This is a genomic window from Arthrobacter sp. zg-Y919, assembly GCF_030142045.1.
In the GTDB taxonomy this organism is placed as follows: Bacteria; Actinomycetota; Actinomycetes; order Actinomycetales; family Micrococcaceae; genus Arthrobacter_B.
The window spans coordinates 2,233,907-2,346,558 of record NZ_CP126242.1; the positions used below are offsets into that span (position 1 = coordinate 2,233,907).

Here is a 112,652-nt window from a genome sequence, read left to right on the forward strand (position 1 = left end):
GATCTCGAACACCGGCGCGTCTGCGTCCTTGTTCACCGCAACGATGACCTTGGCGGTCTGCATACCGGCCTTCTGCTGGATGGCTCCAGAAATACCCGCGGAGATGTACAGCTGCGGGGAGACCGTCTTTCCGGTCTGTCCCACCTGGGCGGAATGCTCGATCCAGCCGGCGTCCGTGGCAGCACGCGACGCTCCCACCGCTCCGCCGAGCAGATCTGCCAGTTCCTCCACGGGGCCGAAGTCGCCGTCCATGCCGCGTCCGCCGGCAACGATCACCCGTGCTTCGGCCAGCTCGGGGCGGCCGCTTACGCGCTTGCCGGAGCGGCCGGTGACCCGGGCTGCCGGACCGGCTGCCGAGAGCGGCACCTCGACCCGCTCAAGGGAGGTGGCCGGGACCTCCGGTGCGGGTTCAACACTGTTGGCCTTAACCGTGATGATGGGCGTCCCGGTCCGCACCCGGCACGTCGAGGTGTAGGACCCGGCGAGGACGGATTTAGTGACGGCAAGGTCAGGTGCCACCGCAACGGCGTCGGTAATGACCCCGGAGCCGAGCTTGATTCCGGCGCGGGCGGCAATCTCCCGGTCCTCGAAGGAATTGCCGAGCAGGATGGCGGCCGGCTGCTCAGCGTTCGCGGCGTCCGCCAGGAACGCGGCCTTCGCGGCGACCAGGACGGTATCCAGCTCTCCGGCCGGCTCGTAGACTTTCACCGCACCGTTGGCGGCGAGCGCCTCCAACATGGCCGGCTCGGCGCGGTGCGCAGCGGCGACCACAGGTTCGCCCACCGTGCGGGCGAGGGTCAGCAGTTCACGGGCAGCCCGCGGCAGGGGCAGGGCTGGAACATCAAGAAAAACCAGGACGGACGCCATGATGCGCTCCTTTGGGACGTAGGCGGGGGCGCCTGCAGGCGCCGGTTCAATGCAGGAAGTTAGATCAGTTTCTGCGCGGCGAGGTACTCCACCAGCTGCACGCCTGCGGTCCCGTCATCGGTGATGATGGTTCCCTGCGAGCGCGGCGGGCGGGGAGCCGAAGCCGCTACCGCCGTCCAGGCACCGTCGAAGCCCACCTGTGCAGGGTCCACCCCGATCTCGGCGAGCGTCAGTACGGTGACGGGCTTCTTCTTGGCTGCCATGATGCCCTTGAAGTTCGGGTAGCGCGGGCTGTTGGCCTGGTCCGTGACCGAAACCAGGGCCGGCAGCGGTGCCTCCACGGTCTCGGTAAAGGAGTCGCCGTCGCGGCGGGCCTTCACGACGGGCACGCCGTCGACGTCCGCCACGTCCAGCTCGGAAGCAAAGGTCACCTGTGCCAGCTGCAGCCGTTCGGCGAGCTGGGCCGGCACCAGGGAGGTTTCGCCGTCTGTGGAGGCCATCCCGGTGATGACCAGGTCCACCGGTCCCTGCGAATCGGCGATGGCCCGGACCGCGGCGGCAAGGGCCAGCGAAGTGCCGGCGGCATCGGAGCCCGCCAGGGCGTCGTCGTTCAGGTGCACGCCCGCGTAGGCGCCGATCTGCAGGGACTTCTTCACCGCGTTGACTGCCGCCGCCGGGCCCATGGCCAGCGCGGTGACCCGGTTTCCCGCAGCCTCCCCGCCGCGGGCCTCGGCCAGCTGCAGCGCCGCTTCGAGGGCGTACTCGTCCAGTTCCGAAAGGATGCTCTCAGCACGGTTCAGGGTGTGCCCCGGCCCGGTGAGGTGCCGGTCAAACTGCGCGTCGGGGACATGCTTGACCAAGACGACGATGTTCAGCGGATGGGTGGCTGACTCCTGCATTCCGGCCTTTCCGGTAGGAAAATCGGTTCCCGGCGGCCGGGAAATCCTCCCGCCGACGCCCCCCGCCTGTGGGCGGTGCGTTTAAAGCTAATCACACACTGGCCGGGGTTTCCCTTCACCAAACAGAAGGGCCGCCGCCCGGTGCTCCGGGAGGCGGCCCTTCTGTTTGCGTTCAACGCGGCCGGTGAAACGGACACTCTTACTGCTTGGCGGAATCCCCGAGCGTAACGTCCGTCGTGTCGGCGTTGCCGCCGCGCGTGTAATCGACGGTGGCCTTGCCGCCGGCCGGCTGCATGCGGATCGCGGCGGTCAGTGACTGGGCATCGGTCACTGGAATGCCGTTCACCGACGTCACGACGTCCCCCTTGCGCAGGCCCGCCTTCTCGCCCGGCGATCCGGACACCACGTCGGCGACTTCGGCGCCCACGGTGAAGGACGACGACGATTCGGACGCGGTTGCCGGCGTCACGGAGACACCCAGGTAGCCGTGGGTGGCGGATCCGTTGGCGATGATCTCCTCGGCGACCCGCTCCGCATACGTCATCGGGACGGCGAACCCGACGCCGATGTTTCCGCTGTCCTCGCCTGCGGCACCCGAGGCGGCCGAAGCGATGGCAACGTTCACGCCGATGACCTCGCCGTCAGAGTTGACCAGCGCGCCGCCGGAGTTGCCGTGGTTGATGGCGGCGTCGGTCTGGATGACGTTGAGGAAGATCGAGCTCTCCGCGGAGCTCTGCTCCTGCGACTGTCCATCCGGCGGAGCGAAACGGAAGCCGAAGCCGTTGTCTTCCGGTTCGTCCGAGCTCTCGGATTCCTCCGGGGCGGCCGAGGACTGGACACTGATGGTGCGGTTCAGCGTGGAGACGATACCGTCCGTGACGGTACCTGCCAGGCCAAGCGGCGCACCGATGGCGATCACGGTGTCACCGACGTTCAGTTTTCCGGAATCCCCCAGGGCGGCCGGCGTCAGGTCGGAGGCATCCACCTTAATGACCGCTAGGTCGGATACGGGGTCCGTGCCGACGATGGTGGCGGTCAGGACCCGTCCGTCGGACGTCTGGACTTCGACCACGGGATCGCCGGCGGTCCCGCCCAGCGTCACCACGTGGGTATTGGTGAGGATATGCCCGTCATCGTCCAGGATGATCCCTGACCCGGTGCCGGTGCTGCCGGAGGCGGCCACTTCGATGGTGACCACGCTCGGTGAAGCCTTCACGGCCGCCGCAGTGACGGCATTGACGCTGTCCTTGTCGTTGACAACGACAGTCTCGGACCGGCCGGACTGGCCGGCAGTGTTGTTGCTGTCCATCAACGCGTCGGCTCCGACCGCCACCCCGCCGCCGAGCAGCCCGGCAAGCAGCATGCCGGTGACCAGGGTTCCGGCTCCGAACTTCTTTGCCCGGGACTCGCCGGCCGGTGCGGCACCGGCCGGGCTGGAGAAGGCGCTGCCCTGGGATCCGTAGGGCCCGTAGGTTCCCCCGGGTGCGGCAGTGCCGTATCCGGCGCCCGACTGTCCCTCTGTGGACCCCGTGTATGACGACGGCGGCGTCGCCGGCCGGGGAGGCAGCGGGCGCTCCGGTACGTCATGCCCGCCGTGTTGCTCAGTCATGTGGGTTGTCCTTTCAAGGTTCGGTTACCCATGGTGTAGCCACAACATTGTTGTAACCACTATGACAGCGTCGGCTGGGACATTCGGGGACGAATGCTGGATGTCCGCTGTGAAAATCCCGGACGCCGCGGCCCAGGGTGACCGTTCGCGGGATTCAGTAAAAGCGCAGGTCAGAAGAGCATTGCGGCCCTCCCCCGGGTGGACCCGCCGCCCGGACCCGGTGGACGGGGCATGGGGCGGCCCATAGAATCGGTACCAAGGTCCGGGGGGCCCCATCTGCACCCCTCCCCTGCGGTACCGAGCACCGAGCACCGAACGAGATAAATAACCAAAGGAAAAGTTTATGCGGTCACGGAACAGCTGGGCGGCCGTACTCGGCCTGAGTGCAGTTACGGTCCTGCTCCCGGCCGCTGCCGTTGCCGGACCCGCGGATGCGGCCGCTGCCGGGCGCACCGGAGCCGCACTGGTCCCTGCGGCGGTCAACGTTCCTGCCGAATCTCCGGTCCGGATTCCACCGGGCGAGTACGTCGTAGACCCCGCCGATGTTCTCGGCAGCGATGCTTCCGAGGTGGAAGAGGCGATTTCCGAGGTACAGCGGAACAGCGGCTACACGCTCTACGTCGTGTATGTGGATTCCTTCACGAATCCGTCAGACCCCGCCGCCTGGTCTGAACAGGTAGTCCGCGGCAAGGGTATGGGCAGCAAGGAAGCCCTCCTGAGTATCGCCACCGAGGACCGCAAGATCCAGGTTTCCACCGGGGACCAGAGTGTCCTGAACCAGACCCGCCGCAACGCCATCCTCGCGGCGGCCACCGACCCGCTGCTGGGTTCGCAGGACATCACCTCCGCCCAGTGGGCAAATAGTGCGGTGAATGCCGCGGAGTCGCTGGAAGACATCGCCCGGGGCGGTGAAGGGGAAGTCGCCGCAGCCGAAGAAGCGGGCGGAGCCGACGTCGCTCCCCTGGTGGTCGGCGGCGTCGTCGTTGCGGGTGGACTGGGTACTGCCCTGCTGATCCGCAGCCGGCGGCGCAAGTCGGCAGCAGCCGTACCCGTGCAGCAGCAGGGGCCGGCGGAACCAGTGGATCCGCTGGACACCATGAGTGTGCCGGACCTCCGCAAGCGGGCAGGAAGCCTGTTGGTGGCCGCCGATGATGCGATCAAGTCCAGCGAACAGGAACTGGGTTTCGCCATGGCTGCCTACGGCGAGGGCGCGGTCACCACCTTCTCCGACGACCTCGCCGCCGCACGGGCGCACATGGGCGAGTCGTTCAAGCTGCAGCAGCAGCTCGACGACCACATCCCGGACACGGAACAGCAGCAGCGCACCTGGCTGAAGGAAATCATCCGCCGGTGCGAGGCAGTGAACGAGTCGCTGCAGGCGCATAAGGAAGAGTTCGATTCCCTCCGGGAACTGGAGAAGAATGCACCGGCCGCCCTGTCGTCGGCCCAGGCGGCAGCGGAGGAGACCACTTCCCGCCTGAGCACCTCAGCCGCGACGTTGGATGCGCTGCGCTCACGTTACGCAGCCTCGGCTGTAAGCCAGGTCAGCGACAATATCGACCAGGCCCATGAGCGGCTGGCCTTCGTGTCCAGTGCCGCGGCAACGGCGAACGAAAAACTGGCCGAAGGCGACACGTCATCCGCGGTGGTTTCCGTACGCGCCGCGGAAGAGTCGGTGCACCAGGCCAATGTCCTGCTCGATGCGATCGACAAGCGCAGCCAGGAGCTGGGCTCGGCACGGCAGGAACTGCAGCGTGCCGTGGCTGATGCCAATCAGGACCTGGCACAGGCGGGTGCCATTGCCGCCGGCGGCTCCACTCCCGGGCTCGCGGGGCCGGTGGCGGGGGTCCGCGCCGCACTGGACGCCGTGAAGCAGTCAACCTCCGCCGGCCCCATAGATCCGGTTGACCTGCTGCGCCGGCTGGAGACAGCCAACAGCCAGCTTGACGCTGCTTTGGAGGGGATCCGGGACCGTCAGGAGCAGGAGCGGCGGGCCCGCGATTCCCTGCAGCACGCCGTCATGGCCGCTCAGGCCCAGATTTCCGGCACGTCCGATTACATCAGGGCACGCCGCGGCGGTGTGGGCAGCGAGGCACGCACCCGCCTGGCCGAGGCCGAACGGAACCTCCAGCAGGCCATCGCCATGCAGTCCGGCGATCCGGTGAGTGCCCTTGCCTACGCCCAGCAGGCCAATACGCTGGCAGCGCAGGCTGCGGAAATGGCGCAGCAGGACGTTGACGGTTTCGGCGGCGGTGGTGGCTTCGGCGGAGGCGGATTCGGCGGCGGCGGCAACGGGCTGGGCGGCGCACTCCTCGGCGGTATCCTCATTGATTCGATCCTCCGCGGCGGCTCGCACGGCGGCGGATGGGGCGGCGGCGGATTCGGCGGTTTCGGTGGAGGCGGATTCGGCGGCGGCGGCGGGTTCGGCGGCGGCGGCTTCGGCTCGTCCGGTGGAAACTTCTAGCCTGCCCGGGTCAAAGGCGCAAAACTACACCAAGATGTACCCGTAACGTTTCATGGCGAACGCGGGATTTTTCCGAGCACAGCAGATTGAAAGGCAGACACCGTGGTTAAGCAGTCGATTTTCGGACGTATCACTCAATTGGCCAAGGCCAACATCAACGCCATCCTCGACCAGGCCGAGGACCCGCAGAAGATGCTCGACCAGATGGTGTGGGATTACAGCAACAACATCGCCGAAGCCGAGAGCGCCGTCGCCCAGACCATCGGTAATCTCCGGATGCTCCAGGACGACTACAACGAGGACATCCAGAACGCCCAGAACTGGGGCAACAAGGCCCTGGCCGCTTCCCGCAAGGCTGACGAGTTCCGGGCTGCCGGCAACACCGCCGACGCCGAGAAGTTCGACAACCTCGCCAAGGTTGCCCTTCAGCGGCAGATTGCCTCCGAAAACGAAGCCAAGGGTGCGCAGCCGACGATCGCCTCCCAGGAGGAGATCGTTGAACGCCTCAAGACCGGACTGAACCAGATGAAGGGCAAGTTGGACCAGCTGACCAGCAAGCGCGATGAACTCATTGCCCGCGCCCGCAATGCCTCGGCCCAGACGCAGATGCACGATGCCATGAAGAGCATCGACGTTATGGACTCCACGTCCGAGGTTGGCCGCTTCGAAGAGAAGATCCGCCGCGAGGAAGCGCGCGTCCGCGGCGCCAACGAGCTGGCCTCGTCAAGCCTTGACGCCCAGTTCGAGTCCCTGGAGGATCTCGGCGAGCAGACCGAGGTGGAGGCGCGCCTGGCCGCTTTGAAGTCATCCGGCACGCAGCAGTCCGCCATCGAGGACTAACCGCTCCACTTCCGTACAGCAGAAGGGCGGGCACCGTTACGGCGCCCGCCCTTCCGCTGTCCTACTGATCGGCTCTGCGGCGCTGCAGGGCACGCCGGCGCAGGACAAGGGGCAGAAGCAGCCAAAGCAGGCCGACCATAACCGCCACGGACACTGCGGCTACGGCGCCCGCGGCGCCGTCGAGCACCAGGTCGAATACCAGGCCGATGGTGCCCACGAGGATCAGCCCGACCAACACCAGCGTGATGCGCAGCAGCAGGTCGGCACTGTCGACGAGATCCCTTTTGATCCGCCGCTGGAAGAATGTACGGTGCATAACCACCGTCGACAGCAGCAGGGCCGTGGCAAGGACCGACAGCACCACCAGGGACAGGTAGATTCCCACCTGGACCGGGTTCAGGGTGGTGAAGCGCTGCTGGAACGGCAGCGTCAGCAGGAAACCGGTCAGGATCTGGATTCCGGTCTGGAGCACCCGGAGTTCCTGAAGCAGGTCCGTCCAGTTCCGGTCCTGTTTCTGCAGCGGGGTTTCATCGCGTTCCGGGTCCCGTTCCGCCGGGGTATTGCCCATAGTGCAGTGTAGTTCCTGCTCACCGGGGCAAAACAAAAGTCCCTCGAGGTTCCTTTCGGATCCTCGAGGGACTTTCCTTTGTTGCGGGGGCAAGATTTGAACTTGCGACCTCTGGGTTATGAGCCCAGCGAGCTACCGAACTGCTCCACCCCGCGGCGCGATATCTAACTCTACCCGCCGCTGGTCCCGGGCGCAAACCGCTGATGCGGGAGCCTGCAGCCCCGCGGAACTCCGGGGGGGTGGGGGCCGACGGCGGAGATCAATCCGCCGCCGGCCGTTCCCCGCGGCCGCTGTGCTAGCTGCCGCCGTCGCCGTCCTCCGCCGGGGCGGTGGCACCGGATTCGTCGGCGCCTTCGCCGCCTTCCATGCGTTCCTGGGCTTCGGTGGCCCGGGCGATGGCGTCCTGGAGCCGGCTCTGCGCCTCACCGTAAGCGGCAAAGTCACCGCGTCCGAGGGCGCTCTGGCCATCCTGGATAGCCTGGCCCGCATCGGACAGCGCCGTAGCCAGGTCGGATTGGGCCGTTCCGTCTCCCCCGCCCTCGGGCGTCGGAGGGGTGGCACCGACATTGCCGGCGTCACCCGTGGCGGCTCCGGAGTCTCCACCGAAGATCTGGTTCAGCGCTTCGTCGAGGGTCGGCGCGAAGCCCACCTTCTCGCCGAAGTTCACCAGGACCCGCTGCAGCGTCGGGTAGGACGCTTCACCTGAAGACTGGACGTAGACGGGCTGGACATACAGGATGCCGTCGCCGACCGGCAGGGTCAGCAGGTTGCCGTTGATGACTTCCGACGCACCCTGGCGCAGGAGGTTCAGGGCATTGGACACGGTGGGATCGGAGTTGAACGTGTTCTGCGCCTGTCCCGGCCCGGGAACGGCCGTGTCCGTGGGCAGCGCCAGCAGCCGGAGCTTGCCGTAGTCCTCGCTCCTGACACCCGGTTCCCCGGTGCCTGCGTCCGCCTCCGCGGAGAGGAAGCCGTAGAGCACGTTGCGGGGGTCGCCGCCTTCGCTCACGAAGGGGATGAACGGCGTCGTCAGCGAGAAGGTTGCCTCATCCTGTCCCGGCATCTGCAGCGACAGGTAGTACGGAGGCTGCTTGACGTCGGCGTTGCCACCCGTGGGATCGCTCGGAACGCTCCACGCGTCGTCGTTCTTGTAGAAGGAGTCCGGGTCGGTGACGTGGTACTTGCCGAGTAGTTCCCGCTGGACCTTGAACTGGTCTTCCGGGTAGCGGACGTGCGCCATCAGGTCCTCGGACATCTCGCTGTACGGCTTCAGCGTGGAGGGGAACACACTCTGCCAGGACTGCAGCAGGGGATCCTCGTCATCCCAGGCGTACAACTCGACGGAACCGTCATAGGCGTCGACAGTCGCCTTCACGGCATTGCGGATGTAGTTCACCTGTTCCTGCGGGAGCGCTGCGGCACCCGGGGTCAGTGAGTCCGTGGTGGCGTCCTGCAGTTCCTGCTGGGTCGAGTAGGGGAAGTACTTGCTCGTGGTGTAGCCATCCACGATCCACTTCACGCGCCCGTCGATGACCGCCGGGTAGGCATTGCCGTCCACCGTCAGGTACGGGGCGACCTTTTCGACCCGCTCACGCGGGTCCCGGTCGTACAGGATCTGTGATTCTTCATTGATGGCATCCGCGAGAAGCAGTTCCGTGGACTGGAACTTGATTGCGTAGACCAGCTGGTTGAAGAGGTTGCCGACGCTCGGGCCGCCTTCACCACTGAAGGTGGTCTGCGACTCTTCCTCGGAGTTGCCGGTCTGCGGCCGGTCGATCTCCACCGGGGCGGCACCTTCAGGGGCACCGACCACTGAGTACTGCGGAGAGTTTTCGCCGAAGTAGATCCGCGGCTCGTAGTCCCCGCCGTCGGTGAGGACGCCCGTGGAGGGAATGCCGGATTCCATGAAGCTCGGCTTGCCGTCGGGAGCGACTGTGGAACCCCGCGCGGCGACCACTCCATAGCCGTGGGTGTAGAGGACGTGTTCGTTGACCCAGCCGCTGGGAACGCCTCCGACGTTCAGCTCACGGACAGCGATGACGGTGTCCTGGATCTCGCCGTCAATTTCGTAGCGGTCCACGTTCAAGGTCTGGGGGAACTGGTAATACTGGCGGAACTGCTGCAGCTGGCCGAAGGCGTCGGAGACGACATTGGGATCCAGGAGGCGGATGTTGGTGGTGGTCCCCGCGTCCTGTTCCAGGGCCCCTGCGTTGGCGTTCACCGTGGCGTCGTAGGGAATGACCTCGGTATCGGCGAGCCCGTAGGCTTCCCGGGTCATGTCGATATTGCGCTGGATGTACTCGCGTTCGAGGCTCAGTTCCGAAGGCTGGACCTGGTAGCGCTGGACAATCCACGGGTAGACGCCGCCCGCGACGATGGCCGTGATGATCAGCATTGCGGTGCCGATGATGGGCAGGCGCCAGCGGCCGATGACGGCGGAAAGGATGAACAGCACTGCGACTATCACCGAGGCCACGGCCAGGATGGCCTTGGTCGGGATGACTGCCTCCACATCCGTGTAGAGCGCGCCGGTCCAGGTCCCCGAGGTGCTCAGGAGGGTGTCGTAGCGGTCAAGCCAGAAATTGACGCCCTGCAGCAGGAGGAAGGCTGCGGCGATGATGGCCAGGTGCAGGCGGGCGGGGCGGCTGACAAACACGCCCTTCTCTTCCAGGCGGATGCCGCCGTAGAGGTAATGCGTCAGGAGGCCGGCAATCCCGGAAATCACCACGACGCTGATCAGGAAGCCCACCAGGAAACCGATGAAGGGCAGGGTGTTCAGGTAGAAGCTGTAGTCCAGGTTGAACTGCGGGTCCGTTTTCCCGAAGTCGCGCCGGTTGAAGAAGAGCAGCGCCTGCTGCCACATCGACATGGCCGCCGTGCCGGCGAAGCCGCCGACCACGAGCGGAATACCGATCATCAGCAGCTTGCGGACCGGCTCAAGCTGGGCCTGGTACCGGTTCAGGTTGTCCTGGAGGGCGCTGTCGGGCGCGTAGATGGGCCGCGAGACGTAGGCAACCCGGATGCTGGTGAACACTCCGGCGGCCATCACGAGGAAGGCCGCGAGGAACATGGAGATCCGGGTCAGGTTCTCCTTGACGAACACTTCCAGGTAGCCCAGCTGGTTGTACCAGAGGACGTTTGCGTAGACCTGGGAGAAATACACAAAACCAATGACAAGCACGGCAACGACGATCAGCGTCGCGATCAGCGGACTCCGCCGTCGTCGCCTGCCGACGGCCGTGGCCGTGCCGGGTCGGGAAAATGGGCCGTTTGGTCCGGAAGTCACAGTTACCTCATCGTTCGGTGCGTCGGCTGGCGGCCGCTCCGGACTGCACCGGCGGGAACAATGCCAGGACATATATTCCGGCCCTGTTTGCCCGCCGGACGGCCGGAAGCCGTCCGTGAATCATTCTGCCTTGGATTGCTCTTTGGCGGCCACTTCGATCCGGTGCCGGAAACAACCTTGTCCCGATCGTAACTAGGCACGGCCGTCCACTTCTAGGGGGTGCACTGCGGGAGGTCCGACGCGCTGCCGCCGGCGGCGAGCTTTTCCACCGCTTGGATGGCCTCGTCCAGGGTGGACACCCGCACCACGTCCAGGCCGTCGGGAATGTGCCCGGCGACCTCGCCGCAGTTGTCCGCCGGGGCCAGGAAAAACTCGGCCCCGGCGTCGGAAGCGCCAATGAGTTTCTGCCTGATTCCCCCGATGGGCCCAACATTTCCCGCCGCGTCGATGGTTCCGGTTCCGGCGAAATGCCTGCCGTCCGTCAAGGCGCCCGGAGTCAGCCGGTCCACGATCCCGAGGGCGAACATCATCCCCGCGGACGGACCTCCCACCTTCTCCATGCCCGCACCGATGCTCACGTCAAACGGAAACTCAAAGGAAGTGGCCAGTTCGATGCCGAGCTGGTAGGCACCGGAGTCGGACTGCCGCGGGGTGACGGATTCGGAGACCTCGGTCCCGTCCCGCCGCACCGTGAGCTGCGCGGCTGACCCTCCGCCGTCGTTCAGGGCAGCACGCAGGCTGTCGATGCCTTCGATCCTGGTCTCCCCCACCGCAACCACTGTGTCCCCCGGCTGCAGCACTCCTTCGGCAGGTGAGCCTTCCACCACGGCCGCCACAGTGAGTTCCTGCGTAAAACCGATGTCGAGCTGCGTCAGGGCAGCAGCAACTGCGGATTCCTGGGACGACGTCATGGCGGCGGCATTCTCCTCATCCACCTCGTCGCTGGTGGTTCCGGGAGCGTAGAGGAATTCGGTGGGGTACACGACGTCGTCCTGGTCCACCCATCCGCCCACAGCCTGGAAGATGCTGATGTTGGTGCTGGGGCCACCGGAAACGTACACGGTGGTCAGGTCCAGTTCACCGTCCGTCGGATACGTCCGCTGTCCCTCGATCTCGATGATCTCCGCGTCCCCGGCGCTGCCCAGTGTGTTGAACGTCGGCCCGGGAGATTCCACCACGTACTGCGCCGGCAGCAGCAGCCCGGCGGCACCGAGTACGACGGCGAGCGCTCCGGAAACAAGGATGGCCCGGGTGCGCGGCGTGCGCTTGGCCGGTGCCGGGCGGCCGCTGCCCAGGCCCTGGTATGGGTAGACGGAGTAGCTGCCGTCCGGCTGCGGGGCCGGTGCGGCCGGTGTGCCCGGCCCGTCCTGCGCTGCGGTGCTGCTGTCGTCGTGAGAGTGGCGCAACTGACCAACCTTTTCCTGCGCTCGTGTGCTGTACGGAGCCGGCACCCGATACCCGACCGCCGACCCTGCAAGCCTACGCCCGGCAACCGAACCGAACGTGCAGGGCCGGCTTTGCCTACAGCGAACGAAAACACGCTGTGCGGGACAGGTGTTGGGCACTGCCGGTAACGTAAGGAGAAATATGCGCGGCAGTGCCGGGCATCGCACAACAACCGCACGCAGTATGTGCACGCAGGACTTTCCGCTTTATCTTCTTCCACAGGACCGGTGGTATCCCATGAGTTCCAATCCATCCGACCGCGGGGACAACCCGCAGGATCCGCTGTCCGAAATGCTCGCGCGCCTGTTCGGCGCCGGCGGGGCCGGCGGCATGGATCCGTCGGAACTGGCGAAGGCTGCCGGACTGCCCTCGGACCCCAATGCCATGGCCATGATCTTCCAGCAGGTGCAGGCCATGTTCAGTGCTTCATCGGACGGGCCGGTGAACTGGCAGCTGGCCAAGGACAATGCCCGGCGGGTCGCCGCAACCGGCAGCGATCCCTCCACCGGCCCGACGGCGGCCCGCGAGGTTGACGAGGCGCTGCACCTGGCCGAACTCTGGCTCGACCCGGCCACGGATTTCGCGTCCACCGCAAGTCTTGGCCGGGCCTGGTCCCGGGCGGAATGGGTGGAAGCGACCATGGATTCCTGGCGCCGGCTCACCGAGCCCGTAGCCGTGAGCATTTCGGAAGCGCTTTCCAACGCCATCACCGCGCAGATGCCCGAAGAAATGAAGTCCATGATGGGCGGGGCGTCCTCCATGCTCGCCAACATGGGCGGGGCGATGTTCGGCATCCAGCTCGGCCAGGCCGTCGGCGCGCTGTCCAAGGAAGTGGTGAGCTCCACCGACGTCGGGCTGCCGCTCGCCGCAGGCACCATGGCACTGCTGCCTGCCAACGTTGCCGCCTTTGGTGAAGGACTGGACATTCCGGAGGCCGAGATCCGGCTGTACCTGGCCGTTCGGGAAGCGGCCCATGCCCGCCTCTTCGCACAGGCCCCGTGGCTGGCACCCCATCTCTTCGGCACCATTGAGAGTTATGCCCGCGGCATCCACATCGATATTTCCAAGATCGAGGAAGCCGCACGGGACATCGACCCTTCCAATCCCGAGTCCATCCAGGCTGCCCTTTCCGGCGGGGTTTTCCAGCCCCAGCGCACGGGCGCCCAGGAGGCGGCCCTCGAACGGCTGGAAACCGCACTGGCCCTGGTGGAGGGCTGGGTGGATGAAGTCACCGCCGCCGCCACCGCGAACCTGCCGTCCGCCGGTGCCCTGCGGGAAGTGATCCGCCGGCGCCGTGCCAGCGGGGGTCCGGCCGAGCACACGTTTGCTTCCCTGGTCGGGTTGGAGCTCCGGCCGCGGCGGCTGCGCGATGCAGCGGCCCTGTGGGCGCACCTGACCGAAGAGCGCGGCATTGAAGGCCGGGACGCCATCTGGGAGCACCCGGACCTGCTTCCCACCTCGGAAGACCTGGACGACCCCAAGGGCTTCAGCCGGCGGCGGGAGCTCCTGGAAGCTGCGGATTCCGATGTCGATGCTGCGCTGAAACGCCTGCTTGACGGTGGATTCGATACCCCGGCCGGCGACGGTGCACCGGAAGCTGAAGAGTCCGGAACCGCCGGCGACGCGGACACTTCCGCGGATACCGACGGCGACACCGCAAACGGCAGCGATACGGGAAACGACAATGACACCGACGAGGGCGGCAAGCCCGGCGCACCCTAGCGGCGTGTTTTCCGGCCGGCTTCCGTGCGGACCGGGACTTTGCCGGTAACAACTACTCCAGAGGCAGCAGCCTCTGGAGTAGTTGTGTTTTGCGGAGCCGTTAGTCCTCCCCCATTTCCCCCTTCAGCCCCCGGGCGCTGGCGAACGCCGCTCCTGACAGGAAAGCCTTTGCGGTTTCCGTCTGCGGATAGTTTTCCAGCAGCCGCCAGAAAGCCGGACCGTGCGAGGGTACGAGCAGATGGGCCAGTTCGTGGAGCAGCACGTAGTCGACGACCCATTCGGGCATTCCCTGCAGTTTGTCTGACAGCCGGATCGTGCCCCTGCCCGGCGTCGCCGAACCCCAGCGTGAGTTCTGGTTGCTGACCCAGCGGACCGACTGTGGACGTGCCTGTCCGGAAAGATAGGTCCGGGACAGTTCCGCCGCGCGCAGCATTAGTTCGCTTTCGCTGGCCCCGGGATCCGGCTCGGTGGAGGACCGTTCCTCCAGCCGGGCCACCATCCGCCGTACCCACTCCGCTTCCTGGGCGGTGGAGAAGTGTGCCGGGATGGAGATCAGGGCCACGCCGTCACGGAACACGGCATTGACTGTCCGTTTCCGCCGGGCGGACCGGCGCACCTGGATCGGTATTCCGGTGCTGGTGGTTGCCGGAATCGAAACGTCGGCGGTCCGGTGCGGAGAAGGCATATTCCCAGCCTAGCCGCCGCCGCTGACAGCCCTGGAACCTGTGGATAACTCCGGGGGCCGCGGGCTGCCGTGTCAGCATGGTCAGCAGCCGGAACAGACCACGGGAGTCGACACGGGAGCAGGCCAATGCGGATCAATCCTGGAATTCATGTGCTCGAAGTGTCGCCTGGTGCCCGTCAGCTGGGCATCGGTTCGGGGTCCCTGCTCCTGCGCAACCTCCAGGACGCCGACCTCGCTTTCCTGGCGGCCCTGCACAGGGGTGTTCCGGATGGATCGGAACAGGCCGCCGCAGCGGGATTGTCCGTTCCTCAGGACCGGGCGGCTTCACTGCTGCAGGTTCTCGGCCCCCTCCTGGTGCCGCATGAGGCCGCCGCTGAACCCATCCCCTCCCTGCGTACGGAACGTCTGCTCCCGGACGCACAGCGTCTCTCATCCGCCTACAGCGTCAACGGCGAAGAAACGGTGCGGCGGCGGGCCGCCGCTGCGGTTTCCGTGGACGGGCTGGGGCGCACCGGTGCCCTGCTGGCACGCGCGCTCGGCTCGGCAGGTATTGGAACCCTGCTGCTCACGGATCCGGACGTGGTTTCCCCGGCCGACGTCGGAACGGCCTACGCCATGACCGATATCGGAATGAACCGGGCCGCAGCCGTCAAACGGCACCTTTTCCGGGTGGACCCCACCCTCCAGGTGCTGACGATGCCGGGTATCAGCCGTGGATCTGCCGGTCGCCGTCCGTCCCCGCCTGCCGTGGACCTGGCCGTGACCATCCGCGCGGTGGCTGCCGTGCCCCGGGCGGGGGAACGCCGGCCGGAACCGGCGGAGGACGACGGCAGCGTCCCCCGGCTGGTACTGACAGCACAGGAAAGCGCGTGGGACATCGGCCCCCTGGTGGTTCCCGGCCTCACGCCGTGCCTGGAATGCCTGGACCGCCACCGGGCAGAGACCGATCCGGGGTGGTACGCCGCCAGGGAGGCCCTGGCAGCCAGCCGGCCCGAAGCCGCGGACAGGCAGGACGCTGCCGGCGGGCTGTTTTCGGGTCCCGGGGGTGAGGAGCTCGCCGGCTCGGTGCTTGCCGCCGGAGCGGCAGCCATGGCGGCGCTGGTCTTCCTGGACGGGATCAACCAGCCTGCCGTGTTGTCCGCTGTCCTTCGGCTGCGGACCTCCGACGGCTACCCGCAGCTGCGGAAACTGGACTACCACCCGGCGTGCGGCTGCCGGCTGCAGCGCCGCGGAAACCAGGTGGCCTAGCCCGGCCCCGGAGCCGCGCCCCGTGGCCAGGGATCCGGGCGCCCGTGGCTAGGCGCATGGGCGCCCGGGGCTAGGCGTCGGAGCTCTCCGAAAGCACCTTCAGTACGGCCTCGCCGTAGCGCTCCAGCTTCGATGGACCCACTCCGGGGAGGGTGGCCAACCGGTTCAGGGACGGCGGACGGTCTTCGGCAATGGCCACGAGGGTCGCGTCCGTGAAGACAACGAAGGCGGGAATGCCCGCTTCGGCGGCGGCTGCCCGGCGCCATTCCCGCAGTGCGTCGAAGGTCGCTTCCTCGTACGTCACGGGGCAGTCCCCGCAGCGTCCGACCTTGCGTTCGGCACCCGTGTTCAGCAAGGAACCGCAGCTGCGGCATTTCGCCGGGCCGGTGACCTTGCGCCGGGCCTGCTTGGCCGGTCCCGCCGTGCGGCCGGCGTCGCGCTCGGTGCGCGGGCGCAGACCGTCCAGGAACCGTGAGGGCTTCCGGTTGGCGCGGCCACCCGGTGTCCGTGCCGTCGACCAGGACAGCGCCAGGTGCTCCCGTGCACGGGTAATACCCACGTACAGCAGGCGCCGTTCCTCGTCGACGGCTTCGGGAGTGTCCGCGAAGGAGATGGGCATGAGGCCTTCACTCAACCCGACCAGGAACACTGCATCCCATTCCAGGCCCTTCGCCGAGTGCAGGGACGCGAGGGTTACGCCCTGGACGCGCGGGGCGTGCTGCGCCGCGGCCCGTTCCTCCAGTTCGGCCACGAAATCCTGCATGGTGAAAATGCTGTCCGGATCGCGGGTCCGGGTGGCCTGCAGTTCCTCGGCCAGTGACACCAGTGCGGCCAGGGATTCCCACCGCTCGCGGGTGGCTCCACCACCGGCGGGGGCTTCGGAGGTATATCCCAGCGAGGCCAGGATGTCCCGCACCAGCTGCGGCACCGGTTCGTTCCCGACGGACCGTGACGCAGCGCGGAGCTGCAGCACGGCGTCGCGGACCTCGCGCCGGGCGAAGAACCGCTCCCCACCGCGCAGCTGATAGCCGATGCCGGCCGACGCGAGCGCCTGCTCGTAGGCCTGCGACTGCCCGTTGGTCCGGAAGAGGATGGCGATCTCGCTGGCCTGGACCCCCTGTTCCATGAGCGCCTTGATGGAGGTGGCGACCTGTGCGGCCTCCGCCTCGTCGTCGGCGCACTCGGTGAACGTCGGTTCCGGTCCCGCCGGCCGCTGAGCCACCAGCTCCAGCGGTGTGGGCCAGGCCGGAGCGGACCGGTTCCGCTCCCCCTCGGCGGTCCGGGCCGCAAGGATCCGGTTCGCCAGGCCAACCACCTGGGGTGTGGAACGGTAGTCGCGGACGAGCTTGACGACGTCGGCCCCAGGGAACCGCTTGGTGAAGTCGAGCAGGTGCCGCGGCGTGGCGCCGGTGAAGGAATAAATGGTCTGACTGGAGTCGCCCACCACGCACAGTTCATCCCGGGCGCCCAGCCAGAGGTCCAGCAGCCGCTGCTGCAGCGGCGAAACGTCCTGGTACTCATCCACCACAAAGTGCCGGTACTGGTCCCGCACCATGGCTGCGACCCGTTCGTCCTCCTGCAGGATTCCCACCATGATCAGCAGGACATCCTCGAAGTCGATGATGTTCCGGTCCACCTTCACGTCTTCGTAGGACTGGAAGATCCGTGAAATGGCGGTCAGGTCGAACCCGGCCGGGGGTTCCCGGTCTCCGGCAGCCCGCACGTAGCTGTCCGGAGTGAGCATGGAGACCTTCGCCCACTCGATTTCCGCGGCGACGTCGCGGATGGCCGCCCGGTCGGTGGACAGCCGGAGCCGGCGGGCGGCTTCGGCAATGATCTGCGCCTTGTGGTCCAGGAGGCCGGGCATGGTTCCGCCCACGGTGTGCGGCCAGAAGTACTGCAGCTGCTTCAGCGCCGCGGCGTGGAACGTCCGCGCCTGCACACCGCCGGATCCCAGGTCCCGCAGCCTGGTCCGCATTTCCGCTGCCGCCCGCGCGGTGAAGGTCACCGCGAGGACCTGCTGCGGTTTGTAGACGCCGGTGGCCACACCGTAGGCCATCCGGTGCGTGATGGCGCGGGTCTTGCCGGTCCCTGCACCGGCCAGGACGCAGAGCGGACCCGTGAGGGTGGTGGCAACTTCGCGCTGCTCGTCGTCGAGCCCGGCCAGGATTCGTGCTTCGGGTGATTCGCTGCTCATGCGCGGGTGTTGGCCTCCGGTTCAAGAATGGACCCGCCGTACCAGCGTTCGATCAGGTTACGGGCAATGGAAATGGGACCTGCAATGGTGATTTCTCCGCTAGACACGGCCTCGGCAAGCTCGGCCCGGCTAAACCAGCGGACGTCGGACATTTCGACGCCGTCGGCCTTCGCCTCCGCGTTCTCGGCGCGGGCGGTGAAGCCCAGCATCAGTGAACACGGGAACGGCCACGGCTGCGAACCGAGGTACTGCGGAGTGTGGACAACAACCCCGGATTCTTCGGCCACCTCGCGGATGACAGCGGCCTCCAGCGACTCCCCCGGTTCAACGAAACCGGCGAGGGTGGAATACCGGTTCCCCGGCCAGGCCGCCGCCGAGCCGAGCAGGATGCGGTCCTGCTCGTCCACAACGGCGACGATGATGGCCGGGTCGGTGCGCGGGAAGTGGGAGCTGCCGTCCTCGGGGCAGCGGCGGACCCAGCCGCCCTGCTCGGGAACGGTGGGGGCGCCGCAGCGGGGGCAGTGGGTGTGCACGGCGTGCCAGTTGGCGACGGCGGCAGCCTCTACGAACAATCCGGCGTCCAGGGCGCCCAGATGGGTGGCGGACTCGCGCAGGCTGACCCACGCGGCGCCGTCGACGGCTAATGCGGGATCCGGCTCGGGCAGCGTCATCAGGACGATGTCGGTTCCCAGGGGCACCTGGGCGTCCTCGAGGGTGCGTCCCAGATAGATGGGAACATCTCCGAAGCCGGCAGCCGGCGGATCAAGGAGCACCAGCACGCCCTCGCGGACCAGGGTCCGTCCCCCGGCCAGGTACATCACGCGGGTGCCGCCGTCGGCGCGGATGGTGTCGAAAAGATCGGCGGCGACACGGCGGTCGGATCCCCTGTCCACGGCCGTCCGGGCCAGCGGTAACAAACCCAGGGGTGAAACTTCTGCTGCCGGTGCCGGGATACTCATACCACCTACCGTACTGACTCTCTCCCCCCAAACTGTAGTTGGCCCCCGGCGCCGTGCCCGGCATGAGCTTTTCCTCACGGTTTAGGCGACTCGCCGCCCACGGATGGTTATTCGGACCACATCTACCCATACGGTTGAAGATGTGAAACGGACTCCCATGGAATTGGCTGCAATGGCCAGCGCTGCCGTCCCAGGGCTGACCCCTACCGGCGTTGCCGGTTCCCCGGACGATGCCGCCGATTTTGACGCGGCGCTGCTCATCGACGACGCCGGACGCAGGTGGCGCGTCCGGTCCCCCAAACACCTCGAGGCCAGCATGCGCCTGGAGACCGAGCTCCTGGTCCTGCGGACGTTTGTCCCCGCGGTCCGGGCCGAACTGCCGTTCGCGCTTCCGTATGTTGCGGGCACCGTGCGCCAGGGCGAGCTGTGCACCTTTGTCTATTCCCACCTTCCAGGCGCCATCCGGAGCATCGACACACTGATGACGTCCGGGCGTTCCGTAGCCACGGAAATCGGCCGGGCCATGGCTGCCATCCACGCCATTCCCCGGGAACTGGTCACCAAGGCTGACCTGCCCAGCTACAGCGCCAACGAGTTCCGCCAGCGCCGTCTGAATGAGCTGGACCAGGCCGCCACCACCGGCAAGATCCCAGCCGTACTGCTGCGGCGCTGGGAGCACGCGCTGGAAGACGTCTCGCTTTGGCGTTTCAAGCCCACCGTGGTCCACGGCGACCTGCATGAAGACAACATCCTGCTCACCGGCGAGCGGGTCAGCGCGGTCACCGGCTGGACCGATCTCCGGGTGGGCGACCCCGCGGATGACTTCGCGTGGCTGATCGCGGCCAACGATCCCAAGTTCACCGAGACCGTGCACGCTGCCTACTTGGAAGCCAGCAACGATCCCGAGGATCCGCACCTGATCCGCCGGGCAGCGTTGTCTGCCGAATTCGCCCTCGCGCAGTGGCTGGTGCGCGGCGTCGCCGCAGAGAACTCCACCATGGTCGACGAAGCCGTGGAAATGCTCGGAACCCTCGAAGAAGACGTCCTGGCGCAGGAAGCGTCTGACCGGCGCGACAGCCAGGCCCGCACTGCCAATGCCCGGACGGCGGAAGCCGAAGCCGCGGCGGCAGTCCGGCCGGCTGCCGCCAAGGTTACCGTTGCTCCGATTGCTCCCGAGGCGGCCCCCGCGGCGTCAGGCGCCGACGACGCCGCCCCGGACACCGGCAGCGTCAGCCGCGTGGTTGGTACCGGAACAGGGTCAGACACGGAAAACGGTGCCGATACCGCAACGGACAGCCCCGAACCCGGCGAATCGGAGCGGGCAACGGTGCGCGCAGTGGAAGCCGAAGCCGAAGCGGATGAAGCCGTGGTCTCCGGCGTGGACGCTGAGCCCGGGAACGATCCGGAATCCGGCAACGAACCTGTTGCGGACAGTGCTCCCGGTGACGGCGCCCCGCGCGACGGACATAGCAGTCAGCCGGGCACCGAAACCACTACCCTTCCGCTGACCCCGGTTCCGGACAAGTAACCGTTTTCCGCTAGCCCGGACTCCGGTGCCCCGCCGATTTTTCGGCGGGGCACCTTTTTTCTTTCACACCCCCTTGCCATGTCCCGGCTCCGCCGATAGGTTAGTTACATAACTAATGAACCAAGCAAGTAGTGAACCGGGCACTTGGGTCCCGGGGGATGAAAACACGGGAGCCGCTTTGATAGATGACAGCAGGCCGATCTTCCAACAGATCGCCGAACGCGTCGAAGGCGACATCCTTGACGAAACCCTCAAGGAGGAAAGCCAGGTGCCTTCCACCAACGAGTTCGCAGCCTTTTACCGGATCAACCCGGCGACGGCTGCCAAGGGCATCAATCTCCTCGTAGATGAGGGAATCCTCTATAAGCGCAGGGGCATCGGCATGTTTGTGGCGCCCGGTGCCAGGGAAGCCGTCCTCAAGAAGCGGCGGGAACAGTTCTACGAACAGTACGTCCGTCCGCTGACAATCGAAGCGCGGAAGCTGGGTATTGACGGCACCCAGCTCGCCGGATTGATTCAGCGCAGCGCCGTCGACACCGAAGGGAGCATGGCGCCATGAATGCCGGCACCACGAACGTGATAGAAACCCGGAACCTCACACGCCGTTACCGGGACCAGCTAGCGCTCGACAACGTTAACCTGGATATTTCCGGCGGCCGCATTTACGGGCTGCTCGGTCGCAACGGAGCGGGCAAAACAACCCTGATGTCCATCCTCACGGCCCAGGGCTTTGAGTCTTCCGGCGAGGTACGGGTTTTCGGAGAACACCCCTTCGAAAATGACCGTGTGCTGCGCCGGCTGTGCTTCGTCCGCGAATCGCAGAAGTACCCGGATGATTTCACCGCGGCAAACGCTTTTGCATCCGCCGGGTTGCTGTATCCCAACTGGGATGCCGGGTTCGCCGCCTCGCTCGCGGAGGAATTCCGCCTCCCGGTCAAGCGCCGGTTGAAGAAACTTTCCCGCGGCCAGCTTTCCGCCGTCGGAGTGATTCTCGGACTGGCCTCGCGGGCGGAGATCACTTTCTTTGACGAGCCCTACCTGGGGCTCGACGCCGTGGCCCGGCAGATTTTCTACGACCGGCTGGTCGAAGACTTCGCAGAGTATCCGCGCACCATCGTGCTTTCCTCGCATCTGATCGACGAGGTCGCCCTTCTCCTGGAGCACGTGATCGTGATCGACAGCGGCAGGATTGTCCTGGATGACGACGCAGAGAACATCAGGGGCAGCGCCGTAACCATCACCGGCACTGCGGACATCGTCGAGGCCTTCATCGCCGGGTATCCGGTGCTGCACCGCGAATCCCTGGGGTCCCTTGCCTCGGTGACCGTAGAGCATCGGCTGGACGACGCCGGGCGTCGGGAAGCCGCCGAGCTTGGGTTGCAGTTGACCCCTGTATCCCTGCAGCAACTCATTGTCCGCAAGACACTGCATGCCGATGGCGTAGAGAAGCCGTCCGGCACTGCGGCAACAGACAGCCTGGAGGCCTTCCAATGAACCGTGCAGTAGCCGTGGCGAGAATGCAGCTGACCAACAAATGGATCTACCTGTGGATTCCGCTGATCATCCTGGTCGCCTCCACGCTGATATCGCTGGCAATCTTCGCGATGATCCCGGACGACGCCTCGAACGTCATTTCGGGCTCCGGGCAGGCCGTGATGTGGTACTTCTTTGCCCTGGGCATCCAGGCCATGACCCTGCTCTTCCCCTTCTCGCAGGCCCTCAGCGTCAGCCGGCGCGCCTTCTACATCGGCACCATCGGATTGTTCTCACTGGTCGCCCTGGCTCTCGCGGTCCTGTACTGGGTACTGGGCCTGGTGGAGCAGGCGACCGACGGCTGGGGCATGAAGGGCGCCATCTTCGCCATCCCGTGGATTGCCGAGGGCGCCTGGTACACCCAGATCCTCTTCTATTTCGCGGTCACCATCCTGCTGTTCCTGCTGGGCTTCTGGAGTTCGACCATCTACAAGCGCTGGCGGACTATTGGACTCACGGCAGCGCTGGTGGGCGCCGGCGCCGTCCTGCTGGGAGTCATCGCCCTGATCACCTGGCGGGAGGCCTGGCCCTCCGTCGGCGCCTGGATAGTGCAGCTGACGCCGATCTCCCTGGCCGGTTGGCTGCTGGCTGCCGGTGCGCTGCTAGCCCTGACGTCCTACGCCACGCTTCGGCGTGCCGTTCCCTGATCCTCCCCGCCGGTTCAGCTCCCCGAACCCCGCCCGCCGGACTCAGAATCCGGCGGACGGGGTGTTCGCTGCCTCCCGGATGATCTCCTCCAGCTCGGCCTCCCCGGCCAGGTTGTACGGCCGGATCAGCTTGTCGGACGCCACGTAGTAGAACGCGGCCCGCACCTTCTCCAGCGGAACCCCCTTGAGCCGGGCCCAGGCCAGCCGGTACACGGCCAGCTGCACGGACCGCACATCCAACTTCTGGGACGACGGCGGCGCACCGGTCTTCCAGTCAATGAGGTCCCAGGTGCCGTCGGCGTCCTGGAAGACGGCATCAATGCGCCCGCGCACGACGACGGTGTCCACCTTGGTCTCCACCGGGACCTCGATAAACGCAGGGGTCCGCTGCGCCCAGTCCGAGGCCTCGAACGTGGCAATCATGTCCCCGAGCTCATACGCCTCGTCCACGTACGCATCGGCTGCACCGGGATACTCGTCGATGTCCAGCATTCCGCTGGTGCCGAAGAATTCCTCAACCCAGGCATGGAAGGCCGTGCCCTTGCGGGCGGCCATCCCCGGCTGCCGCGGAACCGGCCGGCGGAGCTGACGGGTGACTTCCGCCGGGTCGTCCTTCAGGTCCACCAGCATGGAGGCCGAAATATGGGCAGGAAGCTCGACCTGGACCACTTCGTTCGGCGGCCGGTGCCGTGCCAGCACCAGTTCCGTTTCGCGGCTCCACCGCCCCGGGGCCTGTTCCCCGCTCCGCCCGGGGGCCTCCCCGGCCCGGCTGCCCGCCGACTGGAGCACGGCCTCCGCCGCGGTTTCCATCGCCTGCCGGCGCGGACCAAGCGGATCGACCGGCCACCGTGCCCGTTCAGCCTCGGCGTTGGCCGGGTTCTCCGTCCCCTCGTCTTCGGGCATAACCCACGTCAGGAGCCGGTATCCTGCAGCGCCGGACTGCTCCAGCTCGTATAGGTCCTGCAGGTACCGGGACACCCCCAGCGGTTTGGACCGTCCGCCGCCCCAGGCTGAGGACGTGCAGATCAGCACGGACTTGGCGCGGGTGAACGCGACATAGGCCAACCGGCGTTCCTCGCGCTCGGCATGGCCCTTCGCGTCTTCGCTGAAGAGCTTTTCGCTCTCCAGCCAGGACTTCTGGTCCACCTGTTCCCAGTCCCACTGCGGAAGGTCCAGGCTGTCGCCGCGCAGGGTCCACGGCATCGCGGAGTCGCCGCTGCTCCAGCGGGAATCCTTGTCACTGGGGAACGACGCTTCGTTGAGGCCCGGAACCACCACGATGTCCCATTCCAGGCCCTTGGACGCGTGGACGGTGAGGAGCTGGACCGCCTCACGGCTGGGCTCGAGGGGAGTCACGGGCAGGCCGTTCTCCTCGGAGTTGGCCGCTTCCAGCCAGGCCAGGAACGCGGCCAGGTCCACCCGCTCCGCGGAGGAGCTGAAGGTGGCCGCCGCGTCGATGAAGGCGTCCAGATTCCGCCGGGACTCGTGCAGGGTGACACCCGGCTTGGCGGCTACTTCGAGGTCGAGCAGGATCCTCCGCTCCACTTCGCCGATCAGCGTGGTCAGGTCCTCCCCCACGAAACCGCGCAGGTCCCGCAGCTCGTTCCGCAGCAGCTTCAGGCGCCGCAGCCCTTCCTCGGAAAGGGACCGGCCGGCATTGGATACCCAGCCGGGCCGTGGCAGGGAGTCCACGGCTTCCACCAGGCTGCCGGCTTCCACCAGGTCGGCTTCCACCACGAGGTCGGGGCCCTCGTCCGGGCCGTGGATATCGGCGGCATCGGCCACCCGGACGGCACGTTCACGGACCCGGACCAGGTGCCGGGACCAGTCGGCCAGCGCCATGAGGTCCGCCGGCCCAATCCGCCAGCGTGCTCCGGCCAGGATCCGCAGCATGGAATCCGAACGCCCCGGATCACCCAGGACACGAAGGACCGCGAGCAGGTCCACCACTTCCGGTGTGGACAGCAGTCCACCAAGGCCGACAATCTGCACCGGGATCCCCCGCAGCTCCAGCTCCCTGCGGATCGGTTCAAACTGCTTGCGGCCCCGGCAGAGCACCGCCACGGTGGGCGTCTGCTCCTTCCCCCGGTCATCAAAGCCGCCGAGCTCTGCCCTGCGGCTGCGGTGGAAAGCCACCTGCTCGGCAACTGCCTCCGCTTCCCCCACAATCCGGTCCGGGGTCCCCTTGCCGGGCTCCACGGAGACATCCGACAGGTAGCGGCCCAGATACACCTCACCCACCGGGGCATTGGGCTTGGCCTGCAGCTCGGGCACGTGCGGCAGCCGCTGGTGTTTCAGCCAGGGCGCAACGCCGTTCAGCGGCGTGGATACGGTGTTGGCTGCCGCCAGGACCGAGGTGGAGTTCCGCCAGGCCACGGAGAGGTTGGCCAGCGGTGCCAGCTCCCGGCCGTTGTCGGTGAACAGCGGGAACTTCTCCCGGAAGGTGCCCAGCTGGCCGGCCGAGGCCCCGCGGAACCCGTAGATGGATTGGTGCGGATCCCCGACGGCAGTGACGGACCGGCCGTCGCCGAACAACTTGGAGAAGAGCACCATCTGCGCGTGGGAAGTGTCCTGGAACTCATCCAGCAGCACCACCTTGTATTTGGCCCGTTCCATCTCCACGGCTTCGTCGATGGTCGCCGCAATCCGGGCGGCGAGCTCCACGAGGTCGCCGAAGTCCAGCTGCCGTCGTTCGGCCTTGGCCCGCCGGTAGGCTTCCACCAGTTCGGTGACGGAGATGCGCGTACGCAGCCGGTTCAGCAGCTTCCGTGCCGCCTGGGTGGGTTCCTTCGGCTTGCCAAACTGGTACGGCAACGCGGAGACCGCTGCCACGTGAGCCTCAAGTTCCGCGCGGACCTCCGCTGGCGTGCGCAGGTGCTCCGAGCATTCGCCGGCCATCTGCAGCACGGCACCAACCAGGGTGGATTTGGCGGCGGTGAAGTGCTCGTAGTCGCCGGAATAGGCTTCCACCACCTCATTTGCCAGCTGCCAGGACTGCGCGCCGCCGAGCATCACGGAATCGCGTTCGACGCCGATCCGCAGGCCGTAGTCGTTCACGATGCCGTTGGCATAGGAATGGTAGGTGGAAACGCTCGGTTCCATCCGTTCCTCGCCGCCGCCCGCAGTGTCCGGGTCCGCTGCCCCGCCGGGTCCGGCGTCGAGCTGGCGGTACAGCAGGTTCAAGCGGGCACGGATGCGGGTGGCCAGTTCCCCGGCCGCCTTCCGGGTAAAGGTAACCCCGAGGATCTGCTCCGGCCGGACCAGTTCGTTGGCCACCAGCCAGACCACCCGGTCCGCCATCGTTTTGGTTTTGCCCGACCCCGCGCCGGCAATGACCAGCAACGGCTCAAGGGGACCTTCGATGATGCCGGCCTGGTCATCGGTGGGGTACTGCACCGGTGACTTCGGATCGGTGTGGAGCAGCTCCGCCAGTTCCCGTGCCGAGTACTTGGGGGCGGGTGCAGGCTGCGGCAGCCCGCCGGGCACTTCGTCGGTTACGGACGTACTCACTCGGTGACCTGCTTTCCTTCAGCGCAGAGGGGGCATATTTCGGGCAGACGGCAGCCGTTGCCGCCAAACCCGCTGCGGCCGGGATCGTGGACCGTCTCGAAGAAGGCCGCGGACATCAGTGCCGCGGCATCGCGGACCATATCCCGCGCAGTGGTGTCCTGCGGATCCAGCGGCGGCTGTTCCTGCACGGAAACGCCCTTGTTCGTGGTGCCCAGCTGCACCAGCGCGGCTCCGCCCGGCACCCGCGGAGCGTCCGGCAGCGCGCCCTCGCGGACAGCTTCCTGGTACGCCGCCAACTGCGGGTGGCCCTGCAGGTCATCCTTCTTCGGGGCGGATTTTCCGGTCTTGAGGTCCACGATGAACAGCCGGCCCTCCGCGTCGGCTTCCAGCCGGTCGATCTGCCCGCGCAGCAGGGCGGTCCGGACGGCGCCGTCGATCTCCACGGGCAGCTCCACCTCGAAATCCTTTTCGACCGCCACGAGGGAACGCCCGCTGCGGCGCATGGTGATGACGTATTCGGCCAGTTTGCGGACCATGGTTTCGGCCCGCTGGTAGTCCATCTGTCCTTCCCAGTTGTCCTTCATGCCCAGGGACGGCCAGCGTTTCTGCAGCTCCTGCACGTATTCGCTGCCAGCGGCGTCGGGCATATCCTGCGCAATGGCATGGACCAGGGTGCCGAGGGACCGGGCGAAGTCGGTGGCCTGTTCACCGCCGGCCGCTGAGACGAACCAGCTCAGCGGCGACTTGAGTACGGCGTCAACCTTGGAGGGTGAGACCGGGATGGGCGCATCCAGAGGAAGGATGGCAGCGGTGCTCGACAACGGGGCGAGCCCCCACCACTGGCCGGGGTGGGCTCCCGGAACGGGAACCGGATGGTTCAGCATGGTGCCCAGATGGTGGACGGCTTCCGCTGCCGCTTCCGGGTCTTCTTCGGGCTGCTGGGCGTACCGGCGCAGTTCCGCGACGAGCGAGCGCAGCGTGTGCGGGCGCAGGACTTCGGTGCGCTGCCGTTTCTCCGCGCCCGGTTCCAAGGGCGCCACGAGGTCCAGGAAGGAGGAGGGCTGCTCGTCTTCGGAAGAGACGGCCGTGCAGATCAGCACCTCGCGGGCACGTGAAATGGCGGTGGAGAAGCTGCGCAGTTCGTCGAAGCGGATGGACTGCATCAGCGTCAGCGGGCTGCGGTGGGCCCGGAAGTTGTCGCCGTGCTCGACGGCGGCCACCAGTTCCCCGCTGCCCAGCAGCTCACCGCGCAGACGGAGGTTGGGCCAGACATCCTGCTGGATGCCGGCGACAATCACCATGGGCCATTCCCGGCCGGCGGCGCTGGCCGGGGTGAGCAGCTCCACCGCCTCGCGGCGCTGCGCCCGGGCGGCCAGGGTGTCCATGGGCAGCTCGGAGCTGGTCAGGTAATCCAGGAACTGTGCCGGGGTGGAACCGGGCAGCTGGTCAACGTAACGTTCAGCGGTCTGGAACAGGGCCATGATGGCGTCCAGGTCACGGTCCGCCCGGGACGCTCCCGGACCACCGGACAGAGCGGTTTCCGCCCAACGCTTGGACCAGCCGGAGACGGACCAGAGGGCCCAGAGGACGGTTTCGGCTGTAGCCCCGGGCTCCCGGGCGGCTTCCCGTCCGGCGGCCAGCATGGCGGAAATGCGCTGGGCTGCCGGGCGGGCATCCCAGCTCAGGCCGGCCAGGGCGCGGCCGGAGTCCGATTCGGGGTCAAGCAGCGACTCCACGAGCAGTGCGTCGCTGGTCCGTCCGCCGCCGGCGCTGCGTTCTTCGCGGCGCAGCGCCTGACGCAGCCGGCGCAGTTCCAGGGTGCTCGCACCGCCAATGCGTGAGGTCAGCAGCGACACCGCCAGCTCGGGGGTCAACAGGTCCGGCTCCAGGACGACGGCGAACGCGTCCAGCAGCGGCCGGACGGCGGCTTCGTCGCGGACGGCGCGTTCGGCAACGGGGACCTTGACCTCGATCCCCTGGCCGGTGAGGTAGCGCTGGAGGGCGGCCAGCTGGGCGCCGGTGCGGACAATGACGGCGATGTCCTCCAGCGACCGGCCCTGCAGCAGCTGGGCTTCAAGGATCCGCTGCGCTACGTAGCGCTGCTCATGCATGGGGGTATCCACCACGTGTGCCTCGGCCGTGCCGGCTGCCGGAACATCGGCGGCTGCCGAAGCGGCGGATTCCGAAGTGCCGGTACCGGATCCGCCAGTGTGTGGTGCGTCGGTTCCCGGTACTTCAGACTGCGGTGCATCGGCGGGGGTTCCGCCGTCGGCTGGAGAATTCCCTGCAGCCGTCCCGATGAACCGCGCGTCCGCCACGGCGGTGCGGTAGGAGGGCAGCTGGCCGACCACCGAAATGCGCGACGCCGTCCGGGTCCAGGCTCCGGCCAGCGAGCCGGTCAGGCGGTGCGAGGTGGTCAGGACCCGGGTCTCGAGGCGGCCGTCAAAGCGCCTCCCCAGCTGGCCCACCAGGTCCGGGCGGGCACCGCGGAAACCCTGCACCACGGTGTCGGGGCAGGCTGCGGCGATTGAATCTCCGGTGCCTGCCAGCAATGCATAAAGGCTGTGGATGGCCGGGTTGGCTTCCTGCAGGTCATCCACCAGTACCAGCTGCTGGCGTTCCCGCTCCGCGGCCAGGAACTCCGGGTCCGAACGCAGGATGTTCAGGGCCGACGTAATGATGCCCGCCGGGTCGAAAGACTCCGGCATGCGCAGGTCCAGGACGTCCCGGTATTCCGCGTAGAGCCCTGCGGCTGCCACCCAGTCCGGGCGGCCGTGCCGTTGGCCCAGTTCGCGCAGTTCTTCGGCGGAGATGCCGTACTCGATGACGCGGTCAAAGAGCTGGCGGATTTCCTGCCGGAAGCCGCGGGTGCCCAGGGCCAGGTCCAGGCTGTCCGGCCACGGCAGCTCCGGCACACCCTGCTGCCCGTGTCCGGCCAGCAGTTCCTTGATGATGACGTCCTGTTCGGCGCCGGAGAGGAGCTTGGGCGCCCGGGTGAGGTAGGGCAGTCGGCCTTCGGTCTTCGCCCGCCGGATCAGGTCGAAGGCATAGGAGGCCCAGGTCCGGGCGGGTGCCGTGCTCAGGGTTCCCTGCAGCCGGGCGGACAAGGCGTCCCGCAGCCCGGCGGCGGCAAGCCGTGAGGGGGCCAGCATCAGCAGATGGGACGGATCCAGTCCGTCGCGTTCAATCCGTGCCACGGCGGCTTCCACCAGGACGGTGGACTTGCCGGTTCCTGGCGCTCCAAGGACGAGTACAGGGCCGCTGCCCGTGGGCAGATCCACCACGGCCTGTTGGTCCGCGCTGAGCCGGGGCGCGGAAAGTGCGCCTGCAGCCGGTCCGACGAGTTGGAGTTCAACGCTCATGGGTCCACTTCATCATGTCCCGCCGACATTCCTGATATCGGCGCTGCCGGGCGCCGCCGCCCGCTGCCGCCGGCAGTCTGCGGGGCAGCCGAAGGGGTAGCCGACGGGGTAGCCGACGGGGTAGCCGACGGGGCAGTTTCGGTGCCTGCACGCAGGGCGTCGTGGAGGTCCGCACGGAGGCCGTCCAGGCGGTCCCATTCCGCGTCACCGGGCTGCCAGCGGGCGGCCTCGATCCGCACCCGGTAGCCCGCGCCGTCGTCGTCCGCTGTTCCGCTGACCGGGGTGCCCTCGAGCCGGTAGTGCTCCCAGGCACGGGCCTCGTGGCACCTGGGCGGCTGTCCCGAAGACCGCAGCACCCGCCACCAGCACACCTCGGAACCGCGTGCGGACATGACGGCGCCAACCTGGCGCGGCCCGCCGGCGTCCAGCAGCTCGGCAATGTCACCGTAGGAGAGCACCTGCCCCGGCGGTATGAGATCGGCCACAGCAAGCACCGCATCGGCGTAGTCCCTGCGCATATCCAGTAGGGTACCGACGCCGCGGCGGCCGCCGCCAATCCCGGGAATGTCACCGCTCCCGGATAGGTTTGGAGCATGAACAGCTGGCAGAACCTTCCCCGTGCGGCCTTCGACCTGGAGACCACCGGCCGCGATCCGCAGACCGCGCGGATCGTCACCGCATCCATCATCCTGGTCAATGGCGTGGGCGAGACCCTGCAGCACCACGAGTGGCTGGCCTGCCCCGAAATCCCGATTCCCGCGGAGGCGGCCGCCATCCACGGCATCACCAACGAGCGGGCCCGAGCCGAAGGTGGGAACCCGGCCACAGTGACCGCTGAGGTGGCGGAGGTGCTGGCCGGCATGTTCGCCGCCGGGATTCCGGTCCTGGCCTTCAACGCCTGCTACGACTTCACGGTGCTGGCCCGCGAATGCGAGCGTTTCGGCCTGGTGGCCCCGAACCCGGCTCCCGTCATCGATCCGTACATCCTGGACAAGCAGGTGGACCGGTTCCGCCGCGGCAAGCGGACCCTCACTGCCATGGCGGAGCACTACGGTGTGGGGTTCGAAAATGCGCATACTTCGGCGGCCGACGTCGCCGCGACTCTGTCCGTGGCCGCCGTGATGGCGCAGAAGTATCCGGAACTGCAGTGCGATGCGCAGACCCTGCACGATTTCCAGGTCGGCTGGGCCGCGGGCCAGGCCGCCAGCTTCCAGGAATACCTCCGCCGCAGGGACCCGGAGGCCGTGATCGACGGCAGCTGGCCGCTGCGTCCCGCGCCGGACCATGAGCCCGGGGCCGTCCTGAATCCTGCCTGACCGAAGACTGGCGCCGTTCCCGGCGGCACTCTCCCAGCCGGCTTCGTCCCCGCCGGTTTTCCCGCCGCCCCGGCGGCGTTGACGGGCCTTCACAGGCCGTCACTTTGTCGGGGCGCCACGGCCAACATGCGATACTGGTTACTGTGTCAGGCGCTGATGGCGCCCCAGGCGGACCCGCGTTTTGACGCGCGCGTACCGTCTCGCGCCACGAGATTGGCAGGCACCCTCCGCACGGCCGACAAAAGAGGCACGGCATAGACCCGTGCTTCTTTCCCCATGCACCGGTCCGGCCATTCAACGCATATTACGAGGACGAATGATCACAGTTACCGACCTTCGCAAGGTCTACCGACAGGGCGACCGCAACGTCACCGCACTGGACGGCGTGAGCCTGAGCGTACCCAAGGGTTCGATCCACGGGATCATCGGCCACTCCGGAGCCGGCAAGTCCACTCTGGTCCGCTGCCTGACCCTACTGGACCGGCCGACGTCGGGCTCCGTCACCATTGACGGCCGCGAACTCACCGCCGTGAAGGACTCCGAGATCCGTGCGGCCCGCCGCCGGATCGGCATGGTCTTCCAGCACGCGAACCTCATGGACTCCCGGACCGCCGCCGCCAACATCGCGCATCCGCTCGAACTGGTCGGCACGAAAAAGAGCGTCATCGACGCCCGGGTGAAGGAACTGCTGGCCCTCGTAGGCCTTGAAGGCAGTGCCGGGGCGTACCCCGCCCAGCTGTCCGGCGGGCAGAAGCAGCGGGTGGGCATTGCCCGGGCGCTGGCCGCCGATCCGGATGTGCTGCTGTGCGATGAACCCACCTCGGCCCTGGACCCCAGCACCACGGATGACATCCTGGACCTGATTTCGGATCTGACCCGGCGCCTGGACCTGACCGTGCTGATCATTACGCACGAGATGAACGTGGTGAAGCGGATCTGTGATTCGGTGTCGCTGCTGGAGGCTGGACGGGTGGTGGAACACGGTCCCCTGCGCGAGGTCGCTTCCGATCTCCGCGGCCGGCTGGCCAAGCAGCTGATCCCGCTGCCGGTCACTCCGCCCTCCCCCGGCGGCCCGGTCCTGGAACTGCTGTTCACGGGCCAGACCACCTCGGATCCCGTCCTTTCCGCACTGACCCGCCGGTTCGACACCGACGTCAACGTCCTCGCCGGCAGCGTGGAGCTGCTGGCCGGAACCCGCTTCGGACGGCTGCGCATCCAGCTGGACACGCACACCGACATGGCCGCCGTCCATGAATACCTCGCCCTGCAGGGCGTCACCGTGGAGGTGGCAGCATGAACTTCCTGACCGGACTCTTCGACAACCCCGGAATCACCAAGGCCCTGCCCGAGGCCGTTATCGAAACCCTCCAGATGGTGGGCATTTCCGGCTTCTTCACCCTGCTGGTCGGTCTGCCGCTGGGCGTTTTCCTGCATGTCACGGCACCCGGGGGCCTGCTCCCGATGAAGATCATTAACCGGATCGTCAGCGACATCATCGTCAACATCACCCGTTCCGTGCCCTTTGCCATCCTGATGGTCACACTGATTCCGCTGGCACGGCTCATCACCGGCACCTCGATCGGCCCCGTGGCAGCCTCCGTTTCGCTGAGCATCGCCACCATCCCGTTCTTTGCCCGGCTGGTGGAAAACGCGCTGCGCGACGTTTCCGGCGGCAAGATCGACGCGGCCCTCGTGATGGGGTCAACGAAGATGCAGGTGGTCACCAAGGTGCTGCTGCGCGAGGCCCTGCCCGGACTCGTCGCGGCCCTGACCACCACGCTGGTGACCCTGGTGGGCTACTCGGCCATGGCCGGCATCATTGGCGGCGGCGGCCTCGGCCGGCTGGCCTACAACTACGGCGTCCAGCGCTTCGACACCCAGGTCATGGTGGTCACGATCGTCATCATCGTTGCCCTGGTGCAGATCATCCAGATCGGCGGCGATTTCGCCTCCCGCCGGGTGGACCACCGCTCGGCCTCCGGTACCGGCCGGCGCAGCCGTCCGGCCGGTGCGCTGGCTGACCCCGGCACCGGCCCCGCCGCCCGCCCGGAAACGGACCGCACACTCGACAAGACCACGGTCTAGTCCAACTCTTCGGCAGGGCCGGGGCACGCCCCCGGCCTGCCGGACCTGCAGCCAGTAGCCGCTAGCTGCACATTCCCCGGACGGCGGAGTTCCGCTTCCCGGGTTACGTGAAAGGAACGCATTCGATGCGTAAAGCACTGACCCTCGTTGCCACCGGAGTGGCCACGGCTCTGGCGCTGACGGCTTGCGGAGGATCTGATTCCTCTTCCAGCGCCGTGGAGAGCCTTGACCCTGCCAACCCGGTAACCCTGACCGTGGGCGCCAGCCCGGCACCGCACGCCCGGATCCTCGAGTTTGTCCGGGACAACCTCGCGGAAGACTCCGGCCTGGAGCTGGAAATCCAGGAGTTCGACGACTACATCACGCCGAACATCTCCCTGAACGACGGCGACAGCGACGTCAACTACTACCAGCACCTGCCCTACCTGGAATCCCAGATGGAAAGCCAGGGCTACGAGTTCGAGCACGGCGCCGGCATCCATGTGGAGCCGTACGCCGCGTTCTCCGAGAAGCACGACGACGTCTCGTCCATCAAGGAAGGCGCCCGGGTTATGGTCACCAACGACCCCTCGAACCAGGCCCGCGCCCTGAAGCTGCTGGAAGAAGCCGGTCTCGTGAAGGACATCCCCGAGGACGCCTCGGTGCTGACCCTGACCGACGAGCAGAACTTCATGGACCTGGACTTCCAGGAAAACCAGCCCGAGCTGCTCGTTAATGACCTCAAGGATCCCACCGTGGACCTGGCCATCATCAACGGCAACTACATCCTCGAAGCCGGGCTCAGCACCGACGACGCCCTGCAGGTGGAATCCGTCGAAGACAACCCGTATGCCAACTTCCTGGTGTGGAAGGCCGGCAGCAAGGACGCACGGATCGACAAGCTCGAAGAACTGCTCCACTCCCCCGAGACCAAGGCCTTCATCGAAGAGACCTGGCCGAACGGTGACGTGACGGCTGCTTTCTAGGCAGAGACACAAAAAAACCCCGCATCTCCCTCGAGGGAGATGCGGGGTTTTTGCTTGTCCCGGGCTGAGCCGTTACGGCTTCGCAGCTGCGGCGGCCGCCGCGGCTGCCGGCAGCGCGTCGTAGATCCGGTTCATCGCGGCGTCGTCGTGGGCGCCGGACAGGAACCAGGCCTCGAAGACCGACGGCGGCAGGTACACGCCGGCGTCGAGCATGGAGTGGAAGAACGGCCGGTAGCGGAACGCTTCCTGTGCCTGGGCCTGCTCGTAGTTGTGCACGCCGGTGGCGGAGGTGCCGAAAGCGACGCTGAAGAGGCTGCCGGCGCGCTGGATGCTGTGGTCGACGCCGGCCTTGTCCAGTTCGGCGGACACGGCGGCGGAGAGCTCCGCCGAGCGGGCATCCACCGTGGCGTAGACCTCGGCCGTGGCGGCCTTGAGCGTGGCGACCCCGGCTGCCATGGCGATCGGGTTACCCGAGAGGGTGCCGGCCTGGTAGACCGGGCCCAGCGGCGCGAGGTAGTCCATCACGTCGGCACGGCCGCCGAGGGCTGCGACGGGCATGCCGCCGCCGATGACCTTGCCGAAGGTGAACAGATCCGGCGTCCAGCCTTCCTTAGCGCCGGTCAGGCCCCAGTAGCCGCCCGGGCCGGTACGGAAGCCGGTGAGTACCTCATCGAGGATCAGCAGGGCACCGTGCGCCGAGGTGATCCGTGACAGTGCCGCGTTGAAGCCCTCTTCGGGGGTGACCACACCCATGTTGGCCGGAGCAGCTTCGGTGATGACCGCTGCGATGTTGGCGCCGTGCTCGGCGAAGGCCTTTTCGACGGCGGCAACGTCGTTGTACGGCAGCACCAGTGTTTCAGCGGCAGTGGCTTCGGTGACCCCGGCCGAGCCGGGCAGCGCCAGGGTGGCCAGGCCGGAACCGGCGGAAGCCAGCAGCCCGTCGAGGTGGCCGTGGTAGCAGCCTGCGAACTTGATGACCAGGTTCCGGCCGGTGAAGCCGCGGGCCAGCCGGATGGCGGTCATGGTGGCTTCGGTGCCGGTGGAGACCATGCGCAGGCGCTTGACGCCCGGCACCCGGTCCATCACCAGCTGCGCCAGCTCGGCTTCCGCCGGCGTGGACGCGCCGAAGGACAATCCATTGTCGACGGCGGCGTGCACCGCGGCCAGGACGTCCGGGTGGGAGTGGCCCACCAGGGCAGGGCCCCAGGAGCAGACGAGGTCCACATATTCGCGGCCCTCGGAGTCCGTGATGTACGGGCCCTTGGCGGACACCATGAAGCGCGGCGTACCGCCCACGGAGCCGAAGGCCCGGACCGGGGAGTTCACGCCTCCGGGCATCAGGGCCCGGGCGCGGTCAAACAGTTCTTCGGACGTCGAGACAGGTGAGGACATTACTTGCTTTCCTTCAGCCAGGCCGCCAGCTCGGTGGCCCAGTAGGTGAGAATCATATTGGCGCCGGCCCGCTTGATACCCAGCACGGACTCTTCGATGGCCCGGCGGCGGTCAATCCAGCCATTGGCGGCGGCAGCTTCAATCATCGCGTACTCGCCGGAGATCTGGTAAGCGCCCACCGGCACCGGCGACATGGCGGCGACGTCGGCCAGCACGTCGAGGTAGCTCATGGCCGGCTTGACCATCACCATGTCGGCGCCTTCCTCAAGGTCCAGTTCCACCTCGAGGATCGCTTCGCGGCGGTTGGAGGCGTCCATCTGGTAGGTCCGGCGGTCGCCCTTGAGCTGGGAGTCCACGGCTTCACGGAAGGGACCGTAGAACGCGGAAGCGTATTTCGCGGCGTAGGCGAACAGGGAAACATCGGTGTACCCGGCCTCGTCCAGTGCCTGCCGGATGACGGCGATCTGCCCGTCCATCATGCCTGACGGGCCCAGTACGTGGGCACCGGCGCGGGCCTGCTCCACGGCCATCCGGCCGTAGATCTCCAGGGTGGTGTCATTGTCCACGACACCGTTTTCGTCCAGCACACCGCAGTGGCCGTGGTCGGTGAACTCATCCAGGCAGACATCGCTCATGATGACCAGGTCGTCGCCGACCTCCTCGCGGACGGCCCGGATCCCTCGGTTGAGGATGCCGTTCGGGTCCGTGCCGGCGCTGCCGACGGCGTCGCGCTCGGCCGGGATGCCGAACAGCATGATCCCGCCGATGCCCAGTTCCACTGCTTCAGCGGCGGCCTTCTTCAGGGAGTCCAGGGTGTGCTGGACGACGCCGGGCATGGACGTGAGCGGGTTGGGCTCAGTGATGCCCTCACGGACGAAGACGGGAAGGATCAGCTCGGCGGGATCCAGCCGGAACTCCGCGGTCAGCCGCCGCATGGCGGGGGTGGTGCGCAGACGGCGGGGACGGTGCTGGGGGAAGCTCATGGAGATATTCTGCCTTCCGGTAAAAATGGGGAACTAGTTGGTAGGACCCGTAGACATAGCAACCGAGAGTGCCTGTGCTATTCCCGCCGGGGTTGGCTGCTTCGCCACGGCGTGCGGACCCACCCCCAGCTCGCGCATCCGTGCAGCTGTGCTCTCGCCGATGGCCACCAGGAGGGTTCCGTCCGGCACCGGCGCGCATCTGCGCACGAACCTGCGGGCGATGCTCGGTGAGGTCAGGACGACGGCGCGTTGCCCGGCAGGTGCCGCCGCGGCAAAGGCTTCCGGGTCCAGCATGCCTTCGCCGGTTGCCTCCGGTGTAAAGCGCACACCGGTGGCCGGATAGTCCACGGTGCAGTACGCGGTCACGGCACGGACGTCCCAGCCCAGGGAGGTTAAGGCCTCGTGCAGCGACGGGTCGGCAACATCGGCCTGCGGCAGCAGCACCCGCAGGTCGCCGCCTTCCGGGTCCGAGCCCAGCGGGTCCGGCCAGGATGCCGCGAGGCCGCGGGCGGACTGGTCAGTGTCTGGAAGGAAGTCAATGTCGAAGCCGACCTCCTCCAGCGCCTGCCGGGTTCCGGCGCCGACGGCGGCGATGCGGGTATCCGGAGGCACGACGGCGTCCGGGCGGATGCCCAGGGCGGCGCACCGGCGGGTCACGGCCCGGACCGTGGTCACGCTGGTGAAGACCACCCAGGCGAACCGGCCTGCCTTGAGCGAATTCAGGGCACGGTCCAGCAGGTCGGTGTCTGTGGGGTACTGGAAATCGATCAGTGGCATAAGCGCCACCGACGCGCCGCAGTCCTGCAGCTCCCGGACCATGGCCGAGGCCCGGTCCGGGGTGCGCGGCAGGACGACGAACAGTCCGGCAAGGTCCGGACCGTTTTGACTGGCCGCCATGTCAGCAGCTCCGGAGGTGGCGCATCAGCTGGCGGGGAGGTCCGTGAGCTGGGCGGCACCGGCCGCGAGCAGCTCCTCGGCGATCTGTACACCCAGTGCGCGGGCGGCGTCTTCGGTGAGCTCGGCGGTGACGGCCGAGCGGCGCATCAGGCGTGTGCCGTCGTCGCTGCAGACCACGGCCTGCAGGGTGATGCCGTCGGCGTCCACGCGGGCCAGTGCACCTACCGGAGCCGTGCAGCCGGCTTCCAGCCGGCCGAGCATGGCCCGTTCGGCAGCCACGGTCAGGCGGCTGTCGAAGTGGTCGTACGCGGCAAGCGCCTTGCCGAGGTCTCCTTCGGCGGCGTCGGCAGCACGGCATTCCACTGCCAGGGCGCCCTGGCCGGGGGCCGGGAGCATAACGTCGGGGTCAATGAACTCGCTGACCATGTTCAGCCGTCCCAGCCGGGCCAGTCCGGCAGCGGCGAGCACCACGGCGTCAAGGTCCCCGGGAGCGCCTTCCACCAGTCCGGCCACGCGGCCGAGGCGGGTGTCAACGTTGCCGCGGATGTCCACAATCTCGAGGTCGGGACGGGCGGCGCGCAGCTGGGCTGCCCGGCGCGGCGAGCCGGTACCGATCTTCGCTCCGGCCGGAAGTCCGGCCAGGGTGAGGCCGTCGCGGGCACACAGGACGTCGCGGACGTCCACGCGTTCCGGAATGGCACCGAGGGCCAGGCCTTCGGCCGGTGAGGTGGGGAGGTCCTTGAGCGAGTGCACCGCAACGTCGCAGTCTCCGCGCAGCAGCGATTCGCGCAGCGCGGCGACGAAGACGCCGGTGCCGCCGATCTGCGACAGCGCGGCCCGGTTGATGTCGCCCTCGGTGCGGACGCGCACCAGTTCGACGTCGAACCCGCCCAGGCTGGACAGTGCTTCGGACACGGTGGTGGTCTGCGTGACGGCCAGGGCGCTGCCGCGGGTGCCGATCAGGACGGGCGAATCCGCCACTATTCGACGCCCACAGTGGAATCGGCGCCGGCAATAGTCGGCTTCTCGCCGCGCAGGTTCGCGCAGCAGCCGGGGCGGCAGACGTCGTACCACGGGCCGAGGTCGGTCATGGCGGGGCGGATGGCGATGTTGTTCTCCAGGGTGCGTTCCTGCAGCAGGTCCACCAGGCCGGACACGAAGGTCTCATGGATGCCCGGTGTCGGGGTCCGGTCTGCGGCCAGGCCCAGCTCCCTGCAGGTATCCATGGCCTCGGTGTCGAGGTCCCAGAGGACTTCCATGTGGTCGCTGACGAAGCCCAGCGGCACAATCACCACGCCGTTGACGCCCTTGGCAGGCAGTTCGGCAATCGCGTCGTTGATGTCCGGTTCCAGCCAGGGGATGTGCGGGGCGCCGGAGCGGGACTGGTAGACCAGCTGCCAGTCCAGGCCTGCAGCCTCGGGGATCCGCTCCATGATGGCGCGGGCGTTGGCCAGGTGCTGGGCGACGTAGGCGCTGCCTTCTTCGAACTCCCGGTCGCGGGGACCGGAGGCTTCGGCGTCGGCGGTGGGGATCGAGTGGGTGGAGAAGAGGATCTCGATCTTCTCGTTTTCCACGCCCTTGGCGGCCAGCTGCGCGCGGACCTTGGCCACGGACTCGCGGACGCCTTCGACGAAGGGCTCCACGAAGCCGGGGTGGTCAAAGTACTGGCGGACCTTGTCCACGTGCAGCTTCTTGTCCAGGCCGGTCTTGATCAGGTTCATGCCCAGGTCTTCGCGGTACTGGCGGCAGCTGGAGTAGGACGAGTAGACGCTGGTGGTGACCATGAGGATGCGGCGGTGACCGGCGTCGTAGGCCTCCTGCAGGACGTCCTTGATGTAGGGCGCCCAGTTCCGGTTGCCCCAGAGGACGGGGAGTTCGACGCCGCGGCGTGCCAGCTCCCCTTCCAGTGCCGCCTTCAGCGCACGGTTCTGCTCGTTGATGGGGCTGATGCCGCCGTTGGCCCGGTAGTGGGTGGCCACTTCCTCCAGCCGCTCGTCGGGGATGCCGCGGCCGGCGGTGACGTTGCGCAGGAAGGGAATGACGTCTTCCTGGCCTTCCGGGCCGCCGAAGGAAGCCAGCAGGATGGCGTCGTAATGCTTCGGGGCCATGCGGCCGTTTTCGTCGACACCCTCAAACGGGTCGAAAACGGGCTCGTTGGAAACAGCGGATGTCATTTGAGTACCTCGGCAACTTCGGCGGCCGGAATACGCCGGCCGGTATAGAACGGGACTTCTTCACGGACGTGGTTGCGGGCCTCGGTGGCGCGCAGGTGGCGCATCATGTCGACGAGGTCCACCAGGTTGGGGGCTTCAAGGCCCAGGATCCATTCCCAGTCACCGAGGGCGAAGGAAGCCACGGTGTTGGCCAGGACCTGGGGGAATTCTCGGCCGAGCATGCCGTGGTCGCGCAGCATCTTGCCACGTTCCTCGGCGGGCAGCTGGTACCACTCGTAGGAGCGGACAAACGGGTAGACGCAGATCCAGGTCTCGGGGTCGATGCCCCGGGCGAAGGACGGCCAGTGGTTCTTGGAGAACTCCGCGTCGCGGTGAACGCCCATGGCGGACCAGGCGATCTCGGTGCCGGCAAACAGCTCGGACCGGCGGATCTGCCGCAGGGCCGCCTGCAGCGCTTCCGGCGCGCTGCCGTGCAGCCACACCATCACGTCGGCATCCACGCGCATGGCGGAGACGTCGTAAAGCCCGCGGAGCGTGACGTTGCTGGCTGCCAGGTCCTTGGTTAGTGTTTCGAAGGCATCAACTGCACCGTTCGAGACGGGCGCTTTCGGCATGGAGGACCGCTTGAAAACGGTCCAGAGGGTAAAGAACTGTTCGTCGTTGCCGGCCGTTCCGGCGGCACTGCGGTCCATCGTCTCACTCATGTTTAACAGTCTGCCCTTTGCATATAGGTAAGTCGAAACACCGCACTTCTACAAAGTGTAGAAAGTGCGGAACATCACAGGATCGCGTTGGTTAGCCCTGCCATGCGCGTGCGGGTGTCCGCGGTGACAGCTGCCAGCCCGGTACCGGCCAGCCAGGCGCCGACCGCTTCCAGTCCATGCGCTTCAGCCACGGCCGCGCGGACGGCGCCCACCCGGTCCTTATGTCCGACGGCGGCAGAGGGCAAAGCGCCCACCCAGCGGACAACGTCCCAGCCCACGACGTCGTCGGCCTTGATGTCCACCTGCAGCAGGCCGGACGCGTCGGCCACTGCCTGCCGGAACAGGTCGTCATCGGCGCGGTCCACGTGCGCGGGCTGCGCGGCGGACTCCTCCGCCGACAGGGCCCGCCCGTAGGACAGTCGGAGCACATGGGTTCCGGGCCCGGTGGAATCCGCGAGCCACTGCCATTTGGCGGTGGCATGCGTCAGCGCCTTGGCATCGATGCCCTCCACTTCCCGGGCCACCAGGACCCCGGTGCCGCGCGGCATGGCATCCAGCTCAGGCAGGTCCACCACCAGGGTGACCAGGGCAACGCCCGGACCCGGCTGCGGCCGGTACGCCGAAACCTCGGGCAGGGCGGTACTGATGAGATCCACGGCGGCCGGCCCCTCGGCGGCAACCACCACGGCGTCCGCCGCCAGCTCTTCCCCGTCACTGCAACGGATCCGCCACTGTTGCCCGTCACGGGACAGGGCTTCGGCCCGTACCCCGGTACGCAGGAGTGCTCCGGAGGTTTCCAGGTCGGCGACCAGCGCCTCGGTCAGCCTGCCCATTCCACCGTCCAGCCCGGCCACGGCCGACCCGGCAGGGGCCGCAGACCGCAGGGCGCCTACTGCAGCGGCAAGGGAACCGTGCCGTCCCACGGCGTCGCGCAGACCCGGGGCCACCGAATCGACGTCGAGCACGTCGGGGTCGGCCGAATAGACGCCGCCGACCACCGGGGTGACGAGCCGGCGGAGCACCGCCTCCCCCATCCGGGTCCGCACCAGCTCACCCAGGCTCATGGATCCGCGGCGGTTCAGGGAACCCACCGGAAGGACCTTGTCCATGGCTGCCCGTGCCGCTCCGGCGCGTCCCAGGGCGCGGACGATATCCGGGTGCCGCGGGTCGGCGGGGATTCCGAGCAGGCCGCTGCTGGGCATCCGCTGCGCACCCGACGGCAGGTCGTCCGCTGCCAGCTGCAGCCACGAACCGGCCGGGTTGGGCGGGACCACATCCGCTGCCAGGCCGAGCTCCGCAATCAGGTCCGGCACGGCCGGTGACCGCGTGGCAAAGGATTCGGCACCGCTGTCCAGGACAACACCGGCCACCTTATGCCGGCCGACGCAGCCGCCGAACCGCTCCGCCGCTTCCAGTACCGTGACCCGGATGCCGGCGCGCTGCAGGTCCCTGGCCGCGATCAGGCCGGAGACGCCGCCGCCAACGACGACGGCACTGGGACCGGCGGGCGCAGCAGCTGAATGCTGTGTACCGGTTTTACCGGACGGCTTGTCCGCTTTGGCGGGTTTTTCCGGTTTAGCGGGTTTTTCCGGTTTAGCGGTTTTTTCCGGCTTAGCCGGCTTTTCCGCTTTGGCGGTTTTTTCCGGCTTCGGGAGGAAACGGCCTGGCATGGTTACGGCTCCACGGAGTGAATAAGTTCAACCACCCGCGTCAGGACACTGGCGTCGGTTTCCGGCGGCACCCCATGGCCCAGGTTCACCACATGGCCGGGGGCGGCTGCGCCGGCGGCGAGGACCTCACGGACGTGGGCTTCCAGGACGTCCCACGGTGCGCTGAGCAGCGCCGGATCGATGTTGCCCTGCAGCGGCGTCGTACCGCCGAGGCGGCGGTTGGCCTCATCAAGGGGCAGGCGGTAGTCCACGCCGACAACGTCCACACCGACGTCGCGCATGGCCACCAGCAGCTCGGAGGTGCCGGTGCCGAAATGCACCAGCGGCGCGCCAAGGCCGCGGACGTGGTCCAGGGCACGGGAGGAGGCAGGTGCCACGTGCTTGACGTAGTCGGCCAGGCCCAGGGAGCCGGCCCAGGAATCGAAGAGCTGCCCGGCGCTGGCGCCCGCTTCCAGCTGCGCACGCAGGAACATGCCGGAGGCATCCGCGGCCCAGGCGGTCAGTGCCTGCCACGCATCCGGATCCGCGTGCATCATGGTGCGGGGGCCGAGGTGGTCACGGGAGGGTTTGCCCTCCACCATGTAGGCCGCCAACGTGAATGGCGCACCGGCGAAGCCGATCAGCGGCTTGGAGCCGAGCTCGGCCACGGTCAGCCGGACCGCTTCACGGATGGGTTCCAGCGCTTCTTCGGTCAGCCGCGGCAGGGCGGCGACGTCGGCGGCGGTCCGCACCGGGCTGCCCAGTACGGGCCCGACGCCGGGAACAATATCCACGTCCACACCCGCAAGTTTCAGTGGAATGACAATGTCGGAGAAGAAGATGCCGGCATCCACGTCGTGGCGGCGCACGGGCTGCAGGGTAATCTCCGCCGCCAGTTCCGGGCGGAGGCAGGATTCGAGCATGCCGATCCCCTGCCGGGCCTTGAGGTACTCGGGCAGGGACCGGCCCGCCTGGCGCATGAACCATACCGGGCGGCGGGTGGGGGTGCCGCCCCGGTACGCGGTGATGAGGGGCGAATCGGCCGTGCGGCCATCCAGCAGCGGGTGAGTGGCGCTAAGAGTCATACCTTGATTCTCTCCAAAATCCCGGGCAATCGATAACCGGCGCCTTTTCGGCTGCCGCGGTGGCGCTTCTCACAGCTTTAAAGAGGTAATTCCGGCCGGGCCGATTGAAGGTATCCTCCCGGGCGTGGCTACTATTGACCTACTGTGGTTCTACTTTCCCTCATTGCTACGCACACCGACGTAGACCTGGAGACTGTCGCCCGGCTGAGCGCCGGCGCATCCGAGGTCTCGTCTTCGCTGGTCGATTCCGGAACCGCCGTCTCCGGCTCCGTGGTCCTCGCTACCTGCAACCGGCTGGAGGTGTATTGCGAAACCCCCTCTGATGCCGATATTGAAGCCGCGCGTTCCGCCGTTGTCGCGGAGATCAGCCGGCACTCCGGCATGAGCGAGGAGCAGGTGTCCCGCTCCTTTGCCACCAACACCGGTGAATCCGTTCCCCAGCACCTGTTTGCCGTCGGCGCCGGACTGGATTCGGCCGTGGTGGGCGAACGGGAAATTGCGGGCCAGGTACGCCGGGCCCTAATCGAAGCCCAGGAAAGCGGAACCGCCAGCGGCGGCCTCACCCGCTTATTCCAAACTGCATCCCGCACCGCCAAGGACGTCGGTGCCCTCACAGCCCTCGGTAAACGGGGGCTTTCCATTGTGTCGGTTGCCCTGGGCCTGGCAACGGATCTGTCCGAAGCCCGGGACTGGTCCCGGAAGTCGGTAGTGGTTTTCGGCACCGGCGCCTACGCCGGTGCCACCATGGCCCTGCTCAAGGAGCGCGGCTGCACCGACATCAGCGTCTATTCGTCCTCGAACCGGGCCGGGTCCTTCACTGCCTCACGCGGCGGGACACCCTTGACCCGTGAGTCCCTGCCCGCCGCCCTGAAGCGGGCCGACGTCGTCATCGGCTGCAGCGGCAGCGACAGCCAGGTCAGCGCCGAAGATGTCCGCCGCGTCCGCGAGGCCGCCGGCAAGCCGCTGATCATCATCGACCTTGCCCTGACGCATGACTTCGATCCGGAGGTCCGGGAAATCGACGGCGTCGAGCTGATCACCCTCGAGTCTGTCCGCCTGGCCGCACCGGCCGAGCAGGCCGAGTCGCTGAAGCAGGCGAGCACCATCGTGGCCGACGCCGCCCGGAACTTCTCCAAGCAGCAGCTCAGCCGCGAGATGGATTCCGCCATCGTCGCCCTGCGCCGGCACACCCTGGATGTCCTGGAATCGGAGCTGGACAAGGTCCGTGCCCAGCACGGCTGTACCGGTGCCGCCCAGGAAGTGGAGTTCGCCATGCGCCGGATGGTTAAGCAGCTGCTCCATGTCCCCACCGTGCGCGCCCGCGAGCTGGCCGCCAGCGGCCAGCAGGAAGAATACATCCGGGGCCTGGAGGCCCTGTACGGCATCACCGTGGAGCGCGGCGAGGCCGCCCCCGTCAAGGACGGCGGCCCCACCCCCGGTGAGGACGACGCCGAGCCGAAGTCCGCGTAGGGGCTTACGCGCAGGCAGCTCAGTAGAGCGGCTTCTCCGGTTCCACCCGGCGTACCCATTCCAGGATTCCGCCGGTGACGTTGTAAACCTGCGGATAGCCGGCACGGCGCAGATAGGCGGCGACCTCCGCCGACCGCACGCCCGATTTGCAGTGCACATACACGGGCCGGTCCCGGTCAGGCCGGAACTCCCCCGCCAGGACTGAAGCGCGCGGGGCCAGCCGGGCGCCGTCGATACGCACAATCTCGTATTCGCCCGGTTCGCGGACGTCCAGCAGGTCGAATTCCCGTGCTCCGGCGGCGCGTTCGGCCAGGAGGTCCCGCAGCTCTGCCACGTCCACTTCCGCTCCTGCCGGTGCAGGTTCAGCCGGGGTCAGGCCGCAGAAGGCCTGGTAGTCGCTCAACTCCGTCACCGGAACAGCGTCCGGATCCCGCCGGACCCGAAGTTCCCGCCAGCTCATTTCCAGGGCGTTGAAGACCAGGACCCGGCCCAGCAGGGTGCGGCCTGTCCCGGTAATGAGCTTGATGGCCTCATTGACCATGACCGAACCGATCTGCCCGCAGAGCACACCCAGCACACCGCCCTCCGCGCAGGAAGGCACCGATCCGGCCGGAGGCGCCTGCGGGAAGAGATCCCGGTAGGTGGGTCCGTGTTTGCCCCAGAACACGCTGACCTGCCCGTCGTAGCGGAGGATCGAGCCCCACACGTACGGCTTGCCCAGAATTTCCGCGGCGTCGTTCACCATGTAGCGGGTGGCGAAATTGTCGGTGCCGTCCACAATCAGGTCATATCCGGCGAAGATCTCCAAGACGTTGGAGTTGTCCAGCCGCTCCCGGTGCAGGACCACCTCGACATGCGGATTCAGTTCCGCCACGGACCGGGCCGCGGACTCGGCCTTCGGCGTGCCGACGTCGGATACCCCGTGAATCACCTGGCGCTGCAGGTTGGAGACGTCCACGACGTCGTCGTCCACAATTCCCAGCGTGCCCACTCCCGCGGCCGCCAGGTACAGCAGCGCCGGAGATCCGAGCCCGCCGGCTCCTACAACCAGCACGCGGGCATTCTTCAGCCGCCGCTGGGCGGTGGACCCGAAGCCGGGAATGATCAGGTGCCGGGAGTAGCGTTCGGTTTCCTCGCGGGTAAGTTCAGGACCGGGCGCCACCAACGCAGGTAGTTCCCCTCCGGATACGGGTGCGCTTGCTAAGGTCATGAAGTCCAATCTAAGCCACGGGTATGGCGGCGGACCTATCGGATCGAATACCCGCAGGTAAACTAAGGGTCATTGTCCGTGCAGCTCAAGCGCTCCGGAACTGTTGAGAGGTCCACCAGTGAGTAACCAGGCAGCCGGCAAACCGGTTCGACTCCCGCGGGAGGAACGCCGCCGGCAGCTGCTCAGCGCAGCGCAGGAGGTCTTTGTCAGCAACGGTTTCCATGGTGCGGCGATGGACGAGATCGCCGAAGCGGCCCACGTCAGCAAGCCCGTGCTGTACCAGCACTTCCCCGGCAAGCGGGAGCTGTACATGGCCCTGCTGGACAACCACCTGAACACCCTGACGGAGTTTCTGGGGACCGCGCTGAAGTCCACCACGGACAACAAGCTCCGCGTCCGCGAAACCATGCGTGCCTATTTCCGTTTCGTGGCGCAGGACAGCCAGGGGCACCGGATGGTTTTCGAATCCGATCTCACCAGCGACGCCGAGGTCAGTGCCCGCATTGAGGAATTCAATGCCCGCTTCGCCAACAGCATTGCCGGCGTCATTGCCGAAGACACCAAACTTTCCCACCATGAGGCCACCCTGCTGGGCCGGGCCCTCGCCGGAATGGCCCAGGTCAGTGCCCGCTACTGGCTGGAAACCGACGGTGACCTGGACATCGATGCGGCAAGCGAGCTGGTCTACCGTTTAGCTTGGCGCGGAATCAGCCGGTTCCCTAAGGAAATCTAGAGTAGATTTTTCGATAAGTTCGAAATCGTTAACAGGAGGCACCACGGTGGAAGTAAAAATCGGCATTCAGAATGTAGCCCGCGAGATTGTCTTCGAGTCCGGCCAGAGCGCCGATGAGGTTGCCGATGCGGTGGAGCAGTCCCTCGCCAGCGGCGCCCTGCTGCGGCTGAAGGACATCAAGGGCCGGCTGATCGTCGTTCCCGGTGCCTCCATCGGCTATGTCGAAATCGGTGCCGAGGAAGTCCGCCGGGTCGGCTTCGGGGCCCTCTAGAGCGCATGCTCAGCCTGATCCTGGTTACGTTGACCGCCGTCGCCGCGGGTTTCGCGGTCTGGGCCGCAGACCGCCATCGGGACCGGTACGGTGCCCTGCTGCTCCCCGGCATCTCGGTGGGCGCTGCGGTCCTCACCTGGACGGCACTCCAGGCCGCCGGAGCCGCTTCCTTTGAATCGGACTGGATCGGCTGGGTCATCCCCGCGGCGGTGGCCATCCTGGCGCCGCTGGTGGCGGTTGTGCCGATCGGGAACAGCCGGGCCAAGGCCGACACGGCGGAGTCTGAGCGCATTCTGCGGATGTGATCCGGAAGGGCGCCCGGCAACTGGACTTTGGATATAACCGCGGATAGACGAAAAGGGGCGGTGCTTCGGCACCGCCCCTTTTCGTGTCCCACTCCCCCGGCTTCCGGAACCTTTCCCGGGCCGAAGTGGCTCCGCCCAGGGAGTCAGGCGGTCAGACCGAGGAGGTTCATCCGCTTTGAATGGTTCCGGGTCAGCTGGGCCGTAAGCGACTTGATTTCAGCATCGACGGCACCCTGGCCGCCGTCGTCAACCAACCCGCTCAGGAAGGCCCGCTCCATCAGTACCCGCTGGGCCTGGGTCAGGGCCTCGCCCACCAGCCGCCGGCCCCAGAGGGCCAGCCTCGACGCGAGCCGCGGATCATCCGCCAGTGCCTCCCGCAGCCTGCCGAGCAGGATCTCGCCGGGCTGCTCCGTGGCCTTCAGGCCCTGGAACAGGCTGTTGGTATCGGCGTCCAGCCGTGATGCCACCGCGGAGTAGAAATCGTCGGAGATGGCGTCCGTGACATAGAACTTCATCAAGGACTCGTACCAGTCCGCCGGCCGGGTGCGGTCATGGAAGGCATCGACGGAGGACTGGAAGGGCCGCATGGCCTCTTCCGGGTCCACGCCCATGCTGCTGAGCCGGGCGCAGATCAATTCGAAATGCGCATACTCGTGCACGGCCAGGCGCCCCAACGTGGCGCGGTCGTGAAGCGTGGGCGAGAACCGGGCATCGGAAGACATGCGCTCAAAAGCCGAGAGTTCACCGTAGGCGATGGCCCCGAAGAGGTCCGTGAGGAACCGGTGGTAGGTGTCGCCGTCGTGCTGTGCAGCCGCGCCGGAAGCGGCCGGATTATCCGTTTGGTGCCCGTTAGTCATACCCGCCAGCGTACCTTCCGGCGTCGCGGTGGACCGCGCCGTGGTCCCGGATGCGCGGCGATCAGCGCCGTGCGGGTAGACTGGGAAAGTAGTAACTGGATGCCCGGTCGTCTGTCATGTGATTTGTTGTAATTGTCATTTGAAGTAGTTGTATTGACCAGACCCGCAAACCCTACGCGATCTTGAATTTTCGGCCGCCGCTGTGGCCAATGGAGCACAGGCGGCCCGCAGTTGTTAGCCCGCGATCGGCTTCCGCTGGACGCACCGTGTGCGTGCCATCCGCTCCGGGATGGGCTGTAACAGCCACTCGTCGAGCCTGGCGCCCCCGCGCTGCCTAAACTGAACGGTATTTAATTGAACACTGAACTTTCCCAGGTTGATGACGATCGTCACCTCACAGCCGATGACAGCACCGAAGAACTGCAGGTTGCCGACACCCTGGCCGTCAAGGCCGAGGCTGCGGAAATCCCCGAACTGACCTTCGCCGATTTCGGCGTCCGCGCCGACATCGTCGAGTCCCTCGCCGACGCCGGCATCACCCACCCCTTCCCCATCCAGTCGATGACCCTGCCCGTGGCCCTCAGCGGCCACGACATCATCGGCCAGGCGAAGACCGGTACGGGTAAGACCCTCGGCTTCGGCATTCCCGCGCTGCAGCGCGTGGTGGGCCCGGAAGATAAGGGCTACGCCGAACTCGCCGTGCCCGGCGCACCGCAGGCCCTGATCGTGGTCCCCACCCGTGAACTGGCAGTCCAGGTGGCGGGCGACCTCACCACGGCTGCGCGGCGCCGCGGCGCCCGCATCGTCACGATCTACGGCGGCCGCGCCTACGAGCCGCAGACCGAGGCCCTGGCCGCCGGCGTCGAAATTGTGGTCGGCACCCCGGGCCGCCTGATCGACCTTTACAACAAGAAGCATCTCTCGCTGAAGAACGTGCGGATCGTGGTCCTCGACGAGGCCGACGAGATGCTGGACCTCGGGTTCCTGCCCGACGTCGAAACGCTGATGGCTGCCACGCCCACCGTGCGCCAGACCCTGCTGTTCTCGGCCACCATGCCCGGCGCCGTCGTTTCCATGGCCCGCCGCTACATGACCAAGCCCACCCACATCCGGGCCGCTGATCCCGACGACGAGGGCCTGACGAAGAAGGACATCCGCCAGGTGGTCTACCGGGCGCACAACCTCGACAAGAGCGAAGTCGTGGCCCGCATCCTGCAGTCCCGCGGACGCGGCCGCACCATCATCTTCACCAAGACCAAGCGCACCGCCGCGAAGCTGTCCGAGGAACTGGTGGACCGCGGTTTCGCCGTGGCCGCAATGCACGGCGACCTGGGCCAGGGTGCCCGCGAACAGGCCATGCGCGCCTTCCGCAATGAAAAGGTGGACGTCCTGGTGGCCACCGACGTCGCCGCCCGCGGCATCGACGTCGACGACGTCACCCATGTGATCAATTACCAGTGCCCCGAAGACGAGAAGACCTACCTGCACCGGGTGGGCCGCACCGGCCGCGCCGGGAACAAGGGCACCGCCGTTACCTTCGTGGACTGGGACGATGTTCCCCGCTGGGGCCTGATCAACAAGGCCCTGGGCCTGGACCAGGCGGAGCCGGTGGAAACCTACTCCTCCTCCCCGCACCTGTACACGGACCTGGATATCCCCGAAGGCACCAAGGGACGCCTGCCCCGCAACAAGCGCACCCACGCCGGCATCGATGCGGAGAAGATCGAAGACCTCGGCGAGACCGGCAAGTCCGGCGGCCGCGGCACCTCCTCCTCCCGCGACGGCGGCCGTTCCGGTTCCAGCCGGGATGCCGGATCCCGCGGCGGTAACGCCCGCAGCGGCTCCCGCGACGGATCCCGCGACGGATCCCGGCGCGGCACCTCCCGTTCGGGCGGAGACCGTCCCGCTGAAGTGCGGACCCCGGAATCCCGTCCGGCGGAAACCCGTGCCGCGGCACCCGCCGCGGACGGTGCCGCCACGGACCGCCCGCGCCGCAGCAGGACCCGCCGCCGCAACGGCGAGGTTGTTCCCAAGACCAGCCCGGCCGCTGAATAGCGCGACCGTAGGCCGGCAATGAGCACCCCTTCGTGGACGCCGGACGGCGGGTCGCTGGTGGTACACGCGGATAACGCGGAGTACCTCCCGACCCTGCCGGACGGCTCCTTCACCATGATTTACGTTGACCCGCCCTTCAACACAGGCAGGTCCCAGCGCCGCCAGCAGACCACAATGGTCCGCAGCGCGGACGGCAGCGGCGACCGGATCGGTTTCAAGGGCCGCAGCTACAGCACGGTCAAGGGGCTGCTTTCGAGCTACGACGACGCCTTCGAAGACTACTGGGCGTTCCTGGAGCCCCGGCTCGCGCAGGCCTGGCGGCTGCTGGCCGACGACGGCACGCTGTACGTGCACCTCGATTACCGTGAGGTGCACTATGCCAAGGTGATGCTGGACGCCTTGTTCGGCCGGGACTGTTTCCTGAACGAAATCATCTGGGCGTATGACTACGGCGGCCGCGCGAAGAACCGCTGGCCGGCCAAGCACGACAACATCCTGGTTTATGTCAAAAACCCGGATAAGTACCACTTCGACAATGCCGAGGTGGACCGGGAACCCTATATGGCCCCGGGCCTGGTGACACCCGAAAAGGTGGCACTGGGAAAGCTGCCCACCGATGTCTGGTGGCACACCATCGTCTCCCCCACCGGCCGGGAAAAAACCGGGTATCCCACGCAGAAACCCGAGGGGCTGCTGCGCCGGGCGGTCGCTGCCAGCAGCCGCGAGGGCGACTGGGTCCTGGACTTCTTTGCCGGGTCGGGCACGCTGGGAGCGGTGGCAGCCAAGCTGGGCCGCCGCTTCGTCTGCGTGGACGCCAACCCGCAGGCTATCGACGTTATGGCCCGCCGGCTCGGTTCCGCGGCAACCGTGGTCTCCACCGAAACGGAATCACCGCTGCCCGCCGCCGGGGCGTAGGTTTTATCCGGGTCCGGACCTTCGGGTCCGGGCCCGGGCTTTTGGGTCCGGGCTTCCTACCGCGGTAGGGGGCCGACGACGGCGGTGCCGGTCGCCAGCCCGGCAATACGTTCCAGCACTGACGGTTCGGTGGTGAATTCGCCCAGGAGGTTCGGTTTCCCGGTGCCGTGGTAATCACTGGAACCGGTGACCAGCAGGTCATTGTCCTTCGCCAGCCTGCGCAGCCATTCCCGGCCCTGCTCAGGGTTGTCCCGGTGGTTGACTTCCACACCCAGGAGGCCGGCGTCGATCATTTCGGTGAAGATTGCCTCCCCCACCACGCGGCCGCGGGAGGATGCGACGGGGTGCGCGAAGACCGGCACTCCGCCGGCCTGCCGGATCAGTTCCACGGCGCGGGCAGGATCCGGAGCGTAATGCGCCACGAAGTACGGCGACCTCGCCGTGAGGATCCCGCTGAACGCCGCCGAGCGGTTCGGCACCACACCCGCAGCCACCAGGGCGTCGGCAATGTGCGGCCGCCCGATCGTCGCCCCTGGCGCCACCTGCTCCTGCACCGCCTCCCAGTCAATGGGGAAATCCTCGGCCAGCCGCTGCACCATCAGCTCCGCCCGGGTAACCCGGGCCGCACGGGATTTGGCAATTTCTTCGAGCAGTCCAGGATGCGTTGGATCGTGCAGATAGGACAGCACATGGACGCTGATCCCCTCGCTGCTGCGGCAGGACACCTCCATGCCCGGCACAAAGGTGATGCCCCGCTCCAGGGCGGCAGCTCCGGCGTCGTCCCAGCCCGCGGTCGTGTCATGGTCGGTCAGGGCAACGGCATCCAATCCGGCCTTCGCTGCCGAGGCGATCACGCCGGCCGGCTGCTCGGTGCCGTCGGAGACGCAGGAGTGGGTGTGCAGGTCGATTCTCACGCTTTCAATCTACTCGCACCGGACACTGCCTCCCGCCCGGGATTAGTCCCCGCGGTACCTGTGGGTGTTTTGCCCCTCCCGGAGGCAGTGAGACGATGGAGTGGTGACTACTGAAGCGAATTCGACGACATCCCTGCCCGAGCCCTCCGAAGGCCAGCCGCTCGAAGACCGGGTCAACAACCGGTCCCAGCGCCCCTCCTCGGAAGCCTTCAAGAAGTTCATGTCTTCCGGCTGGGCTGCGGAATCCGGTGAGCTGCCCGAAGCCGACGCCGTGGCGCCGTACGCAGCCCGCCGCCGCCGTACCCTTTCCGAGCGTTTCCCCGGCGAACGGCTGGTTATTCCGGCCGGTCCGTTGAAGGTCCGCTCCAACGACACCGATTATCGTTTCCGGCCGCACTCCGGCTTTGCGCACCTGACCGGCCTCGGCGTGGACCGCGAACCCGATGCCGTGCTGGTGATGGAACCCACCGAACCCGGTGCCGGCGACGACGGCGGCAACCACACCGCCGTGCTGTACTTCCGGCCGCTGGCCGGAACCGACAGCGACGAGTTCTACTCCAACGCCCGCTACGGCTCCTTCTGGATTGGGAACCGGCTGGGCCTGGAAGAGGTCAGCGCACTGATCGGCCTGCCCACCCGGCACCTCGACGAGGCAGAAACCGCCATCACCAACAACGTGGGCGACCCGCAGTTCGGCGGCATCTCCGTACGCCTGCTGCGCAGTGTCGACGAGATGGTTGACGCCCTGGTGGACACCGTCCGCTACAACACCGCCCTGGACCCGGAAAACGCCGACCTCAGCGCCCTGGATGCCCTCGACGGTGAACTGACCGAAGCCCTGTCCGAACTCCGCCTGGTCAAGGACGAATGGGAGATCGAGCAGATGAAGGCTGCCGTGGCCGCCACGGTCAACGGCTTCACCGAAGTGGTCAAGGAACTCCCCCGCGCCATGTCCCACCCCCGCGGCGAACGCGTCGTCGAAGGCGCCTTCTTTGCCCGCGCCCGGGAAGAGGGCAATGACCTCGGCTACGACACCATTGCCGCCTCCGGTAACAACGCCACGGTCCTGCACTGGATCCGCAACAACGGCGCCGTCCATGCCGGGGACCTGCTGCTGCTGGACGGCGGAGTTGAGGCCGAAAGCCTCTACACCGCGGACATCACCCGCACCCTGCCCGTCAACGGCACCTACACCGAGGTCCAGCGGCGGGTCTACCAGGCAGTGCTCGACGCCGCCGACGCAGGATTCGAAGCCGCCAAGCCCGGGGCGAAGTTCCGCGATGTCCACGCCGCAGCAGTGAAGGTGCTGGCTGAAAACCTGGATGCCTGGGGCCTGCTGCCCGTGCCGCTCGAGGAAGCCCTGTCCCCCGAAGGCCAGCAGCACCGCCGGTGGATGCCGCACGGCGTCAGCCATCACCTGGGCATGGACGTGCATGACTGCGCGCAGGCCCGCGCGGAGCTGTACCTGGACGGAACCATCACCGAGGGCATGGTCTTCACCATCGAGCCCGGCCTCTACTTCAAGGACACCGACCTCGCGGTGCCCGAGGAATACCGGGGAATCGGCGTGCGGATCGAGGACGACGTCCTCATCACCGCCGACGGTCCCGTAAACCTCAGCGACGCCCTGCCGCGCAACCCGGGCGACGTCGAGGACTGGATGGCCGGCATCTACGCCTAACCCTCCGGTTCTCCGCAAAAAGGTCCGTATCCCCGAAAGGGATGCGGACCTTTTGCATGGCGGCAGGGTTTGCCACACCGGCGTGAAACGCCCACACGAAAAAGGCCCGCATCCCCTAAAGGGGTGCGGGCCTTCTTTACGTCCGGGGCCTAAGGCTTGCCGGGGCCTCCCGACGGAGGGTCTTGCCGACGGGGCCTTACTGGCGGGGCTGCTCGTCCCGGGGGACGTCCTGCTGGTGGGAACCCTGCTCAGTCGAAGCCGGCTCGATTGGGGCCGGCTGGCCCGGCTGGACGGCTTCCTGGGCAGCTTCCGGCTGCTGGGCCGGCTGCGCAGGCCGGCGGACACCGTACTGCGGGCGGCCGTCCGGAAGGTCGGGGAACTGCCCCCGGGGTGTGGTGTTGCCTGCGGGGTCGGCCTCTGCGGGGTTCTGCCGTCCGGCACCGGCCGGGGACTCCCCGGCGGGATCGGAGTCCGGGGAAGGCTGTCCATACGGGTTGGCCCAGCCCGAAGGCCGTTCCGGTGCCTGCGGACCGCCGGCCGGCGGACGCAGGGCCTCATGGCGGGGGGCCGACGCGGGAGCCTGGGGATGTCCCGCCTGGCCGACCATCGGCAGCCGGTGCAGGAGCTGGCGGGCATCGTTGGCTGCCTCGGGCGCCACGATTACGTCATAGCTGGTGGCAATTACCTGGCTGGTGGAGGTAAAGTCCCTGCGCCCACGCTGCAGGGCGTAGGCAAGGACACCGAAGAGAACCCAGAACACGGCGCCCAGCGCCATGGACGGAATGAGGGAAATGGCTGCGGCGCTGCCCCCGAACAGCATCAGGGCGAGCCCCACAAAGAGGCCGAACCAGGCACCCGTGGCGGCGCTGGACAGTGCAACCCGCGGGTACGTCAGGCGGCCGGTCACCCGTTCCACGGACTTGAGTTCGTTGCCGACAATCGAAACCAGCTGAACCGGGAACTTGTTGTCGGCAAGGTAATCCACTGCCTTCTGGGCGTCGAGGTAGGCCGTGTAGCGGCCAACCGTTTCGCCCTTGGGCAGGCTGCGGCCCGCATCACGCGGAGGTGTGGCACCAAATAGGTTCGACATTGCTCCATTCTCGCGCATGCCCGCCAAAGAAGGTGAACGTATCGCTGGCAGTGAACGGGAAAGCGTCCGCGTACCCGTTAATACGGCGTTAGGACCGGGCACAAAGTAGCCTAAGAATGTGACTACAAATCCAACCCGTGTCTTTATTGCGCGCCTGCTGGGCCTTGACGTCTTCGACCCCCTGGGTGACCGTCTGGGCAGGCTGCGCGATGCGGTCGTGCTTGACCGCGGGCCGGGTCTCCCGCCCCAGGCCGTGGGCATCGTGGTCGAGGTCCCCGGAAAGAAGCGTGTCTTCGTTCCGCTCACCCGGATCACCTCGATGGATCCCGGACAGATCATCTGCACCGGGCTGGTCAACCTTCGCCGCTTCGAACAGCGTGGAGCAGAGATGCTGGTGGTCGCGGAGCTCTTCGACCGCCGCGTCCAGCTGCGCGACGGCAGCGGCGAAGCCACCATTGAAGACATTGCCATTGAGCAGAACCGCGCCGGGGACTGGTACGTCTCCAACCTTTTCGTCCGCCGCGGCGGCACGGTCTCCCGTCTGCGGTCCCTGCGCCGCCGCGGGGAGCAGATCATCCTGGACTGGAAGGACATCGCCCACTGGGATGCCACCGGCCCCCAGGCCGCGACATCCTTCGTCGCCCAGAACGACGACCTCAAGGCCGCGGACTTCGCCGACGCACTGCACGAAATGAGCGGCAAACGCCGCATCGAAGTAGCCAGCGAACTGCAGGACGAACGCCTCGCAGACGTCCTGCAGGAACTGCCCGACGACGACCAGGTCCAGATCCTGCAGTCCCTGGACGTCGAACGTGCCGCCGATGTGCTGGAGGAAATGGACCCCGACGACGCCGCGGACCTCCTCAACGAGTTGCCGGAGGAGCAGAAGGAAGAGCTCCTGGCACTAATGGAGCCCGAAGACGCCCGCGACGTCCGCCGTCTGCTGAACTATGAAGAGGACACCGCCGGGTCTCTGATGACCCCCGTGCCGGTCATCCTTCCGCCGGAGGCCACCGTGGCCGAGGCGCTGGCCCATGTTCGCCGCGAAGAGCTCACGCCTGCCCTCGCGTCCTCCATCTATGTCTGCCGCCCGCCGCTGGAAACGCCCACGGGCAAGTACCTCGGCGTCGTGCACATCCAGCAGCTGCTGCGCTCGGCACCGCCGGAGGCACTGGGCAACATCCTGGACTCGGACCTCGAGCCTGTCCGGGACTACGCCACCATCAGTGAAGTGTCGCGGATGCTGGCCACCTACAACTTGAACTCACTGCCGGTGATCAACGACGGCGGACGCCTGGTCGGGGCGGTAACAGTGGACGATGTGCTGGACCACCTGTTGCCGGACGACTGGCGCGTCTCCGACGAAACCGGCCCACTACCGCAGCAGGGAAGGACACATGGCTGAAAAAATCAAGTCAACAACCACCGGCCTCGACACTCCCCGCTCTGCACGGACCCGATGGCTGCCGCGGCTCTCCCCGAACCCCGACGCGTTCGGGCATGCCACGGAGAATTTTGCCCGCTTTATGGGTACTCCGCAGTTCCTGGTTTACATGACGGTTTTTTGCCTCGTGTGGCTGGCGTGGAACACGTGGGGACCGGAGTCCGCCCGCTTTGACAGTGCTGCCCTGGGCTTTACCGTCCTGACGCTGATGCTCTCGCTCCAGGCTTCCTACGCCGCTCCCCTGCTGCTGCTGGCGCAGAACCGGCAGGATGACCGGGACCGCGTCTCCGTCCGGCAGGACCGTGAACGCGCCGAGCGCAACCTCATGGATACGGAATACCTCACGCGGGAAATCGCCGAACTCCGGATCGCCCTGCGTGAAGTCGCCACCCGCGACTATGTCCGCTCGGAAATGCGGAGCCTGCTCGAAGAGCTGCTCGAGGCCAATGACGACCGCGAGGACGGCGGATCACGCCGTCGCCGCCGCAGTGGGGAAAGCACCGACAGCATGCCGAAACTGAATCCCGGCGGGAGGGAACGCTAGAGCCGTGCCAGTATCCGAACCGGCTTCCGGACTGGAAGCACAGGTGCTCCGCGCCCTGGACACTGTCCAGGACCCGGAACTGCGCCGGCCCATCACCGAACTGGGCATGCTCAAGGACGTCCACGTGGATGCCGACGGCGGCGTGGCCGTCGACGTGCTGCTGACCATTGCCGGCTGCCCGCTGCGCGGCACCATCACGGCCGACGTCGAACGCGCACTGGCTGCGGTTCCCGGCGTCGGCGCTGTGACCGTGAACCTCGACGTGATGACCCCGGAGCAGCGCAACGCGCTCAAGGACCGGCTGCGCGGCGGCGACCCGGTGCGGACCATCCCCTTCAACCGCCCCGATTCGCTGACCCGTGTGTACGCGGTGGCCAGCGGCAAGGGCGGCGTGGGCAAGTCCAGCGTCACGGTAAACCTCGCGGCGGCCATGGCCTCGCTCGGACTGCGCGTGGGAATTGTCGACGCCGATGTGCACGGGTTCTCTGTGCCGGGCCTGCTCGGAATCACGCGTCCGCCCACCCGGGTGGACGAGATGATCCTGCCTCCCGTGGCCTACGGCATCAAGACCATCTCGATCGGCATGTTTGTGGACGGCAACCAGCCGGTGGCCTGGCGTGGACCCATGCTGCACCGCGCGCTGGAGCAGTTCCTGACCGATGTGTACTTCGGTGACCTGGACGTCCTGTTCCTCGACCTCCCACCCGGCACCGGCGATATCGCCATTTCCGTGGGACAGCTCCTGCCCGGCTCGGAAATCCTGCTGGTCACCACTCCGCAGAGCGCAGCCGCGGACGTTGCAGAACGTGCGGGCAGCGTGGCGACGCAGACCGGCCAGAAGGTCACGGGCGTCATCGAAAACATGTCCTGGCTTGCCCTGCCCGGGGGTGAACGCCTCGAGGTGTTCGGATCCGGCGGCGGCGCTGCGGTGTCCGGCCGGCTGGGAGACACCCTGGGCTACCCGGTTCCCTTGCTGGGCAGCATTCCGCTTGATGTTGCGCTCCGCGAAGGCGGTGACGGGGGCCTGCCTGTTGTGCTCGCGGATGCCGTTAATGCTGACGGCGCTGAAGGAGCCGTGCCCCCGGCTTCGGACACGGCTGCTGCGGAACTGCGGCGGATCGCCGCGGAGCTGGCCCACCGGCCGCGCGGCCTGGCCGGACGGAGCCTTGGGGTCAGCCCGGTCTAGGACCGGGCTACGTGGCTTCCACGTCGAACGGGGCGGGCTGCCCCTCGGCGAGGCGTTCCAGCGGTTTCACCGCAGGGGCCGCTGGAGCTGCTGCGGTTGCCGGCGCGACCGTGGAGGATCCGGCGGACTGCGGTGTGGGGGAAGCTGCGGCGGAAGCGGCCGGCACCCGGGGGGCCGGCGCGGGGCGCCCGCTCACCAGTTTGGCTGCCTCGTCGAAGTCGTCCAGCAGCGCTTCCTTGATGATGCGCCGCGGGTCGTATTGCCGCGGGTCCAGCTTCCGCCAGTCCACCTCGTCAATTTCCGGGCCAACTTCTTCCCGCAGTTGTTCGCGGGCTCCGCTGGCCATCCGCCGCACTTCCCGCACCAGCCGGGCAAGCTGCGAGGCGTATTCGGGCAGGCGTTCAGGACCCAGCACCACCACGGCGATTATCGCCAGGAGGATGAACTCGTAACCGTTGATTCCTACCACTCTTGAAGACTACCTTTTCCCGGGAGCAGGGAGCCACTTGCCGGCATCCTAGAGGCTCCAGCCGGTCCGCGCGAAGATGGCGAGCCCCCGGGCTATGCGCTCCATCGGCTCAGGGTCGGCACCGGCACGGGCCAGGCGCGTGGATTCGAAGCGTGACAGCTCTTCAGCCGCACGGGGCATCGACTTCACGGGCAGGCTTGAATCCAAGGTGTAGGTGACGCTGCCCGCGGCCACTACCTTCTGGCCGGGATGCTCCCCGGACCCAAAAACGGCTGCGCCGGCCGGCGATCCGGCCACGGCAAAGCCATCCGCTGCAACAGTCTGTCCGGTCACGGCATTGATCACCGGCTGATGGTCTTCCCCCGGCAGCGGATGCTGTTCCACGAGCCGGATCCGTTCGCCGTCCCCGGCTAAAATCATTTCGACGGCGGGACGCCCCTGAACGCTCAGGGAACGGGCGGACTCCACGCTGAGTCCAAGCTCGGTGAATTCGGGGCAGGCCCAGCCGTGTGCCCGCAGCAACTGGAGCTGATCCGCTCCGAGGGCCCCCTTACCGGCGACTTCATCCCACCCCGCCCCTACGGCGGCGCGGGCCCCCGCCTGCACCGGGGTTTCGAGGATGCTGCCGGTGATATAGGCGCCGCCAAGAAGCACTGCCCCGGCGGCGGCCACCGCGCCTGCAGCGGCGAACGCATGGCTCCGCCGGGATACCAAAGCGCGCCGCCCGGGCTTCAGCCCGGCAGGTTGCAGCCCGGCAGGTTGCGGTCCGGCAGGTTGCAGCCCGGCAGGTTGAGGACCGGCGGACCGGGCAGCCGCAGCCGCACTCTCGGCTATCCGGGCGGCGAGGTCAGGACCGGCATCGGGCACCCGAAGCGAACGCAGGCGGCTGCGCAGACGCCGCTCTTCGGAGAGGGCAGCGCGGCAGGCGGCACAGCGAGAGAGGTGTGCCTCAATGGCCTGCTGGCGCCGGGGGGAGTTTTCGCCGTCAAGGTAGTTCCGGAGCTGACGCGTGGGGTGTCGCACTACTCAGCTGGCTCCAGCGACACGGGGCAGCGTGAGCCGTGGACGGGCAGCCGGCCGGAGCTGCGGGTCCCGGTGCGCAAGCTTCTCTTTCAGCATTGCGCGGCCGCGGTGGATGCGGGAACGGACCGTGCCCAGCTTGACGTCCAGCGCACGGGCGACTTCATCGTAGGAGAGGCCCTCCAAATCGCACAGCACAACGGCGGCGCGGAAATCCGGGGGCAGTTCTTCCAGTGCGCGGGCAATATCCACGTCGAGGTTGTTGAACTCGAAGCTGCGCTCCGGTCCCGGGCCGTTGCTCGGCAGCTTGCTGGAGGTTTCCTCGGTCATGCCGTCGAAACGTATCCGGCTGCGGCGCCTTGCCTGGTCCAGAAAGAGGTTGGTGGTGATCCGGTGCAGCCACCCGTCCAGGGTGCCGGGCTGGAAATTGGCCAGCGAGCGGAAGACCCGGACGAAGACTTCCTGGGTCAGGTCCTCGGCGTCGTGCTTGTTGCCGGTCAACCGATAGGCCAGCCGGTACACCTTGGCCGAGTGAGCCTCCACCACTTCCTCCCAAGTGGGACGTACCCATTCCGCGGCCATGTCCGCGGCTGCCGTATTCGGGGTCGTTGCCATAGTCTTCCTCCTTCCTTCCGATCAGAATCACTGCCAGGATCACTCTCAAGACCGGTGCCGCTGCGGGCACGCATCACTGATTAACAATGTTTACGCAACAATCTGGGAGTTGGCTGTTAGCACGCTTCCAGTACTGGGACAAGGCGCCTCCGGCCGTGCGTACCCGCTTACGCCCGCCTTGCCCTTAAGCTTGTAGAAGCAGGAATTCCTCCGGACCGAAAGTGAAAAAACCCATGCGCGCCGACAAGCAGACCAGTTGGTCCTACACGGAGGCCCTGCCCTCCGAGGATGAGGTGCTGCTCCGCGCGCGTGAACGGTCCTACGAATTGGGTGTCAGCGCCGTCTCCAGCGGTGTTGGTGCCGCCTTGACCGTCCTGGCCGCCGCGAGCAAGGCCACCACGGTCGTCGAAGTCGGCACCGGTGCGGGCGTCTCGGGCGTCTGCCTGCTGCGGGGCCTTGGCCGCAACGCGGTACTGACCACCATCGATTCCGACGTCGACCACCTCCGCGCTGCGCGGGAAGCGTATGCGGAAGCGGGTATTCCGGGCAACCGCACCCGCACCATTTCCGGCCGGGCAGCCGAAGTCCTCCCCCGCCTCACGGATGCCGCCTACGACATGGTGTTCATCGACGCCGACAAGCCCTCCTTCCCGCTCTACGTCACCCAGGCCGTACGGCTGCTCAAGCGTGGCGGGCTGCTGGTGGTCAACGATGCGCTGGACCACGGCAAGGTCACCGACCCGGCAGTGCGGGAAGCCACCACCAACACCATGCGCAAGGTGGGCAAGGCCATCCGTGACAATGAAGACCTCGTCTCCGCCCTGCTCCCCACCGGCGACGGCCTGCTGCTGGCAGTGAAGACCGCGTAGAGCCCACTCCACCAGGGCGGCCCGGAAGCGGGGCACCAGGAAAGGCACCACATGATCGAGATCCTGAATCCAACCGAACTGTCCCGGGCGAGGGAAACCGGCGCCCTGGTCGCAGATATCCTGCAGACGATCAAGGGCCGCACCGCGGCCGGCACCAATCTGCTGGACATCGACCGGTGGGCCAGGACCATGATCCTCGAGGCGGGTGCCAAGTCCTGTTACGTCGACTATGCGCCGTCCTTCGGACGCGGGCCGTTCGGGCACTACATCTGCACGTCGGTCAACGACGCCGTACTTCACGGACTGCCGCATGACTACGCGCTTGCCGACGGTGACCTGCTGACACTGGACCTGGCTGTCTCCCTCGGCGGAATCGTTGCAGACTCGGCCATCACTTTCATCGTGGGCGGTGTCCAGTCACCGAAGAATGCCGCAATGATCGATGCGACCGAGCGGGCGCTGGCCGCCGGCATAGCAGCGGCCCGGCCCGGTGCCCGTATCGGCGATCTTTCCGCTGCCATCGGTTCGGTTCTCACCGAGGCGGGCTACCCGGTCAATACCGAATTCGGCGGGCACGGTGTGGGATCCACGATGCACCAGGACCCGCACATTGCGAACGCAGGGCGTCCCGGCCGCGGTTATAAACTGCGTCCCGGCCTGCTGCTGGCCCTGGAGCCGTGGGTCATGGCGGATACCGCGGAACTGGTCACCGATGCGGACGGGTGGACCCTCCGCAGCGCCACGGGCTGCATGACGGCGCACAGCGAACACACGGTGGCCATCACCGCCGACGGCGCGGAAATCCTCACCCTGCCGAAGGAACCCGCCGCCTAGCCTGCCTGGCGCAGGCCGGCAAGGTAGGACAGCAGCAGCCGCACCCCGAACCCGGTGGCCCCCTTGGTCAGTTCGCGGCTGTCCTTAGTGGCACGCGACGGACCGGCAATGTCGACATGCGCCCACGGGACGCCGCCGGTGAACTTCTCCAGGAACAGTGCGGCAACAATCGCGCCGGCACCGAACTTCGCTTTGACGGGCGCAATGTGGGAGACATCGGCGATATCGGAGTCCAGCACGTAGCCGTACTCGGCCACCAGCGGCAGCTGCCACACGGCGTCGCCCGAGCTCTCGCCTGCAGCCTCCAACCCGGCCAGCAGCCCGGGCGCATTACCGAACAGGGCCGCATGGTGCATTCCAAGCCCCAAGGCGGCGGCACCGGTCAGTGTGGCCACATCCACCAGGACGTCCGGAGCCAGTTCCGCTGCGGCGTAGGCCAGGGCGTCGGCGAGGACCATGCGGCCCTCAGCGTCGGTATTCCCGACCTCAACGGTGGTCCCGTTGTAGGTGGTGACGACGTCGGCGGGCCGGTAGGAGGCGGCGCCGATGGCGTTCTCGGCCAAGGCCAGTACGGCCGTGACCCGAACGGGAAGCTGCAGCACGGCCGCAGCCTCCGCCACCGCCAGTACGGCTGCGGCACCGGCCATATCCGTCTTCATGGTCATCATGGCGTCCCGCGGCTTCAGCGAGATTCCGCCGGAGTCAAAAGTGATCCCCTTGCCGACGAGCACCACGTGCGGCAGGTCCTCGCCGTCGGGCAGGTACGCGGCTTCCACCAGCCGGGGCGGGTGCTCGGATCCGGAGCCGACGGCCAGCAGCCCGCCAAAACCTTCGGCACGCAGTTCGTCCTCGCCGCGCACGCGCACGGTCAGCCCGCTGCGGCCGGCTATTTCGCGGGCCTGCTCCGCGATCCACTCCGGGGTGGCTGTTTCGGCCGGCGTGTTCGTCAGGTCGCGTGCCGTCCAGACGGCCCGTGCGGTCGCGAGGGCACGTGCGGCTGCGGACCCGTCCAGGCCGGTCAGCTCGAGGTGCTCCGCGATGGGGGCGGGCGCCTTGGTGATACCGGACCGGGGCGGACGGTAACCGCCGAGCAGGAACCCTTCAATGAAGGCTTCCTGGGCAGCCGGTTCAAGACCGTCGACGACGCTGGCACGGACCCGGCGGGCACCCATGGTCGCGCGGGCAAGACCGGCACCGGCGCGGCGCAGTTCTGCCGGAGATTCATCGCCGGCGCCCACATAGATCAGCTTTCCGGGCAGGCCTTCGTCCTCGCGGGGAGGTTCGATCACCAGGATGTCGCCGGCTTTGCCGGTGACCTTGGCGCTGCGGGCGCGTGCGGCGACGTCGGCCCCATACCGGACCGCCGCCTCGACAGCGCCGCGCCGTGGCTGCGGAACCGGGTCCGCCGCCTCGTCCATGTCCTCCGGTCCCGACCCGGCCGGTGGCGGAGTCATGGCCACGGCGAGGATATCCACGCCTTCAGCCGGGTCAGGCTGCAGTCCGGTGCCGGACTCCGCCCTGCCCGTGCGCATCTTCAACCCTGCCAGGGCAGTGACTTCCGGCAGTGATGCGGTGACGTAGGGCGATACCGGAGCAGATCCGGTCCTGGCTGAAGACTTTGGAGGCAGCTGCATGGATTAAAGGCTAGCCCGTAACGCCCAGAAGGCAGTCCTTCAGCTTTCCGGCTTCTTCCACATTAAGCTCGACCACCAGGCGTCCGCCGCCGTCTATGGGCACCCTCAAAATGAGGCTGCGCCCTTCCTTTGTAACCTCCATAGGCCCGTCGCCCGTCCGTGGTTTCATCGCAGCCATTTCGAGATTCCCCTTTCACAGCGCCCGGTTTACCCGGACTACCTGTAATCCGCTGCCGCTGGAAGTAAAATATCCGCCCGGCAATTGCTGTCATTATTCCGCACAAGTAGCCAGCAAACGAAATTTCGTGTGTTGCGGGCCACAGACTAGGGCGGATAGTCCCCGCCACCGGGTAATTCCGTCCACCTCCACAGCCATACCACCCAGACAATCTGCAGTACGGCGAACGCTGCGGCAACGGTCCCCCGGTACGCCCTGGACCGGCTCAGCCAGGCCGTGGAGAGCGCCAGCGGAAACAGCGGAAGCAGAAGGCGGAAGGTACTTGTCTGCGGATTCAGGAATACCAGCAGATAAAGGACATAGGCCGCGCACCATAACTGCAGTTCCAGTCCCAGCCGCCGGACCGGTTCCGACGTGAGGTAGAGCGCCACGGCCACCAGCAAAGCTCCCAGAGCCACGGGACCGAACAGCGGCCCAAAGAGGTTCCCGGTCATGGTCAGCCAGGGTTTGAACGGCACGAGATTGCCGAACCGCCAGGCACTTTCCGTGTCGGTATAGGCGCGAAGGTCTCCGGTGGACACCCATGCGATCACCGGCCAGGCCAGCGCCGAGACTCCGGCCGCACCGGCAAGAGCCAGAAGCCGCCAGGCCTGCCGGGCGGGAAAACCGACCTGCCGCCTGCGGAGGAACCGAACCGCCAGCACCAGCCCGACCGCGAGCGCAAAGGGAACGCCGACGGGCCGGGAAAGACACATCAGCGCCACCACCGGAATGGCGGTGAGGTAGCGGCCGGCCACAAACAGATACAGCGATCCCGCGAGCAGGAGCAGGTTCAGCGACTCCGCGTACGGAACCTGCAGGATCGGAGACACGGGGAAGACGGCCACAAACAGCACCGCCCACATCGCGGTGCCCTTCCCCGCACGCAGCCGGAACAACCGGTAGATGACGAGCGCGGCGGCAAAACCCGCGGCCGTGGCCGCCACCGGGGCCAGGACATTCCAGCCCAGGCCGGTACCGTCGAGCACGCGCACCAGCAGCGGAAACAGCGCGTAGAAGGCCCACTCGTTCTCCACCGCGTTACCGGCCGCGTCCCGCGGGACGCTGTCCGGATAGCCGTCCGCGAAGATCCGTGAATACCACTCGCCATCCCAGATATTGATGAATTCCCAGTACGACGGCGACGCGTCCCACCAAGGTCCGGCAGGCTGGAACCGGGCGGCGGCGGCGAGCACCGCACAGGAGAAGAGCCGGGCGGCTGCCCACAGCGAAAGGACCTGCAGATACCAGGGCCAGCGCGTCAGGGCTGCGCCGGCACGGCCCGCCGCCGCCTTTGCCCGGTGGACCGTGTCCAGGGGTGCTTCAGCTTCCATCGCGTACCCAGCAGTCGGCGAGGTGGTCGTTCACGTAGCCGGTCGCCTGGAGCATTGCATAGGCGGTAATCGGCCCTACAAACCGGAAACCGCGTTTTTTCAGGTCCTTGGCCAGGGCGGCGGAGTCCGGGGTCGCTGCGGGGACGTCATCAAGGGTCTTCGGCGCGGGATTGTCCGCCAGGGCGCGGTACCGGGCCAGCAGGCCGCCGAGGCTTTCGTTGGCAGGGAGCTCCAGAAGGGCCCGCGCATTGTTGATCACGGCATCGATTTTGGCGGCGTTGCGCACTATCCCGGCATCGGCCAGCAGGCGCTGCCGGTCGGCGTCGCCAAAGGCTGCCACCGCCCGCGGTTCGAAGCCGGCGAAGGCGGCACGGAACGCCTCCCGCTTGCGCAGGATGGTGATCCAGCTCAGGCCGGATTGAAAGGCTTCAAGGCTCAACCGTTCGAAGAGGGCTGCCTCGCCCTCCACGGCCCGCCCCCATTCGGTGTCGTGGTAGTGCTGGTAGTCCGCACTGGCGAGCGCCCAGCCGCAGCGCAGCCGTCCGTCGGCCCCTGGTTCTGCGCTCATGAAGCGTCTCCGCCGGGAGCGGCATCCGGTCCCGCAGCCTCCAGCCGGGCGATGCGGGCGTCCCGTTCGGCCAGGGCGCCGGCCAGCCGGTCCAGCACCGCATCCACCTGGTCCATCCGGTATCCGCGCAGGGCCACCGAGAACCGGAGGCGGGATACATCACCGGCCGCGGGGTGCTCCGGCAGCAGCACGGGCGGCAGCCGGGGATCCGGCTCCGGCAGGCCCTGGGCGTCCGTGATGACGCCTGCGCCGGGGATTCCGGGGCGCAGCCTTCCGATACCGAACACGGCCGCCACACCCAGCACGGCGATGGAAAGGAATACCAGCAGGAGAGTCACAGGACAATCGTGCCAGATGCGCGGGCCTGCGGACCGTGGCGGCGGGGGTCAGGGAGAAACGTGTCCGGCACTGTCGGCAATCATCAGCCGCACGGCGTCGGCCGGGTCGTCCACCACGTGCAGCAGCTTGAGGTCGGCTTCGCCCACCATCCCCTCGGCCAGCAGGGTCTCCCTGATCCAGCCAAGCAGCGGATTCCAGAACTCCGTGCCGATCAGCACGATCGGGAACGAGGTCACCTTCTGCGTCTGCACCAGAGTCATGGCCTCGAAGAGCTCATCCAGGGTCCCGAACCCGCCCGGCAGGACTATGAAGCCCTGCGCGTACTTGACGAACATGGTCTTGCGCACGAAGAAGTACCGGAAATTAACTCCCAGGTCCACCCACTCGTTCAGCCCCGTCTCGAAGGGGAGCTCGATGCCAAGGCCCACGGACAGGCCGTCGGCGCCCACCGCCCCCTTGTTCGCGGCTTCCATGGAACCCGGCCCGCCGCCGGTAATCACTGCCAGGCCCGCCTCGGCCAGCAGCCTGCCCACCTCTTCGCCAAGCTTGTAGTACCGGGAGCCGGGAACGCTCCGCGCGGACCCGAACACGCTTACGGCTGGCCCGAGTTCGGAGAGGGTGCCGAAACCTTCCACGAATTCGCTCTGGATCCGCAGCACCCGCCAGGGGTCGGTGTGGGTGAAATGGGTTCCGTCGGACGAATCCAGCAGGAACCGGTCCGACTGGGGGGCCAGGGCCGCGCCCCGGCGCAGCTCCACCGGCCCCCGCTTGCGCGGAAGATCAGAAGGTGTGGGACGGGGGTCTTCACTCATAGGCATTCCTCTAGGCTAGCCGTGATGGCGCCGCTGGCAACGCGGTCGGCGACGTCGGCCGGCACTGCGCAGAACAGGTTGCGCTTACGTCACAATTACCGCCCCTGGTGGCCCGTGACACACGCCGGCAATAAACAATGGTTAGATTTTCCTTATGACCAGTGACACATCCCCAGGTACATCCGTGCCTGAATCCGCTGCACCGCTTGTTTCGCTGAAGAACGTGAACAAGCATTTCGGGGACCTCCATGTCCTGCAGAACATCAATCTCGATATTGCCCGCGGCGAGGTAGTGGTGGTGATCGGGCCCTCCGGGTCCGGCAAGTCAACCCTGTGCCGTGCCATCAACCGCCTCGAGACCATCGACGACGGCGAAATCACCGTAGACGGCGCCGTCCTGCCGTCGGAAGGCAAGGCGCTTGCCAAGCTGCGCGCCGACGTCGGCATGGTCTTCCAGTCCTTCAACCTGTTCGCCCACAAGTCCATCGTGGACAACGTCTCCCTGGGTCCGGTCAAGGTCCGCAAGTCCAAGCCGGCCGAAGCCAAGAAGCTGGCCATGGAGCTGCTCGAACGCGTGGGCGTTGCCAACCAGGCAAACAAACTCCCCGCACAGCTCTCCGGCGGACAGCAGCAGCGTGTGGCCATTGCCCGCGCGCTGGCCATGAAGCCCAAGGTCATGCTCTTCGACGAGCCCACCTCCGCCCTGGACCCGGAAATGATCAACGAGGTCCTGGACACCATGGTCGGTCTGGCGAAGGACGGCATGACCATGGTCGTGGTTACCCACGAAATGGGCTTCGCCCGCAAGGCTGCAGACCGGGTGATCTTCATGGCCGACGGACAGATCGTCGAGGAAGGCACCCCCGAGGAATTCTTCACGAACCCGAAGAGCGACCGCGCCAAGGACTTCCTGGGCAAAATCCTCTCCCACTAAACCGTTCCAAGCACTACACGCTCCACCAGCAGTACCGGGGTTTCACCAGTTGGGGGCAACCCTTATGAGGCTAGGTCCTCCGCTTTTGCGCGGAGGACCGCAATGCAAGGAGAAAAACATGCGCAAGACCCGTTACGCCGCAGCGGCCATCGCCGCCGCCGCAGCACTGACCCTGTCCGCCTGTGGCGGCGGTTCCGATGAGGCCGGCTCCGAGTCCGGCAGCACCGAGGGCTCCGGCGAGCAGATCCGCATCGGCATCAAGTTCGACCAGCCGGGCCTGGGCTTCGACGAGGGTGGCAGCTACTCCGGCTTCGACGTCGACGTCGCCAAGTACGTCGCCAACGAGCTGGGCTACCCCGAGGACCGGATCGAATTCATCTCCAGCCCCTCCGCCCAGCGCGAGAACATGCTCGAGAACGACCAGCTGGACATGATCTTCGCGACCTACTCCATCACTGACGCCCGCAAGGAAAAGGTTGCTTTCGCAGGACCCTACTTCGTGGCCGGCCAGGACCTCCTGGTTCCCGCCGACAGCGACATCACCGGACCCGATGACCTGGACGGCAAGAACCTCTGCTCCGTCACCGGCTCCACGTCCGCGCAGAAGATCAAGGACAACTACTCCGCAGGCGTAAACCTGCTGGAGCAGCCGAGCTACGCCGAGTGCGTCACCGCCATGCAGGGCGGCTCCATTGACGCCGTCACCACTGACGACATCATCCTCGCCGGCCTGGCGTCCACCGACGCCAACAAGGGCGAATTCAAGGTTGTCGGCAACACCTTCTCCGAGGAGAAGTACGGCGTCGGCCTGCCGAAGGCAGGCGGCCTCGTCAAGTGTGAGGACGTCAACGCAGCCATCACCAAGATGGTCGAAGAGGGTGCGTGGGAGGAAGCCATCAAGAAGAACACTGAAGGCGCCGACTACAAGTTCAACGAAGACCTGAACCCGCCCACGCCGGACGCCTGCGCCTAGTTCCTGAACGTTCCACCCCCGCGGGGAAGCCGGATCCTGGTCCGGCTTCCCCGTTGCGGGTTTTCTTCCACCGTAAAGAGGTGACACATGGAGGGTTTCACTGCCCTCTTCGATCAGTACGACGTCGTCGGCGCTTTCTGGGTCAATATCCAGCTCGCGTTCTGGGCGGCGCTCTGGTCGCTGATACTTGGTACCGTGCTGGCACTGATGCGGATCTCACCGATCCCCAGCCTGCAGTGGTTCGGTGCCGCCTATGTCAACATTTTCCGCAACACGCCGCTGACCATCATCATGGTGTTCGGTTCGCTTGCGCTGTGGTCGCAGCTGAACGTCAGCCTCTCGAGCGACTTCACCACCAACTTCTTCCGCCTGGCCGTGCTGTCCCTGACCATTTACCACGCAGCGTTCTTCTGCGAGGCCATCCGCAGCGGCGTTAACACCGTTCCGCTGGGACAGGCTGAAGCCGCGCGTGCCATCGGACTGGGCTTCCTGCCGGCCGCCGGCCTGATCATCATGCCGCAGGCCTTCCGCGGAGCCATCGCCCCGATGGGCAACGTGCTGATTGCCCTGGTGAAGAACACCACCGTGGCTGCCACTGCCGGTGTTGCCCTGGAAACCTCCAGCGTGATGAAGACAATGATTGAGTTCTCCCCCAACCTGATGACGCAGATCTTCCTCACCTTTGCGATTGGCTACGTCATCATCGTCATCCCCATCGGCCTGCTCACCACCTGGGCTTCGAAGAAACTGGCGGTCGCACGATGAGCGCGCAGAATGTCCTGTTTGATGCTCCCGGTCCCAAGGCCCGCCGGAACATCAGGATCGGCAATGTCCTGGGCGTGCTGCTGATTGCCGCCCTGCTCTGGACGGCTGTCTCCGGGCTCGCGGACAAGGGCCAGTTCGACGCGGCAAAGTGGACCCCCTTCCTGGAATGGCGGACGTGGGAGTTCTTCCTGCTTCCGGGCCTGCTTTCCACGCTGAAGGCCGCCGCCGTTGCCGTGGTGACGTCGATTGTTTTCGGCCTTCTCTTCGGCATTGGCCGGTTGTCCAGCTTCAAGCCGGTCAGCTGGGTCTGCGGGATCGTCGTGGAATTCTTCCGCGCCGTTCCCGTCCTGCTGATGATGGTGTTCTTCTACCAGTTCCTCTCGAAGAACACTTCGGTGGAACCGGCACAGGTTCCCTTCGTGGCGGTGGTCATTGCCCTGACGCTCTACAACGGTTCGGTGATTGCCGAGTTGGTACGCTCCGGCGTCTACGGGCTGCCGAAGGGCCAGCGCGAGGCAGGCCTCGCCATTGGCCTCACCCCCGGACAGTCGCTGCGCAGCATCGAGATGCCGCAGGCCCTGGTTGCCATGCTGCCGGCACTGCTGAGCCAGTTCGTGGTGATCCTCAAGGACTCCGCCCTGGGCACCTTCATCGGCTACACCGAGCTGCTGGACTACGCCCGGCGCCTGGCGGCGGGTGAAGGCAACATCCTGCCCGCCCTGCTGATTACCGCGGCAATCTTCATCGCCCTCAACTGGCTGCTCACCTTCGCTGCCGGACGCCTCTCCCGGCGCCTGGGCGCCCGCGCGGGCAAGGTGCTGAAGATTGAGGAAACCCTCGAACCCGAAGGCGTTACTCCGGTACCGGCTACGGCACCGGCAAAGGGTGCGGCCAACTAGCCCCCACCCGGACACAAGACACAAAAGGAGGGGACCGGCACTGCCGGTCCCCTCCTTTGTGCTCTTTTCCTGCCCGCGGTCCTAGCCCAGCCAGGCACGCAGTGCCGCGAGGCAGTCCCGGATGGCGTCCGCGCGGACGTGCTCGTTATCGGTGTGCGCGAGCAGGGCATCCCCGGGACCGAAGTTCACTGCCGGGATCCCCAGTTCACTGAACCGGGCGACGTCGGTCCAGCCGTATTTCGGCTTGGGCTCGGCACCCACCGCGGCCACGAACGACGCGGCGGCCGGGAGGTTCAGCCCCGGCCGGGCTCCGGCGGCGGCGTCCGTGCGGACGACGTCGAACCCTGCCAGCAGTTCGCGGACGTAGGCGTCGGCCTCCTCGATGCCCTTGTCCGGGGCAAAGCGGTAGTTGATTTCCACCGTGGCCGCGTCCGGGATCACGTTGCCGGCGCTCCCGCCCCAGATCCGCACGGCGTTCAGGGATTCGCGGAAGTCCAGTCCCTCCACGGAAACCGTGGCCGGTGAATGGTCGCGCAGCCGTACCAGGATCTCCGCGGCTGCGTGGATGGCGTTCTCCCCCATCCAGGCCCGGGCCGAGTGCGCCGCCCTGCCGGTAGTGGTGGCATGGAAGCGCATGGTGCCGTTGCAGCCGCCCTCGACCGTGCCGTTGGTGGGTTCCAGGAGGACTGCGAAGTCCGCCTTCAGCCAGTCCGGGTGGCTTTCGGCCAGCCGGCCGAGTCCGCTGAGCGAGGCCTCCACTTCTTCGTGGTCGTAGAAAATGTAGGTGACGTCCCGGGCGGGGTCGGTAAGGGAAGCCGCCAGCGCCAGCTGGACCGCCACGCCGCCCTTCATATCGGTGGCGCCGCGGCCGTACAGGATCTCCCCGTCCCACGACGACGGCACGGTTCCGCGCGAGCCGGGCACCGTCGGCAGCGGCACGGTATCCAGGTGCCCGGCGAGGATGACCCGCTCGGCCCGCCCGAGCCGGGTCCTGGCCACCACGGAGTCCCCGTCCCGGGACACCTCAAGGTGCGGGTAGGCGCGCAGGGCGGTTTCAACGGCGTCGGCGAGGGCGGTTTCGTTTCCGGAGACGCTCTCGTAGTCCATCAGGGCGGCCGTCAGGTCCGCCACATCACCGGCAAGGTCCAAGGATGGCAAGGCTGCAGAAGTCACCATCCCACAGTACCGCTCGGTAGACTGGGGCCCATGACTTCAAGCGCTGCCCCCACCCCCGCTGAAACCATCCGCACCGCCTCGGGCCTTGGCCTGGCCACCGTCACTTCCGACGGTGTTGTGCTGGATACCTGGTTCCCGCGCCCCCTGATGGGCGCCTCCGCTTCCGACCCGGCCCTGCAGGCCGACCTTGAAGCCGCGGCCGCTGCCATGGCCGACGGCATCCGCGGCACGCACGGCGAGGTGCTGTCCGTCCAGGTGGACCTGGACGCCGCCCCGTCGGATACCGCCGACGCCTACCTGCGCCTGCACCTGCTCTCCAGCCGCCTGGTGCAGCCGAACAGCATCAATCTGGACGGCATTTTCGCCGCCCTGCCCAACGTCGTCTGGACCAACTACGGCCCGTGCGCTGTCGCCGACTTCGAGGCTGTCCGCCTGCGGCTGCGCAGCCGCGGCCCCGTGACCGTCTTCGGCGTGGACAAGTTCCCGCGCATGACCGACTACGTCCTGCCCTCCGGTGTGCGGATTGCCGACGCCGGCCGGGTCCGGCTGGGAGCCCACCTGGCCGAAGGCACCACGGTGATGCACGAAGGCTTCGTGAACTTCAATGCCGGCACCCTCGGCACCTCGATGGTCGAAGGACGCATTTCCGCCGGCGTAGTGGTGGGCGATGGGACCGACGTCGGCGGCGGCGCCTCCATCATGGGCACCCTTTCCGGCGGCGGCAAGGAAAAAATCACGCTGGGTGAACGCGTGCTCCTGGGCGCCAACTCCGGCGTCGGCATCAGCATCGGTGACGACAGTGTGGTCGAGGCCGGCCTGTACGTCACCTCCGGCACCCGGGTGTCAGTGCAGGACGGCGGCGAGCCGCGGCTGGTGAAGGCCGCTGAACTCTCCGGCGTGCCGAACCTCCTGTTCCGCCGTAACTCCACCACCGGTGCCGTAGAGGCACTCCCCCGCAACGGACGCACCGTGGAGCTGAACTCCGCGCTGCACGCGAACTAGCGGGCCGGTCCGATGCAACTGCTCCAGCAGCATGAGACCCGCAGCTTCCGCGTGCTGGTCCTGCTGCTGGTGCTGTGCCTCGCCGCGTTCGCCGCGTTGTTCGCGGCGTCCGCGCTCTCGGGCAGGAAGCAGGCGCCGGTGATTGCCGAACGCTGCATCGCTGTCGTCGGCGGCGCGGAATACCGGCTGACGCTCGAGCAGGCCGCGCACGCCTCGACTATTTCCGGCGTGGCGGTGGCCCGCGGGCTGCCGCCGCGCGCCGTCTCGATAGCCCTGGCCACCGCCCTGCAGGAATCTGGACTGCGCAACGTGGATTACGGTGACGACGCCGGCCCGGACTCCCGCGGGCTCTTCCAGCAGCGCCCCTCCCAGGGCTGGGGCAGCCAGGAACAGATCATGGACCCGGTGTACGCCGCAAATGCGTTCTACAACGGGCTTGAGAAGGTGCCCGGCTACCTGGACCTCCCGATCACGGAGGCGGCCCAGACCGTCCAGCGCAGCGCCTTCCCGGACGCCTACGCCAAACACGAAGGCCCTGCCCGGGCCTTCGCGTCCGCCCTGACCGGGCAGACCCCCGCCGCCCTGTCCTGCACCCTGCACACCCCGACTGCCACCGCAGACCCCGCGCAGAGCGCTGCGGCCGTCGAGGAAGTCTACGGGCCCCTCAACGGTTCCGTCCTGGGCCCGCTGTACCTGGCCGACGTCGAGGGCGCCTACGGCTGGTCCATTGCGCAGTGGTTTGTCGCCAATGCCAAGGCGCTTGGCATCGAGTCGGTGGCCTACGAGGGGCGGACCTGGCATCAGGGCAGCGCTGTCTGGGAGGAATCGGAGGCCGTCGCCGGGCAGGTTGCCGTCACCGCGTTTACCCTCCCCGCGGAATAATCGGGCCGACCCAGCGGCCTTCCACCGCGGATGCCGCCGGGCAAGCGTTTAGGCTTAGAAGCATGCGCATTCTAGTCACCGGTGGCACCGGTTATATCGGATCCCACACCACGCTGGCCCTGCTCGAAGCGGGCCACGACGTGGTGGTTGTGGACAACCTCCTGAACTCCAGCGAAGAGTCACTCCGGCGTGTCCAGGAGCTGACCGGCCGCAAGGCCGAGTTCATCAAGGCGGACCTGCTGGACGAGGCCGCGCTGGAGGCGGTCTTCGACAGCCGGCCCATCGACGCCGTCATCCACTTCGCCGGGCTGAAGGCCGTGGGCGAATCCGTGGCGAAACCGCTGTACTACTACTCCAACAACGTGGTCGGCACCATCAACCTGCTGCACGCCATGGACCGGCATGACGTCCGGACCATCGTCTTCAGTTCCTCGGCGACCGTCTACGGGGCATCCGAGGAGGTTCCCCTCACCGAGGACTCTCCCATGGACGCCGTGAACCCGTACGGCCGTACCAAGGAGCAGATCGAGGACATCCTCAGCGACCTCGGTGCCGCCGACGAACGGTGGAACGTTGCCCTGCTGCGCTATTTCAACCCCGCAGGCGCCCACGAGTCCGGCCGTATCGGCGAGGACCCCACGGGCACCCCGAACAACCTGCTGCCGTTCGTGGCGCAGGTAGCCGTCGGCCGCCGCGAGAAGGTTATGGTCTTCGGCAACGACTACCCCACGCCGGACGGCACCGGCGTCCGCGACTACATCCACGTGGTGGACCTCGCCGCCGGCCACCTGGCCGCCCTCAACTTCCTGGGCGAAACCCCGGGCGTCCACCGCTGGAACCTGGGCACCGGCAACGGCTCCTCCGTCCTGGAGGTCCTCTCCGCCTTCTCCGCCGCAGCCGGTAAGGAAATCCCGTACGAATTCGCCGCCCGGCGTCCGGGCGACGCAGCCGTCAGCTACGCCGACCCCGCCGCAGCGCACGCGGATCTGGGCTGGCGAGCCGAGCGCACGCTGGAAAGCATGTGCGAGGACCACTGGCGCTGGCAGAAAAACAACCCCGAGGGTTACGCCGCCGAATAATTTCCGCGTTGCAGGCCCTGCCAGGCGCCGGCAGCAAAGACAGGCCCGGCAGTAAAGAAAAGACAGAAGGTCCCCGGAATTTTCCGGGGACCTTCTGTCTTTTATGTTTTTGCGTGTTTTTGCAGTGGATCAGCGCTGCGGGTAGCTGCGCTCCGGTGCACCCGTGTAGAGCTGGCGCGGGCGGCCGATCTTCGTCTGCGGATCCTGCATCATTTCGCGCCATTGGGCAATCCAGCCCGGCAGGCGGCCAATGGCGAACAGCACCGTAAACATCTTCTCGGGGAAGCCCATGGCCTTGTAGATCAGGCCCGTGTAGAAGTCCACGTTCGGGTACAGCTTGCGCTCGATGAAGTAATCATCGGCCAGGGCCTTCTCTTCCAGGCGCATGGCGATATCCAGCAGCTCGTCGTTGCCGCCGAGCTTGGCGAGGATGTCGTGGGCGGTGGCCTTGACGATCTTGGCGCGCGGATCGTAGTTCTTGTAGACGCGGTGCCCGAAGCCCATGAGCTTCACGCCGTCTTCCTTGTTCTTGACCTTCTCCATGAACGCCTCCGGCTGCATGCCGGTGGACTGGATGTCCCGCAGCATGTTCAGCACGGCTTCGTTGGCACCGCCGTGGAGCGGGCCGAAGAGGGCGCTGATACCGGCGGAGACGGACGCGAACATGTTGGCGTTGGAGCTGCCCACCAGGCGGACAGTGGAGGTGGAGCAGTTCTGCTCGTGGTCCGCGTGCAGGATCAGCAGCAGGTCCAGGGCCTTCACCAGGTCGGGATCGATTTCATACGGCTCGGCCGGCAGGCCGAAGGACAGACGCATGAAGTTCTCCACCAGGTTCATGGAGTTGTCCGGGTAGAGCATCGGCTGGCCGATGGACTTCTTGTGCGCGTAGGCAGCAATCACGGGCAGCTTCGCCATGAGGCGGACCGTGGAGAGCTCCACCTGTTCCTCATCGAACGGGTCCAGGGAGTCCTGGTAGAAGGTGGAGAGGGCGCTGACTGCCGAGGACAGCACCGGCATCGGGTGCGCATCGCGCGGGAATCCGCCGAAGAAGCCCTTGAGGTCTTCGTGGAGCAGGGTGTGGCGGCGGATCCGCTGGTCGAAGTTCTCCAGCTCGGTGGGGGTCGGCAGTTCCCCGTAGATCAGCAGGTAGGAGGTCTCGAGGAAGCTGGAGTGCTTTGCCAGCTGCTCGATCGGATAGCCGCGGTAGCGCAGGATGCCCTGGTCGCCGTCGATGTAGGTGATCGCGGAGGTGGTGGCCGCCGTGTTCATGAAGCCGGGGTCAAAAGTGACGGTGCCGGTCTGCTTCAGCAGCTTGGAAACGTCGTAACCGTTGTTTCCCTCAGCTGCGGCAACGCGGGGCAGTACAAGCTCATCTTCCGGGTTTGGCCCGTACTGGAGCTTGGCACTTGGTTGCTCAGTCATTAATTCTCCTTTAGGAGTTTTCGAAACCGCCGCTATGTACATCCGCTTCCGGCGGACATAGTGCATTCCACTAAACTATTTCGCTAAAACGCTACCGGTTTCAGTGCCCTTACCACTAATCGGGGCGGGTACTGTTGTACAAGCGCAACATGGGCTGCCGCGTTATGCCGGTGCAGTGCCTAATACTATTCCCGCGCGGCCGATGCTGCGTGCAGGCGGTCTGCGGCTGCATTGACGCCCTCGTCCGTGCCGGTCAGGGCGATCCGGACAAAGCCAGCCCCTGCGTCACCGTAGAAAACACCCGGCCCCACCACTATGCCCAGTTCCGCGAAGCGTGCCACGGTTGCCCAGGTGTCCTCTCCCGCACTCGCCCACAGGTACAGCCCGGCCTCGGAATGTTCAATCTTCAGTCCGAACGCCTCGAGCGCCGGCACCAGCCGGTTCCGGCGGGAACGGTAGAGGTCCTTCTGTGCGGCCACGTGCACATCATCGCGCAGTGCTGCGGCCATGGCCGCCTGCACCGGTGCGGGCACAATCATCCCGGCGTGCTTGCGGCTGTTGACCAGGTTGGCAATGAGCGCCGGATCGCCGGCGGTGAAGGCGGCACGGTAACCGGCCATGTTCGATTGCTTGCTGAGCGAATACACCGCGAGCAGGGAGTCGGTGCTCCCGCCGCTGACCCGCGGATCGAGGATGCTGGGGACTGGTTCTCCGCCTACAGCAGGGTCCCACTGGCCCCAGCCGAGTTCGGCATAGCATTCGTCGGAGGCGACCACGGCGCCCACTGCCCGCGCTTCTTCCACGAGCGCACGCAGCGGCTCGGCCGAGCGCACGATTCCGGTGGGGTTGCCCGGGGAGTTTACCCAGACCAGCCGTACACGGGCACGGGTCTGTTCGTCCAGGTCAGAGAGGTGGTCGGCGGCCACCGCCGTCGCGCCGGCAAATACCGCGCCCATGTCGTAGGTGGGGTAGGCGACCACGGGACGGACGACGACGTCGCCCTCCCCCAGTCCCAGGAGCAGCGGCAGCCACGCGACGAGCTCCTTCGAGCCCACGGTGGGCAGCACAGCCTCGGGATCGAGTCCGGGGACGTTCCGGCGCCGGGCGAACCACTCCACGACGGCGGCACGCAGATCTGCGGTGCCGTGCGTGGTGGGATAGCCCGGGGCGTCCGACGCCGCCGCCAGTGCCTCACGGACGACGGCGGGAGTGGGGTCCACGGGTGTGCCGATGGAGAGGTTCACGGCACCGCCGGGATGCTCCGCGGCCCGGCGCTGGTATGGCGCCATGGCGTCCCAGGGGTATTCCGGCAGGTCCAGCCCGAAAGCCCGGGACGCCGCCACGCTCATGCCTGGTTCTGCGGCGGCAGGGCCGCAATGATCGGGTGGTCCATGTGGGTGTTGCCTACCTTGGCGGCACCGCCCGGCGAGCCAAGCTCATCGAAGAACTCAACGTTGGCCTTGTAGTAGTCGGCCCATTCCTCGGGAGTGTCGTCTTCGTAATAAATGGCCTCCACCGGGCAGACGGGTTCGCAGGCGCCGCAGTCGACGCATTCGTCCGGGTGGATGTAGAGGGAGCGTTCGCCTTCATAGATGCAGTCCACGGGGCACTCTTCAATACATGCCTTGTCTTTTACATCCACGCACGGCTGCGCAATTACGTACGTCACGTCCCTTGCCTTCCTGATCTGCGGACCGTCGGCCGGTAGGACGGCGGGTCGCTGGGTGTTGGTTCCACGTTAGTAGCCTTGTCCATTATCTCCCAGCCGGAGCGTCCCCGTGACTACGGCCCCGCCATAGGATGGGAGCATGACCTCCTCCGAACCAGCCGCCGTGCTGCGCGGCCTGCAGCCCGGGGTGCGCGTGGTGGTGCGATACCGCATCGAAGGCGGCCTGACCGATGCGCTCGGCACGCTCAGCAGCATCGGGGCCGACGAGTGCACCGTATCCACCCGGCGCGGCGACGTCGTCATTCCCTACCCCCTGGTGACGGCCGCCAAGACCGTACCGCCCGCTCCCCCTCGCCGGGCTGCCCGGACGCGTGCGCTCTGACCCTGAAGATCCCATGACAAAGGCCGCCGGAACAATGTTCCAGCGGCCTTCCTACATGCTTTTTGGGTTCTGCGGCGCCTAGGCTGCGGTCCCGCCTGCGCGGTCGCGGCCCAGCACCCGTGCACAGACCAGCACAGCGATGACCGTGGCGACGGCCTGGCCGAAAAGCCACACCACCCCCGCGGTAACCACCGGAGGCTGTTCCTCCGCAGAGGAACCGGTCACGATCAGCGGAACCTCGCTGACGAGGTCCAGGGAGAAAAGCCCCAGCAGCAGGTAGGTGATGACGCCGGTCGCGGCACTCAGCAACGCGCTGCGCTGCCACAGCCCGACCAGCAGCGCCACGGCACTGCTGAACACCACTGCCAACAGGGCACCGACCGGCAGCCCGTTATCGCCGGCGTAGACCACGTGGCCGTGCAGGGACGTACCCAGCACCGCCGCGAGGAGTCCGCCGGCAACGGCGGCAAGAGGCCCCCGCCAGCGCGGGGACCTCTTGCCGGATTCAGCCGAAGTGGAAATGACTAGGCCTTGGCGCGGGCGCGGTTGGCCTTGGCCCGGTCGTTGGCGTTCAGGACCAGCTTGCGGATGCGGATCGCTTCCGGGGTGACCTCGACGCATTCGTCCTCACGGGCGAATTCAAGCGACTCTTCCAGGGTGAGCTTCCGCGGCGGGGTGAGGTTCTCGAAGGTGTCCGAGGACGCAGCACGCATGTTGGTGAGCTGCTTTTCCTTCGTGATGTTCACGTCCATGTCATCGGCGCGGGAGTTCTCGCCGACGATCATGCCTTCGTAGACCTCGGAGGTGGGCTCCACGAAGAAGGAACCGCGTTCCTGCAGCTTGATCATGGCGAACGGGGTGACGACGCCGGAGCGGTCGGAGATCAGCGAACCGTTGGTGCGGTACTCGATCGGACCGGCCCAGGGCTCGTAGCCCTCGGCGATGGACGAGGAGATGCCGGCGCCGTGGGTTTCCGTGAGGAACTTGGTGCGGAAGCCGATCAGGCCGCGGGCGGGAACGATGAATTCCATGCGGACCCAGCCGGTGCCGTGGTTGGCCATGTTGACCATGCGGCCCTTGCGGACGGCCATCAGCTGCGTGACCGCACCCAGGTATTCCTCGGGTACGTCGATGGTCATGTGCTCCATCGGCTCGTTGACCTTGCCGTCAACGATCTTGGTGACCACCTGCGGCTTGCCGACAGTCAGCTCGAAGCCTTCGCGGCGCATCTGCTCCACGAGAATGGCCAGCGCGAGCTCGCCGCGGCCCTGGACTTCCCAGGCATCCGGACGCTCGGTCGGAAGAACCTTCAGCGACACGTTGCCGATCAGTTCCTTGTCGAGGCGGTCCTTGACCTGGCGGGCGGTGACCTTGGCGCCCTTGACCCGGCCGGCCAGCGGCGAGGTGTTGATACCGATGGTCATGGAGATCGCAGGATCATCCACGGTGATCAGCGGCAGCGGCTTGGGGTTGTCGACGTCGGTCAGGGTCTCACCAATGGTGATGTCCTCGATACCGGCGACGGCAACGATCTCGCCCGGTCCGGCGGATTCGGTCGGAACCCGGTCCAGTGCCTTGGTGGCCAGCAGTTCGGTGATCTTGACGGTCTTCATGGTGCCGTCGTGGCGGGCCCAGGCAACGGTCTGGCCCTTGCGCAGGGTGCCGTTGAAGATACGCAGCAGGGCCAGGCGGCCGAGGAACGGGGAGGCATCCAGGTTGGTGACGTGCGCCTGAAGGACACCTTCGGGATCGTACGTGGGGGCGGGGATGTGCTCGAGGATCGTCTGGAACAGCGGTTCCAGGTTGTCATTCGCGGGAGCGTCGCCGTCGGCCGGCTGTTCCAGGGAAGCGGCACCGACGCGGGCGGCGGCGTACACAACGGGAACGTTCAGGATCAGGTCAAGGTCAAGGTCCGGAACTTCGTCGGCGAGGTCGGAGGCGAGGCCGAGCAGCAGGTCCATGGACTCGCTGACAACTTCGTCGATCCGGGCATCGGGACGGTCGGTCTTGTTGACCAGAAGGACTACCGGCAGCTTCGCGGCCAGCGCCTTGCGCAGCACGAAACGGGTCTGCGGCAGCGGGCCCTCGGATGCGTCCACGAGGAGGACAACGCCGTCGACCATGGACAGGCCGCGCTCGACCTCGCCGCCGAAGTCGGCGTGGCCGGGGGTGTCGATGACGTTGATGGTGATGGTTTCACCCTTGGCAGCCGGACCGTTGTAGAACACGGTGGTGTTCTTGGCCAGGATGGTGATGCCCTTTTCGCGCTCCAGGTCACCGGAGTCCATCACGCGGTCTTCCACGTCACCGTGGGCGGCAAACGAGTTTGTCTGCTTCAGCATGGCGTCGACGAGGGTCGTCTTACCGTGGTCAACGTGGGCCACAATCGCAACGTTGCGGAGATCGCTTCGTACTGCGGTATTTACAGCCGTGTTGGTTTCTGACATGCGTGAGGACTCAATTCATAGGAGATCAGTTCGGGGTGTATCTTTTTCGGCCGGATTGGTACCGGCGTTTTCCGGCTGTTCTGTACGAATGCTGATTCAATCGCTTGCTCAATCACCAGTCAGAATCCACCGAAGGCCCCGCCGTCAGCGGGCACGCTAACATTCTAGTCGCAATACCATACGATCCCTAATGCGGCCCGCAGGAACGATGCACAGCACGCCCGGCGCCGGGGTGTACGGACCCTGCACCGGCGGTGCAGAGGTTCCCGCGCCGGACACAGTGAAGGCGGGGAACCGGACCCGGTTCCCCGCCTTCATCGCGGTGCTGTTCAGCGGTTAGGCAACTTCCGGCGGCAGTTCCAGCCGGGATCCGGGGATGGCTGCCAGCAGGGCCTGCGTGTAGGCCTGCTTCGGTGCGTCGAACACCTCGTCGGTGGTGCCGGTTTCCACCAGCTTGCCCTTCTCCATAACGCAGACGAAGTCCGCGATCTGCCGGACCACAGCAAGGTCATGGGTAATGAACAGGTAGCTCAATCCCAGCTCCGACTGCAGGTCCGCCAGCAGGTTCAGGATCTGCGCCTGCACGAGCACGTCCAGGGCCGATACCGCTTCGTCACAGATCACCACCTCGGGATCCAGTGCCAGTGCCCGGGCGATGGCGACGCGCTGGCGCTGGCCGCCGGAAAGCTCGTTCGGGAACCGGCGCATCACCGAGGAGGGCAGGGCCACCTGGTCCAGGAGCTCGCGCACCTTGGCCTCGCGGCTCTTGGCCGTACCGATCTTATGCACCCGCAGGGGTTCTTCAATGGTGCGGAAGATGTTGTACATGGGATCCAGCGAGCCGTACGGGTCCTGGAAGATCGGCTGGACCCGGCGGCGGAATTCGAACAGCCGCTTGCTGTTCAACGTTGTCATGTCGACGCCGTTGTACAGGATGGAACCGCTGGTGGGCGTTTCCAGGTTCAGCACCATACGCGCCACGGTGGACTTGCCCGAGCCGGACTCCCCCACCACGGCGGTGGTGGTGCCGCGCTTGATGTTGAACGAGACGTTGTCCACGGCGGTGAAATCCGTGGACCGGCCCAGCCCGCTGCGGAGCTTGAAGACCTTGATCAGGTCCTTGACCTCAATAACGTTGTCCGCTGCCTTCAGCTTCGCATCGTCCTCGGAGGTCAGCAGATCCGCGCTCTCCAGGCCCAGGTGCTTGGCGGAGTCGATGCGCTTTGACGCAAGCGACGGCGCTGATTCCACGAGCTTGCGCGTGTACGGGTGGCGCGGGTTGGTGAGGATCTCCAGGGCGGGCCCGGATTCCACCACGCGTCCCTTGTACATCACCACTACCTTCTGGGCACGTTCGGCAGCGAGGCCGAGGTCGTGGGTGATCAGGAGGACCGCTGTGCCGAGTTCGTCGGTCAGCGTATCGAGATGGTCCAGGATCTGCCGCTGGACGGTGACGTCCAGGGCCGACGTCGGCTCATCCGCGATCAGCAGGCGCGGCCGGCAGGACAGGCCGATGGCGATAAGCGCCCGCTGGCGCATGCCGCCGGAGAATTCGTGCGGGTACTGCTTGGCACGGCGTTCCGCGTCCGGCAGTCCGGCCTGTTCCAGCACCTTGGTGACGTCCGCCGGAGCGTGCGGCAGGCCGTTGGCCCGCAGGGTCTCCTTGACCTGGAACCCGATCTTCCAGACCGGGTTCAGGTTGGACATCGGATCCTGCGGAACCATGCCGATTGAGTTGCCGCGCAGTTCCTGGATCCGCTTCTCGCTGGCGTGGGAAATATCCTCGCCGTCGAACAGGATCTGGCCGGCGCTGACCCGTCCGTTGCCGGACAGCAGGCCGATGGCAGCCAACGCGGTGGTCGACTTTCCGGACCCGGATTCCCCGACAATTGCCACGGTTTCCCCGGGCATGACGGTCAGGTGCGCATTCTTGACGGCCTCTACGTCGCCGTTGGCCGTGGCAAAAGTGATTGCGAGGTCACGGATTTCCAGCAGCGGCTGCGCGGCCTTGTTTTCTGTATTGATGGTCATCGTTTGCGCGCCTTCGGATCAAGTGCATCACGGACAGCGTCACCGAGCATGATGAAGCTCAGCACGGTAAGGGACAGTGCTGCGGCGGGCCAGAGCAGGGTCGAGGGGTTGGACCGCAGCGACGTCTGGGCCGCTGAAATGTCGTTGCCCCAGGACATGATGCTGGGCGGCAGGCCAATGCCCAGGAAGGACAGCGTTGCTTCCGCCACGATGAAAGTGCCCAGCGAAATGGTGGCGATCACGATGACCGGCGCCATGGAGTTGGGGATAACGTGCTTCATCAGGGCGGAGAACTTCGAGACTCCCAGGGAGCGCGAAGCGACCACGAAGTCTGCGTTCCGCACCGAGAGCACGGCACCGCGCGTAATGCGCGCAACCTGCGGCCAGCCGAAGATCAGCAGGGTGAACACCACCGTCAGGACGGTGCGGTTCTCCCGGAAGGCGGGCAGCTGCATGATGATGATGGCGCCGAGGATCAGCGGCAGGGCGAAGAAGATGTCACCGATGCGGGCGAGCACTGCATCGAGCCAGCCGCCGTAGTAACCGGCGAGGGCACCCAGGACGCCGCCGATGATCACGACGGCGAGCGTGGTCAGCACGCCTACCATCAGCGAGGCGCGGGTTCCGTAGATGACCCGTGCGTAGACATCGCAGCCCTGGAAGGTGTAGCCGAGCGGGTGCCCGGGTGCGGGGCCGCCGTCGGAGTTGGAGAGCATGCACCCTTCGTCCGGCGAGGCGCTGGTGAACAGGCCGGGGAAGGCCGCCACCGTCAGGATCAGCAGGATCAGCAGTGCGGAGATGATGAACAGCGGCTGCGTGCGCAGGTTCCGCCAGGCCTCCCCCCAGAGGCTCAGCGGCTGGACATCTTCCTTGACACTGTCGGTCTCGGCCAGAGGGGTCTCCTCCAGCGGAGCAACGTAGTGCTCGATGTGTGTGGTGTCTTTATGCATAACGGATCCTCGGATCAAGCCAGGCGTACAGGAGGTCGACGAGCAGGTTGGCGATCACGTAAACGAAGACGAGAACGCTCACGATCGAAACGATCGTCGGCCCCTCTCCCCTGACGACGGACTGGTAAAGTCGCTGCCCCACTCCGGGGACGTTGAAGATGCCTTCGGTGACGATGGCGCCGCCCATCAGCGCACCCAGGTCCGCTCCGAGGAAGGTCACCACGGGAATCAGGGAGTTGCGCAGGATGTGCACGGTGACCACGCGGGGCCGGGAAAGCCCCTTGGCGGTGGCGGTGCGGACGTAGTCGGCGTTCATGTTTTCAATGACCGACGTACGCGTGAGGCGCAGTACATAGGCGAAGGACGCCAGGCCAAGCACCAGTGCCGGCAGGATCAGGTCCGTAAATCCGGCGTCGCCGCCGACGGTGGGAGACGTCCATTGGAGTTTGACGCCCACCAGGAACTGGAGCAGGAAGCCAAGCACGAACACCGGGATGGCGATCACGATCAGGGAAACAACCAGCACCGTGCTGTCGAAGGTCTTGCCCTTCTTCAGGCCGGCGATAAGGCCGAAGGCAATACCGAAGACGGCTTCAAAAACCAGGGCCAGGACGGCAAGGCGCATGGTGACCGGGAAGGCCTGGGCCAGGACGGCCGAAACCTCGCGTCCGGAGAAGTCGACGCCGAGGTCAAAGGTGACCAGGTTCTTCAGGTAGAGCAGGTACTGGACAATGAAGGGCTCGTCCAGGTTGTACTGGTCGCGCAGCTGCGCGGCGACGGCCTCATTAACCGGCTTGTCGCCGAAGAGCGCGGCGATGGGGTCTCCCGGCAGGGAGAATACGAGGAAGTAAACGAGGAAGGTGGCCCCGAAGAAAACGGGGATCATTTGGAGGAAGCGTCGGATGACGTAGCCGGCCATTAGGGGTGGCCTCCTGCCAGCTGTGGGGGATTCTTATCTCGCATTTTTTGTATGCCTGTTCTTGGTATAGAACCCGAACAAGCCGGGGCCCGGCCATCTGGCCGGGCCCCGGATCGGTCGGTCTAGATACTGCTACTTGGCCGTGACGTTGTAGTAAACCGGAACGCCGTTCCAGCCGGTCTCAACGTTGTCCACGTTTTCGCTCCAGCCGGACTGTGCCACCTGGTACCACAGCGGGAGGACGGGAAGATCCTTCAGCAGGACTTCCTGGGCCTTGTTGAAGATCTCGGCTCCTTCTTCGGGAGAAGAAGCAGAGAGGCCTTCGCTGAGGAGGTTGTCGAACTCTTCGCTCGAGTACTCGCCGTCGTTGGAACCTGCCCCGGTGCCGTACAGCGGGCCGAGGAAGTTGTTCAGCGACGGGTAGTCAGCCTGCCAGCCGGTGCGGATGGCGCCGGTCAGGGTCTTGGCCGAAGCATCTGCGCGCAGTTCCTTGAACGTTGCGTAGGGCTTGCCTTCAGCCTGGATGCCCAGGTTGTTCTTCAGACCGTTGGCGACGGCGTCAATCCACTCCTTGTGGTTGGCGTCGGCGTTGTAGCCGATGGTGAAGGGCTTGTCGGCGGGCCAGGGGGAAACCTTTTCGGCTTCTTCCCAGAGTTCCTTGGCCTTCTCGGGGTTGAACTCGAGCACCTCGTTGCCGGGGACGCTGTCGCTGTAGCCCTCGATCACCGGAGCGGTGAACTCGGTGGCCGGTTCGCGGGAACCCGAGAACACGACGTCGGTGATTTCCTCCCGGTCGATGGCCATGGAGATCGCCTGGCGGCGGAGCTCGCCGGCTTCACCGGAGAACTCCGGCAGGTAGCCGGGGATGGTGATGGTCTGGTTACCGGCGTACGCCTTCTCGGAGTAGCGGCCTTCACCCAGGTCGGTCTTGAAGGTCTTCAAGGCGGCGGTGGGCATGGTGTCCAGGATGTCCAGGTTGTTGGACTGCAGGTCTGCGTAGGCTGCATCGAAGGAGGAGTAGAACTTGAAGGTCACTCCACCGTTCTGCGGGACACGGGTACCGGTGTAATCCGGGTTGGCAACCAGATCGATCTGGACCTCGTGCTGCCAGGCGCCCTCGCCGTCGAGCATGTACGGACCGTTGCCGATCGGGTTCTCACCGAATGCGGCCGGGTCCACAAGGGCCTCGGCGGGCAGCGGGAAGAAGGCCGTGTAGCCAAGACGCTGCGGGAAGTCGGACTCGGGCTGGCTGAGCTTGACCGTGAAGGTGCTGTCATCCACAACGGTCAGACCGGTCATGGTCTCTTCCGTGGCGCCTTCGGCGCTGACCACGTCGTAGCCTTCGATGCTCTCGAAGAAGTACGAGTTCAGCTGGGCATTCTTCGCGGCTGCACCGAAGTTCCAGGCATCAACGAAGGACTTGGCCGTGATGGCCTCGCCGTTCGTGAACTTCTGGTCGGCCTTCACCTTGATGGTGTAGGTCTGGGAATCTTCGGTCTCGATGGATTCCGCGAGCTCGTTGACCGTGTTGCCGTCAGCGTCGTAGCTGACGAGGCCTTCGAAGAGCAGGTCCATGATGCGTCCGCCACCAACTTCGTTGGTGTTTACGGGCATCAGCGGGTTCTGGGGCTCGGTGCCGTTGGCCGTGATGATGGCGGTGGAGTTACCTTCGCCCTCATTCGAGCCTTCGGCCGATTCGTCGGATCCCCCACCGCAGGCGCTCAGCGTAAGTGCGGCGAGGGCCGCTACGCTCAGCATTTTGGAAGTGCGTGTGACGCGCATTCCGCCTCCTAGTTCTGTTCGGTGCCGGCGTTGATGACGCCGGCGTTGCGGCTCTGCCAAATGGTGAACCGACTCACAAAGCCAAAAGCATAAGCCCACATTGTTGCCTCCAGGTAACAAACTGTGAGGCAGCACTCTTTCCGGAGGCGGGTGGGGCGCCCTGCCGCCAGGAAAATCGGCCCCTCACGTGCATTTTCGTCACCGGATGGGCCTCGGTAACGATTTGGTAACCGCAGTGCGTAATACATGCAACGGCATGTCACATTCGCGGTGCGGGTGACAGACTGGCGGCGCTATGCCGCGCGCCTTGTTAGTGCTGCCGCACTTGGGTCCCCAGCACCTTCCGCCGCGGGCGTGCATTTCTGGTGCCGCCTCCGGAGCTTTTCATAGCCGCCTGCGGCTACGGGTCTGTGGAAGTATGGCCCAATGAGTTCACCTGGATCCTTGGCGACCGACCCGGCGGTAACCGCCAACCAGCTGACAGCGGCAGTCAGGTCTGTGGAGGACATATTCGGGAAGATGACACTTCACATTCCTTCTTATCAGCGCCCGTATAGCTGGACTGTGAAGAATGTGGACCAACTCCTAAATGACATCGTCCGCTTCCGTAGAGCTGGCCACTACAGGATCGGCACGTTCATCCTCAACCCTTCCGCGGACGAGGCATCGAAGGTTGATAGCGCTCGGATCCTGGACATAGTGGACGGCCAGCAACGCTATCTCAGCTTCGCACTGATCATCCATGCACTGGCAGCCAGCGCAGACAAAATCGATCCTCCCCTACGGGAGCAGCTACGCAACATCCAACGCACTCGTATCCCTGTACGCAATGACGGACGCAGCGAGAAGAATCTCCGGCAGAACTACTCTCATCTGAAACAGGTCATTTCCCGGTGGGGTGCGCAGGAAGTGGAGCAGTTCACCGAATTCTTCCTCAAAGAATGTTCGGTTGTGGTCCTTGAGGTCCGTGATCTGGACTCCGCCTTCCAGATGTTCGACTCTCAGAACACGCGGGGGCGTGCGCTCTTCCCCACCGACCTGCTCAAGGCATACCACCTACGAGAGTTCAGCCGGACGGCCCCCTCCCCTGAAACCATGCTGGCCGTTGTTCGAGGTTGGGAGTCCATCCCGCCGGAGGAAATCAACCACCTTATTGGAGGTGTCCTCTTCCCTATCAAGCAGTGGTCAGCCAATCGCCCTGTGCCACGCAAGGGCTTCTCCGCCGCCCATGTGGATCTTTTCAAGGGCATCCGGGGCGGCGCCTTTGGCAACTCTCGGTTCCGGTGGGCGCAGCCAACGCTTCTTGCCACCGCGATGACCGACAGGTTCGCGCAAGACAATTCAACGCTCCTGCGCCATGGCGTCCTCGAGCATCTGGAGTTCCCTTTCCAGCTCACTCAGCCCATCATCGACGGTGAGATGTTCTTCCGGATGGTGCACCACTACGTGCGGGAGGCTCGACGCGCGGGGATCCAGAAGGCTTACGAACCTCCCCCGGAATCCGGAAAGCTGCGCGATCCCCAGCTCGCCGGAATCATGCGGATCCTCGATACCCAACCCACCGGAACCGGCAACCGGTACCTCCGAGAGCTTTTTGACTGTTTCCTGATGGCGTACCTGGACCGTTTTGGATGGCACCAAGTGGACGCGGCAGCCTTAGTCCTTGCCAGGCACGTCTACCTGCTGCGTGTCTATCTCCAACGCGTCCTCTCCCGCTCGGTCGACAAGCATGCCCGTTTAATCCATGACCTAGTGCAGCGCGAGGACGAGAACTTGTTCGCGGAAATTGCGCTGGCGCGGAGCCCCGACGTCGTTCTATCCCGTGTCGCTTTTCAGATAGCAGAGGACCACAGGATTCCCCCCTCCTTGGAGGCCCTGTTCAAGCCATCTTTCGAACAAGCAGAGCCGAAGGAACAAGATTCATGACGAGCACCATGGCCGAGGATCAGCTCCGCCCTCTCTGCATACGAGACATTTTCGAAGGTCCGTCCTACCGCGTGCCGCTTTATCAGCGCGCCTACGCGTGGACCTCAGCAGAGGTCCAGACACTCCTAGCCGACATCCGGGACGCCCGAATCAACAGCGTGGCGAGTGCTGGCCGGGAGGAAATCCGTGACTACTTCATCGGCTCGCTCGTCGTAAACACCGTAAGGTCTGACGATCGCGTGATCTATGAGGTGGTCGACGGACAGCAGCGGCTGACCACGTTGTTCATTGTTCTGGCTGTGGCCTCGGGCGTCGACTTGGACGGCCGTCCCGCCTGGGCGGATACCCTCGACGGGAAACTCAGCTTTGAAGGTCGTGACGGCGCTCATACCGATCTGCAGCGTCTAGCCCGCGATGGCGCCGCTGCCATCAACAGGCTATCGACGGACGGTATCAAGCAGGCCGCCGAACTCGTGGACAAAGCCGTCGCCAGGGGAAGCGGCCCCACGAATGACACCACTGCGGACATTCCCGAAGCAGTGTTCAGCGCTGACGACCTCGAGTACATGCTCGATCACGTGAAAGTTTTGCGTACCGAGCTGCCTCACGGAACGGACCTGAACCACTACTTCGAAGTAATGAACACGCGGGGTGAACAGCTCGAAAAACATGAGATTCTGAAGTCACGGTTGATCTCGTTCCTCAAGGACCCAGCCGAACAGACCATCTTCTCCCAAGTATGGGACGCCTGTGCGGTGCTGGACCGGCACATTCAAACGCAGTTCCCGACGAAAAGGGACAACGCCGCGCCCTCCAAGCGAGACCGGATCTTTGGCGACCAATGGGAACAATTCATCCCCCGAAATGGAACCGAGCTCTTCAACACGCTGGCAGAATTCTCGCAGCAGCGCGGGTCTGGAACTGCCATGAACAGCCTTTTACCGCAAGACAGCAACGATGATCTACTCGATCTTTTTGAAGTCCTCAATCTGCGCTCTGACGACCATCTGTTTGGTGCCAGTGACCACGCCGACGAGGACGATCCAAGCAGCTACGGTGCCATCATCGATTTCCCAAACCTGCTCCTACATGTACTGAAAATCCAACAGCGGGAAACCCACACGTGGGCGGGCGAGGACGATAGGGGTACCGGGTTCGTCCGTCTGGAGGACAAGTATCTCCTGGCAGAGTTTGAGCGGGCGAAGCCATCCATGGATGAGGCGTGGGTGCGCGAGTTCGCTCAGCTGCTGCTGAAGACCCGCTATTTGATGGACACGTACGTGATACGAACCCAAAGGACCACCGCCGGCGATGACGAAGAGAACTGGGTCCTCCGTCGCGCTCATAAGTACAAGTCAGAGAAGGGGACGAACCAGCTCAGCGCTCGGGGCACTTTCAGGGATGACGACGGCCAGGAGCCATTGCAACGCAGAGTGCTCATGCTGCAGGCGATGTTTCAGGTCACCGACTCCCGGAGGGCATCGAAGTACTTCCTCTTCCAGGCGCTTCAGTGGCTACATCGCCAGGACGATCCGTCGCGGGTGAACGGCGAGGCTTTCGCACAACAACTGGAGTCCTCAGCCTGTGAGCGATTGCACGCCTTGAACTTCACAGCTGTGCTTCACCAAGGCACGCATGTGCCGAACTTCTTGTTCAATCTGCTCGACTACGAGCTGTGGCGGCTTGCGTCCGTTCCCGGCGCCGAAGACGCCGGACGGCTCCTCGGCACTGAAGACGTTGCCGCATTGGTAAGCGCTGCTCCAGCGTTCCGGTTCCGATACCGGACTTCTGTGGAGCACTTCTACCCTGCGACCCCTGCTGCGGAGCAAGGGCATCGGCCTCTGGAAGGCGCGCTCGGCGATCGCTTTGGAAACCTGTGCATCATGTCTCGATCGGAGAACTCACGCCGTAACAACCTCATGCCGAAGGCAAAGGCGGAGGAATTTGCTTCCACGGGCCAGAGCCTCAAATTCCAGCTGATGGCTGACCTTACCCGAGTAGAAACGGGGTGGGGAGAGAATCAAATAATGAAGCATGGCGACGCGATGGAGCGAGTGCTGGAAAATGTTGTCGGGCACTCGAAGGACCGCGGAGTCTAATCTCCAGCGGACCTACACATGCTCCACGGCTTCACCCATAGCCCTACGGCTTCTCTGAACGCGGCCGGGACGGGTCGGGCCACCACCAGCGACGTCGCGATCGGCGCTTAGCCTCACGCTCAGCCCTGCGGTGGGCCGCATCGTAATAGTCCTTGCGCGCAGCATCAAAGAGCTCCTGTGGCAGGGTCAGCGGTGCACGGCTCAACTCGCATCCTGCCAGCAGATCGCTGATTGCCCCGGGAATCATACGCATCCCCTGACTACCTTTTACGCACTTTCTGAGCTGTCCGCCCTGCTCCGTGAGTAGCACCCCCCAGGATGAATCGACCTCAGCAAGGCCGGAACAGACCAGCATCGGTGCTACCGTCTCCATCTGTTCCCGTGAAGGGGCGTTGACCTGCAGCATGTTCCACCCCGGCAGCAGCGGACGGAGCGTTGAGGGGCGCTTTTCCATGATGCAGCAAGGTCATGAGCGTCGCGGCGTTATCCACGTCTCTACGTTCCATGCCGCTCAGGCTAGCGCACCTCGTGCCCCCACCGAGGCGGGAGCCATCACCGTCACGGAAGAACGAAGAAAGGAAGGCCCGGGATGCCATAAGCACCCCGGGCCTTCCTCAACCAATTGGTTGAAACCTAGAGGTTAGACCAAAACTCCACGACGTTCCGTAGCCGAATACCCTCTGGAGGCTGCCAGTCGAGTCCGGCGCCCGGGACCGACCATCCTGCACCCATAGTCGTGCTCGCTCCGAGAAGGTTCGGACCGGCAGCATCCTGACCGACCAGTCAGACCCCAGCACTGCTGCCGCCCAGATCAGCCGGCCATTGGACACGTACGAGCAATGCGAGGCAAGGGAACCGCCCACCTCCGGCTTCAAGGCACCCGACACGTCCGCATCGGCTCGCAGCCGCATATCTAGGTCGGAAGTCGCGTCATAATCGGCCAACTCCTAATTGCGTATATGGTTCGAGGGGACTCGACGCGGCGATCTGTTGTGACCATTCAACACCGCGGAATTCCGAAGGCGTTTCGACGTCGAACGAAACTGGAGACTTAATCGTAATGAACTTTTTCAAAGCACGGGTTCGGCTTTGGCCTCTCCTGCTGATCACCTTCTTGGTTCTCGCGGGAATGGGCGCCGCTTTCGCATTCGGTGGACTCAACGCTGTCGCTCTCAAGTCGCTGTTCACCAGCAGTTCGAGCGAACGCGATTCCCAGGTGGTTCAGTCCGTCACGCGCATCCAAGAGGTCGCCCTGCTGAGCCTTTACATCGAGGGTGTCGCGAGAGCCGAAAGCAATCGCGAGATACTCGGCGTGGCCATACCCGCGAGCGAGACAACGACGCTGATCCAGTACAAGTTCGACGCAAAATTAGGCATCGATGGGTCACAGGTGAAGATCGAACCCACCGGCCCTGAGTCGTTTCTCGTGACTATCCCTGAATTCATCGGCATCGGCTTTGACGAGCCCGTGTTCGAGGACGCCGTCGAGGACAAAAAAGCGCTTAGCTGGCTGGCACCGCCAGCCGTTCAAACCCGCATGATCAACAACATTCTCAGCGACGAGAACAAGCAGAAGTACATCAGCCAAAACGAAGCAGAATTGAAAGAGCAGGCCAAAGTGTTCTACTCCGGGATCATCGCAGGCGTCGATCCCGAGGTCACCGTCGCCTTTGAGTTCGCAGGGTAGATGCCCGCAGCGCCGCGTCCTTGTTTAGACTAGGTTTTCGGGCGCCTGCGGGCGAGAAATCCTGATTGGTGGTGTAAGCATCGTCGGCAAGCAGTCGAAGGTAACCGACTGGCGCCTGCCGGAATAGACACTTATCAAAGCTTGCCCCCGATATAGAAATGCCGCCCTCTTACGTTTTCGCGGAGGGCGGCATTTCTATTGATTCAGAAGAGAAATCTAGACATTAAACCTAAACTCCACCACGTCGCCGTCGGCCATAACGTAGTCCTTGCCTTCGATGCGGACCTTGCCGCGGGACTTGGCCTCGGCCATGGAGCCGGCGTCGACCAGGTCTTCGAAGGAAACAACTTCGGCCTTGATGAAGCCGCGCTGGAAATCGGTGTGGATGACGCCGGCAGCCTGGGGCGCGGTGTCGCCCTTGCGGATGGTCCAGGCGCGGGTTTCCTTGGGGCCGGCAGTCAGGTATGTCTGCAGGCCGAGGGTGTGGAAGCCGACGCGGGCCAGCTGGTCCAGGCCGGATTCCTCCTGGCCGTTCATTTCCAGCATTTCGCGGGCTTCTTCTTCGTCCAGCTCCACCAGATCGGCTTCGAGCTTGGCATCGAGGAAGATGGCGTCCGCCGGTGCCACGAGTTCGCGCAGCTCGGCCTGGCGGTCCGGGTTGCCCAGCACGGCGTCGTCGACGTTGAACACGTAGATGAACGGCTTGGCGGTGAGCAGGCTCAGCTCGCGCAGGTGTTCCATGTCCAGCTTGTCGCTGGCCACGGAGGAGAAGATCGTGTCGCCGCGCTCGAGCACAGTCTGGGCCGCCTGCATGGCAGCCAGCTGCGCCGCGTCGCGCTTCTTGATCTTGACTTCCTTCTCCACCCGCGGGATCGCCTTTTCCAGCGTCTGCAGGTCCGCGAGGATCAGTTCGGTGTTGATGGTTTCCATGTCCGAACGCGGGTCCACCTTGCCGTCCACGTGGATGACGTCGGGGTCATCGAACACGCGGATAACCTGGGCAATAGCTTCCGCTTCGCGGATGTTGGCGAGGAACTGGTTGCCCAGGCCTTCACCTTCGGAAGCGCCCTTGACGATCCCGGCGATGTCCACGAAGGACACGGTTGCGGGGAGGATGCGCGCCGAACCGTGGATTTCGGCCAGCTTGGCCAGCCGCGGGTCGGGAAGGGACACGACGCCGACGTTCGGTTCGATGGTGGCGAACGGATAGTTCGCCGCCAGCACGTTGTTGCGGGTCAGCGCATTGAACAGGGTTGATTTGCCGACGTTGGGCAGGCCGACGATGCCAATAGTAAGAGCCACGTTAGTAAATGATACCGGGCGCTAGGACTCGTCGGCACGACGGCGGCCGCCCAGGCCGCGGGATGAGTCACCCATGGCCTTCAGCGTCGCGCGGATTTCCTTCGGCAGGGAGAAGATGATGTCCTCCTCGGCCGTCACTACCTCTTCGACGTCGCCGTAGCCGTACTGGGCCAGGAGGTGCAGCACATCCTGGACCAGGTTCTCAGGAACGGAGGCACCGGAGGTCACACCGACCGTGGCGACGCCCTCGAACCAGCTCTCGTCCACCTCGTTGGCAAAGTCCACGCGGTAGGAGGCCTTGGCGCCGTATTCCAGCGCCACCTCCACCAGCCGGACGGAGTTGGAGGAGTTCGCCGAACCCACCACCAGCACCAGGTCCGCTTCCGGGGCAATCTTCTTGATGGCTGCCTGCCGGTTGGAGGTTGCGTAGCAAATGTCGTCGCTGGGCGGGTCCTGCAGGGAGGGGAAGCGTTCGCGCAGCAGGTTCACGGTGTGCATGGCTTCGTCCACGCTCAGCGTGGTCTGGGACAGCCAGATGACCTTGTCCGGGTCCCGGACGGTGACCTTGTCCACGTCTTCGGGGCCGTTGACAATCTGCATGTGCTCCGGCGCCTCGCCGTAGGTGCCCTCAACCTCTTCGTGGCCTTCGTGTCCGATCAGCAGGATGTCGAAGTCATCGCGGGCAAACCGGACGGCTTCGCGGTGCACCTTGGTGACCAGCGGGCAGGTGGCATCGATGGTGCGCAGCTGCCGGTCCGCCGCGGACTGCACGACGGCGGGTGAGACACCGTGGGCGGAGAAGATCAGCAGCGAGCCCTCGGGCACCTCGTCGGTTTCATCCACGAAGATCGCACCCTTTTCCTCCAGCGTGGTCACCACGTGCAGGTTGTGGACAATCTGCTTCCGGACGTACACCGGCGGCCCGTACGCCTCCAGCGCCTTTTCGACGGCGATGACGGCCCGGTCCACTCCGGCGCAGTAGCCGCGCGGTGCAGCCAGCATCACGCGCCGCGGACCGAAAACGGGAGCGGCAGCGGCCACTTCCTCGGGGGTGCGGCGCCGCCGGGGCACGGTGGGCATAGGCACGGAGATAACTGTGCTGGTCATGCACCCATGCTATCGGGTGGACCCGGCGATCCCGTCCCCGGCGGCGGTGGGTACGCTCACAGCAGACCTACCGCCGCGAACCCCTGAGGAACCGTGCGAGCATCCCCACCACGAAGGCCGCGGCTCCGGCCAGTATCAGGCCGACGGTCCAGCTCCTCAGGCTCCCGATTGCCTGCCCGGCGAAGGCCTCGGCGAACGCGGACGCCACCGGGCTGCCGAGCTGCTGCGCGACTAGCCGGACGGGCACCAATCCGGCTCCCAGCCACAGCACTCCCCCGGCGACCGCCACGCCGAGCCCGAGCATCGCGAAGGTGGTGGACCGGCGTCGTGCGGCGATCAGGGCCAGGAGGCCTGCAACGGCGGCGGCGAGCGCCAGGAGCGGCCAGGCCTCGCCGGCCCGCTGGACATTGGAGATCAGGTCCGCCTGCCCCGCTCCCCCGATCTCCACCGGAACCTGCTCCGGGGCGGGCACCGATGCGCCCAGTTCCCCGCCCACGCTGCCGGTGACAAGTCCTACCAGGGGCGCGACGTCGAGCGTCACCGCGCTGCCCGTCCCCTCCGCGGCATTACCAAAGGTCAGTGCATGCGAGCGGCGCAGCGTCTCGCTCCAGGCCTCCGGGTACTCCGGCAGCGACTGGACCTGTTCCACGGCCGTGGTGATCAGCGGCCCCACCAGCCCGGCCAGCGGCGCGGGAACATCCACCGACACGGCGCCGGACAGGGACGTGGCGAGTTCACCCTGGAGGGATTCGTCCTGTGCCAGCGGCTCCCCCAGCGCGGCAAAGCCGGTTTCCGAAACCACATTCGTGTTCAGCCATGCACCACAGAACGCCGCCGCGGCGAGCAGGACGGCCAGCAGTCCGAAGACAACGGAGGCGAAGTTGCGCATAAGAGAAAAAGTTCCTTTGTCCATGGGGTTCCGCACACCCTTGGCGGGCAGGCGGAACCGGACCGGGGGAAGCACCTGATAGACATTAAGCCTGCGCCGGTTTCTTCCACCGGCCCGAGAGCCAGTTCCAATCCACTGCGGGAGCTTCCAGATGCAAGATGACAGCGGACCATTGAGTCCCGAGAATACCCCGGAGCAGACCACCCTGCCCGCCACGGCGGCTGAGACGTCCCCCGAGAACCCCTGGCCGCTGGCGCTGCTCTCGAAGAACCTCAAAAGCTACATCGACCGCGCCCCCGCCACCTGGGTGGAGGGCCAGGTGATCGAGCTGAACCGGCGCGCCAACGCCTCCTACATCACCCTGCGCGACGTCGACGCCGAGGTCTCACTGTCCCTGACCGCGTGGAGCACGGTCATGAACCGGCTCGAGCTTCCGCTGGAACGCGGCGCACGCGTGGTCGCCCTGGTGAAGCCTGATTTCTGGGTCAAGACCGGACGGCTCTCCATGCAGACCCGGGACATCCGGCCGGTGGGGCTGGGCGACCTGCTGGCACGAATTGAACGCCTGCGGCACGCCCTGGCGGCCGAAGGCCTCTTCCGCGAGGACCGCAAGCTGCCGCTGCCGCTGCTGCCGGGCAGGATCGGGCTGATCACCGGCCGGAACTCGGACGCCATGAAGGACGTCATGCGCAACGCCGCGCTGCGTTGGCCCGCGGTGGAGTTTGAAGTCCGCGAAGTCGCGGTGCAGGGCGTCAATGCGGTGGCCGAGGTCAGCCGTGCCCTGGCGGAACTCGATGCCATGCCCGAAGTGGACGTGATCATCATTGCCCGCGGCGGCGGCTCGCTGGAGGACCTGCTGGCGTTCAGCCACGAGGACCTGGTCCGGGCAGTGTCAGCGGCGCAGACTCCGGTGGTCAGCGCCATCGGGCACGAGGCGGACCGTCCCCTGCTCGACGAAGTGGCCGACCTGCGCGCCTCCACGCCCACCGACGCCGCGAAGCGCGTGGTGCCGGATGTCGGCGAGGAGCTGGCACGGGTCCGACAGTCCCGCGCGCAACTGCGCCGGGTCCTCACCACCCTGCTGGGTCGGGAAACCGACCGGCTGACGCATATCCGTTCCCGTCCGGCCCTGGCCGCTCCGCTGTCCATGGTGGACCGGCGCCAGGAAGAAATATCCCGGCTGCGGTCCCGCGCCATGTCCGCCGTCACTGCCGAGGTCCGCCGGGATGCGGACCGGATCGGCCACCTGCGGGCGCAGGTCCGCGCACTGTCGCCGCAGAACACCCTGGACCGCGGCTACGCGGTGGTCCAGCTCCAGGACGGCTCCGTGGTGCGCGACGCCGCAACGGTACCCGCCGCCGCACAGCTGCGGATCCGCGTGGCCGTCGGCGAACTCACCGCCACCGAAGGCACCCGGTAGCCGATACCGGCTGCCCCTTGATCATTACCGAAAACGAAGAGGACCCGACATGAGTGAAACACCCGCAGCACAGGCCACACCGGCAGTACCCGAGGACATCCAGGCCATGAGCTACGAGCAGGCCCGCGACGAGCTGCTCGCCGTGGTGGGCCGGCTCGAAACCGGCGGCGCCAGCCTCGAGGAGTCCCTGGCCCTCTGGGAACGCGGCGAACACCTGGCCACCCGCTGCGAATCCTGGCTTGAGGGAGCCCGCCAGCGCCTGGACGCTGCCCGCACCCAGGCCTCCGGCGAGTAACCGCAAGTCAGACTGGGGCAGCTACGGCTTGTAGCTACTCAGGAACTCCCCCAGCCGGTTCATGGCATCTTCGATGTCCTCCACGTTGGGCAGGGTCACCATCCGGAAGTGGTCCGGGCGCACCCAGTTGAACGCCGTCCCTACCGACACCAGGATCTTCTGCTGCTTCAGCAGGTCCAGGGCAAACTGCTCGTCGTCCTTGATCGGGTAGACATCCGGATCCAGGCGCGGGAACAGGTACAGGGCACCCTGCGCCAGCTCACAGGTCACACCGGGGATGTCGTTGAGCATCTGGTGCGCCTTGTCGCGCTGGGCGCGCAGGCGTCCGCCGGGCAGGATCAGGTCATTGATGCTCTGGTAGCCGCCCAGTGCGGTCTGGATGGCGTGCTGGGCTGGAACGTTCGCGCACAGGCGCATGTTGGCCAGCAGGTTGATGCCTTCGATGTAATCCGCCGCTGCGCGCTTCGGTCCGGAGATTGCCATCCAGCCGCTGCGGTATCCGGCTATCCGGTAGGCCTTGGACAGGCCGCTGAAGGTCAGGCACAGGACGTCGTCGCCGGTGACCGTTGCAGAGTTCACGTGCACGGCGTCGTCGTACAGGATCTTTTCGTAAATCTCATCCGAGAAGATGATCAGCCCGTGCTTGCGCGCCAGGTCCACGATGGACTTCACCACGTGCTCCGGGTAGACGGCACCGGTGGGGTTGTTCGGGTTGATCAGGACAATGCCCTTGGTGCGGTCGGTGATCTTCGAGGCCAGGTCGTCGACGTCGGGCCACCAGTGCTCGGATTCGTCGCACAGGTAATGCACCGCCGTGCCGCCGGCCAGGGAAACCGAAGCGGTCCACAACGGGTAGTCCGGGGCGGGCACGAGGATCTCGTCGCCGTTGTTCAGCAGCGCCTGCATGGAGAGGGTGATCAGTTCGCTGACACCGTTGCCCAGGTACACGTCGTCAACGTCGATGTTGTTGATGCCGCGGCTTTGGTAGTACTGCACGACGGCGGTGCGGGCGGAGAAGATGCCGCGGGAATCGCTGTAGCCCTGGGCCTTGGGCAGGTGCCGCATCATGTCCACCAGGATGGCCTCGGGCGCTTCGAAGCCAAACGGCGCGGGATTGCCGATGTTCAGCTTGAGGATCCGGTGCCCTGCTGCTTCCATCCGCTGCGCGTGTTCCAGCAACGGTCCACGAATGTCGTACAGGACGTTGTGGAGTTTGTGCGACTGCTTGAATTCGACCATTTCCTTAGGATGCCACAGGGCGGCGTCCCGGCAGCGTATGTTTCGCTGCACGGGACGCCGCGGCCGGTTCCAGGAGGCGCTGCGGGCTAGGCCAGGCCCTTTTCCTCCAACCAGTCCTGCGCGGCTTCGGAAGGATCGAGCTTCTGGTCGCCGCTGACGGCCTGGTTCAGCATGATGAGGTCCTCGGTGGTGAGCTGGGCGGAAACCTTGTCCAGCACTTCCCGGGCCTCGTCGCTGACACGGTCATCGGCGATCAGCGGGATGACCTGCTGGGCCGGCCAGTTCTGCTTCGGGTCCTCCAGGACCACCAGTCCGTTTTCCTCGATGGCGGGGGTGGTGGTGTAGATGTCTGCCACCTGGACGTCGTTGTTCAGCAGGGCGTCGACGGTGAGCGGCCCGCCGCTGTCGCCGATGGCGGTGAATTCCTTGAATTCGCAGCCGTACTTCTCCTTCAGGCCGGCGAGGCCCTGGGTGCGCTCGGCGAATTCGGCAGGTGCGCCGAGGGTCAGTTCACCGCACACCTTCGCCAGGTCTTCGATGCTTTCGAGCTGGTACTTTTCGGCCGTGGCTGCGGTGACCACCATGGCGTCCTTGTCCTGAGCCTCGGAAGGCTCAAGGACCACCAGGTTCTCCGGCAGCTTTTCGGTGAGGGAGTCGACAATCTCGCCGGGCTCCACGAGGTCCGTTTCCGGGTCCACCTCCACCAGCAGGGCCCCGGTGTACTCGGGAATCAGGTCGATCGAACCGTCTTCGAGGGCGGGGATGTAAACCTCGCGGGATCCGATGCCCAGCCGGGTTTCGGCGGGGATGCCTGCTGCGTTGAGGGCACCGGCATAGATTTCGGCGATGGTGCTGCTCTCCGGGAAGTCCGCGGACCCGACAACCAGTGCCTGTGCGGTGCTGCTGCCGGAAGGCTCCGGCGCGCTTTCATTCTCCAGCGGGTCCCCGCCTCCGCTGCAGCCGGCGAGGGCCAGGGCCATTCCGCCGGCCAGGACCGCCAGGGCCTTCCGGGAATTGCGGCGCGCGTGGTGCTTCATCATTTTCCTCCTTGTGCTCCGGCGGCGGGAACTCCGCTGCCGCTCGATTTACCGGCCGCCTCCGGGCGGCCGAGTCCTGACGGGATCAAGAAACGTGATCCCAGCGCGATGACGCCGTCGACCGCGAGCGCCAACAGGGCAATGATGACCGCCCCGCCAAAGACCCGCCCGTAGTCCCCCACCGCCAAGCCATCGATGAGATAGCGTCCCAGCCCGCCGAGGTTGATCGTCGCAACCACGGCCGCTGTGGCCACCACCTGCAGGGTGGCACCGCGCAGCCCGCCCAGCAGGACCCGCATGCCGTTGGGGATCTCTACCCGGAACAGTACCTGCGCTTCATTCATTCCCAGGCTGCGGGCGGCGTCCACGACGTTTGGCTCCACGGATGCAATTCCGGCATAGGTGCCGGCCAGCAGCGGCGGGACGGCCAAGAGCACCAGGGACCAGATGGGCGGCATCAGGCCCAGCCCGGCGAGCAGCACGAACAGGGTGAGCATGCCCAGGGTCGGCAGCGCCCGCAGCAGCCCCGAGACCGCCACCACCGCCACACGGCCGCGCCCGGTGTGCCCTATGAACAGGCCCAGCGGCACCGCGATGAGCGCGGCGATCAACAGGGCGAGGCCGGTGTACTGCAGGTGCTCCAGGGTCCGCACCGGGATGCCTGCGGCTCCGGACCAGTTGGCCGGATCCGTGAGCCATTCCCACCCCTGGCCGAGGGGGTTGGTGCTGGTGTACTCGGTGCGCGGGATACCCACCATGCCTACGCCCCCTTCAGTGCGACGTCGGGTGCGGCCGCCACCGGCGCCGGCCGGAGTGTGGATGCCTGACGCCCGCCGTCCGTGCCGCCGTTGCGGTTGGTGCGGCCCCGCGCGCCCCGGCCGGTGACGCCGGCACGGGTCCAGGGCGTGAGCAGCCGCTGCACCAGGACCAGGAGCAGGTCCATCAGGAAGGCCAGGACGAGGGTGGCAATAATCCCCACCACGATCTCCGTCAGGAAATAGCGGCGCAGGCCGTCGCTGAAGAAGAAGCCCAGGTTTTCGACGCCGATCAGGGCGCCCACGCTGACCATGGAGATGTTGCTGACCGAGACCACGCGCAGGCCGGCAATCAGCACCGGAACGGACAGCGGCAGGTCCACCGTCAGGAAGCGGCGCAGCGGCCGGTAGCCCATGGCCACCGCGGCCTGGCGGACGCCGTCGTCAACGGAGTCGAACGCGTCGATGCCTACCCGCAGCATCAGGGCCACGGCGTAGATGGTCAGGGCCACGATGATGTTGGCGAGGTCCAGGATGCGGGTCCCCAGAAGAGCCGGCAGGGTGACGAACAGGGCCAGCGACGGAATCGTGTAGAGCAGCGAGCCTGCGGACAGGACAAAGCCGCGGATTTTCCGCCGGCCGCGCACCAGCTGTGCCAGGGGAAGGGCAATCAGCACGCCGATCACCAGGGGCAGTATCGATTGGTAGAGGTGCAGCCCGCTGAGCCGAAAGACGTCATCGGTGTGGGCCAGGAACCATTCCATGTCAGCTCCCGGTCCGCTGCAGGCGCGCGGCCTCGATCAGGCCCAGGATTTCCGCCGCCTGCACGACGCCGGTCACCCGCCCGTCAGCGTCCACCGCGACTCCCAGCCCGGACGGGGACGAGAGGGCTGCGTCCAGGGCCCGGCGCAGGCTTGTCCCCTCCGGGTAGAGGGATCCGCCCGGCACCAGGCCCGAGGTTCCGGTGATTGCGTCGCGGCGGTCCGCAGGCACCCAGCCCAGCGGGGCGCCGTCGGCATCCACGCACAGTGCCCAGCTTCCGTCCACCCTGGCCGCCGGGTCCGGCAGCCGTTCCGCGGCAATGACCTGCACCGGGTGGACGGGCACGGCCGTCCCGTCCTGGAAGGACAGGTGGCGGAAACCGCGGTCCCGTCCCACGAAGCCGGCGACGAAATCGTCCACCGGTGCCCGGAGGATTTCCTCCGGGGCGGCATACTGGGCGAGCCTGCCGCCGGTGGCGAAGACCGCCACCTTGTCGCCCAGGATAGTGGCTTCGTCAATGTCGTGGGTGACGAAGACGATGGTTTTGGACAGGTCCTGCTGCAGCCGCAGCAGTTCCTCCTGCAGCTCCGCACGGACCACCGGGTCCACGGCACTGAAGGGTTCGTCCATCAGCAGCACGGGCGGATCGGAGGCGAGGGCCCGGGCCACGCCCACCCGTTGCTGCTGGCCGCCGGACAGCTGGGCGGGATACCGGTTCCCGAGGGTCGGATCCAGCCCGACGACGTCGAGCAGTTCCGCGGCGCGGCGCCGCGCGTCCCGCCGCGGGGTACCGTTCAGGCGCGGAACCGTGGCCACGTTGTCCAGTACGGTCCGGTGCGGCAGCAGGCCCGAGGACTGCATCACGTAGCCCATGGATCGCCGCAGCTGGGCGGCCTTGACGGTGGAGATGTCCACGCCGTCCACTTCGATGCTGCCCGACGTCGGCTCCACCATCCGGTTGATCATGCGCAGCGAGGTGGTTTTTCCGCAGCCCGACGGGCCCACGAAGACGGTGATGGATCCGCGCTCGATATCCAGGTCCAGGTTCCGGACCGCCGGTGCGGCATCACCGTAGGTCTTGGTCACCGCCCGGAACCGGATCATCGGCGTGCCGGGTGTGGCGTCCTGCGTGCCAGCGGCAATACCGGAATGCGGGCCGGACTGCCGCGTGGAGGAATCGGTGCGGTCAGGGGTAGCGGGGTCTGGCGGCGGGGTCATGGTGCATGCCTTCCGTGGGGATGCCGGTATGCCGGGCAGCTCGCGACGTGCCGTGAAGCATCACGGTATTTCACACCTGCAGCGGTAGTCCAGCGTCAAGCGGGACGGGTTAGTGGATGGGGCGGGCCGGGTCGAGGGGTGGTGCGGACCCGTTGGAGGTGTCTGTACCTGCGGCCAGCAGGCGCAGTCCCACGTCCACCAGGCCGGTCCGGTCCAGGGCCGGAACCTCGTCCAGTGGCACCCAGGCGGCTTGGTCTGTGCTGCCGTTTTCTTCATCGCGGAGGGCGCCGTCCACGACGTCGGCGCGGTAGATGATCCGCAGGCCGTGCAGCATCCGGGGTTCGCCGTGCATGCGCTGTTCGGGCGGAATGAAGATGCTGTCCACTCCCAGCAGGCTCTCAAGGCGCGCTTCATAGCCGGTCTCCTCCCGCACCTCCCGCACTGCGGCGGCCGGAGCGTCCTCGCCCCGTTCAAGTCCGCCGCCGGGCAGGGTCCAGTGCGAGTTGCCGTGCTCGTTCCAGTGCGCCAGCAGCAGCATCCCGTCGCGGACAATCACGGCGTACGCCCCCACCCGGACGTCGAAGTCAGCGGACATTGCCGGCACCCAGCAGGTAGGCCACCCCGAACACGGGGTCGGTGGTCAGGAAACGGATATCGGTCAGTCCTGCTGCGTTCAGCCGGGTGCGGAGCAGGTCCTGCAGCAGCGGCTGGTGCATGCCCAGTCCCCCGCCGATTACGACCGGGCCGGGGATCTTCAGGAGGCCGGCCACGTCCAGGATCAGTCCGGCCAGGTGCTCCGCCGCCTCGCCCACGATGTCCACGGCTGCCGGATTTCCTTCCTGCGCGGCGTCGAAGACCAGCCCTGCCTTTCCGGCCCAGTAGGGGCGGTCCGTCGCACCGTGGAACAGGCTGATCAGCGCGTCGGGGTTCTCGGCGCCGCATTGCCGCATCAGGGCAACGCTGAGCGGATCCGGTTCCAGTTCCAGGTTGCTGCGCCGGAGCGTGTGCCGGACGGCTTCGCGTCCCACCCAGTAGCCGCTGCCTTCGTCGCCCAGCAGGTACCCCCAGCCGCCCGAACGGGCCTCCCGGCCGGAGCCGTCAATCCCCCAGGCCACGGATCCGGTGCCGGCAATGACCGCGATGCCGGACGGAGCTTCGCCTGCGGCGAGAATCAGTCGGGTGTCGTGCACAACCTCGACGACGGCGTCGGGCACGTGTTCGGCAATCAGGGCTCGGAGCGCGGCGGCGTCCTGTTCGGTGTCCACTCCCCCGGACCCGGCAATCACCCGCCCCACGCCGTCGGTCCCCAGCGCGCCGAAAACCTCTGCCAGGGACGCCCGGGCAGCCTCCACCGGAACGTTCTGGACGTTGGCGCTGCCGGCAATGGCTTCGAGGGCGCCGACGCCGCGGTGCAGCCGGATGCCGTGGGTCTTCGTGCCGCCAATGTCGAGGCCGATGGTGTCCGGGCCGGCGTCGTTGGGAGCCGGAGGTGGAAATGCATGCATTGGACCACCCTACTTTCCCGCGGGCGTCCGGCGAACCTAGCTGGCGGCGGCCCGGCGCCGGTTCCGCCGCAGGCTCAGGACCGCCAGGACGAGGCACGCCGCGGTGATCAGTGCCGAGAAACCGGCCACCGAAGCGTCCAGCCCCCAGATCCCGCCCGCTGCGCCGAGGCCCAGCACGGGAATGGCACTGCCGAGGTAGGTGATCACGTAAACGGTGCTGATAATCCGGGCATGCTCGGCGGCCTCAACCGCTGCGGCAACCTCGTTGAACACCACCCGGAAAGCCATGCCCTGGCCGAATCCGGCCAGCACGCAGGCGACCGTCAGGAGTATGAGGCTCCCGGTGCCTCCGGCCACGGGAATCAGTGCGGTGCCGGTACCCATCGCAGCGAGTCCGATGGGTGCGGTGTAGCGGCCCCGGATGCCGGTCAGCTGGCTGACCGCTGAGGCGCCCAGGGCGAGGGCGGCGAGCAGCCCGATGGCGGGCCGCCACGTGGTTCCCGCGATGGAGGAAAAGTAGGTGGGCGCCAGGGAGAGGCAGAAACCAAAGACCGCGAAGCTCAGGAACCCGGTGGTTGACGCAATCCAGAACTGTGTGCGGGCACGATGCGAGACGGCCGGTTTCCGCGGCCGCAGCATGGCCAGCGGCGGGCCTTCGGCGAGGGAGATGGCCGGCCGCGCCTTCAGCATGCAGAGCGGAATCAGGAGGGCTGCCAGGACCGCGGAGTGGATCAGGAAGGGCGTCAGGGTGGGCGCGGGCAGCAGGGACAGGAGGCCGCCGATCACCGGGCCGGCAGCCACGCCACCGGCGGACACGAGCAGGGTGAAGCGGGTGGCCCATTCGGGTTTATGCGGCAGCAGTTCGCGCAGGGCGGCCGAGCTGGCGCCGGTGGCGAGGGCTACCGAAGCGCCCTGGAGGGCACGGCCAAGCATCAGGGCACCTACATCGGTGGCGGTGCCGAAGATCAACCCGCCGGCCAGCGAGACGACGGCGGCCACCACGAGTGCCGCACGGCGGCCAATGTAGTCGGACCAGTGCCCTACGAGCAGCAGACCGGCGACCAGGACGAGGACATACGAGGCGAATGCCAGCGTCACGCCGAAGTAGGAGAGGCCAAGGGAGTCGCCGAGCAGCGGATACAGCGGAGTCGCAAGGTTCGCGCCGATGAGCAGCGTGCTCATTACGGCAAGCGTCAGGATCAGCCGGGGCCGGATGGCCGCGTCCCACTCCTTCCGCCTGGTGCGGGCGGCGGGCTGCATGCGCAGCTCACTGAGCACTGTCACGGGGCACTTCCATCCTATTTGTAGCTAATGCTCCTACAGGATGAAGTGTCGCCAAGCAGCAAATACACATTAGAGTGATCTTTTGATCGAAACGCTCAATTTAGTTCGGTGCTACTGACAGGAGATGCGCTAGATGGCCAATCTGGACCCGCTCGACCGCCGGTTGCTGCTGGAACTGGTTCGGGATCCTCGGGCGCAGATCAGCGACCTGAGCGAGCGGCTCGGTGTTGCCCGCAATACTGCCCAGGCCCACGTCCGCCACCTGCTGCGGGCCGGAGTCATCCGCCGGTCCGGCCGCGACGTCGACCTTTCGCAGCTCGGCTACGACGTGCAGGCATTCATCACCATCGAAGTGAACCACCGCGAGCTCGACGGCGTGATTTCCGGACTCCGTACCCTCCCCCAGGTGCTGGAGGTCCACGAGATTTCCGGCCGGGGTGACGTGTGGTGCCGGATGACCGCCACGGACACCCAGCAGCTGCAGCAGGCCCTGCGCTCCGTCCTTCGGATCAAGGGCGTGATCCGTACGGAAACGGTCCTGGCCCTGCACGAGCACATCCCGTACCGCACCGAACCGCTGCTGGAAAAACTGGTCCCGCCTGCGGAGTGAGCCGCTGGTCCGGGGCTGTCCTACTTCTGGGCTTCGCGGAGCAGCCGGCGCGCGGTATCCAGCCTGAGGACCGCGTTCCGGCCGCGGCTCACCCCGCGCCGGGCCCGTGCGCCCGCCACCAGGGTCAGCACGACGCCGGCGGCCCTGGCGTGCAGGGCTGCCGGGTCCACGGCCTCCTCGAAAACCCGCCGGTAGTCGGCCAGGGCCTGTCCCAGCTGCGGCCGGTCCGGATGTGCCGCCGCCAGGACCGCCAGGTGGCCCAGCAGGCAGGCCAGATCATCGACCCGGTGCCCCGGGCCGAGCCCGTCAATGTCGAGCAGGCCCGTGACCGTCCCGTCGGAGAGCAGCAGGTTTCCCTCGTGGAAGTCGCCGTGGACCGGAACCAGCGGTCCCGCAGGCGCGGATTCCAGGACCTCCCGGATTTCACCCGCAAGTTTCCAAATGCTGTCTGTTTCGGCAGGGACCGCAGCAGCAGCCGTCCCGGCATACTCCTCGACGCGGTCCGCCCAGCTGAGGCGCAGCGGCAGGTCCAGCGCCCCGGACGGCAAGGTGTCCAGCAGTTCCAGGAGGACCCCGGGACGTACCCCGGCGGCGCCGTCGTCGACCAGGAGCCGGAACAGGGAGGTGCCGGGCAGGGCGCTGAGGACCACAGCGTCCCGGGCGGCCGCGGAATCCGCCGGCAGCAGCAGCGGGGCCGGCACCGCGCTGGCCTCCAGCAGCCGGTGGCGCCGCCGCAGGGCAGGCAGCTGCGCCGGTGGCAGGAGTTTCAGGTAGGCGGTTCCGTGGGCGTGCTCGGCCCGCAGTACGGCCCGGCGCAGCGGGCGGTAGGCGGCGAGGGCGAGCCGTCCCGGTTCGGCCGAGGCAAAGACGTCCCTCGCTACGGCTGAGGCATCGGTCGCCCAGGGCAGGGACCGGAGGACGGGGTCATGGGGATGGAACCACAGGCATAGATCCAGGCCGGCGATCCGCGCGGCTGCGGTTTCCGGTCCGGCGGCGTTCAGTGGGGTTTCCCCGGTTTCAGCGGCACCGGCCGTGGTCGCCCCGAGGTAAAGCGTCAGGTCCGCGGTGCTTCCCGCTCCCGCCGGAGGCACCTTCCCGGCCGGGCGGCACCGGACCCGGTACAGGGCGGAGACGGCTCCCCCGGGCCGGTGGTGGCTGCGCAGGTGCTCCCAGTGGTCCAGCAGCAGTCCACGGGACCGCAGCAGGTCCTGGAGCGGGCCGCGCATGGCCGCGCTGCCCAGGACGGCGACGGCGTGCGCCGCCCGGCTGGAAAGACGGCCGGGGTGCCGATTCGGATCGTCGGGCACAGCGGGCGCCGGCGCGTTCAGGCCCTTAGGCCCGCCGGCGCTGCAGGACGTCGTCCAGGTTGATCTTGCCGGTCTCCGGACGTGCCTGGTCCGCCTGCGCGGGCAGGGCCGGGGGCGTAGCAGGACGCAGCGGAGTCTTGGACAGGGACCGGGGCGTTTCGGGCAGGACGATCGGCTCGGGCGCGGGCCGCTCGGCCTTGGGCGCATCAACGTAAACCGGCTTCGGCAGCTCAACAGGCTGCCACGGTGTGGTGCTGGGCCGCGGCGGCATGTGCACAGCGGCAGCTACCTTCAAGGCTTCGGCCCGCAGCTCCTCGGCTGTGAACCTGGGCGCAGCCTTGGCTTCGACGGCGGTTCCGCTGGGTGCAGAGGTGGATTCGCGGTCGAAAAGGACCGTTTCGGGCTGCGGTTCGGCCGGCACCGCAGGGGCCTGCGCTTCTGTCGGCAGCTCGGCGGCTGTCCGGCGCTGGCGCGGTTCCGGTCCCATGGCGGCCCGGAAGGCGTTTTCGACCTTCCGCCGGCGGTCCCGCAGTGCGAGCGAGCGAAGCGCTGCGACTACCGCCGCCAGACCTGCCAACCCTGCGGCGGGGAGCAGCCAGGACACGGAGGTGAGCGCCGCGAGGAGCGTGCCGCCCACCACTGTGAGCACAGCGAGGAGTCCTGCGGCAGCGAGGACTGTCCGGCCCATACGGATACGGAAGACCGGCGCCGGCTGCGCCTGGGGCGCAGGCTGCTGACCTTGGGTGGAAAACTGCGTAGACCCGCCCCCGCTGGGTGTATTGCTGATGTTGTTCATGATGATCCCCTGGGACCCCTTGTCGGGTGAGGCGGGCGGGTGGATGGACTTGGCGGCCGGACGGACGCGGGCAGCCGATGCGCTGAAAACAGGTGGACGGCTAAGGAAATAGGGACCTACCCACACCAGCCACAGTGCAACGGCAAGCGCCAGCACCAATGAGCTGTTCACGGAGTGATTAAGAGGGAAGTCCACATCTACGACGGTAGAAGCTTGGAGGCGCGCCCACCTGCATTCGGACCGGTGTGTCGGCGTGTCTGCTGTGAAAATAGTTAACTAGAGTGCCCTGCGGGACTTCCAGCGGTTCAGGAGGCCCTCGGGGACCTCCTCGGCGGTAAGGGCGAAGCTGCGGTGATCTGCCCAGTGGCCGTCGATATGCAGGTACCGTTCGCGCAGTCCCTCGTCCCGGAATCCGAGTTTTTCCACCACCCGGAGGCTCGGGGCGTTCTCGGGGCGGATGTTGATTTCCATCCGGTGCAGCGCCAGTGCTTGGAAGCAATGGTCCGTGGCCAGGGCCACAGCCGTGGGGACAATGCCGCGGCCGGCCCGCTCCTGGTCCACCCAGTACCCCAGGGTGGCCATCCGCGCCGACCCCCAGACGATCGTCGAGACTGTCAGCTGCCCGACGATCGCCGGCGGCCGGTAGGGATCCCTGCGCTCGGTGATAACGAAGGGCAGGGCCGAGTCCTGGCGGGCCTGGCGGTTGAGGCTCCGCACCATGTCGCCGTAGGTAGGCGGTTCCCCGCCCAGGACGGGATTGCTGGCCTCCCACGGACCCACCCAACGGGCGTTCCGGGACCGGACCTCGGTCCATTCCCGCCGGTCACGGTGCCGGATCGGCCGGAGAATGACGTCGTCACTCTCCAGCGTCACCGGCCATGAGCCCTGCATTGGTACTTAGTCTTCGAGAGTTCCGGTGAAGTCCTTCAGCCAGTCCCTCAGGGCCGGTCCAAGGTCCTCACGCTCGGACGCCAGGGACACCACTGCCTTGAGGTAGCTCAGCTTGTCGCCCGTGTCATAGCGGCGGCCGCGGAAGACCACGCCATACACGCCGGCGCCTTCGCCTTCGGCGGCAGCCAGTGTCTGCAGCGCATCCGTCAGCTGGATTTCCCCGCCCCTGCCGGGTCCGGTCTCTTCAAGGACTCCGAAGACCGACGGGTGCAGCACGTAACGGCCGATCACGGCAAGGTTGGAGGGTGCGTCCTCGACGTCGGGCTTTTCCACGAGCTTGTTCACGCGGACGTAGTCCTCGCCCTCGACCACGGAAATGTCGGCGCAGCCGTAGGCGCTGATCTGTTCCGGATCCACTTCGATCAGGGCGATCACGGATCCGCCGGTCTTGGCCTGGACTTCAACCATCTTTTCGAGCAGGTCGTCGCGCGCATCGATCAGGTCGTCTCCGAGGAGGACGGCAAAGGGTTCGTCACCGATATGCAGCTTGGCCCGCAGCACTGCGTGGCCCAGTCCCTTGGGATCGCCCTGGCGGAGGTAGTGGATCTCCCCGAGCTCGGATGCCGCCCGCACCATCGCGAGCTTTTCAAGGTCGCCCTTGTCTTCAAGCGTCTTTTCGATGAAGGGAACACGGTCAAAGTGGTCCTCGAGGGAGCGCTTGTTGCGTCCGGTGATCATCAGGATGTCCGGCATGCCGGCATTGACTGCTTCTTCGACCACGTACTGGATGGCGGGTTTGTCCACCACGGGGAGCATTTCCTTGGGCATCGCCTTGGTGGCAGGCAGGAAGCGGGTGCCCAGCCCGGCGGCTGGGATTACGGCTTTGGTTACAGTGCGTCGTGACGTGGTCATGCTGGTAAGCGTACCCAACACCGCTCACGTTGCACCAAATAAGCATGCTGGTAGAGAGAATAGGGATATGCGCTCGTTGAACAAGGAACAGGCCCGAAGGGACTATCTGCAGTCGCGTCGGGAGTTGACCGAGACGGAGAGGGCCGAAGCCGCCGCAGGTCTTGCCCGTCTCGGGCTGCGCGGGGTGCAGGAAGTGGTGCCCGCCGGTGGCACGGTGGCCGGTTACCTCTCGACCGGGACCGAACCCGGCACGGGAGCCTTGCTGCAGGAGCTCTTCCGGTCCGGATACCGGGTGCTGGTGCCGGTGTGTGAACCCGGCCGCCGGCTGTCCTGGTGCGAATGGTCACCGGGCATAGAGCTGGCGCCTGGACTGCACGCCTCGCTTCTGGAGCCCGTTGGCCCGCGGCATGCCGTCTCCGACTTTCCGGACCTCGGGCTGGTTTTCGTTCCCGCGCTGGCAGCGGATTCTTCGGGCGGACGCATGGGTAAGGGCGGCGGATACTATGACCGCTTCCTGGCCGGACTGAGGGCGGACGGCAATCCGGTCCCGGCGGTCGCGGTGGTTTTTGAGCACGAGTATGTCCCGGCCGGAAGCTTTGAAACGACACCCCTGGATGCGCCCGTGGATGCGGTCCTGACGCCGTCCAGCTGGCGGGGGGTGCCCGCCGGGCACATGTATACTTAGCACTCAAGGCTTGAGAGTGCCAGCCTGAGAGTGTCCAAGGAGGATTACCAGAGTGCCCACGTATGCCTACGCCTGCAAGGACTGCACCCATTCGTTCGATATCCAGCAGTCCTTCAGCGAAGACTCCCTGACGGTCTGCCCCGAGTGCGGCGGCCGGCTGCGGAAGAAGTTCAACAGCGTCGGAGTTGTTTTCAAGGGCTCCGGTTTCTACCGCACCGATTCACGTGAGGCCGCCTCCAGCGTTCCGGCTACCCCGTCCAAGACCGAGGGTTCCACGGCTTCGGCACCTGCGTCCACGTCCACGTCGGGCAGCAGTACCCCGGCAGCGTCGCCCGCTTCAAGCTCCACCGGTTCCCAGGCCTAAGTACCGCCTTTTCCGGCACGGTTACCCAGCCGGGTCTTCCGGCGGCCTACCCAGCCGGCTCTTCCGGGCAGGCCTTTCCAGCCGGCCTGGCCCGCAGTTTTTCGCAGCGGAGTTTTTCGCAGCGGAGTTCAGGGCCCGCATCCAGGCTTCCGGCCGGCCGTCCTGCTTCGACTTGTCCTCCACATCGGCGCCGGGGTGCAGGTCGGCCGCTCCGGGACCACATCCGCGGAAGCTGCACCTGCCCCGGGATGCCCGGTGGCTAGCGTGGCGGCATGTCTTTGCGCCGCTCCCCCAGCCGAAATACTTCCGGCACTGCCGCGTTTCCCCGGCCGTCCGCAGGCTCCGTGGACCGCCTCTCCAGGTTCCGGCGCTTCCTTGTCCGCCACCGCCGCCTGCTGGCAGCCTTGGCCTGCTGTGCCGCGGCAGGGTCGGCAGTAGAGTCGCTGGTCCCCGGCACCGCGGCGCGCTCCGTACTGGTCCAGGCCGCCCGGGACCTCCCCGCAGGTACGCTTCTGGACGCCGGGGCCTTGGAGACAGTCCGGGTGCCCGCCGAAGCGGTGCCGCCTGGCGCCCGGAACCATCCTGATTCCCTCATTGGCCATCGACTCGCGACTCCGCTGCTCCGGGGCAGTCCCGTCACACAGCTTTCCCTGGCCGGACCGGGTCTCCTGACCGGTGCTCCGGCAGGTTCGGTCGCCGTGCCGCTCCGCCCGGCAGACCCATCCGTCCTCGGGCTCCTGAGGCCGGGACAGCTGGTTAATGTGGTGGCGGGCGCCGACACGGCATGGAATACGGGGATAACCCCTGGGGACGGAAACGGTGCGGTTGTCCTGGCCTTCTCTGTACCGGTGCTGTGGGTGTCCGGAGCTGAGCCTGCCGGCGGCTGGCCGGGAAACGGCGGCGGCGAAGGCCTGGTGGTCGTGGCTGCGGACCGGGAGAACGCAGCCCGGCTCACTGCCGCCTCCGGGACGGGCGGCATCCATCTGGTCCTGACGGGTTAGCTGTCCGGATCAGCCGGACTGCCGGAGTCCGGCCAGCAATCCGGGCCGCGCAGGCTCCCGGCAGGCTGCCGGCTACTCCCCGGACACACCGGCAGGCGCCCGGCTACTCCCAATGCGGGGGGCGCTGCTCACGCAGCCAAGACTCGGTATCCCCGGTATCCTCCGTATCCTCGGGCGGGGCGCCCCAGGCCCGGGGATTGTCTTCTTTGGCCGACACCGGCAGCACGCCGGCGGGACCCGCCGAAACCGCGCGCCGGTTCCCCCGCCTGCGGGGTGCGGCCGAGGGCCCCGGAGCCTGCGGCTGTGCCGCGGCTCCGGGCTCCCCCGCTTCTTCAGGCCGAACTGGATCGTCCGTCATAGCTCACTCTCCTGCGGCGGTGTCGGGGCCTGACCCCGCCCTCCGTTCGCGCATGCGGCTGCTTCCGTGCGGGGTGACCTTGACCTGCTTGCCTACCCGGGGATCTTCCGCGGGGCGGGTCCGGCCGGAACCCTCCCCGGCAGTGCGGGGTACGGGCTGCTGGCCCACGGGGATTTCCGGCAGCTCAAGGGAGCGGCTGACCAGATCGGCGCAGGCGGACGGGTCGCTGAAGACTTCAATAGTCCACAACGGCATGTACCTCCAGCCGCGGCGTTCCAGCAGCTGCGGCCGGAGCCGGCTGCGTTCGCGGACGGACATGGCCCGGTACCGTTCGGTGCCATCGGATTCAATGGCCAGCGGGGCGGGATTGCCCGTCGGGTCCGCCGAATGCGGAGCTGCCGCAACAATGTCGATGGCACCGCCGTCGTAGTGGTCCCACACCTTGGCGCCGCGCTCACGCAGGCGGCCCACCAGGTCCGCGACCAAGGGATCTTCTTCCAGGATCCCGCCGCCGGTTGGTGCTTCCCGGCTTCCGGTCTCCGGCTCGAGCTCACGCTTGATGAGTTCGTAGAAGTCCAGGGCACCGTAGCCCAGCCGGGTCCGGTCCAGGTCTGCGGGCTGGAAGCAGGTCAGCACATGCTGCTTGTAGCGTGCCCGCGTCATGGCCGTGACGAACTTCTTCCGTCCGTCCGGTGCCGAGAGCGGGCCGAAGTTATGCAGGGCACGGCCATGCGGAGTCCGGCCGAACCCGAGGGAGAAGATCACGCAGTCCCGGACCATGCCGACGGCACGGTCCACCGGAACAACCCGGAAGGACTCGGCTTTCGCCGTGAAGAAATCGGCCGCCCAGGGGAAGTTGGCCATCTGGACCCGGATCGCCTCTGCCACCCGCACCGCATGGCGCGGGCTGGCGGTGATGACACCCAGGGACTGGTGCGGGCGCCGCCGGATGTGTTCGAAGACCAGGTCAACCACCCGGTTGACCTCGGCTGCGACGCTTTCGACGCCTTCGTGGTCCGAGCTGGGCATGCCTGTGCCGTCGGGCAGGTATTCCACCGAGAGGGAACGGTGGCCGGTGGTGACCTCGTCCGCACTGGGAATCATGGAGAGCCGGCCGCCATAGAAGGAATCGCTGAGCTGGCGCAGCAGTGCCTTGTCGGTGCCCCGGTAGACGGTGGAGAGGCATCGGGTGGGCAGGACCCGTTCCAGCGCTTCGAAGGCGCTGACCAGGTCCACGTGCTGCGGCTGGGTCCCGGCGGGTTCCACGCCAATCGTGAACGGACGGGGACCACCGAGGCAGCTGTCGCCGAAGGCAATCACCTGTGAGGCGCGGGCCAGGGCCGGGATAGCGGACTGCAGGCTGGTGGACTCGGCGTCGAGCAGGACCACGGTGTCGAAGCGGCGGTGCTCGGGCAGCACCATCGGAAGCACCAGAGGGCTTGCCGCCCAGACCGGCAGGAGGGCCGAGACGAGTTCCTCGGACTCTTCGGACAGGCTTTCGAGGGAAAGCTCGCCGTCCTTGATGAGCTCACGCAGGTCCTCCGCCGCACCCCTTGATGCCGCGACGCCGGCGCGCCAGCGCGAGGCCAGGCTCCAGCGCAGGCGGGAGCCGCCGGAGGCGATATGGGCGTTGTCCGCCAGCCGGTATTCCGCTTCCAGGCGGCGCAGGCTGTTGCCGTCGGACATGGCCAGGTAGTCGTCTCCGCTGATCATGGCTTCAAGCGCGGACTGCCACCAGGCCAGTTCCAGTTCGTAGCCGACGTGGCGGGGCTGGACCTCGCGTTTGGCCAGATCGTCCAGCAGCTCCCCCAGGCCCTGTGCACGCATTTCGTCGAGCAGCAGGGTCCGTTCGGGCAGCGTCTCGAGGGTTTCGCGGTCCCCCGCC

The 112,652-nt window shown here is 66.6% G+C and carries 102 protein-coding genes and 1 tRNA gene (2 of these 103 running past the window's edge); 42 read left to right on the plus strand and 61 right to left on the minus strand.

All coding sequences use genetic code 11. The annotated features are described in order from the left end of the window. From QNO10_RS10470 to QNO10_RS10480, 3 genes are all read right to left on the minus strand, one after another. Positions 1-867, minus strand: partial view of an electron transfer flavoprotein subunit alpha/FixB family protein gene (locus QNO10_RS10470; RefSeq protein WP_229950396.1) — the 5' portion only. Its footprint begins 78 nt before the window's first position; only the first 867 of its 945 coding nucleotides appear in the window; it begins with the start codon at positions 865-867; its stop codon lies beyond the left edge, outside the window. Positions 868-926: 59 nt separating this feature from the next. Then, a complete protein-coding gene (locus QNO10_RS10475) occupies positions 927-1,766 on the minus strand; it encodes an electron transfer flavoprotein subunit beta/FixA family protein (protein WP_229950395.1) in 840 nt (279 codons plus the stop codon). A 199-nt stretch (positions 1,767-1,965) separates the two neighbouring features. Further along, positions 1,966-3,375 carry a S1C family serine protease gene (locus QNO10_RS10480; RefSeq protein WP_229950389.1) on the minus strand — a complete coding sequence of 470 codons (1,410 nt, stop codon included), beginning with the start codon at positions 3,373-3,375 and terminating at the stop codon, positions 1,966-1,968. A 343-nt stretch (positions 3,376-3,718) separates the two neighbouring features. On the opposite strand from QNO10_RS10480, the gene QNO10_RS10485 reads away from it, so the two are divergent. Beyond that, the gene (locus QNO10_RS10485) at positions 3,719-5,839 is read left to right on the plus strand and encodes a TPM domain-containing protein (protein WP_229950387.1); all 2,121 of its coding nucleotides are present in this window, start codon (positions 3,719-3,721) and stop codon (positions 5,837-5,839) included. A gap of 102 nt (positions 5,840-5,941) precedes the next feature. Then, a complete protein-coding gene (locus QNO10_RS10490; RefSeq protein ID WP_229950386.1) occupies positions 5,942-6,679 on the plus strand; it encodes a PspA/IM30 family protein in 738 nt (245 codons plus the stop codon). Between the two features lie 61 nt (positions 6,680-6,740). Here the strand turns inward: QNO10_RS10490 and QNO10_RS10495 are convergent, their stop codons facing one another. The 4 genes from QNO10_RS10495 to QNO10_RS10510 form a co-directional block, all read right to left on the minus strand. Beyond that, positions 6,741-7,247, minus strand: a complete 507-nt coding sequence (locus QNO10_RS10495) for a DUF6328 family protein (protein ID WP_229950384.1) — start codon at positions 7,245-7,247, stop codon at positions 6,741-6,743. Positions 7,248-7,328: 81 nt separating this feature from the next. Next, a tRNA-Met gene (locus QNO10_RS10500) sits at positions 7,329-7,402 on the minus strand. 140 nt (positions 7,403-7,542) lie between these two features. After that, on the minus strand, positions 7,543-10,533 hold the full coding sequence (locus tag QNO10_RS10505; protein ID WP_442860280.1) for a UPF0182 family membrane protein: 2,991 nt from the start codon (positions 10,531-10,533) through the stop codon (positions 7,543-7,545). Between the two features lie 212 nt (positions 10,534-10,745). Further along, on the minus strand, positions 10,746-11,939 hold the full coding sequence (locus QNO10_RS10510) for a YlbL family protein (protein WP_229950382.1): 1,194 nt from the start codon (positions 11,937-11,939) through the stop codon (positions 10,746-10,748). Positions 11,940-12,216: 277 nt separating this feature from the next. On the opposite strand from QNO10_RS10510, the gene QNO10_RS10515 reads away from it, so the two are divergent. After that, positions 12,217-13,701 (plus strand): zinc-dependent metalloprotease, encoded by a 1,485-nt coding sequence (locus QNO10_RS10515; RefSeq protein WP_229950381.1) that lies wholly within the window; start codon positions 12,217-12,219, stop codon positions 13,699-13,701. Between the two features lie 100 nt (positions 13,702-13,801). Here QNO10_RS10515 and QNO10_RS10520 read toward each other — a convergent pair whose 3' ends face one another. Then, positions 13,802-14,386 carry a M48 metallopeptidase family protein gene (locus QNO10_RS10520; RefSeq protein ID WP_229950379.1) on the minus strand — a complete coding sequence of 195 codons (585 nt, stop codon included), beginning with the start codon at positions 14,384-14,386 and terminating at the stop codon, positions 13,802-13,804. 126 nt (positions 14,387-14,512) lie between these two features. Between QNO10_RS10520 and QNO10_RS10525 the strand changes: the two genes are divergently transcribed. Next, the gene (locus tag QNO10_RS10525; RefSeq protein WP_229950378.1) at positions 14,513-15,634 is read left to right on the plus strand and encodes a ThiF family adenylyltransferase; all 1,122 of its coding nucleotides are present in this window, start codon (positions 14,513-14,515) and stop codon (positions 15,632-15,634) included. 70 nt (positions 15,635-15,704) lie between these two features. Here QNO10_RS10525 and QNO10_RS10530 read toward each other — a convergent pair whose 3' ends face one another. Both QNO10_RS10530 and nudC read right to left on the minus strand, forming a co-directional pair. Beyond that, a complete protein-coding gene (locus QNO10_RS10530; RefSeq protein WP_229950376.1) occupies positions 15,705-17,831 on the minus strand; it encodes an ATP-dependent DNA helicase UvrD2 in 2,127 nt (708 codons plus the stop codon). Continuing rightward, positions 17,828-18,790: an NAD(+) diphosphatase gene (nudC, locus tag QNO10_RS10535; RefSeq protein WP_229950375.1), complete on the minus strand. Its 963-nt coding sequence runs from the start codon at positions 18,788-18,790 to the stop codon at positions 17,828-17,830. The genes QNO10_RS10530 and nudC overlap by 4 nt, the downstream gene beginning before the upstream one ends. Positions 18,791-18,932: 142 nt before the next feature. Here nudC and QNO10_RS10540 point away from each other — a divergent pair, with 142 nt between their 5' ends. From QNO10_RS10540 to QNO10_RS10555, 4 genes are all read left to right on the plus strand, one after another. Continuing rightward, on the plus strand, positions 18,933-20,318 hold the full coding sequence (locus QNO10_RS10540) for a phosphotransferase (protein ID WP_229950373.1): 1,386 nt from the start codon (positions 18,933-18,935) through the stop codon (positions 20,316-20,318). Between the two features lie 178 nt (positions 20,319-20,496). Beyond that, on the plus strand, positions 20,497-20,877 hold the full coding sequence (locus tag QNO10_RS10545; RefSeq protein ID WP_227918398.1) for a GntR family transcriptional regulator: 381 nt from the start codon (positions 20,497-20,499) through the stop codon (positions 20,875-20,877). Next, on the plus strand, positions 20,874-21,812 hold the full coding sequence (locus QNO10_RS10550) for an ABC transporter ATP-binding protein (protein ID WP_229950372.1): 939 nt from the start codon (positions 20,874-20,876) through the stop codon (positions 21,810-21,812). The genes QNO10_RS10545 and QNO10_RS10550 overlap by 4 nt, the downstream gene beginning before the upstream one ends. Further along, positions 21,809-22,498, plus strand: coding sequence for a hypothetical protein (locus tag QNO10_RS10555; RefSeq protein WP_229950371.1), 690 nt, complete (start codon positions 21,809-21,811; stop codon positions 22,496-22,498). The genes QNO10_RS10550 and QNO10_RS10555 overlap by 4 nt, the downstream gene beginning before the upstream one ends. Positions 22,499-22,540: 42 nt before the next feature. On the opposite strand, the gene QNO10_RS10560 is transcribed toward QNO10_RS10555, so the two are convergent. From QNO10_RS10560 to QNO10_RS10570, 3 genes are read right to left on the minus strand one after another with little or no spacing between them, the layout of a single operon-like run. After that, on the minus strand, positions 22,541-26,008 hold the full coding sequence (locus QNO10_RS10560) for an ATP-dependent helicase (RefSeq protein WP_229950369.1): 3,468 nt from the start codon (positions 26,006-26,008) through the stop codon (positions 22,541-22,543). Beyond that, complete coding sequence (locus QNO10_RS10565) at positions 26,005-29,370, minus strand: ATP-dependent helicase (RefSeq protein WP_229950367.1); 3,366 nt, start codon at positions 29,368-29,370, stop codon at positions 26,005-26,007. The genes QNO10_RS10560 and QNO10_RS10565 overlap by 4 nt, the downstream gene beginning before the upstream one ends. Next, a complete protein-coding gene (locus tag QNO10_RS10570; protein WP_229950365.1) occupies positions 29,367-29,888 on the minus strand; it encodes an MGMT family protein in 522 nt (173 codons plus the stop codon). Before QNO10_RS10570 ends, QNO10_RS10565 begins: the two co-directional genes overlap by 4 nt. A 75-nt stretch (positions 29,889-29,963) precedes the next feature. On the opposite strand from QNO10_RS10570, the gene QNO10_RS10575 reads away from it, so the two are divergent. The 4 genes from QNO10_RS10575 (at position 29,964) to QNO10_RS10590 (ending at position 33,736) form a co-directional block, all read left to right on the plus strand. Then, on the plus strand, positions 29,964-30,686 hold the full coding sequence (locus tag QNO10_RS10575; RefSeq protein ID WP_229950362.1) for a 3'-5' exonuclease: 723 nt from the start codon (positions 29,964-29,966) through the stop codon (positions 30,684-30,686). Between the two features lie 316 nt (positions 30,687-31,002). Beyond that, positions 31,003-31,983: a methionine ABC transporter ATP-binding protein gene (locus QNO10_RS10580; RefSeq protein WP_229950360.1), complete on the plus strand. Its 981-nt coding sequence runs from the start codon at positions 31,003-31,005 to the stop codon at positions 31,981-31,983. Further along, on the plus strand, positions 31,980-32,771 hold the full coding sequence (locus QNO10_RS10585; RefSeq protein ID WP_229950359.1) for a methionine ABC transporter permease: 792 nt from the start codon (positions 31,980-31,982) through the stop codon (positions 32,769-32,771). The genes QNO10_RS10580 and QNO10_RS10585 overlap by 4 nt, the downstream gene beginning before the upstream one ends. Positions 32,772-32,896: 125 nt before the next feature. Beyond that, positions 32,897-33,736 (plus strand): MetQ/NlpA family ABC transporter substrate-binding protein, encoded by an 840-nt coding sequence (locus QNO10_RS10590; RefSeq protein ID WP_229950358.1) that lies wholly within the window; start codon positions 32,897-32,899, stop codon positions 33,734-33,736. 72 nt (positions 33,737-33,808) lie between these two features. On the opposite strand, the gene hemL is transcribed toward QNO10_RS10590, so the two are convergent. The 8 genes from hemL to hemE all read right to left on the minus strand — a co-directional run bounded on the left by hemL (position 33,809) and on the right by hemE (position 42,620). Next, the gene (gene hemL / locus QNO10_RS10595) at positions 33,809-35,128 is read right to left on the minus strand and encodes a glutamate-1-semialdehyde 2,1-aminomutase (protein WP_229950355.1); all 1,320 of its coding nucleotides are present in this window, start codon (positions 35,126-35,128) and stop codon (positions 33,809-33,811) included. After that, positions 35,128-36,111, minus strand: a complete 984-nt coding sequence (gene hemB, locus QNO10_RS10600; RefSeq protein WP_229950353.1) for a porphobilinogen synthase — start codon at positions 36,109-36,111, stop codon at positions 35,128-35,130. Before hemB ends, hemL begins: the two co-directional genes overlap by 1 nt. A 33-nt stretch (positions 36,112-36,144) precedes the next feature. After that, positions 36,145-37,008, minus strand: a complete 864-nt coding sequence (locus QNO10_RS10605; RefSeq protein WP_229950351.1) for a uroporphyrinogen-III synthase — start codon at positions 37,006-37,008, stop codon at positions 36,145-36,147. A gap of 24 nt (positions 37,009-37,032) precedes the next feature. Beyond that, positions 37,033-37,989, minus strand: a complete 957-nt coding sequence (gene hemC / locus QNO10_RS10610) for a hydroxymethylbilane synthase (RefSeq protein WP_229950349.1) — start codon at positions 37,987-37,989, stop codon at positions 37,033-37,035. Continuing rightward, positions 37,989-39,182, minus strand: coding sequence for a ferrochelatase (locus QNO10_RS10615; RefSeq protein ID WP_229950347.1), 1,194 nt, complete (start codon positions 39,180-39,182; stop codon positions 37,989-37,991). The genes hemC and QNO10_RS10615 overlap by 1 nt, the downstream gene beginning before the upstream one ends. Continuing rightward, positions 39,179-39,886, minus strand: a complete 708-nt coding sequence (hemQ, locus tag QNO10_RS10620) for a hydrogen peroxide-dependent heme synthase (protein WP_227918413.1) — start codon at positions 39,884-39,886, stop codon at positions 39,179-39,181. The genes QNO10_RS10615 and hemQ overlap by 4 nt, the downstream gene beginning before the upstream one ends. A 74-nt stretch (positions 39,887-39,960) precedes the next feature. Then, on the minus strand, positions 39,961-41,556 hold the full coding sequence (gene hemG / locus QNO10_RS10625) for a protoporphyrinogen oxidase (protein WP_229950345.1): 1,596 nt from the start codon (positions 41,554-41,556) through the stop codon (positions 39,961-39,963). A 2-nt stretch (positions 41,557-41,558) separates the two neighbouring features. Beyond that, a complete protein-coding gene (hemE, locus tag QNO10_RS10630) occupies positions 41,559-42,620 on the minus strand; it encodes a uroporphyrinogen decarboxylase (RefSeq protein ID WP_229950343.1) in 1,062 nt (353 codons plus the stop codon). Between the two features lie 144 nt (positions 42,621-42,764). Between hemE and QNO10_RS10635 the strand changes: the two genes are divergently transcribed. After that, a complete protein-coding gene (locus QNO10_RS10635; protein WP_229950341.1) occupies positions 42,765-44,090 on the plus strand; it encodes a glutamyl-tRNA reductase in 1,326 nt (441 codons plus the stop codon). 19 nt (positions 44,091-44,109) lie between these two features. On the opposite strand, the gene moeB is transcribed toward QNO10_RS10635, so the two are convergent. Then, positions 44,110-45,300 (minus strand): molybdopterin-synthase adenylyltransferase MoeB, encoded by a 1,191-nt coding sequence (gene moeB / locus QNO10_RS10640; RefSeq protein WP_229950340.1) that lies wholly within the window; start codon positions 45,298-45,300, stop codon positions 44,110-44,112. Between the two features lie 118 nt (positions 45,301-45,418). Here moeB and QNO10_RS10645 point away from each other — a divergent pair, with 118 nt between their 5' ends. Genes QNO10_RS10645 through QNO10_RS10655 form a run of 3 tightly spaced genes read left to right on the plus strand, consistent with a single transcriptional unit; the run spans position 45,419 to position 46,609 of the window. Beyond that, complete coding sequence (locus QNO10_RS10645; protein WP_229950339.1) at positions 45,419-46,033, plus strand: TetR/AcrR family transcriptional regulator; 615 nt, start codon at positions 45,419-45,421, stop codon at positions 46,031-46,033. 46 nt (positions 46,034-46,079) lie between these two features. Beyond that, on the plus strand, positions 46,080-46,304 hold the full coding sequence (locus QNO10_RS10650) for a DUF3107 domain-containing protein (RefSeq protein ID WP_229950337.1): 225 nt from the start codon (positions 46,080-46,082) through the stop codon (positions 46,302-46,304). A 5-nt stretch (positions 46,305-46,309) separates the two neighbouring features. Then, the gene (locus tag QNO10_RS10655; protein WP_229950336.1) at positions 46,310-46,609 is read left to right on the plus strand and encodes a poly-gamma-glutamate biosynthesis protein PgsC/CapC; all 300 of its coding nucleotides are present in this window, start codon (positions 46,310-46,312) and stop codon (positions 46,607-46,609) included. A 143-nt stretch (positions 46,610-46,752) separates the two neighbouring features. Here the strand turns inward: QNO10_RS10655 and QNO10_RS10660 are convergent, their stop codons facing one another. Further along, positions 46,753-47,466 (minus strand): ferritin-like fold-containing protein, encoded by a 714-nt coding sequence (locus tag QNO10_RS10660; RefSeq protein ID WP_229950335.1) that lies wholly within the window; start codon positions 47,464-47,466, stop codon positions 46,753-46,755. A 420-nt stretch (positions 47,467-47,886) separates the two neighbouring features. On the opposite strand from QNO10_RS10660, the gene QNO10_RS10665 reads away from it, so the two are divergent. Together QNO10_RS10665 and QNO10_RS10670 are read left to right on the plus strand one after the other, a co-directional pair. Then, positions 47,887-49,521 carry a DEAD/DEAH box helicase gene (locus tag QNO10_RS10665; RefSeq protein ID WP_229950392.1) on the plus strand — a complete coding sequence of 545 codons (1,635 nt, stop codon included), beginning with the start codon at positions 47,887-47,889 and terminating at the stop codon, positions 49,519-49,521. Between the two features lie 18 nt (positions 49,522-49,539). Next, positions 49,540-50,436, plus strand: coding sequence for a DNA-methyltransferase (locus QNO10_RS10670; RefSeq protein WP_229950333.1), 897 nt, complete (start codon positions 49,540-49,542; stop codon positions 50,434-50,436). A gap of 56 nt (positions 50,437-50,492) precedes the next feature. On the opposite strand, the gene QNO10_RS10675 is transcribed toward QNO10_RS10670, so the two are convergent. Beyond that, a complete protein-coding gene (locus QNO10_RS10675; protein ID WP_229950332.1) occupies positions 50,493-51,350 on the minus strand; it encodes a PHP domain-containing protein in 858 nt (285 codons plus the stop codon). A 103-nt stretch (positions 51,351-51,453) separates the two neighbouring features. Here QNO10_RS10675 and QNO10_RS10680 point away from each other — a divergent pair, with 103 nt between their 5' ends. Then, entirely contained in the window at positions 51,454-53,031 is a 1,578-nt protein-coding gene (locus tag QNO10_RS10680) for an aminopeptidase P family protein (RefSeq protein ID WP_229950330.1), read from the plus strand. Positions 53,032-53,227: 196 nt separating this feature from the next. On the opposite strand, the gene QNO10_RS10685 is transcribed toward QNO10_RS10680, so the two are convergent. Further along, positions 53,228-54,121, minus strand: a complete 894-nt coding sequence (locus QNO10_RS10685; RefSeq protein ID WP_229950328.1) for a YflT domain-containing protein — start codon at positions 54,119-54,121, stop codon at positions 53,228-53,230. A gap of 118 nt (positions 54,122-54,239) precedes the next feature. Here QNO10_RS10685 and QNO10_RS10690 point away from each other — a divergent pair, with 118 nt between their 5' ends. Genes QNO10_RS10690 through QNO10_RS10700 form a run of 3 tightly spaced genes read left to right on the plus strand, consistent with a single transcriptional unit; the run spans position 54,240 to position 57,295 of the window. Beyond that, complete coding sequence (locus QNO10_RS10690; RefSeq protein ID WP_229950326.1) at positions 54,240-55,526, plus strand: magnesium transporter MgtE N-terminal domain-containing protein; 1,287 nt, start codon at positions 54,240-54,242, stop codon at positions 55,524-55,526. Further along, entirely contained in the window at positions 55,519-56,109 is a 591-nt protein-coding gene (locus QNO10_RS10695; RefSeq protein ID WP_229950324.1) for a DUF1003 domain-containing protein, read from the plus strand. Before QNO10_RS10690 ends, QNO10_RS10695 begins: the two co-directional genes overlap by 8 nt. 4 nt (positions 56,110-56,113) lie before the next feature. Beyond that, the gene (locus QNO10_RS10700; protein WP_229950322.1) at positions 56,114-57,295 is read left to right on the plus strand and encodes an Mrp/NBP35 family ATP-binding protein; all 1,182 of its coding nucleotides are present in this window, start codon (positions 56,114-56,116) and stop codon (positions 57,293-57,295) included. Positions 57,296-57,302: 7 nt separating this feature from the next. On the opposite strand, the gene QNO10_RS10705 is transcribed toward QNO10_RS10700, so the two are convergent. From QNO10_RS10705 to sigE, 3 genes are read right to left on the minus strand one after another with little or no spacing between them, the layout of a single operon-like run. Beyond that, complete coding sequence (locus QNO10_RS10705) at positions 57,303-57,764, minus strand: twin-arginine translocase TatA/TatE family subunit (protein ID WP_229950320.1); 462 nt, start codon at positions 57,762-57,764, stop codon at positions 57,303-57,305. Between the two features lie 48 nt (positions 57,765-57,812). After that, entirely contained in the window at positions 57,813-58,787 is a 975-nt protein-coding gene (locus tag QNO10_RS10710) for a zf-HC2 domain-containing protein (protein WP_229950318.1), read from the minus strand. A 3-nt stretch (positions 58,788-58,790) separates the two neighbouring features. Further along, positions 58,791-59,399: an RNA polymerase sigma factor SigE gene (gene sigE / locus QNO10_RS10715; RefSeq protein ID WP_229950316.1), complete on the minus strand. Its 609-nt coding sequence runs from the start codon at positions 59,397-59,399 to the stop codon at positions 58,791-58,793. Positions 59,400-59,632: 233 nt separating this feature from the next. Here sigE and QNO10_RS10720 point away from each other — a divergent pair, with 233 nt between their 5' ends. Together QNO10_RS10720 and map are read left to right on the plus strand one after the other, a co-directional pair. Then, the gene (locus tag QNO10_RS10720) at positions 59,633-60,268 is read left to right on the plus strand and encodes an O-methyltransferase (protein WP_229950314.1); all 636 of its coding nucleotides are present in this window, start codon (positions 59,633-59,635) and stop codon (positions 60,266-60,268) included. Positions 60,269-60,319: 51 nt separating this feature from the next. After that, complete coding sequence (gene map / locus QNO10_RS10725) at positions 60,320-61,102, plus strand: type I methionyl aminopeptidase (RefSeq protein ID WP_229950312.1); 783 nt, start codon at positions 60,320-60,322, stop codon at positions 61,100-61,102. Here the strand turns inward: map and QNO10_RS10730 are convergent. From QNO10_RS10730 to QNO10_RS10755, 6 genes are all read right to left on the minus strand, one after another. After that, positions 61,099-62,736, minus strand: coding sequence for a leucyl aminopeptidase family protein (locus tag QNO10_RS10730; RefSeq protein ID WP_229950310.1), 1,638 nt, complete (start codon positions 62,734-62,736; stop codon positions 61,099-61,101). The genes map and QNO10_RS10730 overlap by 4 nt on opposite strands. 10 nt (positions 62,737-62,746) lie before the next feature. Next, complete coding sequence (locus tag QNO10_RS10735; protein WP_146361313.1) at positions 62,747-62,914, minus strand: DUF3117 domain-containing protein; 168 nt, start codon at positions 62,912-62,914, stop codon at positions 62,747-62,749. A gap of 146 nt (positions 62,915-63,060) precedes the next feature. Next, positions 63,061-64,287, minus strand: a complete 1,227-nt coding sequence (locus QNO10_RS10740) for a hypothetical protein (protein ID WP_229950308.1) — start codon at positions 64,285-64,287, stop codon at positions 63,061-63,063. Then, positions 64,277-64,855 carry a DNA-3-methyladenine glycosylase I gene (locus QNO10_RS10745; RefSeq protein WP_229950306.1) on the minus strand — a complete coding sequence of 193 codons (579 nt, stop codon included), beginning with the start codon at positions 64,853-64,855 and terminating at the stop codon, positions 64,277-64,279. The genes QNO10_RS10740 and QNO10_RS10745 overlap by 11 nt, the downstream gene beginning before the upstream one ends. Then, positions 64,852-65,193, minus strand: coding sequence for a DivIVA domain-containing protein (locus QNO10_RS10750; protein WP_229950303.1), 342 nt, complete (start codon positions 65,191-65,193; stop codon positions 64,852-64,854). Before QNO10_RS10750 ends, QNO10_RS10745 begins: the two co-directional genes overlap by 4 nt. 48 nt (positions 65,194-65,241) lie before the next feature. Further along, positions 65,242-66,006, minus strand: a complete 765-nt coding sequence (locus tag QNO10_RS10755) for an LOG family protein (protein WP_229950302.1) — start codon at positions 66,004-66,006, stop codon at positions 65,242-65,244. 154 nt (positions 66,007-66,160) lie between these two features. Between QNO10_RS10755 and QNO10_RS10760 the strand changes: the two genes are divergently transcribed. The 4 genes from QNO10_RS10760 (at position 66,161) to QNO10_RS10775 (ending at position 69,577) form a co-directional block, all read left to right on the plus strand. Beyond that, positions 66,161-66,940, plus strand: coding sequence for an amino acid ABC transporter ATP-binding protein (locus QNO10_RS10760; RefSeq protein WP_229950300.1), 780 nt, complete (start codon positions 66,161-66,163; stop codon positions 66,938-66,940). 118 nt (positions 66,941-67,058) lie between these two features. Further along, positions 67,059-67,913 carry a glutamate ABC transporter substrate-binding protein gene (locus tag QNO10_RS10765; protein ID WP_229950298.1) on the plus strand — a complete coding sequence of 285 codons (855 nt, stop codon included), beginning with the start codon at positions 67,059-67,061 and terminating at the stop codon, positions 67,911-67,913. A gap of 87 nt (positions 67,914-68,000) precedes the next feature. Further along, on the plus strand, positions 68,001-68,678 hold the full coding sequence (locus tag QNO10_RS10770; protein WP_229950297.1) for an amino acid ABC transporter permease: 678 nt from the start codon (positions 68,001-68,003) through the stop codon (positions 68,676-68,678). Beyond that, the gene (locus tag QNO10_RS10775; protein ID WP_229950295.1) at positions 68,675-69,577 is read left to right on the plus strand and encodes an amino acid ABC transporter permease; all 903 of its coding nucleotides are present in this window, start codon (positions 68,675-68,677) and stop codon (positions 69,575-69,577) included. The genes QNO10_RS10770 and QNO10_RS10775 overlap by 4 nt, the downstream gene beginning before the upstream one ends. Before the next feature lie 81 nt (positions 69,578-69,658). Here QNO10_RS10775 and dapE read toward each other — a convergent pair whose 3' ends face one another. Beyond that, positions 69,659-70,753, minus strand: a complete 1,095-nt coding sequence (gene dapE / locus QNO10_RS10780) for a succinyl-diaminopimelate desuccinylase (RefSeq protein ID WP_229950294.1) — start codon at positions 70,751-70,753, stop codon at positions 69,659-69,661. 30 nt (positions 70,754-70,783) lie between these two features. On the opposite strand from dapE, the gene dapD reads away from it, so the two are divergent. From dapD to galE, 3 genes are all read left to right on the plus strand, one after another. Then, positions 70,784-71,755: a 2,3,4,5-tetrahydropyridine-2,6-dicarboxylate N-succinyltransferase gene (gene dapD, locus QNO10_RS10785; protein WP_229950292.1), complete on the plus strand. Its 972-nt coding sequence runs from the start codon at positions 70,784-70,786 to the stop codon at positions 71,753-71,755. A gap of 12 nt (positions 71,756-71,767) precedes the next feature. Next, positions 71,768-72,637 carry a VldE C-terminal domain-containing protein gene (locus tag QNO10_RS10790; RefSeq protein ID WP_229950291.1) on the plus strand — a complete coding sequence of 290 codons (870 nt, stop codon included), beginning with the start codon at positions 71,768-71,770 and terminating at the stop codon, positions 72,635-72,637. A gap of 62 nt (positions 72,638-72,699) precedes the next feature. Next, positions 72,700-73,716: a UDP-glucose 4-epimerase GalE gene (gene galE / locus QNO10_RS10795; protein ID WP_229950289.1), complete on the plus strand. Its 1,017-nt coding sequence runs from the start codon at positions 72,700-72,702 to the stop codon at positions 73,714-73,716. Between the two features lie 129 nt (positions 73,717-73,845). On the opposite strand, the gene QNO10_RS10800 is transcribed toward galE, so the two are convergent. From QNO10_RS10800 to fdxA, 3 genes are all read right to left on the minus strand, one after another. Then, positions 73,846-75,138 carry a citrate synthase gene (locus QNO10_RS10800; RefSeq protein WP_229950287.1) on the minus strand — a complete coding sequence of 431 codons (1,293 nt, stop codon included), beginning with the start codon at positions 75,136-75,138 and terminating at the stop codon, positions 73,846-73,848. Between the two features lie 185 nt (positions 75,139-75,323). Beyond that, positions 75,324-76,487 carry a succinyldiaminopimelate transaminase gene (gene dapC, locus QNO10_RS10805; RefSeq protein ID WP_229950284.1) on the minus strand — a complete coding sequence of 388 codons (1,164 nt, stop codon included), beginning with the start codon at positions 76,485-76,487 and terminating at the stop codon, positions 75,324-75,326. Continuing rightward, on the minus strand, positions 76,484-76,807 hold the full coding sequence (gene fdxA / locus QNO10_RS10810) for a ferredoxin (RefSeq protein WP_229950282.1): 324 nt from the start codon (positions 76,805-76,807) through the stop codon (positions 76,484-76,486). Before fdxA ends, dapC begins: the two co-directional genes overlap by 4 nt. Before the next feature lie 139 nt (positions 76,808-76,946). Here fdxA and QNO10_RS10815 point away from each other — a divergent pair, with 139 nt between their 5' ends. Beyond that, complete coding sequence (locus QNO10_RS10815; protein ID WP_229950281.1) at positions 76,947-77,189, plus strand: putative acetyltransferase; 243 nt, start codon at positions 76,947-76,949, stop codon at positions 77,187-77,189. Between the two features lie 78 nt (positions 77,190-77,267). Here QNO10_RS10815 and QNO10_RS10820 read toward each other — a convergent pair whose 3' ends face one another. Both QNO10_RS10820 and typA read right to left on the minus strand, forming a co-directional pair. Next, the gene (locus QNO10_RS10820) at positions 77,268-77,627 is read right to left on the minus strand and encodes a hypothetical protein (RefSeq protein WP_229950278.1); all 360 of its coding nucleotides are present in this window, start codon (positions 77,625-77,627) and stop codon (positions 77,268-77,270) included. Positions 77,628-77,713: 86 nt separating this feature from the next. Next, positions 77,714-79,636 carry a translational GTPase TypA gene (gene typA, locus QNO10_RS10825; protein WP_229950276.1) on the minus strand — a complete coding sequence of 641 codons (1,923 nt, stop codon included), beginning with the start codon at positions 79,634-79,636 and terminating at the stop codon, positions 77,714-77,716. A gap of 208 nt (positions 79,637-79,844) precedes the next feature. On the opposite strand from typA, the gene QNO10_RS10830 reads away from it, so the two are divergent. Beyond that, positions 79,845-79,976, plus strand: coding sequence for a hypothetical protein (locus tag QNO10_RS10830; protein WP_284162215.1), 132 nt, complete (start codon positions 79,845-79,847; stop codon positions 79,974-79,976). Here QNO10_RS10830 and QNO10_RS10835 read toward each other — a convergent pair. From QNO10_RS10835 to QNO10_RS10850, 4 genes are all read right to left on the minus strand, one after another. Further along, positions 79,973-81,667: an ABC transporter ATP-binding protein gene (locus QNO10_RS10835; protein WP_229950274.1), complete on the minus strand. Its 1,695-nt coding sequence runs from the start codon at positions 81,665-81,667 to the stop codon at positions 79,973-79,975. The genes QNO10_RS10830 and QNO10_RS10835 overlap by 4 nt on opposite strands. After that, positions 81,664-82,617: an ABC transporter permease gene (locus QNO10_RS10840; protein ID WP_229950271.1), complete on the minus strand. Its 954-nt coding sequence runs from the start codon at positions 82,615-82,617 to the stop codon at positions 81,664-81,666. The genes QNO10_RS10835 and QNO10_RS10840 overlap by 4 nt, the downstream gene beginning before the upstream one ends. Next, a complete protein-coding gene (locus tag QNO10_RS10845) occupies positions 82,610-83,536 on the minus strand; it encodes an ABC transporter permease (RefSeq protein WP_229950269.1) in 927 nt (308 codons plus the stop codon). The genes QNO10_RS10840 and QNO10_RS10845 overlap by 8 nt, the downstream gene beginning before the upstream one ends. Before the next feature lie 132 nt (positions 83,537-83,668). Continuing rightward, positions 83,669-85,318 carry a peptide ABC transporter substrate-binding protein gene (locus tag QNO10_RS10850; RefSeq protein WP_229950266.1) on the minus strand — a complete coding sequence of 550 codons (1,650 nt, stop codon included), beginning with the start codon at positions 85,316-85,318 and terminating at the stop codon, positions 83,669-83,671. A gap of 426 nt (positions 85,319-85,744) precedes the next feature. On the opposite strand from QNO10_RS10850, the gene QNO10_RS10855 reads away from it, so the two are divergent. From QNO10_RS10855 to QNO10_RS10865, 3 genes are all read left to right on the plus strand, one after another. Then, positions 85,745-87,244 (plus strand): DUF262 domain-containing protein, encoded by a 1,500-nt coding sequence (locus QNO10_RS10855; RefSeq protein WP_229950264.1) that lies wholly within the window; start codon positions 85,745-85,747, stop codon positions 87,242-87,244. Continuing rightward, positions 87,241-89,343, plus strand: a complete 2,103-nt coding sequence (locus tag QNO10_RS10860) for a GmrSD restriction endonuclease domain-containing protein (RefSeq protein ID WP_229950255.1) — start codon at positions 87,241-87,243, stop codon at positions 89,341-89,343. The genes QNO10_RS10855 and QNO10_RS10860 overlap by 4 nt, the downstream gene beginning before the upstream one ends. 1,060 nt (positions 89,344-90,403) lie before the next feature. Further along, positions 90,404-91,030, plus strand: coding sequence for a hypothetical protein (locus QNO10_RS10865; protein WP_229950253.1), 627 nt, complete (start codon positions 90,404-90,406; stop codon positions 91,028-91,030). A gap of 216 nt (positions 91,031-91,246) precedes the next feature. Here the strand turns inward: QNO10_RS10865 and ychF are convergent, their stop codons facing one another. From ychF to QNO10_RS10880, 3 genes are all read right to left on the minus strand, one after another. Then, positions 91,247-92,332: a redox-regulated ATPase YchF gene (gene ychF / locus QNO10_RS10870; RefSeq protein ID WP_229950250.1), complete on the minus strand. Its 1,086-nt coding sequence runs from the start codon at positions 92,330-92,332 to the stop codon at positions 91,247-91,249. Between the two features lie 21 nt (positions 92,333-92,353). Then, on the minus strand, positions 92,354-93,439 hold the full coding sequence (locus tag QNO10_RS10875) for a 4-hydroxy-3-methylbut-2-enyl diphosphate reductase (protein ID WP_229950249.1): 1,086 nt from the start codon (positions 93,437-93,439) through the stop codon (positions 92,354-92,356). A gap of 67 nt (positions 93,440-93,506) precedes the next feature. Beyond that, complete coding sequence (locus QNO10_RS10880; protein WP_229950247.1) at positions 93,507-94,328, minus strand: hypothetical protein; 822 nt, start codon at positions 94,326-94,328, stop codon at positions 93,507-93,509. A 151-nt stretch (positions 94,329-94,479) separates the two neighbouring features. On the opposite strand from QNO10_RS10880, the gene xseA reads away from it, so the two are divergent. Further along, on the plus strand, positions 94,480-95,748 hold the full coding sequence (gene xseA, locus QNO10_RS10885; RefSeq protein ID WP_229950245.1) for an exodeoxyribonuclease VII large subunit: 1,269 nt from the start codon (positions 94,480-94,482) through the stop codon (positions 95,746-95,748). Between the two features lie 49 nt (positions 95,749-95,797). Continuing rightward, positions 95,798-96,043: an exodeoxyribonuclease VII small subunit gene (locus QNO10_RS10890; RefSeq protein WP_229950243.1), complete on the plus strand. Its 246-nt coding sequence runs from the start codon at positions 95,798-95,800 to the stop codon at positions 96,041-96,043. 21 nt (positions 96,044-96,064) lie between these two features. Here the strand turns inward: QNO10_RS10890 and QNO10_RS10895 are convergent, their stop codons facing one another. The 8 genes from QNO10_RS10895 to QNO10_RS10930 all read right to left on the minus strand — a co-directional run bounded on the left by QNO10_RS10895 (position 96,065) and on the right by QNO10_RS10930 (position 103,843). Then, positions 96,065-97,282 carry a pyridoxal phosphate-dependent aminotransferase gene (locus tag QNO10_RS10895; protein ID WP_229950391.1) on the minus strand — a complete coding sequence of 406 codons (1,218 nt, stop codon included), beginning with the start codon at positions 97,280-97,282 and terminating at the stop codon, positions 96,065-96,067. Between the two features lie 86 nt (positions 97,283-97,368). Beyond that, entirely contained in the window at positions 97,369-98,319 is a 951-nt protein-coding gene (locus QNO10_RS10900; RefSeq protein ID WP_229947443.1) for an ABC transporter substrate-binding protein, read from the minus strand. Continuing rightward, positions 98,319-99,077: an ABC transporter permease gene (locus QNO10_RS10905; RefSeq protein WP_229947390.1), complete on the minus strand. Its 759-nt coding sequence runs from the start codon at positions 99,075-99,077 to the stop codon at positions 98,319-98,321. Before QNO10_RS10905 ends, QNO10_RS10900 begins: the two co-directional genes overlap by 1 nt. A 2-nt stretch (positions 99,078-99,079) precedes the next feature. After that, positions 99,080-99,838 carry an ABC transporter permease gene (locus QNO10_RS10910; protein ID WP_229947389.1) on the minus strand — a complete coding sequence of 253 codons (759 nt, stop codon included), beginning with the start codon at positions 99,836-99,838 and terminating at the stop codon, positions 99,080-99,082. Between the two features lies 1 nt (position 99,839). After that, on the minus strand, positions 99,840-100,940 hold the full coding sequence (locus tag QNO10_RS10915) for an ABC transporter ATP-binding protein (RefSeq protein WP_229947441.1): 1,101 nt from the start codon (positions 100,938-100,940) through the stop codon (positions 99,840-99,842). A gap of 223 nt (positions 100,941-101,163) precedes the next feature. Beyond that, positions 101,164-101,649, minus strand: coding sequence for an NUDIX hydrolase (locus QNO10_RS10920; RefSeq protein ID WP_229947388.1), 486 nt, complete (start codon positions 101,647-101,649; stop codon positions 101,164-101,166). Next, on the minus strand, positions 101,639-102,559 hold the full coding sequence (locus tag QNO10_RS10925; protein ID WP_229947387.1) for an N-acetylglucosamine kinase: 921 nt from the start codon (positions 102,557-102,559) through the stop codon (positions 101,639-101,641). The genes QNO10_RS10920 and QNO10_RS10925 overlap by 11 nt, the downstream gene beginning before the upstream one ends. A gap of 36 nt (positions 102,560-102,595) precedes the next feature. Then, positions 102,596-103,843 (minus strand): MFS transporter, encoded by a 1,248-nt coding sequence (locus QNO10_RS10930; protein WP_229947386.1) that lies wholly within the window; start codon positions 103,841-103,843, stop codon positions 102,596-102,598. A gap of 133 nt (positions 103,844-103,976) precedes the next feature. Here QNO10_RS10930 and QNO10_RS10935 point away from each other — a divergent pair, with 133 nt between their 5' ends. Continuing rightward, positions 103,977-104,453 (plus strand): Lrp/AsnC family transcriptional regulator, encoded by a 477-nt coding sequence (locus QNO10_RS10935; RefSeq protein WP_229947385.1) that lies wholly within the window; start codon positions 103,977-103,979, stop codon positions 104,451-104,453. Positions 104,454-104,473: 20 nt separating this feature from the next. Here the strand turns inward: QNO10_RS10935 and QNO10_RS10940 are convergent, their stop codons facing one another. The 4 genes from QNO10_RS10940 to galU all read right to left on the minus strand — a co-directional run bounded on the left by QNO10_RS10940 (position 104,474) and on the right by galU (position 108,359). Next, the gene (locus QNO10_RS10940; protein ID WP_229947384.1) at positions 104,474-105,760 is read right to left on the minus strand and encodes an aminoglycoside phosphotransferase family protein; all 1,287 of its coding nucleotides are present in this window, start codon (positions 105,758-105,760) and stop codon (positions 104,474-104,476) included. 25 nt (positions 105,761-105,785) lie between these two features. Then, positions 105,786-106,727 carry a hypothetical protein gene (locus QNO10_RS10945; protein WP_229947382.1) on the minus strand — a complete coding sequence of 314 codons (942 nt, stop codon included), beginning with the start codon at positions 106,725-106,727 and terminating at the stop codon, positions 105,786-105,788. A 105-nt stretch (positions 106,728-106,832) separates the two neighbouring features. Then, positions 106,833-107,447 carry a GNAT family N-acetyltransferase gene (locus tag QNO10_RS10950; RefSeq protein WP_229947380.1) on the minus strand — a complete coding sequence of 205 codons (615 nt, stop codon included), beginning with the start codon at positions 107,445-107,447 and terminating at the stop codon, positions 106,833-106,835. A 6-nt stretch (positions 107,448-107,453) separates the two neighbouring features. Next, positions 107,454-108,359: a UTP--glucose-1-phosphate uridylyltransferase GalU gene (gene galU / locus QNO10_RS10955; protein ID WP_229947378.1), complete on the minus strand. Its 906-nt coding sequence runs from the start codon at positions 108,357-108,359 to the stop codon at positions 107,454-107,456. Positions 108,360-108,426: 67 nt separating this feature from the next. Between galU and QNO10_RS10960 the strand changes: the two genes are divergently transcribed. From QNO10_RS10960 to QNO10_RS10970, 3 genes are all read left to right on the plus strand, one after another. Beyond that, complete coding sequence (locus tag QNO10_RS10960) at positions 108,427-109,044, plus strand: 5-formyltetrahydrofolate cyclo-ligase (protein ID WP_229947375.1); 618 nt, start codon at positions 108,427-108,429, stop codon at positions 109,042-109,044. 52 nt (positions 109,045-109,096) lie between these two features. After that, positions 109,097-109,408: an FmdB family zinc ribbon protein gene (locus tag QNO10_RS10965; protein WP_229947373.1), complete on the plus strand. Its 312-nt coding sequence runs from the start codon at positions 109,097-109,099 to the stop codon at positions 109,406-109,408. Positions 109,409-109,680: 272 nt separating this feature from the next. Next, positions 109,681-110,409, plus strand: coding sequence for an SAF domain-containing protein (locus tag QNO10_RS10970; protein ID WP_229947372.1), 729 nt, complete (start codon positions 109,681-109,683; stop codon positions 110,407-110,409). 103 nt (positions 110,410-110,512) lie between these two features. Here QNO10_RS10970 and QNO10_RS14580 read toward each other — a convergent pair whose 3' ends face one another. Continuing rightward, complete coding sequence (locus tag QNO10_RS14580) at positions 110,513-110,767, minus strand: hypothetical protein (RefSeq protein WP_349665744.1); 255 nt, start codon at positions 110,765-110,767, stop codon at positions 110,513-110,515. 3 nt (positions 110,768-110,770) lie between these two features. Beyond that, on the minus strand, positions 110,771-112,652 hold the 3' portion of the coding sequence (locus tag QNO10_RS10975) for a DUF4011 domain-containing protein (RefSeq protein ID WP_331460322.1). Its footprint extends 1,973 nt past the window's final position; the window shows 1,882 of its 3,855 coding nt (coding positions 1,974-3,855); the start codon falls outside the window, past its right edge; its stop codon occupies positions 110,771-110,773.

What these genes read in the sequence shown, in the direction of transcription:
- QNO10_RS10815 (WP_229950281.1), top strand. Translation starts at nt 76,947, where the DNA reads ATGACCTCCTCCGAACCAGCCGCCGTGCTGCGCGGCCTGCAGCCCGGG.
- QNO10_RS10880 (WP_229950247.1), bottom strand. Translation starts at nt 94,328, where the DNA reads ATGCGCAACTTCGCCTCCGTTGTCTTCGGACTGCTGGCCGTCCTGCTC.
- QNO10_RS10910 (WP_229947389.1), bottom strand. Translation starts at nt 99,838, where the DNA reads ATGGAATGGTTCCTGGCCCACACCGATGACGTCTTTCGGCTCAGCGGG.
- QNO10_RS10615 (WP_229950347.1), bottom strand. Translation starts at nt 39,182, where the DNA reads ATGACATCCGCTGTTTCCAACGAGCCCGTTTTCGACCCGTTTGAGGGT.
- QNO10_RS10695 (WP_229950324.1), top strand. Translation starts at nt 55,519, where the DNA reads ATGGCTGAAAAAATCAAGTCAACAACCACCGGCCTCGACACTCCCCGC.
- QNO10_RS10480 (WP_229950389.1), bottom strand. Translation starts at nt 3,375, where the DNA reads ATGACTGAGCAACACGGCGGGCATGACGTACCGGAGCGCCCGCTGCCT.
- QNO10_RS10760 (WP_229950300.1), top strand. Translation starts at nt 66,161, where the DNA reads ATGACCAGTGACACATCCCCAGGTACATCCGTGCCTGAATCCGCTGCA.
- QNO10_RS10900 (WP_229947443.1), bottom strand. Translation starts at nt 98,319, where the DNA reads ATGAAGCACCACGCGCGCCGCAATTCCCGGAAGGCCCTGGCGGTCCTG.
- hemQ (WP_227918413.1), bottom strand. Translation starts at nt 39,886, where the DNA reads ATGAGTGAGACGATGGACCGCAGTGCCGCCGGAACGGCCGGCAACGAC.
- QNO10_RS10570 (WP_229950365.1), bottom strand. Translation starts at nt 29,888, where the DNA reads ATGCGCAGGGACTACGCCGATGCGGTGCTTGCTGTGGCCGATCTCATA.
- typA (WP_229950276.1), bottom strand. Translation starts at nt 79,636, where the DNA reads ATGTCAGAAACCAACACGGCTGTAAATACCGCAGTACGAAGCGATCTC.
- galU (WP_229947378.1), bottom strand. Translation starts at nt 108,359, where the DNA reads ATGACCACGTCACGACGCACTGTAACCAAAGCCGTAATCCCAGCCGCC.
- QNO10_RS10855 (WP_229950264.1), top strand. Translation starts at nt 85,745, where the DNA reads ATGAGTTCACCTGGATCCTTGGCGACCGACCCGGCGGTAACCGCCAAC.
- nudC (WP_229950375.1), bottom strand. Translation starts at nt 18,790, where the DNA reads ATGAGTATCCCGGCACCGGCAGCAGAAGTTTCACCCCTGGGTTTGTTA.
- dapE (WP_229950294.1), bottom strand. Translation starts at nt 70,753, where the DNA reads ATGGTGACTTCTGCAGCCTTGCCATCCTTGGACCTTGCCGGTGATGTG.
- QNO10_RS10670 (WP_229950333.1), top strand. Translation starts at nt 49,540, where the DNA reads ATGAGCACCCCTTCGTGGACGCCGGACGGCGGGTCGCTGGTGGTACAC.
- QNO10_RS10935 (WP_229947385.1), top strand. Translation starts at nt 103,977, where the DNA reads ATGGCCAATCTGGACCCGCTCGACCGCCGGTTGCTGCTGGAACTGGTT.
- QNO10_RS10520 (WP_229950379.1), bottom strand. Translation starts at nt 14,386, where the DNA reads ATGCCTTCTCCGCACCGGACCGCCGACGTTTCGATTCCGGCAACCACC.
- QNO10_RS10765 (WP_229950298.1), top strand. Translation starts at nt 67,059, where the DNA reads ATGCGCAAGACCCGTTACGCCGCAGCGGCCATCGCCGCCGCCGCAGCA.
- QNO10_RS10745 (WP_229950306.1), bottom strand. Translation starts at nt 64,855, where the DNA reads ATGAGCGCAGAACCAGGGGCCGACGGACGGCTGCGCTGCGGCTGGGCG.
- QNO10_RS10730 (WP_229950310.1), bottom strand. Translation starts at nt 62,736, where the DNA reads ATGCAGCTGCCTCCAAAGTCTTCAGCCAGGACCGGATCTGCTCCGGTA.
- QNO10_RS10755 (WP_229950302.1), bottom strand. Translation starts at nt 66,006, where the DNA reads ATGAGTGAAGACCCCCGTCCCACACCTTCTGATCTTCCGCGCAAGCGG.
- QNO10_RS10845 (WP_229950269.1), bottom strand. Translation starts at nt 83,536, where the DNA reads ATGGCCGGCTACGTCATCCGACGCTTCCTCCAAATGATCCCCGTTTTC.
- QNO10_RS10925 (WP_229947387.1), bottom strand. Translation starts at nt 102,559, where the DNA reads ATGCATGCATTTCCACCTCCGGCTCCCAACGACGCCGGCCCGGACACC.
- QNO10_RS10530 (WP_229950376.1), bottom strand. Translation starts at nt 17,831, where the DNA reads ATGAGCAGCGAATCACCCGAAGCACGAATCCTGGCCGGGCTCGACGAC.
- QNO10_RS10875 (WP_229950249.1), bottom strand. Translation starts at nt 93,439, where the DNA reads ATGACCAGCACAGTTATCTCCGTGCCTATGCCCACCGTGCCCCGGCGG.
- QNO10_RS10770 (WP_229950297.1), top strand. Translation starts at nt 68,001, where the DNA reads ATGGAGGGTTTCACTGCCCTCTTCGATCAGTACGACGTCGTCGGCGCT.
- QNO10_RS10800 (WP_229950287.1), bottom strand. Translation starts at nt 75,138, where the DNA reads ATGACTGAGCAACCAAGTGCCAAGCTCCAGTACGGGCCAAACCCGGAA.
- hemE (WP_229950343.1), bottom strand. Translation starts at nt 42,620, where the DNA reads ATGACTCTTAGCGCCACTCACCCGCTGCTGGATGGCCGCACGGCCGAT.
- QNO10_RS10905 (WP_229947390.1), bottom strand. Translation starts at nt 99,077, where the DNA reads ATGGTGGGTATCCCGCGCACCGAGTACACCAGCACCAACCCCCTCGGC.
- QNO10_RS10895 (WP_229950391.1), bottom strand. Translation starts at nt 97,282, where the DNA reads ATGGTCGAATTCAAGCAGTCGCACAAACTCCACAACGTCCTGTACGAC.
- hemL (WP_229950355.1), bottom strand. Translation starts at nt 35,128, where the DNA reads ATGTCCTCACCTGTCTCGACGTCCGAAGAACTGTTTGACCGCGCCCGG.
- QNO10_RS10585 (WP_229950359.1), top strand. Translation starts at nt 31,980, where the DNA reads ATGAACTTCCTGACCGGACTCTTCGACAACCCCGGAATCACCAAGGCC.
- QNO10_RS10575 (WP_229950362.1), top strand. Translation starts at nt 29,964, where the DNA reads ATGAACAGCTGGCAGAACCTTCCCCGTGCGGCCTTCGACCTGGAGACC.
- QNO10_RS10960 (WP_229947375.1), top strand. Translation starts at nt 108,427, where the DNA reads ATGCGCTCGTTGAACAAGGAACAGGCCCGAAGGGACTATCTGCAGTCG.
- QNO10_RS10485 (WP_229950387.1), top strand. Translation starts at nt 3,719, where the DNA reads ATGCGGTCACGGAACAGCTGGGCGGCCGTACTCGGCCTGAGTGCAGTT.
- QNO10_RS10830 (WP_284162215.1), top strand. Translation starts at nt 79,845, where the DNA reads ATGCACAGCACGCCCGGCGCCGGGGTGTACGGACCCTGCACCGGCGGT.
- QNO10_RS10475 (WP_229950395.1), bottom strand. Translation starts at nt 1,766, where the DNA reads ATGCAGGAGTCAGCCACCCATCCGCTGAACATCGTCGTCTTGGTCAAG.
- QNO10_RS10655 (WP_229950336.1), top strand. Translation starts at nt 46,310, where the DNA reads ATGCTCAGCCTGATCCTGGTTACGTTGACCGCCGTCGCCGCGGGTTTC.
- QNO10_RS10970 (WP_229947372.1), top strand. Translation starts at nt 109,681, where the DNA reads ATGTCTTTGCGCCGCTCCCCCAGCCGAAATACTTCCGGCACTGCCGCG.
- QNO10_RS10565 (WP_229950367.1), bottom strand. Translation starts at nt 29,370, where the DNA reads ATGAGCGTTGAACTCCAACTCGTCGGACCGGCTGCAGGCGCACTTTCC.
- QNO10_RS10890 (WP_229950243.1), top strand. Translation starts at nt 95,798, where the DNA reads ATGAGTGAAACACCCGCAGCACAGGCCACACCGGCAGTACCCGAGGAC.
- QNO10_RS10720 (WP_229950314.1), top strand. Translation starts at nt 59,633, where the DNA reads ATGCGCGCCGACAAGCAGACCAGTTGGTCCTACACGGAGGCCCTGCCC.
- QNO10_RS10515 (WP_229950381.1), top strand. Translation starts at nt 12,217, where the DNA reads ATGAGTTCCAATCCATCCGACCGCGGGGACAACCCGCAGGATCCGCTG.
- QNO10_RS14580 (WP_349665744.1), bottom strand. Translation starts at nt 110,767, where the DNA reads ATGACGGACGATCCAGTTCGGCCTGAAGAAGCGGGGGAGCCCGGAGCC.
- QNO10_RS10550 (WP_229950372.1), top strand. Translation starts at nt 20,874, where the DNA reads ATGAATGCCGGCACCACGAACGTGATAGAAACCCGGAACCTCACACGC.
- QNO10_RS10835 (WP_229950274.1), bottom strand. Translation starts at nt 81,667, where the DNA reads ATGACCATCAATACAGAAAACAAGGCCGCGCAGCCGCTGCTGGAAATC.
- QNO10_RS10920 (WP_229947388.1), bottom strand. Translation starts at nt 101,649, where the DNA reads ATGTCCGCTGACTTCGACGTCCGGGTGGGGGCGTACGCCGTGATTGTC.
- QNO10_RS10590 (WP_229950358.1), top strand. Translation starts at nt 32,897, where the DNA reads ATGCGTAAAGCACTGACCCTCGTTGCCACCGGAGTGGCCACGGCTCTG.
- sigE (WP_229950316.1), bottom strand. Translation starts at nt 59,399, where the DNA reads ATGGCAACGACCCCGAATACGGCAGCCGCGGACATGGCCGCGGAATGG.
- QNO10_RS10860 (WP_229950255.1), top strand. Translation starts at nt 87,241, where the DNA reads ATGACGAGCACCATGGCCGAGGATCAGCTCCGCCCTCTCTGCATACGA.
- QNO10_RS10790 (WP_229950291.1), top strand. Translation starts at nt 71,768, where the DNA reads ATGCAACTGCTCCAGCAGCATGAGACCCGCAGCTTCCGCGTGCTGGTC.
- QNO10_RS10850 (WP_229950266.1), bottom strand. Translation starts at nt 85,318, where the DNA reads ATGCGCGTCACACGCACTTCCAAAATGCTGAGCGTAGCGGCCCTCGCC.
- map (WP_229950312.1), top strand. Translation starts at nt 60,320, where the DNA reads ATGATCGAGATCCTGAATCCAACCGAACTGTCCCGGGCGAGGGAAACC.
- QNO10_RS10685 (WP_229950328.1), bottom strand. Translation starts at nt 54,121, where the DNA reads ATGTCGAACCTATTTGGTGCCACACCTCCGCGTGATGCGGGCCGCAGC.
- QNO10_RS10525 (WP_229950378.1), top strand. Translation starts at nt 14,513, where the DNA reads ATGCGGATCAATCCTGGAATTCATGTGCTCGAAGTGTCGCCTGGTGCC.
- QNO10_RS10580 (WP_229950360.1), top strand. Translation starts at nt 31,003, where the DNA reads ATGATCACAGTTACCGACCTTCGCAAGGTCTACCGACAGGGCGACCGC.
- QNO10_RS10915 (WP_229947441.1), bottom strand. Translation starts at nt 100,940, where the DNA reads ATGATCCGGTTCCGGGCGGTGACCAAGACCTACGGTGATGCCGCACCG.
- dapD (WP_229950292.1), top strand. Translation starts at nt 70,784, where the DNA reads ATGACTTCAAGCGCTGCCCCCACCCCCGCTGAAACCATCCGCACCGCC.
- moeB (WP_229950340.1), bottom strand. Translation starts at nt 45,300, where the DNA reads ATGACCTTAGCAAGCGCACCCGTATCCGGAGGGGAACTACCTGCGTTG.
- QNO10_RS10950 (WP_229947380.1), bottom strand. Translation starts at nt 107,447, where the DNA reads ATGCAGGGCTCATGGCCGGTGACGCTGGAGAGTGACGACGTCATTCTC.
- dapC (WP_229950284.1), bottom strand. Translation starts at nt 76,487, where the DNA reads ATGAGCGTGGCGGCGTCCCGGGCTTTCGGGCTGGACCTGCCGGAATAC.
- QNO10_RS10555 (WP_229950371.1), top strand. Translation starts at nt 21,809, where the DNA reads ATGAACCGTGCAGTAGCCGTGGCGAGAATGCAGCTGACCAACAAATGG.
- QNO10_RS10840 (WP_229950271.1), bottom strand. Translation starts at nt 82,617, where the DNA reads ATGCATAAAGACACCACACACATCGAGCACTACGTTGCTCCGCTGGAG.
- QNO10_RS10605 (WP_229950351.1), bottom strand. Translation starts at nt 37,008, where the DNA reads ATGGCGGCCAGTCAAAACGGTCCGGACCTTGCCGGACTGTTCGTCGTC.
- QNO10_RS10775 (WP_229950295.1), top strand. Translation starts at nt 68,675, where the DNA reads ATGAGCGCGCAGAATGTCCTGTTTGATGCTCCCGGTCCCAAGGCCCGC.
- xseA (WP_229950245.1), top strand. Translation starts at nt 94,480, where the DNA reads ATGCAAGATGACAGCGGACCATTGAGTCCCGAGAATACCCCGGAGCAG.
- QNO10_RS10495 (WP_229950384.1), bottom strand. Translation starts at nt 7,247, where the DNA reads ATGGGCAATACCCCGGCGGAACGGGACCCGGAACGCGATGAAACCCCG.
- galE (WP_229950289.1), top strand. Translation starts at nt 72,700, where the DNA reads ATGCGCATTCTAGTCACCGGTGGCACCGGTTATATCGGATCCCACACC.
- hemG (WP_229950345.1), bottom strand. Translation starts at nt 41,556, where the DNA reads ATGCCAGGCCGTTTCCTCCCGAAGCCGGAAAAAACCGCCAAAGCGGAA.
- QNO10_RS10740 (WP_229950308.1), bottom strand. Translation starts at nt 64,287, where the DNA reads ATGGAAGCTGAAGCACCCCTGGACACGGTCCACCGGGCAAAGGCGGCG.
- QNO10_RS10735 (WP_146361313.1), bottom strand. Translation starts at nt 62,914, where the DNA reads ATGGCTGCGATGAAACCACGGACGGGCGACGGGCCTATGGAGGTTACA.
- hemB (WP_229950353.1), bottom strand. Translation starts at nt 36,111, where the DNA reads ATGAGCTTCCCCCAGCACCGTCCCCGCCGTCTGCGCACCACCCCCGCC.
- QNO10_RS10865 (WP_229950253.1), top strand. Translation starts at nt 90,404, where the DNA reads ATGAACTTTTTCAAAGCACGGGTTCGGCTTTGGCCTCTCCTGCTGATC.
- QNO10_RS10660 (WP_229950335.1), bottom strand. Translation starts at nt 47,466, where the DNA reads ATGACTAACGGGCACCAAACGGATAATCCGGCCGCTTCCGGCGCGGCT.